This window comes from Gimesia chilikensis (genome assembly GCF_007744075.1).
GTDB lineage: Bacteria > Planctomycetota > Planctomycetia > Planctomycetales > Planctomycetaceae > Gimesia > Gimesia chilikensis_A.
The window spans coordinates 5,464,660-5,580,002 of record NZ_CP036266.1; the positions used below are offsets into that span (position 1 = coordinate 5,464,660).

Here is a 115,343-nt window from a genome sequence, read left to right on the forward strand (position 1 = left end):
CAATCTGGCTCCAATAATGATTCCATTCGCTCTAAGGAAAGCTGGAATCTGCCTGCAGACATCATCCCCTCGAGAAGTACTGACCTGGCCCCCCTCAAACAACGTGAATATTCATCTGGAGAATAGGGAACCTCAATTAGAGTTGCTGCACACTGAGTGCTGCAACCCTGATCTTTATAAATGGTAAACACAGTCATGCCACAACTCGACCCGCAACGTTTTGTTTTAGGTACGGAAATCGAATATCTGACAGCTGTACCTGATTGCCAGAACCAGTCCCAATTCATGGAAACAATTCGTAAGCTGTTTGATGAAATTAAAGAGCTGGTTCCTACCGCAAATTGTACCGACGGTGTTTTTACGCCCTATGGTCGTTTTTATCTGGACGGTACGCATTTGGAATTGGCCGTCGCTGAAGCAGATTCACCATTCAGTCTGGTTCAGATGCGAAACTCTGGTGAAATGATCTTGAAAATGGCCTGCCAACGATTAGCCATGAAGGGGACATCACTGTTTCTGGCCAACTGTAATCACTCAGGCATTCTGAGTAAGAATTCACCAACCTGGGGGACCCACGGTAATATCCTGATCGAAGTCCCTCCGCAACAGCTTCCCCATCAAATGCTGCCTTTCCTGGCTTCGCACTCTTACACCGGCTCAGGTGGTCGGACTGTTGATACAGGACAATGGGTTGGCTCGACACGACTCCTGTTTCTGGAATCAGAACAAGGGGGAGCAACTACGACAGGACGCGCGCTGCACTCATATGCACGTAACGAACATCTGACTCGAGATCCAGTTGCCAACGGGTATCGTTATCACACGCTGTGGCAGGATGCCTGTCGTTCCCACTTTTCTCAGTTACTACAGTCAGGAATTACGGCATTGGTTCTGAAGGCGGTAATCGACAATCCTGATAGTATTAGACTATTGCCAGAACGATCAGGAGACTCAAAGTTTCATAAATTCTGGCTGCAGGCAGCACGAACGATGAATGTTTTGATTTCCGATGAAGACAGTCTCCATGTTGATCCTTATGTGATCGAACTGCAACGCCTCTACCTTCAACTGATCGATCAGTATATCGCTAAATATCCTGATTCACCCGAGTGGACACGTCAGGTAGCCGCCATCTGGGAAACCACATTGAACAAAATGGAACAGGGAGATGTCGACTGGCTCTCTGTTCGCTTGGATCCCTGGATCAAGCACAAGCAATATTCAGAATTTTTGAAGATGAAAGGTGCCAGCTGGGCAGACGTAACCAGTGATCAATATCTCACCTGTGAGTTGACCGCACTGAACCAAAGTTACCATAATGTTTCATCAGAAAATTCTCTCTTTGACTACATGGAAGAGCGAGAAAGGATCAAACATCGGGTAACAAACCTGGTAGCACCGGGAGAAGAAGCTGAGAGTTATGTTCCCAAAGTTCATACCCGTGCCCAAACACGAGCACGCCTCTTAAAACAGTTTCAAGAAAGCAGAGGTTTATCGGCTGACTGGGATCAGGTACAGAATCCCGAGCATTGCGAATTGTTCCTGCTCTCTGACCCTTATGCCGTCGATGAACATCGGCTCGTGTTACCCTCACATTAAACTCGGAGTTTCGAAACCTGAAATCAGGGATTAAGCGCATCCCCCGCGATTATGTTAATTATCTAAGACGACAATAAACTCTCACACTTATTTCGGAGGTGATTTTTGCATCATATTATCAACCGACTTCTGATGTTAAACAGGCTTTTTAAATTGGATAATAAAAAGTGGCTGGATTTTAAATTCATGTCTGAGATGCTGCTCCCATTTGCCGTCCGAACCTGGTTAGCCAACGATTCCCCATCACAAAGTGACTGCGATGAAGTCACTAAAACGATACTCAAGAGGCACTTGGAACGTGGCCGTGCAAACCAGGTCTACAAAGAGTATGTAAAGAGAACCTATTATAATGACATCGTTATAGCACATCTAAATTACAACCCTGAACTCATTCAGCAAAACGGTCGAGAGCTTAATCGCGATAATATAGTTGATCCTGATATAGAAATAGAGAATGAGCAGGAAAATAAGAATTCCCATCGCGAGAATGCTTCAGTAGAGAATGTTCAATTAAGCACGAAACAGCGAACTGTATACAAGGCCTTAATATTGACATGGTGTATTTTCGGAAGAAGAGCGACGGGGCTGTATCAACTCTATGAGGCATTTTATAAGGGCCGTGGATCGAAAGGAGCCTTCTGTACTGACTGGTGTAACATGCCTCAAAACAACTTCACACAGTGGCCGAACAGAATAAATGACTTAGCTTCCGAGATCTCTGCCTTGGATGATCAGTCCCTGATTTACATTGGTGAATTCCTCAAAAAACTGAAAGAGACGCCGGAACCATTATCAAACTTAGATTCGATAAACTTTTTTAATCAAGATCAACTGGCAGACAACAATTCTTTCGGCCAATTACTTACTGGAGAATTACTGCGACTCGCTTCGCATATCAAAAAATTTGGAATCGAAAAAACAAGCGATGCATACAACGAATTTCTTTTTCTTACACAGCAACAAGAGGATGGATTTACTAGGGGAACAATCGATGTTGATGAGCTACGCATACAACTGCTGATAGAGTGGTATGAGCTTCTCCCCGCGGACCACCCCAGTATGGAACACGGTGTTGATCTTCGCCTTTTCATCTCTGGTATTCTTAGTGGAGAATACAGTCATCAGACTACAACGGATCTACCGGGTAATGAAGTCCCACTCACTCAGGCGTGGAGTGATACGGAACGTCACGAGTTCGTGAATTCACTCAAAGCGAATTTCCCTCAGCATTACAAATGCTATTTGTATCTTGCTGCGTGGATGAATTCACCTATCAAATTCCTCGACTGTTTTCCCCTCTTCGATCAAACCATAGATTACACAGAACTGCTGAACGATGAGATCTTTTCCAGGCGAAGAGAGAAAGTAATTAATCGTCTTGAATATTGGCAAAAGGTAACTTACAGGCTGAATGACAAAAAAGCCGAGCCTTATCTTTTCTATGAATGGATACCAAAATTAGACTGCGGTCTTTTGACCTTGGAGGATATCGAAGTTTCGCTGGATGCTATTGATGATACAGGAGTATCAGAGTATCCGGAGGTTCTCAAAAGGGCAATTTATTCCGTTCTGCTTGATGAATTACAACGACTCATGGTCACGTGGTTCCAATTTAAGAGAAAAAAGAAAAAATGGAAAATGGTCGATGTCCATGAGGAACTTCGTCAAAAAGAAATCGAATTTGTAAGAGCCAATTAAATCATGCTTGATCTTCTATTAGTAACTGGAACAGTATCAACAGCTGATCTTCTACGGTCTCGAGGATGTCATGACAAAGCAGGTTGCCCAAAGCTGCTGTTCGGTATTCGAGAATAACACGCAGCAGATAGTTTGACTCATTGAAATTTATCCTGCGGTTACCTTTTTATCTCAGAAGTAACACACACACACACACACAATTACGAAACTTTTTATCCTCCAGGAGGACCTGATAATGACTCACGAATCGACTAACAGCGAATACAGTCAAATCTCTGCATCGCTCTTCAATCAGAAATACTCATTCCGCCGTTCAACGCAATTGCGTCTCTGGGGACCTGAGGCAGGTGCAGAAACAGTCCGTGATTTTTGTTACGGGTTAAGGCAGGAAAAAATGACTTATGATTGGGATCCCGATCATCCTCAGGATTGGACCGGAGATTCGGAAATAGACCGTGATATTAATGAATACAAAACCCACCTGCTACAATTTAATAATCAGGGGCAGAGAGCTGAACCCCAACATGCAGCATCTATGTCATCATGGGGCCATCTGATCAAAGCTGCCGCTGATGCTGAAGGTAAGCTTAACATCACGGTCATAGATGACCAGGACAGTCATTTGTTTTCCGGTTACGGGGCGAGTCCAGATCTCTATGATGAAATTGAGTCGTTCTTTATCAACATTCCAGTGAATTCGTCTCAGGAAGGAGCCACCTGTCTGTTTTTGATTCTGACAGCGCAGCATTTACACTTACTCAAGCAACTGCTCGACACACCGCCCGAAGATTTTCCCAAGTTTGTCGGTTCCAAGTCTCTAGAAGAAACCTTGGTTCCTTCAGCTAAGACACCTGAAGTACAAACTGACGAACAGGCTTCGTCCATTGTTGCCGAATTACTGGAAGCGTTGACTAAAGAAAATCCCGACGACCAGGAACTGACTCCGGAAGACCGTAAAGCACGACACCTGGCACAGTTTCTCTCACATGCACCGGGACGAACGGGACAGATCATCAAAACCGGGGAAACATTTCGTTTTCGACCAGATCAGGTTGAACTCGAGCATCCGTGCCCTTCCCCAGCCTACGGTGGGAAATTCTGGGGTTTTCTCCTGACTAAGTAAAACGAAGACACTTTATATCAAAATCGCAGCATATAACTGGAAAGTGATCCGGCCATGAATTTACGAGAAAGTCTGATGATCTGGAATACAGAGGATACTCCCGAACGGGAGACAGCTCGTCAAGAATTATATAAAGACGAGAACCACCGCTTGTGGCCGTTCAGCTTACTCTGTTCCTTGGAAAAATCAATCGACCAGACAATGTGGTTATCTGAGTCAATAAAACCACTGTTTCCGAAATTTGAGGAGGGACAACAGTTCCACAAAAACCAACTTGCACCAGCAATCATTCGCTTTCGTTTACGACAAATGCTACATGATAAAAATGCCACTTGGTCTGATTCAGACCTGGTTTTATTGGAGAAGTTATTAGCAGACGAAGTCGCACGTACCCATTTACTTGGTCCTGAAAATATCCGTCCCCTTCATCAAGGGATGACTCCTGGAAAAATTCTCGAAGCTGCAAAAGAACTGACAACACTGGCCAACAAGGTAGAACCAAGAAAACGCTTTGAAGTCAAATTCCCACTCACTGGGACCCAGGGGACATTAAGTTCCTGTATCGTTACCCTTATAGAACGTCCTCAGTTTCTTTCCACCGACCAATATGTGATTTATGCCCCCTGGTCGCATCTGGTACTTACGAATAAAGATGATACTAAGGGGCTTAACGATATAGCAGAGTATCTTATTGAAAAGCACGGATTGAATAAAAAACAAAAACATTGTGTTCTCATCGAATTTAACATTTTGACACGAAGTCAGTATAACAAGAATTCAACAGATGAGACGATTTATAATCTTACTCCGTATTTATTTGATTTTAAAGGTTCTTCCCTTTCGCTATCAGTAGCTCTGGCCATTTATTGTGTGGCCAACAAACGTGCTCTCCGGCCATTAATCGCCACTGGTGAAGTCAAGCTAGATGACACAGACAAGGAGCTGATAATTTGCGAAGTGGTAGGACAAGAAAAGAAATGTCCCGCAATCCTTCAATACTCTAATTGCTGGAACCATTCGCACAGTGTTCTATTGCCGACCGCTTGGAAAGATAAACAAGATGCCAGGAATTTAGCTGCAGAACTCGAAAAGAAAGTCGACTTTTTTGGAGATGATTTTGAGGGGTTGATCACGGACAGTCTACTAATCACCGATGGCTTTGATGACCTTCGCGAGTCATATGCTGGTGAGTCATTTTCAGTTGACTCTACTCCGAAACTACCAACTGATTCAAAAGATCTTGCTAACGGCTTTGTCACTGAAGACCTTCAGACGATTCCAGAGGAGTTGAAAGATTCCGAAAACATACTCGGATCATGGTTTAATCTGAACGATAATAAAACGGAACGACCTTTCTACAAGATCATGATTCCCTTTGGAGAATCAACCGTAGAGATTGCGGACTTCATCGAGTTTCAACTCGTCACCAAATGGAAAGCAGTTGCAAATGAGAAAGGCTGGGATGATCAGGCCAAACTCGATCAACCGGTCGTCATGAAAATCGACTTCGATCAACTGCCCGAATCACCTGACGCTGGCGCTGCTCAGCTGGCGGACTGTGTCGTTTCGGAGCATTATATCTCCCCGGCCGCGATTGACCTTGCATTGCAAACACCTCGAAAACTCATCATCGTCGTTTACGATTCGAAAGGCGGGCTGAGTTTAGGCGAAGATCAACAGCGATTCAGTCAAAAACTGGAACTTATGAAGCTACTGCAAGCGAATAAAGGATCTCATGTGATCATCGCCATTTGTGATGATGGTATCATCTCCCAATTCTGGGATGACAGTGAACAACTCCAGGCTGCAATCGATTTTGATGTGGATAACTTGATTAAGGAGACGTCTGCTTGAATCTTCCGGTCTGGCGAACTCACTTTCTACGTAATCATGTTGCTAAGCAATTACAGGAACGCAATCAACTGGATGTCCTCGCAGTAGAACATGTCCTGAAGGAGATTGGGGACCTGGGCATGCAGGACAGTGATGGTCGTAAGCTTAATCGGCATCATCCTGAGGTCTGGAAAGCCGCAGGATATCAGCGTTTTTTCTACCAGGACGAGTCTGGCAACGCACTCTACTGCCAGCTTGGAATTAATAAAGCGGGGCACTTAAACGATCATAAAACCGATGATGCATTCAGCAATCAGACATCGGGTCCGCATTTCGATAATCTGAGTGATTTGATTCTCAAGCTGGGACGCACGCATACCAAAGACTTTCAGTATGGCGGTGTCAAACTTACTCCTGACCCGCGCGCTATTGTCCTGGTCTCTACAACAGGCTCAGGCAAAACTGTCGCAGCACGTAAAGCTTTTCTTGACTGCACTATGGCACCACGCAGTCTACAGCCGTTACTTGCCAATTACGTTCCCTGCTGGGCCAAACTCCCGGGAACCATCATTAACAACCATATAGAGCAATACGGAGAACAACATGAAAACTGTCTGCACCTTTTACTGTTACAGGGACTTGCCAGTATTGCCTGTTCCAATACCGAACAGGACTTACCGCTCAGCCTGATTGTCAGGGAACTGAAACTTGGCCCGCCGGTTTTGATCTTTCTTGACCTGAACGCCTACTCTTCATCTCATCAGCAACTCGTTGCCAAGGCCATCATTCAGTTTCAGAAAGTATTCGGTTGTTTTGGCCATCGCTGTGTTGTTTCCTACCGGGACGGAACATCCAAGTCCGAAACTCCAGATAAACTCCCAGATAAACTCAAAGATGACCGTGGAGAACATATCGGCTTGTATTCAATAAAACATGCAACCTCTTTTGAGGCAGAAAGCTATTTTGAAAATTTCCACAAGTTTCGTGCCGAGCTCTCTGATCATATTCCCGGTTGGTCGGAACCTCCATTAACTTCAGAGCAAAACAAACAGACTGCAGCCTTTCGTGAATTGCTCGACCGTTATCTCGAGGGAAATACTTCAGCCGAGTTGGTTTCAACTCCTCTGTTCATGCACTTAGCCACGGTCCTTCCCGACAGTGATTGGAGCAAAGTACACACTCTAGCTGATCTATATGGCATATTGATTGACAAGGCGCATCTAAATGTGACCTCTAATCATGAGCCAGAAGCGTATGAGAAGTCGTCACTGGGAAAGGATCGGGGCAAATTCGGTAAGCATCTTAAAAATGTGATTTGTACCCGATTCGCCCTTCACACCCTCTCAAACGCTTCAACAACGCAAAGTCCATATGATGACTTGGACTGTTTACTCGATTCGCCTGATTTCAATCCCCTGACAAAACGCACTCCCCAGTGGTTTAACGTTGACCGATTATGGCAACAATCAGGAATCTATTCCAACACACAGGACTGGCCTGCAGAGCAACATCCTGGAACGGTTCCCCCTGAAGAGGCCATACAATACACCCTGCTGATGCGGGATGGCGATCAGGTTCGTTTTCCTCACGATTCAATGCTGTATTATTTTGCCGGTGTCGTGGCTCTGATCGAGTATCAACTTCCCCGGTCTGTCAGTCGACTGACCCAATCCTGGATTCAGGCGACTGCCAGACGGCTGGCGTTAAATCCCTCAGTCTGGAGACTGCCGGCTGCTTTTCTGGCAATGAAACTGTTTAGCATGGATGTGGAAAGTGGAATAGATGATCCTGAGCAGTGGTTTTCGTTGCAGGTTTTTGTCGAATTAATGGTCCAAGCAATCGAAACAAAAGAACCTCTGGCAATGGTCCGGCTGCTCGAATCCTATGTCGGGGCCATCAGTCATTTTCCAGGCTACCGGAAAATCCAGGCCATTCTCTATGAATTTGGCAGCGACATTCGCAAACAGCCCGCGCATTTAATCCCACTGGTTCTGTCCTACGAAGAACCGCAGTTTCGCAAGGCTCTGCTGAATCTCTGCAAAACAAGAAAGCAATCGACATGAATAGAAAGATTCTTCGTGCTCTCTATGCGCCTCAACCTAAGGGGCAATTGACGATGTCGGAACATCGTGCATCTGTCAATGCAGTCTGTGTATTTCCAGCGGGTAAATACTGGGAACAGAGCTATGGCCCACGAATCGTTTCTGGAAGTGATGATGGTTCTCTCCTTATTTGGGATCCAGAAACAGGAGTGACGAACCGTATTGGCGAACATGAAGATTGGGTCCGTAGTGTTTGTGTTCTGCCGGGTGCGGGTGGTGGGGCACCACGGATTGTCAGCGGGAGTGGTGACAAGACAGTGCGTGTGTGGCGTGAGCAGGAGGAGGGTGTCTGGAAGTGGGAACTGGCGGGCGAACATGAAAATGGGGTCAATAGTGTTTGTGTTCTGCCGGGTACGGGGGGTGGGGCACCGCGGATTGTCAGCGGAAGTTGGGACAAGACAGTGCGTGTGTGGCGTGAGCAGGAGGAGGGTGTCTGGAAGTGGGAACTGGCGGGCGAACATGAAGATTGGGTCCGTAGTGTTTGTGTTCTGCCGGGTGCGGGGGGTGGGGCACCGCGGATTGTCAGCGGAAGTCGGGACGGGACAGTGCGTGTGTGGCGTGAGGAACAGAGAAAAGGTTGGGAGGAGCAAATCTGCCTCCAGCTGGATTCTTCCGTTTCTTCTTTCGCAAGTTACGAGCACTACATCTTAATAGCACAGGATAATCAGACCGTTCGAGTCTGGCTACCAGATGAAGACCCGGAGGGACAACACATGTTATGGATAAAAGTTCCTGCATCAATTGAGAGTGTGATCTGGAATGTCGATCCTCAGACAGGCACTTTACACAAGCCAGAAATCATCGCAGGCACCAGCCGCGGCTTAGCAACGTTCACGATTGGAGACTTGCCATTCTGAAAGGTACTTTTATAGCAAAACCACCAATAAAAGTTACCGATTGCAGGACACCAAACGGCGACACACAAAATACACAAGCAATAATCCGCTTCTGATGAAATAGCAAGAGACCACGCATTCGTCCTCACAACGCCAAATCATGGCGAATCCGTCTCAGACAACACGACGGTTATCGACCTGCAGGCGATAAGTTTTTGTGACCGTTGTTGACACCACTGTTTTATTTGTTTCTGGGCGTCTGCCAGACTTATAAATCAACGCTGGATTAAACATCCTTTGCGAACTCGCGAATCGAGCAATCCACTATCAGCAATGTCAGTCGATTCGGCGAGCAACCAGAACGATTCGAGTACGTCGCATCTGCCAATCCTGGGGGGATTGACGTACTTCCTGCTCAATCGTTTGGTAAAATTCATGTAACAGTTGCGAAAACTGGTCATGGTGACCTGTTTGACTGACAAGACTTTTCAGCCAAATGCGGACCGACCATTCACTAAAAGCGCGGATGAAGTTGGTGAACGATGCGGCGAAACTGCGATTACAACCATGTTGGCGCCAGGCAGTAAAATAAGGGCAGTCGACATGTTCTGCCTCACAGAGTTCAGTGGACAATGAAAGCAAATTTTCTTCGGCTAAGAGCGGGCGTAACACTTCGTCCCGCGTTCTCAGATAGACGGGAAGCACCTGCCAGTCTGGGTAGTTGGGAGACTCGGAAACACCGAGTTGGCGGCGGATACGAGCCGCAGCCAGACGAACGAGGCGCACCGGGACATGCTGCTCTCGCATGCTTGCACTGGCTACAGCAATCTGCGAAATAATCAAGCGGCCGCCCGGCACGAGTTCGCGCGATACCGTTTTCAAAAATATCTCCCATTGAGTATGTGCGATTTCGCTAAGACAGGTCTCGTCGTTTTGGTAATCCTTGGCTGAAACGTATCCCAGGTCCAACCAGTGCAAAGCAGCATGAGTTCTGGACTGCTCTGTTTGATTAGAATATTGACCCGTCACTGTACGAAAGCGATTAATGTGGCGTACCAGACTTTTCAAATCGATCGCAGCTCGATCAATATGAATGACCTGTACAGGACCTGATGACCACTGCTGCATCGCTTGAACAAAGGCGGCTGTAAGGATAGTGGCATGCTCGTCAGCGCCACATCCTCTATCAACACAAACCGCAGGCCATTTTCGATTGTTGGGAAACAATCCTTCGTGAGACATTTGTGCGACGGCCCTTTCAATCAACGGTTCGAGACGTGCCAGGTCTTTCCGCTGCGGAGCGGATTTGGACTTGGGTTGATCGTGAATCGCACAATCCGAAGTGAACTCGGAACATTTTAGGTCTATCAGAGTCATCACTCTACCTCTTCGTGTAAAGCGAAAGCCATATCATCGTCATCGTAGGCTCCAGCCTCTAAAGCAACTTGATCATCATTAATGTGACTGTTCCCAGCATCGCCTGATGAAATCATCCTGCGACGCATTAATTCCGCATGACGTTCGGCAAAGAACACGCCGCTGACTCGTGCAACTTCAGTCCCATTGAGCAGTCGAATAATGATGTCTCCATATCCGAAAAGAATCATGCGCCGTAGAACGCATGGAGTCGAAGCTTCGAATTGCAATCCTCCCAAAGACCGGCTCCAGGCTCGCCGTAGAAACTGCCTTTGTTCCAAATAATCCTCATCGTAAGGCAAGACCCAGACTTCATGGAGAGTTTGCCATGCTGAAACGGCTGCAAACAACACGCCTAATACAGTAGAGACGATGAGCGGAACTCCCCAGGCAATGTCTACGGGAATCTCATCAAATGCATTGATGAACTTACCAGGAGATTCCGTAAAGTTTTGTCGTAGCAGCAGTGTGAGAACCGATATCAGAAGGACAGCAGCTGCAAGATATCCGCATGCCACCGAGCTGAACCGCAGCCCCATCATGGCGATCGTAAGAATTAATGTTGCAAGCCACAGCCAGCAAAGCGATCCAATGGGGAGCTGCCAATTGGGATTGGCGACATACATATTGAACACACCAGCTCCAGCAACAACCCAGCCGACCCAGATCAGATGTGCTGTGCAAACAATATCTGGGTGTGAATAGATAATCGTATCATGCCCAGATTTTCGACGTCGCTCTGTGCCAACCATTTGGCGGCGCATCGGTCCAATCGGCAACGGTATCATTACCAGCAACAGATTCGAGATTAATGCCCAAAGATACTGAGTGGCAACAGCCGGATTGGGATGCCGTTTTCGTTTAATCGATACCATATCCAATCTCCTGATGAGTGGTTTTGAATTGCCGTTTAAGCGACTTGTGGAGAAGCGCATTCTTTCGTCCATTGTCGATATGCGCACAATGAGTGTGACGTGCCCCAGAGAATCCCGCCCTTTGCTTGACAAAAGGACTTATGAAAAGGTACGTCTGCTTCCTTCAACAGGAGCAGACGCACCAGATCGATCTGAATTTTCTCATTCAGGGGAATTCCAATTAGTCTTTCGGATCAAATTCAGAGCGTTTGATGTCGTACTCTGCAGCGATACTTTTGCAGATTTCGAAAGTCGAATCGACATCATCGAATGCTGCAAATACTTCACGTTCAAGGTCAGTACGAGGCTCAGTGCCATGGAGGGCAGTAACTTTGAGCCATTCCTGGACGGTGGGAATATCATCTGAATATTCATGTACAATGCGAAGCACTCTCTGCCAGGCGGCGATATGCTCGGAGTATGCGTTACAAAATTTTGCAGGACATTCTGAAACGTCAACGTCTTTCATACTGACAACTAGATACTCGATCATGGCCTCGGTTTTTGTGTTTTCCGTCAAGTTGAGTTTCGACGAAATTTGGTTATCCGCCTGCAGGGCGCTCAGAATGGCTTTGGCTTCCGGGCTTCGATATTTCCGATCAATCTTGTCATCGTGCCTCTCGGAATCGACGTTGTCCGCCAGGGACACTGATTCATGCCCACAACCTGAAAAGGTTGCCAGACACAACAATACGACTATACTTGCCATGATTCTGATCAAACGCTGTTTTTTCATTTCTGAATTCTCCGACTAATTTGGGATTTAATAAATCAGGCAGTGCTCACATTGCACCTGCCACTATTATTGAAAGGGCCAAGAGCCAGAAATTTCAGCAACGTATGACGACTTTTTACAAAAATAGTGATCGCACTTGATTTCGCATGCATGATCAAAAGTGCAATTTACAATTACCAGCGGAGAACCCTGGGGGCAGTCAATGCAATTACTGCAGTGCACTTCTATCGTTTGAAAAGAGGAAACTCCATAGTTCTGGGACTGAATTCAATCTACGAATGACAAAAGTGACACGAGTGACAGTTAATCATAATGTCACTCATGTCACTCACATGGGGGGGGCGACCGAGGGCTATCACGATTCCTCGATTTCCTTAAGCCGGCGGTAGAATGTCCGCTTGCATTTTCCGGTCTGCAATGTCCAGGCGGCAATTCGCGCTTCCGGTTCATCATGTTCGGCTAGAATCTCCGCAACGATTGCCTTCTCCTTAGACTTGTGAGGCTCCCGTCTTCGATCAAAATCGTCCTCATCGTGCGGCTGTTGGTTTGCGTCATAGGTCATGATACTTCCCTCCTGATGTCGGATGTGAGATAAAAACTACACAGGCTATGTCATGTCTGTCATTGCCAAGAAAAACCAGGGTTGCAGCACTCAGTGTGCAACAACCCTGATTGGGGTTCCTATTCTCCAGATGAATTTTCACGCTGTTTGAGAACATCCCAGGCAGCATCACCTGAGGGGATGATGTCATCGGGCAGATCCCAGCCTCCCTCAGAATGATGGGGAGCTTTTCCAGAGCCAGGTGTGTTTTCGGAGCTCTGCTCCAGTTTGGTGCCGCCAACTTCTGACTGCGGCAGTGAGTTGAAACTTTTCATTAGTAGGTCCTTGTTGCAAAGAATAAACACTTTGGCACAACACAATATTGCGCCCTCTGTTAACAAGAGGAAAAAGTGAGAAAGATTTCAGAAGAAGAACATCCAATTTCTCACTGAAATCTGAGGTCCCTCTTCCTATGGAGGTTGAAAGCCCTTCATGCACGCCGTGCGTGTCTTTCATTATTAAAATAAAAAGAATGCATCGTCCTGGTTGAAGTCCCCGGTTGACCTTTCTCTGCCCGTAGGTTGATCTTTTCTCTCGGTCCATGTGATAATTGACCAAAGTTCATCTCCCAGAAAGGACACCATGGTCACCCAGCAGTATTCTTCTCGCGCGGTATATCGCTTCTCCCTGTTTCGTCAATCCGGAGCCAGACGTGTCCAGCCGCGCTGGGGCGAATCTGAAGGGGAGCTGAAAGAAAAGTTTCGAGTGCTGCAAAGTCCCGACGACCCGGCCCTGGATATCCTGGCTCTGGTAGAACTCCGGCAACGGGCCTATGATGTCTTCCTTAATTGGCATAAAGATGAGCTCCAGTCGTTACCTTCCGATGAGGATCGACGCTGGTTTCTGGAGCATGTCAAGGCTCTGACCACACCCGCCACATTTTTCACCTGGGCTGGCTCTGAAACGAAAGCTCCTCTGTATCATCCGCTCCCGGTGATCCAGCGCAAAACAGTGGGCTCGGAAACCGAAATCATCCCAAAGGCCAGCCAGCTGAGTGCGTTTCTGATTCAATTGCAGCAGGAACAGAGCCGACAGGGCGTACTGATTACCACCCGCAGCGGCGGCGGAAAGACCGTCGCCTGCCGCCAGGCGGATTTACTGTTTCTAGGGATGCAACAGCATGTTGCAGAGGAACAGAAACAGCAACCATCTCCTTCCATTATTCCTGTCTGGGTGTCGTTGCAGCATGAGACTGCTCTTAAACAAAGAATCTGGTCTGATTTTGCAGGATTAACACATCATCAGAAAATCAAGAGGATCGAAGAGGGAACAAACGCTGGTTCACCTGATGTCTTGATCGAACTTCTCGTGGCCAATACCCATAAAGAGCCCGCGACGACAGACGACGAACTCCAGTCACGCCAGCGGGCGATGCTGAGACAGCTGCACTTAGGTCCATCGCTGGTCCTGTTCTTTGATCTCAACCATGCCAATGAGCTGGACCGGGAACTGTATGCGGAAGCAATCATTGCCTTCCAGAAGCACCCCCAGCTGGGAAAAAAACACCGCTGCGTCGTCGTGTATCGTGGCGCCGGCAAAGGCGACCGCGTGATACAGCGACTGCTCTCGAATACCGATCGTCAGTGGCCCGGATTTCAGGAGTACGATCTGAAGTCGATCGAAGATGATAAAGCTATCGAATATTGTGGCCAAATCCGTGAATTTGAACAGCGGCTGTGGAAGGATCCCATTACCGGCCTGACGAATCAGATCAACGAGCGGTTTGAGAATCAAAATTCGGCTTTCCTCCTCTGCCAGCCCGTTCTGGATGGCAGTGAGCTGCAGACCCGCACGCTGCTACAACAGCTCATTCGTCGGTCCCGGATGGCCAAAGCATATGAGAGCGACTCGGACCAGACACAAGAAGACAACGATTCATTGATCAGTGTTCCCCTGCTGATGCACTGGGTTTCGTTGCTGGAACCGCAGGCCCTGTTACGTATTGCCAATCTGACGCACCTGTATCGAGAGATCGTGAGCCAGCATCTGAGACGCGAACATCCGCAGATGGGCCTTCATCAGTATCTGATTGATTTAAAGATATATCAGACGGGGGAAGCGAAAAACAGAAAACCTGTGACCGGAAAAATGGTCACCGGGATGACCAGAATTGCCTTGGCGATTCTAGCACAAGGGGTAGGCACGACTATTGAAGTCGATGAAGCCTGTGATCTGCTGGAAGATCCATCCGAGTATCCCGAAGATGATTCCCGGGACTGGCATCTCAAGAGTTCTAAAATGCCGTCGTTAGCGAAGTCGGACTACAATCACCAGGAATTCACACTGGAAGAAGCGCAGGCCATCCTCCGCCATGGCCTGTTCCGTCAGGAAGGAGACCAGCTGCGGTTTGCTCACGACTCGTTGATTTACTATTTTGCGGGAATGGCATTAAGGGAATTTAAAAAGCCGGGGAAGCCAGGAGTCGGCAGTATCTTGCCAGAAAAGTGGTCCGAAACGATTGCTGATATTCTGCTTCAAAATCCTGGTCGCTGGTTGTTACCTGCTGAGTTTCTGGGAGGGGCAATGCTTCTGCCTCCGGAAAACGGCAGGCTGAAAGGGCAGCCTTCTCAAGCGCTGAGAGAACTGGTAATGCGACTGGTAGCCTTCTTGCCTAATTTACCTCAAGACGCAGCGATTGCGTACATGGAACCGGTGCCGAAACTGGTCTCGCGGCTTTGTAGCACATTACCTCACGATAAGGTCTTGCAGCAGGTCTATCAGGCGATCAACGATCACAGCCGGTTTGCATGGGAGTATCCACATCTGCTGCTGCAGGAAGTGATGAACCGTTGCCGCTGGTTCGGTGCACCGGGCAATGAGGTGGAACAGTGGGCCAGGCAACTGGATGAGTTTCTTCAAGAGGAGCCCTCTTCAAGAAACACCAACCGTCCTGAGTGGTTGAAGAAAACACAGGGGCAACGGATGTTCGATTCGCTGACCATCAATGGGGTTCATTGGGGAGGAGTTAGAAGTGTAGCTGTGTTTAAAGGGTCTGATGGGCCACGGATTGTTTCAGGGGGGAGAGATGGATCTATTGCGATCAGTGATCCAAAAACGGGAGATGTCGAACAGATTCTAGACGATGTCCACACACATTCGATTTTTAGTGTGACGACATATGCAAGCCCGGATGGACCGCGGATCATTTCGGCAGGGGGCGACAAACGGATCGTGATCAGTGATCCCCAAACCGGAACCGTCGAACGGACCATCGAGGGAGCTCATACAGACATGATAATGAGTGTGACAACATATGACGCTCCGGAGGGGCCACGGATTGTTTCAGCAGGTGATGATAGTCGGATCGTGATCAGTAATCCCCAAACAGGAACCGTCGAACGGACCATCGAGGGAGCTCATACAGACATGATAATGAGTGTGACAACATATGACGCTCTGGAGGGGCCACGGATTGTTTCAGCAGGTGATGATAGTCGGATCGTGATCAGTAATCCCCAAACAGGAACCGTCGAGCGGATTCTCGAGGATGCCCATGCATCTAGGATTAACTGTGTGACTGCCTTTGAAAGTACGGAGGGACCACGGATCGTCTCGGCGGGAGTGGGGATGCAGATCAATATCATTGATCCCCGGACGGGGGCATTGGACCGGATCCTCGACCAAACTAATTGGGACGATGTTAGAAGCGTGGCCGTGTATGACACTCCGGAGGGGCCGCGGATCGTCTCAGCATCGGAGGCCAATGGACGAGTGGTAATCTCGAATCCACTTACGGGGGCAGTAGAAATGATCCTTGACGATGTCCATCAAGGCTGGGTATTCGGCGTGACGACGTATACTGATTCGGAGGGGCTACGGATTGTTTCGGTAGGCTTCGATGATGGTAGAATCGTGATCATTGATCCCTGGATGGGGGCATCAGAGCGGATTCTCAGTAAGACCTTTCCAGGCCGGATTGAGGAGATGACGACATATGTAGGTCCAGATGGACCGCGGGTTGTCTCGCGCGATATCAAAGATACGATCAAAATCAGTGACCCAAAAACAGGAAAAGTGGAACACGTTATCGAGGGAAGAAAATTCGCTAGACAAGTCAGGGTAGCCGTTTATGAAAGTTCGGATGGCCCGCAGCTTGTCTTTTTGGGTTATGTTGGACAGATCATGAGAAGTGATCCAAAAACGAGAGAGGTGGAACAGATCATCGATTTTTCAGATTTAGTTGTTTTTTGTAGCCTTAATGTGTATGAAAGTTCGGAAGGACCACGGATTGTGTTGGGAGACGGGGAAGGAAGGATTGTGATCTGTGATCTCCGTATCGGAACCGTCGAGCAAACCATCGAGGGCGCTCATACAGGCCCGATTAACAGTGTGACCGTGTATGAAGATCTGGAGGGGCAACGGATCATCTCGGCGGGGTGGGATGGTCGGATCGTGATTAGTAATCCAAAATCTGGAGTGGTGGAACAGGTTATCGAGGGCGCTCATACAAGCTTGATTAACAGTGTGGCCGTACATGCCGGTCCGTCGGGTCTGCGGATCGTCTCAGCAGACTCTGAAAGTATCGTGATCAGTGATCCCCGGTCAGGAACTGTCGAGCTGACCATCGAAGACGCCCACACAGCAAGGGTTCAGAGTGTGACCGTGTATGACGGTCCGGGTGGTCCGTGGATCGTTTCGACAGGCAAAGATGGAAAAATAAAAGTCTGGAAGATGGAAGAATTTCTTGCCTGGAATGGAGACACATCAGAAAACCTACAACCAATCAACACCCTCCATATCAATGCCAGATGCCTGGCGATTGACCAGTCTAATAAACTTCTGATCTGCGGTGTGGGTAATCATATTGAAGTTTATGAATTCGTGACAAATTGATCAAAACGAATAAAACTAACTGAAATTATTCTACCTCTCTCCTATGTAGGGTGTAGCAACCAGGGATAAACAAGCCAGATCGCCTGGCAGCCTGCGTTGCATCAGCCTGATCCGGTAAACCAGCCGGTCAATCAGAAGGAGAGACAAAATGATCAAGTGGATAGTCGCCTGGGTCTTTGTGACCTGTATGCTCCAGCTTCTCCCCTCGGCATGGGGAAGCAAGACCGCGCGTTGGCTGGTGGGAGTGCCGGCCGTCTGTGCGTTGATTGGTGCTGTAGCCAGTGGACTGGCAATTCTGTTTGCCACTCCCGACCGCAGTACCTGGATTCGCACCACTGTCAGTGAACTCGGCAAAAAACTGATGGAAGAGGCAATGCAATTGCCCGTCGAGATTCCGGCCCTGATTGGAGTTGCCATTTCCGCGACGATGCTGCTGGTTTACTGGCGTCGCCCCAAAAAGAATGTGCTCCGTCGTCGAACCATCGCTGATACGGGAAACCACACTTCTAATGGAGACCATCGCTCTGTCTCGCGTGAAGATTTACGCCGCTTGACCCGTCGGGAACGTCAGCCTGCTTTACAGGTGGCTGATCTGCTGAAAAAACGCTCGTAATCTGTGCCCTGTCATGGTTCGTTTCGAGTGGATTATTTTTTGGCTTATGAGTGCTCACGTACCAGTTTTTGAATCCATTCATTGCAATGCCGGCAATTGAATGAGAATGAACCGTTTTCGCGTCAAATCATCCCATCCTGAAGGAGAATCAGATGAAGTTTTTAAAATCACTCAAGTCGCAGCAGCGACAAATTATCGAAAAGATTCAGTTCATCATGCAAATGATTGCCACCGGAGCAACCGGTAAAACGGCGATCCAGACGGCCTGGTTTGAAGAGGCTGTGGATATTCCGCTGTCATCGGGACTCACATTTGGGACGGAAGATCCCATGATGGCCAACGAAATTCTGCAGGACCTGCGTCGACGTCGCGACGAAGCCGAGTCTGGGGGGTACAATACCAGTCAGGATGCCTACGAAATGCGTTTCGAACTCTGTGAAGCTGAAGATGCGGTTGCCGAGCTGATTACCAACGAAGCGATTGGGCAGGTGTTGACAGGCACAAACAGTAGCAGTACAGACCTGGAAATGCATGAATATGAGAACCTGCTGGAGCGGGCCTCTAATTCTCATGCCCTGTTACCCATGGTAGCGGTACCACCATTGGGAGGCAGCCGCCAGGATGAGCAGCGTTTCATGGAAGACAATCGCCTGGTAGCAAAGTATTTGAGTACCGCGCTACGACGCCATGGAGACCGTGCGTCCTGCTCGGTGGGCATTGTTGTTACAAAACTCGATTCTCTGTTTGACAGTGAAGAGGAAGCCCGCAACGAACTCACTGATGAGCTGTTGATGCGTTGGCTGCGTCCGCTGGTTCAGGTGGTCAATCAGTCTCAGAAGGTCTTCAGTGCCGCCATCATTCCGACCAGTGCATTTGGCTGGCAAAATGCAGAACCGATCGTAAGCCCATCTGAATCTGGGGCAACGACCATGTATCGGCTGAAAGATCGTTATGCTGAGTCTTATAACACCACGCCTCTGCTGTTATGGACTCTTCTGAATGGGCTCTTACCGGTCCAGTATGAACGTACCTCTGCGGAACAGGAGGCTGCTGTCAGCCGCGTGGTTCACATGCTGGCCAGTGACCTGGAGCATATGCCCCACTGGTGCATTCCGATTAAAGAAGCAGGGCGTTCATTGATTTGAACCACCGGAATGAACATCACAATCACCACAGCAATCTCTCAGATCACGAGTCTCACCGGTGTGGTGGGGCTCGTGATTTTGCAGTAAATCTCACTCACAGGAGCTGAATCCCATGTCGCAGACTGTCACTCAAAACATCAGATACCCAGAAGAAATGACGTTTGCCCCACGGAGCAAGGGAGGCATGTTTGTGCTAACCGTAATCCGAGGGAATGAACCACCGAACCTTGCTGAACTTTCCACTCAATTTCAGAGAATTCATCGCAAACTCACGTCAAAAGACAAACAGGTGGAATTTAAATTTCAGCCTGAGGGAGATCAACCTTCAGTGATCTACCAGGTAGAATGCACTCATGATGGAGCTAGAGGCATTCATTGTCGGCTGACCTTAAAAAATAAATCACAGGTTCGACGGCCTTATAAAGGTCGTACTGTTGAGGATCAACAGCCAGCTGTAGACCCTGCTAAGCATCCAAAATCCGTCTCTTTAACCGCAGAGGAACTGGTTGCCGGTTTGAGCGAGGATGATGAACGTCGTCAGCAGATTCAGCGCGCCCTGAAGCAGCTTAACGACGATTTCAGTCAGGAACCCAAGTTGACCGCGGCGATGATTCTGATGGGAGTGATGGATCTGAAAAGCCGGATCGCTGCTGAGCAGGGTAATCGCTTGTCGGAACTGCAAGCCCAGTTGACGTATGAAGCAGTAGTCCAGGTTTTGCGGGAGCAGGAACAGATCCAGGTCGATCCTGGTCCGAATGAATCTGAGGAAGAGAAGCACTCCGACAGTTTGTTGGCCAATATTTTCAAGAGGCTGTTGCACCTTGGCTGAATTCTTTCCTGAGGATTCCTTCTCAACAGGGAGGTTCTAATGCCGGAAACGACGATCACTCTTAGCCGAATCTACTCGTTGATGAATGACGAAGCCTATTCCGTGTTCCGCCTGGCGATGCTCCGGGCGGAACACGGACTGGTTCGGATATCGCATCTCGCGGAAGCGCTCAATGAGTTTGCAGAACTGGTCAATGACCGTTGCCTGATTCCAACCGAATTGATTTCAGCCGATTCCATTATCAGAGAGTCCCCGGTTCAGAGCCAACCGATGACCAATCACCCGCGTGTGCGTGCTGCTCTGGTCCGAGCCTTTGAAATTGCCTCCAAGGAAGATGAAGAGAATCAGACGATCACCCGTCAACAGTTGGCTGCCGCCATCACTCTGGAATCGGTCGAAAATCCGGAACAGAAACGACAGTTGTTATACAGATTTGGCTATGCCCATCTGGTTCCGACACCTGTCGTGTCGAATGAGGTTGCTTCTCAAACAGAACAGCCAGTTCAAAACCCGCCAGTGGTTGCCGGGCGATCAGCTTCCACATTATTTAAAGATGCCCGTGCTGATGAAAATACCGAGTTGGCCGCGCTGGTTCGACAGGGACTACAGGCATACCTGGATTATTCGGAAGATCAATCCGATGAAAATCACCGACGGCTGGCCACACTGGTCAGGCAGATTGACAACTGAAATATTTGTATTTTGTTGTTATCTCTTACCAGATCACAATGAGACTAAAGAACAGTCACCAAAGAACTTGCGAATCACGTCTCCGGTGGTCATATTCAGAGTAAACAATGTGAATTCCTAAAATGAAATTTCCGTGGAAAGTAATCTGATGTCGATACGCAGCTTTGATGGTACATTCCGTTTCACAGCCTTTCGGACTGCGATCGCACGTCGACTGGTGACCTCTGATATTGCCGTTGATTCATCCAATTACTCCACGGCAGACGATCCTGTGCGTGATCTGTTGGGAATGACAGATCTCCGCGACCGTGTCAGACAGGCTTTTCAAAAGTGGTGGACGGCACATGGAAGCGAGATAGCAATAGAGTATGAGCCAGCGCTACGAGAATTTTGCCGCGAACTGTTCTTCTGGACCTCGGCGGATCGCTTCTTCGCCGGCATGTCGGATGCCGACCTCTATTGTCCGGTCCCCATCTGCCTGGCCGATGATCGTCATCGGACCTGGGAGGACCTGACCGATTTACTCCTCAAAACTAACGGTGATTCTCACGGCCTGCTGATCAGTGCCCGCAGTGGTGGCGGGAAAACGGTGGGGTCGTGGTGCGCCTGGTTTCGCTGTTTCAGTGATCGGACCTGGATTCCCTATCCGAACCAGCCCGAGATACATCGACTCGCTCCTACGTCAACAGACAGAGTTGCTGCGCCGCTGGCTGGCTTTATGCCGGTCTGGATCGATGTCGCCGACAACGCGCTGCCTGAAGGCAATGACGCTGATTTCATTATGAAGCTGATTGCCCGGCAGTGTCTGGGACATCTGAAACTCGCTGAAGCTGCTCAGCTTCGACTCCTTGAACGCTATCTGCAACTGGGATCACAGAAGTTCCTGCTGTTTTTTGACCTCAATCATGCCCCGGCCAAGACCCGTGATCGCTATGCCGACGCACTCATCCGGTTTCAGAAACGTTATGGTCCTCAACTGGGACATCGCTGCATCGTCATTTACCGGGTCGCCGGTCAAGAGGATAAGATTCTGCACAACCTGACTCATCAAGGCACACGCGCTACTCAGTTCGTGGAGTACGATCTGTTACCTCTGGATGATGAGGTGGCCATCGATTATCTCTCGCGAATTCGTAAGGTGGAAAACGACCTGTTTGGCCACCTTGATCGCTGGTTGCAAGACTGGTCAGGTAAGCCGGATACGAGGTTCCCCCGCAGCGAACACGACCCCGAGACTGAACTGTCCCACCTCAAACGACTGCTCCGCATTCGACGTCGTGCCGCCATTCGCCAGCGTGGAGCCGACGATGACCTCTGGGAACAGGAAACCGTTATCAGTATTCCGTTGCTGATGCACTGGGTCTCCACGTTTCCTCCTGAAGTCCTCAATCGGATCAAAACCTTGGCAGACATTTATGCTCAACTCACCCAACAGCATCTCCAACGGGAAGAGTCAGATGAAAATCGTACTAGAACTCGACTCTCTTCCGAAGAGCTGCTCATCGCCATGCAACGACTGGCCCTGGCGATGCTGGCACAAAAGGGAAAAACTCGTCTTTCTGCAGCAGAGGCAAAACGTCTGCTCACCCGACCTCAGGGAGGCAACCCTCGTATTCCAGTCCGCCGCGCCTGGATGCCGATAGGAGAATTATTGACCCAGTCACTCACTTATTCTCGCGTCTTCACCAAGGAAGAAGTGGCCGCACTCTTTGAACTGGGGCTGCTGCGAAAAACAGACGACAGTCTCGGGTTTGCACATGACTCACTGATTTACTATTTTGCTGCGCGTGCTCTGCGCGAGTATGAAGGCATTGGACTCCCTGCACAAGACGAGCCGTTAGAAGACGCCTGGCCTCAGGTCATTGCAGAAACCTTTCTGGACGATCCTGCCCGCTGGCTGCTGGTAGCAGAATTCTTGGGAGAAATGGTCCAAACCCGCGATGAGGGAGCGGGTGAGGAAATTTGCAGGCATAATCAGGAATTGCTACGGGAGTTGGTATCGCGGCTGGTTACCTTCTGGCCTGATTTGCCTCGCGGCGAAGCGATCGAGTCCATGCGATCAGTGCCCGAACTGGTCTCTCGACTGTGTAGTACGCAACCGCAGGACCGGTTTTTGCGTCAGGTTTATCAGGCAACCAACGATCATAGCCAGTTTGCCTGGGAGCATCCTCATCTGCTGCTACAGGAAGTGATAAACCGCTGTTGCTGGTTTGGAGCTCCGGGGAATGAGGTCGAACAGTGGGCCAGACAACTGGAGGTGTTTACAGGGGACGGGTCTGCATCTAGAAAACATAATCGGCCTGAGTGGCTGAAGAAAAAGCTGGGATTACGACTTCCCGATACATTGACCATCGAAGGAGCTCATACAAACTGGATTAGCAGTGTGGCAGTGTATGCCGGCCCCGATGGACCGCGAATCGTCTCGACAGGGGCTGATAGACGGATCGTGATCAGCGATCCTCAGATCGGTACTGTCGAACGGACGATTGAGAGTGCCCATACGGACTGGATTAGGAGTGTGACTGTGTATGCCGGTCCGGAGGGCCCGCGGATCGTTTCGGTGGGTAGGGACCAACGGATCGTGATCAGCAATCCCGATACGGGAACCATCGAGCAAACCATAGTGGGCGCCCATATCGGCTGGATTAACAGTGTGGCGATCTATGAAAGTCCCGATGGCCCGCGGATTGTCTCGGTGGGTGACGACAAACGAATAGTGATCAGTGATCCCGATACCGGAATCGTCAAACGGATCATCGAAGGTGCTCATACAGACAAGATTAGGAGTGTGACAACATATGACGATCCAGAGGGGCCACAGATTGTTTCAGCAGGTGATGATAGTCGGATCGTGATCAGAGATCCCCGGACTGGAACTGGCAAGTGTACTATCCAGGGGGCCCATTCAGGCTCGATTTCCAGTCTGGCTGTGTATGCCAGTCCTGATGGCCCACGGATCGTAACGGCAGGCCTTGATGGACGGATCGTAATAAGAGATCCTTGGACCGAAACCATCAAGTGGACTATCGAGGACGCCCATACCGACTGGATTACCAGTGTGGCCGTGTATTCTGGTCCTGATGGCCCGTGGATCGTCTCGGTGGGGAGAGATCAACGGATCGTGATCAGTAATCCCCGGACTGGAACCATCGAGTGGACTATCGAGGGCGCCCATACAGACTCGATTAACAGTGTGATCGTGTATTCCGGTCCCGATAGCCTGCGGATCGTCTCTGTGGGGAGAGACCAACGAATCGTGATCACTGATCCCCGGACTGGAACCATCGAGCGGACCATAGGGGATGCCCATACCGACTGGATTAGGAGTGTGGCCATGAATTCCGATTCTGATGACCCGTGGATCGCCTCGGTAGGGAGAGATAAGCGGATCGTAATCAGTGATCCCCGAACGGGTTTAGTGGATCGGACTATTATAGACGCCCATATCGGGTCTATAAGGAGTGTGGCCGTGTATTCCGGTCCAGATGGCCTGCGGATCGTCTCGGCGGGGAACGACAAACGGATCGTGATCAGCAATCCTCTAACGGGTACCATCGAGTGGACCATCGAGGGCGCCCATACCGGCTGGATTACCAGTGTGGCCGTGTATTACGGTCCTGATGGCCCGTGGATCGTAACGGCGGGGTGGGACAAACGGATCGTGATCAGCAATCCTCTAACGGGTACCATCGAGTGGACTATCGAGGGCGCCCATACAGACTCGATTACTTGTGTGACCGTGTTTTCCGGTCCCGATGGCCTACGGATCGTTTCTGTGGGGAGAGACCGACGGATCGTGATCAGCAATCCCGATACTGGAACCATCGAGCGAACCATAGAGGGCGCCCATACGGGCTGGATTAACAGTGTGGCGATCTATGAAAGTCCCGATGGCCCGCGGATCATCTCTGTGGGTAAGGATCAAGGGCTCGTGATCAGTAATCCTCGAACCGGTACCGTCGAGCGAACCATCAAGGATGCCCATACAAACTGGATCAGGAGTGTGACTTTGTATGCAGCTTTGGATGATTCGCAGATCATCTCGGTAGGTGAAGATAAAAAAATAAAACTCTGGAATATCGAAGAGACATTAATTCATCCAGACCTATTCAACACACTTTTTGTTCAAGCAAATTGTCTAGCGATTGATCAATCAAACAGTCATCTGATATGTGGTGTCGACAAACATCTGGAAGTTTATGAATTCGTAACAGATTCATAGAATTCAGTTAAAACCGACTGAAATCTTCTGACCTTTTTCCTTCTCTGTGTGAAGCCCTGATTTCTTGCGTTTTGCTGAGTAGCAAAACAGATCAGGGTGGATCTCTTAGAAGGAGAATGCTCATGTCGAATTCTGCATCTCCCCCTCATGCGGGGATTGATGTGATTCCCCCGGGAATCTTTGCTGCCGCGGAGCCTGAGAAAAATCACTCCGATTCATCTGATAAGGACGAAATTCCGCCAGGCACGTTTCACGTCCTGTGAGATGAATCCATTTCCATGGTGAGGCTGCGTGTTTGCGCAGTCTCACTTCTCTCATTGGCTTTTCGCCAGAAAAGGAAGCCTCGTGATTTATTACAGACCAAAAATGGAGAGCAAGATTACGGTTTTTCATTAGACTGTGTCCAGTTTTACTGTAGCGTCTCCAGGTCCTTTTAGACCGAGTATATTAGATTGAGAGACGCTATGGTTAAATGTGATGCGTTCCAGAACATCTCGCCGATTCGACTGAAAATGCTGATAGTGAATTGTTCGATGGGCGAGTTTGCCAGGGATGTTTAATCCCGCGTTGATTTCTAAGTCTGGGAGCCACCCAGAAATAAATTGCACAGTGGTGTCAGCAATGGTCACAAAAATATAATGCCAGCTAGTCAAAGACCGTAGAGCTGTTAATGAAGGATCCGCCCTGATGCGGCGTTGTGAGGAAGCATGCGTGCTCTCTTGTTGTTTCATCAGAATCGGATCATTGCTTGTGTATCTTGTGCGTCACTGTTTGGCATCCTGGAATCGGCAACTATCACGAGTGGTTTTACCATGAAAGTACTGTTTCAGAACGGCAATTCTTCAATTGTGAAAGTCGCTAAGCCACGGCTGGTGCCGACAATAATCTCTGGCTTTCGTAGTTTACCTGCCTGGGGATCGATGTTCCAGATTGCATCGCAGGGTGATGCAGGAACTTTTATCCATAACATGTGTTGTCCTTCCGGGTCTTCATCTGGTAGCCAGACTCGAACGGTCTGATTACCCTGTGCTATTAAGATGTAGTGCTCGTAACTTGCCAAAGAAGAAACGGAAGAATCCAGCTGGAGGCAGATTTGCTCCTCCCAACCTTTTCTCTGTTCCTCACACCACACACGCACTGTCTTGTCTAAACTCCCGCTGACAATCCGCGGTGCCTCCCCCCCCGCACCTGGCAGAACACAAACACTACGGACCCAACTTTCATGTTGGCCAACCAACTCCGACTCCCAGCCGTCATCCCCCCGCTCACGCCATGCACGCACTGTTTCGTCGTTGCTCGCGCTGATAATCCGCGGTGCCCCATCCCCCACAGCCGGCAGAACACAAACACTCGAGACCCTACTTGCATGTTCACCAGCCACTTCCGACTTCCAGACACCCTCCGACTGCGCACGCCACACAAGCACCATTCCCTCATCACTCGCGCTGACAATCCGTGGTGCCTCGCTCCCCGCAGCCGGCAGAACACAAACACTACGGACATCCTCTTCATGTATGCCTACTAATTCCGACTTCCAGACTCTATCCAGCTGCTTGATCCACACAAGCACTTTATTGTCCCAAGTTCCGCTGACAATACGCGGTACCTCGCCATCCGCAGCCGGCAGGACACAAACACTCGAGACCACATCTTCATGTTGTCCAACCAGCATCGACTCCCAGCCGCTCTCCGACCGTTCACGCCACACGCGCACACTGTGGTCACCGTGCCCGCTGACGATCCACGGTGCCCCATCCCCCACAGCCGGCAGAACACAAACACTCAAGACCACATCTTCATGTTTACGAGCCAGTCCCGTCTCCCAGCCGCCTTCCGCCTCCTCACGCCACACACGCACTGTTTTGTCTTCACTGCCGCTGACAATCCGCGGAACGCCCCCCCCCGCACCAGGCAGAACACAAACACCGTTAATCCAATGTTCATGTTGGCCAGCCAGCTCCGACTCCCAGCCGTCCTCCCCCCGCTCACGCCACACACGTACTGTGTGGTCATCGTGTCCGCTGACAATCCGTGGTGCCTCCCCCCCCGCACCTGGCAGAACACAAACACTACGGACCAAATTTTCATGTTGGCCAACCAACTCCGACTCCCAGCCGTCATCCCCCCGCTCACGCCATGCACGCACTGTTTTGTCGTTGCTCGCGCTGATAATCCGCGGTGCCTCGCTCCCCGCAGCCAGCAGAACACAAACACTATGGACATCCTCTTCATGTATGCCTACTAATTCCGACTCCCAGACACCCTCCGTCTGCTCACGCCACGCACGCACTGTTTTGTCGTTGCTCGCGCTGACAATCCGTGGTGCCTCGCTCCCCGCAGCCGGCAGAACACAAACACTACGGACATCCTCTTCATGTATGCCTACTAATTCCGACTTCCAGACTCCATCCAGCTGCTTGATCCACACAAGCACTTTATTGTCCCAAGTTCCGCTGACAATCCGCGGTGCCTCGCCATCCGCAGCCGGCAGGACACAAACACTAAGGACGAAATGTTTATGTTGGCCAACCAGCTCCCACTCCCAGTCGCCCTCCGTCCGCTCACACCACACACGCACACTGTGGTACCGATTCGCGCTAACAATCCGTGGTGCCCTATCCCTCGCACCCGGCATGATACAAACGCTGTTGACCAGATCTTCATGTTGGCCGATGCGGTTTGTCACTCCAGTTTCTGGATCCCAAATTAGGAGAGAACCATCATTACTTCCAGAAACGATTCGTGGGCCATAGCTCTGTCCCCAGTAGACACCCGCTGGGAATACACAGACTGCTTTGACAGCTGCACGATGTTCTGACATCGTCAATTGCCCCTGAGGTTGAGGCGCATAGGTGGCACGAAGAATCTTTCGACTCATGTTGTTTGCTTTCGTGATTTACATAGACTCAGCAGAGCTTTGCAGAAATTTGGTTCCCCATAGGACAGCACCAGTGGAATCAGATGTGCAGGCTGTTTGCGTATAATCGTTCGGCCACCTCTGTTTTTGTAATTCAATAGACTGTTGAAGAATTTACTTTCCTTAAATCACGGCCAGGCAGGGAGGCTCGTCAACCCAATCGGGTTTCGAAGGCGGATTAAGTAGTCTATCGAGTGTGGGGATCAAAGAATACGATTTTGTTATCTTTACCTCCAGAGACAATCTGCGGCCCATTCGGACCATCAAATACTACCACATGTAAAACCTCTTCAGGAGAATCAAAAATGAAGAGCTGCTTGGTTTCTCCTGTCTGAGGATCAACGATCACGATTCCACTCTCGGCCTGCAAAATGATCTGTGGTCCTTTTGAAGACTCATACACGACCATATTTTTAACCAGACCTAAGTCTGGTTTTGTAATGATCTGCTCCACTGCACCAGTTCGGGGATCTATGACTACTATCTTTCCATCAGATCCAGATGTGAAAATCCGCAGGCTTCTTCCATCTTCATACACCGCAATACTCTGGATCGGACCTGTATGGGCGTCTTCTATAGTTCGTTCTACTATGCCGGCCCAGGGATCAGTGATTACGAGTCGTCCGTCCGATCCTGATGTGATTACTCGGATTCCTTCCGGACTATCATAAACTGCCACATCAAGGATTGAGTCTGCGTGAGTCCCTTCGATTGCACGCTCAACTTGCCCGGTTTGTGGATCACTTATCATAATCCTGCCATCATAGCCAGCCGAGAGAATCCGCGGTCCATCCGGGCTTTGATAGGCAGCAAGTCCAAGGATCGCAGCTGTGTGGACTCCCTCAATAACCATGATTACAGATCCAGTCTTTGGATCACTGATCACGATCCGTCCAGCATCGCCTGCAGAGACGATCCTTAATCCTCCCGGCTCTGAATAAAACGCGATGCAATTTATCGCTCCGTTATGGACTCCTTGGATGGTGTGCTCTACATGCTCACTTTGCGCGTTCAAATTTATAACTCGATCAACTTTGGATAAATCGAGGATATAAATCGATCCATCAGAAAAGCCGATAGCCAGTTTTTCATTGGGAAGAACCGTTAAACAAGTAATTTGTAACATAGAGTCTACTTTCCAAAAGATGAAATGATTCAAGTTATCTGTATGAGAATATACTCTGAACTGTGAGATCTGCACTTTGCAATTAAGATGCGTTGCGATCCAGCTCTTATTCGAACATGACGGGTAATTCTGTTTGAGGGCCAGTCAATCCAATATTCTGCCAAACCTCACACGAGACCTGAAATATCACAACGGTTTCCCTTCATTCTTACTGCTGAAGTCTTCTAATTGACTTTTGTGAGTGCTAAAGAAAGTGTAAATCCAATCATTGCCTGTACGTGAACAGAATGTCAACCGACAGAGGTTCCCATCACCCAAATAAGGAATTATGCGGCTTTATTTCAGACTGAATTGACTTTTTCTGACGAGATTCGAAAAGTTACTGAAAAATTCTCAGCCCAGTCCTATTGGTAATGAAGATTGGACCGTTGGCTCTGCTCATGGAACAGAAGGTCGGATCGTGTTTCAACAAGAAGGATGGACAGATGAAAGAACGAAAATCTTCCCCGGATCAGGTTTGCCCAGGCAGTTGGACTGCCGCTGAGAATGGTAAAGACCATGTTCCTCGTGGTTGTTTTCACGTAAGTGGAGATATCGACAAAGACGAAATTCCACCCGGCACGTTTCATGGCGAAGGTTCGGACAAAGATGAGATCCCACCGGGAACGTTTCACTAACGGCACTTTGCTCATTTGAATTGAATTTGGTAGGGCGTAGGGTGCCTGCCCACCCCTCTGGAGTTTGATGCTTCGCAGAGAACTCTGGAGGGGCTTTTTTATTTTCAGCATGCTGGATAATTCGGCGTTGGGCAATTCTATTTATCTGGCTTCTTAGAGTTGAACTGCATAATTTATGCAGACTTCAACTCCATTCTGTGAAACTCCAAGTGTTCTACAATCGTAAAAGACTCCATTTTCCTCTGGGTAATCAGCGTCCCGAAATGTTGGAGCAGGCAGTGTGACCTAATTCCTTCGCCACGATTTCTAAGTAATAGCATATCAGCAACAAAGTTATAGAGTTAACATAGTTCACCTTGAATATCGAAGACGCATCTGAGTTAACCTGCCAATCAAAAGTTTGAAAACTGTGGGGCTCCTTCAGTAAACGTGGATGGGAGAAACTTTTGTTGGCCTCATTGATTTCATGACTGACTAAGTCAGAACACACAAGAGTCGTTATGAGTAGAGTTTCTTAAGTGACGAATGACATCAGTCTTAATTTCTGCGAGACTACAAGTTTTTTTTCACGCTTGGATCTTGCAAACGCAAAATCTGGAAACTTTTTCGTTTTCTGGACTTCGTTTTGGGCAGTGGTTTGGCTTCATGAATTGACATCCAGATTTTCATTTTTAAGTTTAGATCCAAGGGTATAGATTGATGTTCCCATTTCTGTGTTGTGCCTACTGCGAATTCATCTGAGGAATGAGATAGAACTTTGTATTTACCAAATTGGTATCTTCCGACTTCTCTCTCGCCGTTATTCCATTCAATCGTAAATTGATCAATACCCTGATCAAGGCTACTGGCATTCAAGCCTCCTCCTACCAGCATCCATTCCTTACCATTCATCCGAGTCGCCTTGAAAATAGTACCCTCGGTCGCTTTACGATTTGCCCAAATAAAGATGTAATATGTCTCGATTGTATTATTTCTCAGCTTTGATTCATGAAAAAAACTATGAGGATATTCCTCTGAAAGAGCAACTGTTTCAGACATCATGACCAAAACCATAATCGTCAATATCTTATACACGATATATTTCTCCATATTTTCGGGACTATGATACTCAGTGGTTCGAATCGGGAGTGTTCAAGATGCTTGATGTTTTCTGATAGCTAACAACCCATTTAATCAACGACACCTGCCACATGAATTTGTATTCCGACCTTGTAGAGTTTTCTTGGACTTAAAAGTCAGTCAGCTTCACACTCATCTGGTCATCTTTCGATGATTGACAACCCGCAGATAGTAGCAGTCAAGTGCTCAGAAAAAGACCCAGGTTCGTAGATCCGGCAACCTTCCATGTACGGGAATTAAATCGATTCAGAGCTGATAGGAGTTTTAACGGGAAAATAAGTCTATTGACAGATGAATTAGGATCTTTGCGGTGGATTCGTGCAGAGAATTGAGCGAATTCTTTGGAATTGTTGATTTTAGCAATAGAGTGAGTGCGTAGTCAGTGACCAACCCACTTTGTCGGACCTGTGGTCGCGGTTACGAATCGCTTCCTAGAGTAAATCAAACAACCATGTCATCAAGGTGTTTGATTTAGATTGTTTCTGTAATCATATATGAAGCCGGTCAGATGCCCTGATATCTAAAAAAATGACATGGCCGACCACCCGCAAAGGTGGTCGGCAAACTGAAATTGTCAGGAGAAAGTAACAGAGCCTGTCAAAGAAACTTCCTGCGAGTTCGCCCGTCGGGTACAGGCAACCCACGTTGCTCATGCCAGTATTTGACTGAGCTGGTCACCGTATTTCGGTCGATATTCAGAGCTGCAGCGATCTCACCATACTCCTTCTTTTCTCTGAACAGTTTCATGACCTCCTCTGCGATCGCCTGATAGGGAGGCGGTTCTTTGTGTTTCACAGCAAGTCGCGATCGGCGGGAGCGTCCATCCGGCTTTTTCTCGCCCCGTAGTTCAAATACTTCATCTATAAGCTTCGTAACCCTACTCCGGCTGACGCCTAATGCTTCGGCAATTTTGAATTCCGGTTCCTGGGCGTCGTACATCCGTTTGGCGATCTCTCGCTGCTGATCTGCTTTATCCGGCTGGATGAAGTCAATTACGAATTCCTCACCCTGCCCAGTCCTCTCAATCGAGGATGAGGTGCCAGCAAGAAAGCTGGAAACGCCTCTGACATTGAGTCGGAATTTGCCACGAAAGTAATTCCGTTTTCTCAGAGGAATCTCGTTCTCTTCCATTATGATTTCCCCGCCAATAAGCGCACTCAAGGCCTTATTCGCGGCAGGCGACGATTCCTGCAGAACATCAAACAACTGCTTAAGCCGTTCCCTCAGCCACTCTTCGGAGGGTGTTCCCAGGTCGTGGTTCCGCTCCAGCCGGAGCTGTTTCAGCTCATACTGGATTTCTTTCTGTTCTTCCTTCCTGGATTTCAGTCGCCGCTGCAAATCCTCAGGGGCATCCCCCTGTTCGACCAGATCGACCAGACGCTCGATCTTTTGAGTCAGCTGGTATAGCTCTCGTTCTTTCTCTCTGATCGTCGCAGGGACCTGATTTTCGTATTCCCGATGCAGCTTCAATAAATCATTGAAGACACACTGAAACCACAGATTGTCCTCCAGGATAACCGTCCCGATTTTTTCGAGGATCATCGATTCCAGCAGCTTTACTGGCACAGAGGTGATGGATTTACAGGTACCACGTTTTCCGCCGCGACAACGGGCTCGCTTGCCATCGGAATGGAACGGACTATCGCACTGGTCACACTTCAGCAGCCCATGCAATAGCTTGACTTTCCGGCGTCCATTCGTTTCAGAGGATGAGCCGGTAAATTTACCATTCGCACGGCGGTGCTTTTCCCACTTTTGTGCATTGGCATCCAGCATCTCCTGTGCTCTCCGAAAAGTGTTGTCATCAATGATACGCAGGTGAGGAAATTCCCGTTTCCATTGTTCACACTCTTCTTCCGACCGAGGCTTCTGGCAAACAATACCCGTTTCAGGATCACGCACGTTTTGCATCTCTCCCCAAGGCCAGTCACCAACATATTTCGGATTCGACAGCAGATTCACGACAAGGTCATGGTGCCACTCATTACTTGAAGAACGATGATCTTTGGGAGCCTTTAAATGATTGAGCTTCCTGACAATCTGGCTGATTGACATTCCTTCATCGACATACCAGGTAAAGATCTGACTGACACACTCTGCGTGCTCCTGGTTGATCACATAGATTTTTCGCGGCTTACTGTTCCGGCCAGCGCGTTTCTGTTCCGATCCCGGCACCGGCTCAGAGCCATAACCGAAACACCAGTCTCCCACAGAATAACCACTGAGCAGGGCACCTTCCTGACCCCGGATAACAGCTGCGCTCAAATCTTTGATAAACTGTTCGTGGATCAGAGCAAAAATCGCAGCAATGACTTCCCAGCCTGTTGTGTCAGTGTCTATACCTTCAGTCACACAGATACAACGAACTCCGTAGACATAGACCAGCTTCTTGAGGATTGGTAAGGTAATCACGGATTCTCGAGCCAGTCGGCTCAGGCTATATAAATAAAGTACATTGAACTTGCCCTGTTCAGCTGCCTTCAGCATCGCATTCAGGCCCTCTCTTTCGAGCTTCGTGCCTGATACGGCCCTGTCTTCAAATTCGTAAGCGGGTAGGATAGTATGGCCTAACCGGGAGGCATGTTCTCGGCACTTTTGTTGCTGCTGATCAATACTTTCATCTCGCTGATTATTGGAACTGAAGCGAGAGTAATCAGCAGCTATTTCCGGAACATCCTGGGATTCCTGCTTCTTTTTGCCGCGCCGTCGTTTGCGAGCATAAACAATAGCTGACTCGTCAGCGGCTGGGGCAGGAACATGGCTAAAATCGATTTGTGCTGAAAGTGTGCTGAAACGATTGCCAAATAACAGAAAACAACCAACACTAACCAGAAGCAACCATAAGACTGCTTCCCCTACAAAAATAGGGGTTTGACGCCTAAACGCTACTATGTTAGAGTAAGATGAAAACAGGGGGCCGAGATTCCCCCTCTCTCCGCTTAGATGATTGCCGTTGGGTTATGATACAATAACTCAGCGGCTTTTTGCTTTTTATGGACCGCTCTAAAGCTTCCCAGTCGTGACAGATTGTGGCAATGGGTCCCTTAAAGATTCTGGCGATGAAACCGTCATCAACAGGAACAGATTCTGCGCTCCCCTTCAGCACATCCAGGGGAATTGAATAACTCGCTTCTATGAGCAAGTTCGTCTGCGAGAATAATGTCTTGTCAAAAGGACCGTATTCTCAGGCCAGACATCTTGAAGACTTAGTGCTCCCTCTGCCGGTGATTGTTTTCTCTGCCAAAAGCATACGGAGTTCAAAGGTGTCAACATCTCAGTTTTGCACTGTGGTTTCAGATTCCGCCCGGTGTAAAACAAAGGTGATTTGCTTTTCTCCAGATACGATCAGCCCGCTTCAACATCGCCTCTCAATTTTATAGCACTCTCTCTGCTATAGGTGTCTTGCGAACAGACAACCCCTTTGTATAGTATTGTCCGATGCAACGATTTCCCTATATCACTGATTACATGAATGAAGTTTTCGCGAAAGAGAAAACACATTGGGACTTTATTCTACTGCGTCCTTTGCTGATCGTATTTTACTTCTTTTTGCGGTTCATCAGCTTTCCGATCAAGTTTATTCTGCGACGCAATCCACTCGGATTTGAAGGGTACCTGATCGACTTCTGGATGGCATTCGGCATTAAGTATCTGGCGCGCCATGACGCAGCTGAGGTATTTATGCGGCACGTGCAGATCGAGCCACTGCTTTATCGCCACATGCTTTCACGTCGTGATGCCGTGAGTGAAGACAATCAGAAAAAGCTGAATGGGATCGACGGAGAATTCGGTGTCGAGAATACGAAAACCATCGTCGATAATAACCTGACAATCGGGCACGACCTGCTCTCCTACGAACTGGTTGATCGATTTGACAAGACCGTCTTCCTGGAGAATCTGGAATACATTAGATCGATCAAGCCTGAAAACCACGAACTATTCAGTAAAGCGGTTTTGGAAGAAAACCGGAAACACTCGTTTCAGCTTCTAGGGGCCACCAATCTTGTCATATTGATTGTTACTGTCATCACAATCTTTGGTGACCTGAAAACCACGATTACGGCTTTGAACTCATTTGGTTCAGACTCGGTACTACTCTGGTGCATGAAACAAATCTATGCCGAAAACAGGCAGGTTCAGATCGACCTGGATTTCTTTATGCAGGAAGTGAGTAATCGAGGACACTACAACAGCAGCGCATTTTTTTCCAATCCCAGTCAGTATCTCTACTATCACATTGTCTTTGATGAGGTCGTCTATGACATACTGATGAATCAGCCAGCGGTTTCAAAGAATTCTTGAGTATCTATGACCTGTTATATTACACGGACAGCCTCTTACCTCCCGGGCCCTGCAGTAGAAAACGACGAAATTGAGCGGTTTATCGGATCGCTGGATGGTGAAGCAGAGACGAAAGCCAAAATCTTATCGATGAACGGGATCGTTCGCCGTCATTATGCACAGGATCACTCACAACAAAAAACACATGATGTTTATGGACTGGGCTCCAGGGCCGCACTGCAATGCCTGAGTGAGTACAAAGCAGCTGATTCCATTACGTATCTGGCTGCCGGAACGACTTACACGCCACTTGCAGCTCCCGGATTTGCATCGATCCTGCACCATCGGCTGGGAGCAGACGGCTTTCTGAATTATCCCGTCGAGATCAGTTCGCATGCAGGTATATGCTCATCAGCATCTAATGCCATGGTTGCTGCAATCCGGTCAATCGCTGTAGGCCACCATCGTACCGCTCTTTGTGTGGGTGCAGAGCACGCATCAGAAATTTTAAAATCCAGTGTGATTCAACCAATCGACGATCGATCTCAGCACGATAATTTACGAAACAGCCGCTGGTTTATGTCCATATTTTTGCGGTTCATGCTTTCCGACGGCGCTGGGGCTTTTCTGCTGCAAGATCGTCCTGACTCAGATCGGATATCTCTGCGAGTCAACTGGACCCACTCCATGTCGTTTGCTCATGAAGCCCCGTTATGCATGAAACTGGAAGGTCGCACGGCACTGCTGAGCCAGGATCTTTCAGTGTTATCGAGCTACCTGGTTCCGCTGGCAACCAAATTCCTGGAGATCGCCCTCGAAACACATCGCGATTCTCTCGACACCTATTCTACGATTTTGCCCCATATGTCGTCGTATTTCTTCCGTCGTAAAATGGAACGTGTCATCGCATCTCATTCCAGTAATCCCAAGAATCCGATTCCGTATTGGACCAATCTTGCAACCGCTGGAAATACTGGTTCTGCTAGCATCTACATTATGCTGGACCAGTTCCTTAGACAGAATGAGTTGCGAGATGGCGACCGGATTTTGTTGTTCATTCCGGAGTCGGGCCAATTCAATTTTGTGCTTGTCAGTTTGACTGTGGTGCAGCCATGACTGACACCGAAACACAACCAGAGGTGAAAACGCGACTGAAAAGACTGGCCATCATTGGTGGTGGAAGTAGTGGTCTGATCAGTCTCAAGAATGCTCTCGAATCTCTCAACGAATGGGAGATCATCTGTTATGAGAAGTCGGATCGTATCATCGGGTGCTGGGGAAATCCCTACCCGGGATTCGTGTCGACTTCCACCAAATACACCACGCAATTTTCATGCTTTGCCCCCTTTAATGCCAATGTGAATCCGGATGGTGGAACCAGTCGATCTGAATTTTTTCGGAATGATGAATATGGCCAATACCTGGAGCAATTTGCAGAAAAGTTCTCACTGCAGGGAAATATCCTCACACAACATCGCGTGGACAGGATTTCTCGCAATGTTGATCGAGATGGCTGGGAATTATTGATTACTGACCTGAGGGAAGAACAGTCAGAATCAAGCACAGAATATTTTGATTGTGTAATCCTCTGTACTGGACTGACTGCTCAGCCGGTGCAAATAGACTGTCAAATCAAGATGTTGCCCCTTTCCGAACTGAATCATCTCGACGGGCTGGGGCATATTACGGAACAACGTATTGTGGTCATCGGTGGTGGAGAGTCTGCCGTTGATTATGCCAACCGACTTGCGCAGCCTGAGTTGAATAATAAAGTCTTTTTGTCATTGAGGTCAGGGATTCGAGTCAGCCCCAGATATCATCCCATTCGAGGAGTGCCATCGGACTTTTTGAGAAATCGATTGATGCTATCGATTCACGAAAATATTCGAAACTGGATCGGCCAACGTTTCGTCGAATTGCGAATCCGTTACCAGGAGACATTCCGCAGTCTATTTCCTGCCAAAATAGTGGATGATTCATCGCCCTCTGAAATAGATCAGAATGCACGGGAGATCCGAAAAGAGTGGGCTTTTAAACTTACGAAAGCGGCTAAAGATGACTTGTTCAATATGTTTCATAACAAGAGCGATGATTTTTTAGATGCTGTCGGAGCAGGCAGGATTACCATTGTCGGGCCTCCTGATGACAATCAGTTCAATGTGTTTCGCAGTTTTGATTCCGATCAGGAAGAGCGTATCGAGCCGACGCTTGTTGTTCCGGCAGTGGGGTTCCAGGAGAGGCTGAGTGAATTGTCGGAAGGACACATTCAACTTTCGGACTTTTACCTGGGCTGCGTACATGCAACTTATCCTGACTTGTTCCTTGTCGGTTTCGCGCGTCCGATTATTGGGAACATCCCATCCATCAGTGAGGTGCAGGCACGTTATATTTGCGGGTTAATCGCCGAAACATTTCCTCGTCCTGCTGATATCGAGGCACTGCATCGGGCAGATGCGATCAGCAGAAAAGTTCGCTTTAAGCACTTAAGACTGGAGTCCATTTACCCGGTGGAGATGTTTCCATATTGTGATCAACTTGCCAGACTGATGAATACGTTCCCAACGATGACTTCTATCGGCTCTTTGTCTGTCTGGTATCGCATGCAGCTGACTCCAGCAACAACACTGCATTACGACTATCGTGATAAGCCAGCATTCGAAGAGTTTGGCTCCACTCCTGTCTATATGCCCAAGTCGTTAATCCTGATCCTGCTGTTGCTCAAGCCATTCGACCTCGTGTACCGAGCTTTTAGAAGATTGTTCCAACGAAGACCCTAAACCGCAGTCGCCATTCTCTTAGGTTTCGCCCATCATGCAGGATTTAAAAGGAGAGGGGCTCTTTACGCTTCCAATCTGATCTGACTCTTTCAAACGGAGCGAAGCATTTTGTAATCTGACTACGGGAATAGCTGGTCTATCCCTGGCGACCTCTGTCAGACAAAACTGGAATCGTCAATGGCGTGCTGGCAACAGACTTGAGGCAACATCAACAGCTGCCCTCCCGATCCGGTTAACTCCATTGACCAGTTCCAGTCATGTGCGGGAATGCCTGCATGATGGCTGCTCCAATAACGCGGGGTTCTGGAATCCCAGTACATTAAACACCCAGTACCTGCGTAGTCGACTTGAAACGGATCTGCAGGCAGATCTGTAATTTCGTGGGGAGCATCGTCGTTCCACCAGCCGCCGACATACAGCTGGGGAATATGGCGATTGTGATAACACCCAGACACTGCGTTGGGAGGTGTCCAGCCTGAAACGAGAGCCTGCATCAAATCGGCGCCCGCCTGAATAGGGACCATGATATCGTCTTCAATGATCCAATGAATTTCGCCACCCATGTGCGTGCGAAGTTGATTACAGGCATGAGCCATGAAGCGAGACACAGTGTCTCGCCGTTCCTCTTCGCTCTGACAGTTGTGAGAGACGCGCTCTTCTAATGGAATAATTTTGATGGTCTGGAATGTGGACCAGTAGCGGCTCACCTCTTTTTCAATTGTGATACGGAAATCGGGATCATTGCTGTTATCAAGCAGAACCAGCTCGGGTTTTGAGGAGTTGTCGAGCAGCCGCGTTGCCTGGGCAACAGCAGACATCCAGGCGGGAAACAACTTGGGAATTCGGCCACTGATGATCGATCCCACTGCGACGCGCGCATTCAGTTTTCGTACTTCCGGCATGAACGCTTCCTGCTGATCATGGGTTTTCTCTCGATTGTTTGCCGACCAGGAAGCCGCATGCTGGCGGTATTTGAGCGTCGCATTGCTGCGCCGGGGAACTCCCAGGCGTGATCCTCGCAACGCCAGATCCCAGTCCCACATGGTTTTAATACCTTCGCGCCAGCGTCCCGCCACTTCAAAGACTTTTCGACGCCACATTGCCGAAGTATTGACAAAATTGTTGCGCCAGATGTCAGATCCTTCCCACTCTGGTGCATCCCAGAAGATGGAAAAATCACCAAACGCCTGAGCCGGCCCATAGACAAAGGGAGTGTCATCCCGCATCGCTTTTAAATGTTCTTCGATATAATTGGCGGGCATGATGTCGTCGCCATCCAGAAATACCAGGTAGTCCCCCGAAGATGCAGCGGCACCACGGTTGCGCGTTTCACAGACTCCCTGGTGCCGAGGACTCTCCAGAACAGTCAACCCCTGCGACTGATATTGACGGGCCAGTTCGAGGGAATCGTCGATGCTGTTGTCGTCCGAGTAAATCACCTCACACGGGATGGATTGTTGCAGTGCAGACTCGATCGTTTCTGCCAGATATCTTTCGTTATTGCGGGCCGCAATAATAATGCTGACTCGACTGCGGGAATGATGATTCTTTACAAACTTTTCTAAACTCGGATTCCTGCCCGTTTTTTCTCCTGGTAATTTCAGCCCGCCCACCATCAAATCAATTCCTCTCAATGCCGGTAAATCATGTTTCAGAGATCGAATTTAATGCGTCAGTTTATTTCCAGCTGTCACTGCATTATGCTGCATTCGGGGAGCGCTTCCATCAGCAGATTTTTTCCGTCATCGGTAACCTGGGTTTCGGTAAGATACAGTTCTCGCAGACTCTTCAGATCCTGCAGATACAACAAACCAGAATCAGTCACATTGGTAAAAGATAATTGTAACCATTGAAGACCTGCCAGGCTTTTCAGATGGGTCAGGCCGGAATCATTTATCCCCGTATTCCCCAGATTTAAAGAGTCGAGGCTGGAGAGCCCTGACAGGTATTTTAAACCTTCGTTCGTTACTGCTGTGTGTTGCATCGTAATTGACCGCAACGTACCAAACTGACTCAGTTGTTCCAGGCCCGCATCACCCGTCTTTGTATTGTACAGATCAATCTTGCTTAGCGCTGGCAGTGCTTTCAGATGTGCGATTCCCACATCGGTGATGTTCGTATCATAGAGATCCAAAGTCTCAAGATTCTTCAAATAGCAGAACCACTTCAGGTCTTCATCGAGAACCTGTTTGTTTTCGTGCAGAAGGATTTTTCTAGTTTGAAACTCTCCGGTGGGAAGTTCAGACAGTTTCTCAATGACCTGCGGCTCTGCATCGACTGAAATCTCAACCACTCCCCCTAATTCCAATGCCCTCGACGCAGCTGCCCTGTCATTATCTGCGGGATTGACGGGAATGGTACTTTTTTTGTCCGCAGGATTTGAAACGGCTTTTTCAGGTGCACCGGTAGCAGTTTTAGCCGGATTCTTGAGCGGGCTGAAAAACAGATGCTGATTGGAGACTGCCCACCACAACAGCGCCAGAAAGCCGAGGGGCAACAACCATCTCATAAATGGGTAGCGCGCTTTCGGTTGCATGACTGTAGAATCAAGACAGATACGACCATACTCTGAAAAGCACTCATCATCCTTGTATAGTGAAAAAAGTGTCGAGAGATCTTCATCCAACACGGCAGTACGTGGGCCTGGCTGAATTTGAATCGGCTCCTGCTGTGGCTGGTCTGTCTGCGAGGATTGATCTAAGGGAATGCTTTCCAGTGCTTCAATCAGTTCCGCGGTTGAGTTATATCGTTCGACGGGCTCCTTGCTCACCATTTTATGAAAGATGGCTTCCAGTTCGTCAGGTACTTCAGGACGCTGCTTTTGAATCGAAGGGATCGGCTGTTCCAGGTGAGCGAGTATTTTTTTGACAAATGAATCAGCCGGATACATCACCCTGCTGGTCAGTAAATAGTAGAGGGAACAACCAAGGCTATAAATATCAGAGCGTGCATCCGCAGCGTGTGTATTCTGAGCCTGTTCCGGTGACATATAGTCGAGTGTCCCCTTCACACTTCCCGATTCTGTCAGCTGCGTGGCTGGCACCTCACTGGGCTCAAGATTGTCGATTCGCGCCAGCCCCATATCCAGGATTTTGACAGTCCCCTTCAGGTCCAGCAACAGGTTGGCAGGCTTGATATCTCGATGAATAATTCCCTCGGAGTGAGCAAACCCCAGGCCCTTAGCCGCCTGGATGATATAGTTAACGGCGACATCAACCTGCAGGACGCCATGTTCTTTGATGAGGTCTGACAGATTGATTCCATCAACATACTCCATCACAAAATAAGAGACCCCCTTGGCTTCCCCGGCGTCATACGCGGTCACGATATTGGGGTGAGACAATTTCGCCGCCGCCTGGACTTCCCGCTGGAACCGACCGATCGATTCTTCATCCAGGGCAATTTTAGTGGGAAGCGTTTTCAGCGCCACTTTTCGCTTCATCCGGCGATGCTCTGCCAGATAGACCTTCCCCATCCCCCCCGCACCAATCTCGCGCAATATCAGATAGTCGCCCAACACGAGCCGGTCACCTTTGTGTTGCAGGATCATCTTGATTTGAAACTCATTGAGTTTCTTATTCTTGACCAGTGTCTTTGCCAGATCCAGGGCGGTTTCTGAGGAGTCGTCCTGTGTCTCTTGAAGTGCAATGACATCCTTAGCGGAAAAAATACCGCTTTCATCCAGTAGTGACAGAAATTGGTTGCGGGATAATGTCATAAAAGGCAGAATGAAAAAAATGTTCAGAGTGAATATGAATTCAATTATGTTACCCGAATCCATGCTCAATTCAAGAATAGTTGTAGGGCGTTACCAGATTTTCGGAAGCAATACCAGGAAAGTCGATCCTGTCTCATTTCGCGTTACTGTGATTCCAAAGGGCGGGCAGGTTCAATTCACTGCTCCGGTCTGATACACGCTGGCTGTAATTGTATCTGGATTGAGGCCATCGGGCCGTGCGACCTGAAACAATACCAGGCGGGTCATACCACCTGGTGATGAAAAGTGGACGGAAATTCAAACTGACTGCATGTCACGGTACTTCAGCTGATCAATTTCGTCAGAGGCTCAAAACGTGCGATATTCACATGAGCAGGTTGCTGAGTTAGGGATTTGAGCTGCAGATTCCGCTGATAAGCGCTGCTTTAAAATCCATCTTTCCCCCGATCACGGAATCGAGTATTCTCCTGCCCCCCACCCGATCATCCTTTCTCGTTAGTGTTTTTCCCCTCAACTCTAACAATTCAATCTAAAGATATGCGCTGTCTGCACACACCGGGCCAAGCGGCAGTACGGCATTCGGAGACCATTTGCTTTGCTTAGCCCATCTCGACGCCGTTTTCTATTATCCGGAATCAATCTCGCTCTCACAGGCTCTTTGACAGGTTGTGGAACCATTCTGTACCCCGAACGCAGAGGACAGCCTGCAGGGCCGCTCGACTGGAAAATCGTGGGCCTGAATTCCATCGGGCTCCTGTTTTTCTTTGTCCCCGGGGTGATCGCGTTCGCTGTTGATTTCATCAACGGAACCATTTATCTGCCTCCGCATGAGTATGGTATCGATAACCAGAATAGCCAGGATGTAGAACTGAAGTCGGTTTCAATTCCCCCCGATCAGATTTCCCCGGATGAAGTCAGCCTGCTTGTCTCACAGCATTCCGGTCGCAAGGTAATCCTGTTACCCGGGGAATACGAGACACAACCGATCCAATCGATCGAGGAATTCTGGTCCGTCGAACGGAAGATGAACGTGCAATCCTGACGGGATTTCTTACCAAGGCAAGAAACGAAATCCCCTGTCGGCACACTGTTTAACCATTCTCTCTGACTGGTAATCCCCCTAAACTGAGCCGAACTCCATCCCCGGGACCAGGCAGATTAATGGGGATCTTGTGGCAAAGATACATGGCATTCCGTCACTTTGTCGGGTAAAATGGAGGGAGCAGGTTCAGGCCTCTCGCCCTGCTCTCTGTGTGATGAAAAACGCTCTTAGCTGCTCCTCGAAACCATTTTCGAACCTGGCGGCTTTCAAGAGAGTTGAATGCCTTCCTTCGTATTGCCTCCCTTAGCTATTGGATTGACTCCCAGCATGAAGAATAAAATCAATCGCCGTCGATTCTTGATTCGCTCCATGGCCGGATCGATCGCTTTACCAGGGCTGCCTTCTCTGATGAGTAGTGCCCTTGCAGGGAACTCAGCGATTACTGAGGACCGGGGAGCCGGTGCGGGGGCCCAGCGGTTCGTCGCGGTGGGTAATTTACTCGGTTTTCAACTGAAACATTTTTTCCCTGAGAAAACCGGCAAAGACTTTGAAGAAACAAAGCTGCTCAAACCTCTGGCTGCGAATCGCGATCAGCTGACAATCTATCGCGGACTCGATCATGGACTTCGCGGCGGTCACTTCGCCGTGCACACCTTCCTGTCAGGTCTGCTCCATCACGAGTCCAAGAACCGTACCGACGGCAACGTTACCATTGATCAATTCATTGCAGATGAAATCGGAAACCAGACACGGTTCCCATCACTCACGGTTGGTTCTGAGGGTGGCATCCATGGTGGTTGCCAGCTTTCATGGACGAAGTCAGGCGTTCGCGTTCCGCCGATCACAGGGCCTGCCGAGTTGTTTGACCGCCTGTTTGTCGCAGACTCAAAACAGGTCCAGGCTCGAAAAGTGAAAGAGAACTCGCTGCAGGCCTCGATCCTTGATTCGATTCACGACGAAGCCCGTTCACTTTCAAAACGAGTCAACAGCGAAGACAAGGCAAAGCTCGACGAGTATTTCAGTTCCATTCGCGATGTCGAAAAACGCTTGAAGCTCCGTCAGGTCTGGTCCGATCAGCCCAAACCGAAAGCCCCCTTTGACAAACCGGCTGATAAGAATACCGTGGAAGATCTGCCGATGCTCTACGAGTTAATCGCGCTGGCGTTACAGACCGATTCCACACGGATCGCGACGCTGGAAATCGGCGGCAGCTTTTTGCCACAACACCTGGGCATCAATAAGTCCTACCATGGTCTTTCTCATCATGGCAATAACGAAGAGTCCGTCGCAGATCTGGTCACGCTTGAACTCTATCAGATCGAACAGTTTGGTAAATTCCTGACGCGACTGGCTGGGATCTCTGACGGCGAACAGACCCTGCTTGATTCAACCGCGGTCCTGTTTGGCAGCGGAATGGGCAATGCCAATTCACACACCAACTCAGACCTCCCGATCATTCTGGCGGGAGGCGGGTATGGGACTGGTGAATTCAAGCAAGCCCCCGCGAAAGGGCCGGGTAAAGTTCCCTTGTGCAATCTCTTCCTGGATATCGCTCAGCGAATGGGTGTGGAGAAGGAAGCATTCGGAACGAGCACCGGAAGGTTCTCCTGAAGATGAATACGCGGTTCAATGAGATTTTCAGCATGAGCGTATTGCGCGCCGTTTGCGGTTTCGTATTCTGTCTTTCATGGCTGGTTCCCTGCTCTGCAGCAGAGCCGCAACACAGGCATGCCTCGACCGTCAACCGACTGTTGAAAAAATACTGTCTTGATTGCCATGACGTCGCAACCGCTGATGGTGAGCGCGAATTCGAAACATTTTCACTGCCGCTCAAATCGGAGCAGCAGCTGATTACCGCCGATGGAGTCATCGATCAGGTCACGCTGCGAAAAATGCCGCCTGAAGAATCGGTCCAGCCAACCGACGAAGAGCGACTCGCTTTAATCGGTGCCTTACGCGACAGCATTCAGGAAGCACGGAGCCAGTTTGAAAGTACCGGATCACGCACCATCATGCGTCGCCTTTCCAATCGGGAATATGAAAACACCCTTGCAACTCTGTTTGACCGGCGGGTCGACACGCTGGGATTAACAGCGGACTTTCCGAAAGAAGAGACCAGCCAGCACATGGACAACATCGGCGAGTCGCTGGTGACGTCCGGATTTCTGCTGGATCAGTATTTCCAGGCAGCCTCTCGGCTGGTAGAGGCCCGTCTGGGAAAACCCGAGATGAAACCGAAGTCCTGGCACTTTAAGGATAATTTCAAACAGTACGAAGAATTATCGGGGGCACACCGCAGTGTGTTCAAATATCGGTATCTCTGTCTCTACGAGCAGCCCAATACCGACACACGTCAAGGTGGCTATGGACACATTGAAGATTTTCTGGATGGCGTACCGGTCTCAGGTCTGTATGACATCCAGGTTCAGGCCCAGGCGCTGCACCGTGACACCCATTACGATCCCAAGATTTTCCGCATCGACTTTTCGGAACCGTTTCAACTGGCTGTTGTGACCGGTGATGTGAAGAAAGGGCATATCCATTACCCCCAGGCCATCGAACCGATCCTGGCCAGCACCGTGGTTCCGGATGACAAACCTGAGTGGCTAAAGTTTCGCGTCTGGTTGGAAGCCGGGCAGACACCCCGATTCATTTTTCCAAACGGACCTTATGAGTCGCGGGCATCCGTCATCACACTCAATAAACGCTACAAAGACGAATTTAAGAATCCTGAGACAGGTGTCAGACGAAGTGCACTGCTTCGCGAAGGAGAGCTGCCTCACATCAGGATCAGCGAAATCAAAATCAATGGTCCGCTCCCGGAACCGGGCGGCAGTAAAGAAGAACTCGCCGTATTCGGGAAAGAGGGATTCCAGGAAGCCCATGCCCTGGATCAACTGTATCGCTTTGCGAAAATGGCCTATCGGCGTCCTTTGAACGAATCCGATCAACAACGAATCAAAACTCTTTACGAAAAACGACTTTCCGAGCAGGCGCCCCCACGTCAGGCAGCCCTCGATACCGTCAAGCTAATACTCTGCTCGCCCTCGTTTTTATACCTCAGTGAGATTACTCCCGAGGAAGAACTCGAATTACACCCGTATGATCTGGCGTCGCGCCTTTCTTATGCACTCTGGACGGCACCGCCTGATGCAGAATTATTCGCCGCGGCCGCCTCGGGTCAACTGAAGAACAAAGAAGAACTACAGAAACAGATTCGACGTCTGTTGAAAGATCCCCGTTCGGATGAATTCGTCAATGGCTTTCTGGACAGCTGGCTTAATCTGCGTGCCATGGGCGACCAGCCTCCACCACGCAGAGCCGCCTGGGAATATTATGCTAAGAACCTGCCGGAATCGATGAAACAGGAAGCGCGTCTGTTTTTCCGCTCCCTGCTGGATGAAAACGGATCGGTCGAGAAATTCCTGGATGCAGACTATACCTTCGTTGATAAGAAACTGGCCCACCTCTATCAGTTACCTGAGAAAGACAAAATGCGACTGAAAGATGGTTTTCAGCGTGTCAGCCTTTCCGGTACGAAACACCGTGGTGGATTGCTGGGCATGGCTGGCGTGCTGACCGTCAGCGCCAATGGCGTTGATACATCGCCGGTCACACGCGGTGTGTATGTCCTTGAAAATCTGCTCGGATCTCCGCCACCACCTCCGCCAGATGAAGTGCCTGCCATTGAGGCTGATGTCAGCGGAGCCACGACCATTCGTGAGCGGCTGCTCAAACACAGCCAGGATCAGACGTGTTACGTCTGTCATCGTAATATCGATCCCCACGGACACGCACTGGAATCGTTTGATCCGATCGGCCGCTGGCGGGAAAAGTATCCTCATCCGAGAGGAAAAGGGAGCGGCCCCAAGGTCGATCCAACGGGTAAACTGCCTTCAGGCGAATCATTCAAAGATTTCGAGAGCTTTAAACAGGTACTGCTCGAAAACCGTCTTGATAAGTTTACCCACTGTCTGATCGAAAAGCTGCTCACCTACTCAACCGGAAGGCAGATGGAACGGTCCGACCAGTACGAGATCGAAGATATCTTGAAGCGTGTCAAAGCCGAGGACTACGGTTTAGAGACCATCGTGATCGAAGTCATGACTTCCCGCATCTTTCGCTCGCGTTAAACCGAAACAAGACTCAGCTTTCACTTGTTTCCCAAGGTTTGAATTCGATGATACAGAAACGGGCTAACCGTGTTTTTATCAAACCGGTTATGCCCTCACTGTTCCATTCGATACTTCAACCACGCATAAATGCTCGCCCCGATTTGCTGGTAACCAACTTTATTGGGGTGCACCCCATTGTTAACCGGGTAGCCGTCCACGATATCGAGATTTAGCTCCGTCGGAATGATGAACAGGTTCTCGTTTTCGCGGCCTTTAAATTTTTCAATTTGACGTTGCACCAGCCTGTGTTGAATCTTCTTCCCCCCCCAGCGGCTATAGCGGTCTTTATAATTAGCATAAAACGCTTCCTGCCGAGAGTTCCCGGGCGTGGTCAGGCAGATTCCCACCTCCGCCTGGGGCGCAGCCGTCTGCAGGGCTTTGATGAGAATATCAGCCTGTGTGAACATGCCATCGATTTTTTCATCTATAGCATCCTGCTTCGCTGAGAAACAATCGTTGATGCCCAACATAATGATCACATAATCTGGCTTTTGATCATTACACTCTTCTTTGAAGTAACGTGGTAAATCGAGACCAGGTTTACCATCTTTTCCCAGGTAAACGAACGGACTGCTGCGTTTGCGATTGGTTCTATCGGGTTTCGGCTCATACTGTGAAACAAACCGCTGCCAGGTCCAACCGCCATATCCTTCATGGGCGACTCCCGCAGCGGCGGACTTCGGTTTGTGCGTTCCCAGCATTTGCCATTTCGGATTGTCGGGGGTCGAGAGTAGTCGGGCGATCTCGTTGGAGTAGGTAGTCGCATTTGTCAGGCTGTCGCCGATAATCAACAACCGACAGGTGTCACGACTGGCTCCCGCATCCGGCTTTGAAACTTGCAGAACGGTATTCGCAGTCCCCAGGTTCGCTCCGTCGGCGTCTGTCACTTTGACTGAGAGAGAATATTGTCCGACATTCGAATCTGTCGGCGTCACGGTCCAGCGATTCTGGTCAACAGTGCCGATTTCGCAATCCACTTCAAACCGATATTTTTTGGGAGTTTCGGTCAGTACAATATTGTCGAAATAGATACTCATCTCCACGCCTGGTACCGCATAAAACATGGGCGGCAGCGTCAGCTGAAGAGATTGAGTTTTTTCAGCAGCCGCTGCGGGAGACACTGCAAGCAGCAGGAAAAGAATCAGCTGGATCAGAAGTCGGGTGGATTTAATTTTCTGCACAGGTCACTCAATCTGATTAGAGTCGGGAATTCCCGTTCGAGTTGAGCCCGAAACCGATTCAGGCAAAAGACAATTCCTATCGTACCAGCGCTCCCCCCCTTGAAGTCCAGTGTCCGGTGTTTTTTCTCATATTTTCTGCTCACGGATTCCTGTCGACAACCGAAAGTTTCCGTTCTGATGATCATCTCAGGCTGATGCCTTGATGGGGAAATTCCACTTCAGATATGATGAATGTTTCTGCAAATCCTGCGTCTCACTGCGGACAACAGATCTGGAATAGTTAAGGAATCCCGATGGCTGCGAAGAGTTTTAAACCCGTTAAAACAGGTGTCATAGGTCTGGGGCGTTTTGGACGATTACATGCATTGACATTAGCAGGATTGGCAGAGGCTGAGCTGGCAGCGGTGGTAGCACGACGCCAGGAAAGTCTCGATGCCCTGCGTAAAGAACTTCCCGATGTGCCAGGGTGGACCAATCTGACGCAGGCGATTGAAGAGTCTGACGCAGAGGCCTGGGTGGTCGCCTGCACGACAGAATCTCACGTGGCGGTCACCAGAGAACTGCTCGAACATGGGAAAGTCGTACTGCTGGAAAAGCCGATTTCAGAGACGCTGGAAGAAGCGGAAAGTCTCGCCCCACTGGTCCGCCCCGATTCCAGTAATCTGATGCTGGGACACATCCTGCTGTTCAACAGCGAATTTCAGGAGTTGCGAGAAGTAGCCCGCAAACGTGGTCCGATTTCCTACATCGACTGTGTACGCCATCGACCGGCGAGTATCGTGCAGGATTTCCCAGGCGAAAACCCGTTACAGGCTGCGATGGTGCATGACCTGTATTCAACACAGGTACTTCTCGATTGTGCAGAACCAGATCACTTCAGTGCCCAGTTCCATCGGACAGAAAATGGCGAAATCGACCTGGCTGTCGCACAACTCCAGTGGAAAGGAGGTCCGGTGGCCTCGTTTGTGGCTTCCTATTTAACGCCTGCGGGAATGCCGCCACGCGGTTTTGATCGAACTGAAGTGTTCGGTGAGGGCTGGTCTGCGCGCATCGAACCAAATCCACGTCCGATCTCAGTCTGGGACAATGCAGCTGCCTGGCCCCTTGCGTTGGAAGTACGCGCCAATCCCCCCAGCGGCATGATGGCTGAAGAGCTACGTTGCTTCTGTCGGGTCGTGCGAAACACAGAAGCGGTCCCGGCTGGAGCGACCTATTCGGATGCCATGCAGGTACAACGCTGGATGGAGAAACTGAACGCGTTTGCCTGATCAGCTTAATTACGTTACATCTTTCATAATCAGAAACTGCCCCCTCAACGATTTCACCCGATAAACTACGCTGGAATCGAAAGCATCCAGCGAAAATGGCATCCCTGCCTGACTACGAATGATCAACCGATTTGGCCCGATTCGGCTGATCCAAGTCACTGACTGATCTCCATACCGATTCCAGCGAATCGGAGTCAGATAATCGCTATTCCTGAAACCGCGTAATCGTAGTTTTGCGAATCACTTAATTCGTACTTTGCAGAAATTTCCCAAGTTTCTCCTGCCATGTATTCCCGTCTCTGAAATAGATTTCCGACTGGTTTCAGCAAACGACGAATCTTTCAGTTCTGGGGAGATTACACATAAACATAATGGTATACTGAATCGGTCATGGACGACTAACATTTAAAGTGGGCCCTGTTATTCTAAACCATCTGCAATTTAGAAAACTGACATGGATTACGAAGAAGACACTCCGGTCTCCAGCTGGCTGAGTACCCTGGGTAACGATCAGAAGGATGCCGTCCAGGAAATCTGGGACGAGTTTTATGAGAAACTGATTCGCTATGCACAGACCAGGGTCAATACCTTCCCGACTGCGACCTTGGACGCCGAAGATATCGTGCTTTCCGTCTTCGAAAGTGTATGGGCGGCTTCACAACGCGGCCGATTTGATTCAGTTCAGAACCGGGATGAATTATGGTGGCTGCTGATTGCCATGACCCAACGAAAAGCAGTCAGCCATATCCGCCGGGAAACGGCCCAGAAACGCACCTCACCAGAGGGGAAACTGCCGGTTTCGATCAATTCCATTGAAAACTTCCAGGCTTACGTGTCCACCGACCAGTCCCCCGAATACTTTGCCATCATGGAAGAAGAATATCAGCGTGTCTTAAATAAACTTTCTGATGATGTTTTGAAGAAAATTGCGGTTTATAAGATACAGGGTTACACACATGAGGAAATCAGTGATCTGTTGGAAATCTCCCCCGCCACTGTAACGAGAAAGGTACGGCTGATCCGAAAAGCATGGAGTCATGAATAATCCCCCCTATGATCCTGCAGATGATGATCTCATGGCGGCAGCCTATACCATTGATCGCATCTGTGACAGCTTCGAATCATCCTGGAAACAGGGACAATCTCCCGAAATCGAGAGTTTCCTCAAAGAGACTTCCGGTAAGACCCAGTCTATTGTCTTCGCCGAATTACTCCGACTCGATATCCACTATCGCAGGATGAACGGGAACCTGCTCTCCCTGGATGACTATCAGTCCCGCTTTCCACAGTACAGTGATATCCTGCAGGACTTCACCTCCCAGCTCGCAGATTCATTTCGGCAGGTACGTCGGCTCGGCCGCTATCGGCTTGAAAAAATCGTCGGCCGAGGTGCCTTCGGTCTGGTCTGGAAAGCATGGGACGAAGAACTCCAGCGGACCGTCGCCCTCAAGCTTCCTCGAAAAAAGTCACTCTCGGCTGTCGAACGGAAACGCTTCTCCCGGGAAGCCCGCTCTGCCGCCCGACTTTCCCACCCCGGAATTGTATCCATCCACGACTTCGAGGAAATTGACGGCACTCTCGTACTGGTCACGGAATTTGTCGAAGGCTCCACCCTCCGCGAATGGACCAGACACCACGAGGTCGACTTCAGCAAAGCCGCGAGCATCTGTCGTGACCTGGCCATCGCCCTCCATGCCGCGCACCAGCAGTCAGTAATCCACCGGGATCTCAAGCCGAATAACGTCTTGGTTACAGATGACGACCAGCTGCGCATCACCGATTTTGGTCTCGCCAAACGCTCTGATGTCGAGTCCACAATCGCCGTAACCGGTGCGATCATGGGAACCTTCGCCTACATGAGCCCCGAACAGGCGGATGGCAAGGCATCCACGGTCGATGGACGTGCCGATATCTACTCCCTGGGCGTGATTCTGTACGAACTGCTGACGAACCGGGTTCCTTTTAAGGGGAATTCCTGCCAGGAAATGATTTCACAGATCCTTCACACCGAACCGGTCCCCCCCCACAAATGGAATGCCAGCATCCCCCGTGACCTGGAAACGATCTGCCTGAAATCCTTAAGTAAACTTCCGGGCGACCGCTACGACACTGCTGACGAGCTGGCAGAGGACCTGCAGCGGTTTATCGAAGGAAAACCCATCACGGCGCGTCGGCTCTCGCTGCATGAGAAACTGTGGCGCTGGGCAAAGCGAAACCGGTTATTGAGCGCGTCCCTGTTGACAACCTGCGTACTGTTGTTGAGCAGTTCAACCGCCATGATTGTCATGCATGATGATGGCAAATGGCAGGTAAATGTCCAGACCGAACCGCCGGGAGCACGCATCCTCGTCTATCCCCGGGACCCGGTCTCCGGCGAACCCGATTCCAGCATCGAATATGAAGCCGACGGGACAACTCCCACCGATCTCCGCCTCGCGCCTGGAGAATACTACGTAGTTGCGATGCTCGAAGGAACGCCCCGGTTTCAACAAGTCTTCCGCAAAGTGCCTCCCCGGGGAGCGGAGATTCCCTATGGAAGTACCAAAAACAGATTCTGGAATAAAACTCAAGCCAACACACTCGAATGGCCTGAAATCATCATTCCTACGCAAAGTGTGTTGGATGAGATGGTATTAATTAAAGGTAATCAGATTGATATCCCTGACCTTTACATCTCCACCAGATGCTTCACAAATCACGACTATTTAACTCTTCGTCCAGACACAAGTGACGCTGATCCCGCCAGACACGCCCCGCTCGACGCTCCTTATTACCCGGAAGGACAGGATTTCGCCATACACTTTGCGGAGGAAGCAGGGGGACGGCTTATGACAGTCGACGAATTCAAACACATCGTTGATTCTCTCCCTCTGCAGCCTGCGTTAGATAATTTTCTTAATACAGGCAAAGAATGGACGTCCTCGCTGGCAACTCCAGAGCAAATAGAAACTTCAAAAGCAGCATTGGATTTGAATCCCGAGTTCCGTACTCCCGATTTTATCGGATTGACAATCTCCCGAAATCAGAATAATAATCAAGCTGAGGGCAACTACGAGTTAAAGAATCAGAAAAGCTACTCTATTCAAACCGCAATCCGCTATTTACAACCGGAAAAGATTGGATTTCGTCTTGTTCGTCCAGCATCACAGCAGTTAAAGAGAAAACAGCCCACAAAATAGGTCGTTATTGTGGGCTGTTTTTGTTCGAACAACAGATGCTCAAATACAGAATTCAGTTCTCATTCTTAATGATTGAAACGAATCAGATATTGCGAACCTCCATAATTGAACAGGGTAAATTCACGACACTCGCCTTCAGTCCATCTTCCTGACGGATCTTCAATTTGATAGAGAGTCTTCTTTTCGCAATACCCATACGGTAAATGGATCGCTGAGCCCACCTGAGATTTCTCAATGTGATCTACTTCAAAACCATACCAGAAGTAAATGGCATCGGCTTGCTCAGTTGGTTTTTCAGATTGTGACAGGCAGATCAGGAATAGCTTAGCATATTTTAAATCGGGTGCTGCTCCTCCAAACTGCAAAAAACGTGTGTTAACAACTTCGAAATGAAAATCCGTTTCAGGAGGATAAAGATCCAGCCTTGCTGAAGGACGAGCAGGCAAAGGGTGCATGTAATGCCGGATAGTCGGCTCTGTTTTTGATTTCTGTTTTTTGCTTTTCGCCTGTGTACAGCTAGCTCCGCAGGCCCCTGACCCGACGCATAACGTTTCCGGGTAGCTGTCTAAAGGAGCGTAATTAATAATCGAGACAGCAGTGGCAGCCGCACAGTCGTCTTCATACTGATAACGATAAGCCATCCACGCCCAGAGGTTCGTTCCCACAGGCCCCAATGGAACCTGGTTACATACACAGGTCGTCAGCAGAGGGGTCTCTTTCTTTGTTTGTTTATCTGCAGCCTCACTCGTATTCGTCTTTCCCGCCAGACAGCAGAGCAGGAAACAAGTCCCCATTAACAAAGTCAGTTTCATTCGGTTCATCACAGTCGGCCCTTTCATTGTGAATCATGTGACGCTACAGGATTCTGAATTTAAAAAACAGTGTGCTTCAAAGTTAATCTGAATCGCTACTTCCGTTTTCGCCCTAAGATCACCTCCCTTACTGTTAATATTCTCCGAGAACCTTCCCGTCGTTGCGGGTACATAGATTTTTCAATGTTTCCAGATTCATATTCTCACTCAGAAAACGAACCGAGCCGTCCGTCAACAGACACTGTGTGCCGCCACTATGAGCTGAAATCAGTGGATTATTAGGCCCCCCATCCGTATGAATGCCCGGCAGCCCACCATCCTTCGTTCCTATCGGATAACGCACCGTTGTCAGGTTGAACACCGGAAACGCCGGCGTGAAACCACCCGGCCCCAACATTTGGGGAGGCGTCCCGACACTCACCGTTCCCGCGGCCCAGCCACTCGGATTCCCCGCGTCGACACGCAGACTGACCCCCGACTTCAGTACCGAGCTGGAGATCTCTCCCACCACAATCGTATTTGATGAACCATCTGTAATATCACGAATCGCGATGGTTCGATTAGGAATCAACACGCCCCCCGCAGCAACCCGCCCATCCAGGTGGGGCAGACAACAGAGTGAGCTATCCGTGGAAGGAAACAGATCATCCGCAAAGTGAAGTTGATCGCCCATCACAGTGCCGGTATTCGTCGCTCCGGCAATTCCTGCATAGTGGGGCATTGTCATATTCACCCCAGGGATCAGAACACCGTTGACACGGGCATCCAGCGGACTCGACGGACACAGCATGACAGTCATACTGACATCCGCCACCAGCGCCGGATTCAAAGGCGTGAACCCGCAGCTGGCGATATCGTGATTATACATGTTGTAAAGGTTGCCATACTCCAGATAAGGCAGCAGCCCCACCCACCAGCTCGACCCGAAACCAAGGTACTGGTTCCGGACCCCCAACGGAAATACCAGGTAATCGCTGTGATAATTCTGCAGCGCCAGACCAACCTGCCTGAGATTGTTTTTGCACTGGGAACGCCGGGCGGCCTCCCGCGCCTGCTGAACTGCAGGCAGCAATAGTGCAATGAGTACAGCGATAATAGAAATAGATACCAGTAATTCAATCAGTGTAAATCCACGTCTTTGATCAGGTGTGCGTAACATTTCTTTGGCCCTTTGTGTGAACGTTTTTGCACCTCAAGATCATTATGTAATGTTTAAGTCGGAATAACAAGAACTTACTCACAAGATTTAACTGGCTATCCATTCAGAGCTTTCCAGTCTCATGCTGCACTAAGCTTGAAAGACTTTCACCAGCGCGCGATTGTCTCTGCCCATCTCAAGTACCGAAAAACAGTTTGCTGACCGATCAATGGGAATACATGTTTTTATAAAAAACCACGAGCCCCCACTGGTTTCCTGCATTTGGTCTTCGATCCCCACCAGCCCCCTCCCATTTATCCAGCGCACTTCTGTCTCCAAAACTGAATAGATTGACCTTGATCGGCACTCCCCGAATCATAAAGTTGTGAAATTGTGCTTCGCGCGCGAGGCGGATGATCCGAGCACGGGAACACCGCGAACCAGCGCCCCAGGATCGCCTGAATCGCCGTCGTTTTTTCCAGTTTTTCACCGGAACAGACAGCACCGGTTCTCAATGTCTCGTAGAATTTCAAATCATTTCGGAGCACTTTCGGAGCACTTTCAGAGCATTTCAAATGCATCTCACCAGCAACTCAGTGAACCTCACACTGAACTCAACCCCGGCAATCCTCTTGACGCCTCCGCGCCGTTCCACATAATCCTCACCAGCACTCAAGGAGTAAGCCTGACAGCCGACAGATCTCATTAAAGCAGATGAGCCAATCAGCCAAATGAGGCGCAGGGCGTCAGCCCCAGATGAAACGACTTTGGTATAGACCGTTCAATTTAAGAACCGCTCCCGATCGCAGATCCCAGATTGAGAAACAGCCAGATCAAACGAGCCATTTTAGTCAAAGGGACGCACCACCCAAGCTGAAAATCCAACAGCTGAAAAGTACGAACAGCAGCGTCAGACTTCAGCGAAGATTGAGACATAGAACAGGACGTTCCAGGAAGGGAGAATAAGCCACAGATTGGATTCCCGGCGGCCATCTTTAGCCTGTCTCAGATGTGATCTTTCGCCTGGCAAAATCATACTTCTTTTTCTGTGCAGGAGACATTAAGTCCTGGTAAGAATCCATGAGCGTCACATACTCCCGGTATTCCTGCCTTTGAAAATGCATCACCGCCTGACTTAACGCTTCATTGAATCGATATAATCGTGCTTCGGCCGACATTCTGGCACGCGCATCAGAAAATTCAGCTGCGCCTGCTTGCCCGGTCACCTCTCTCACCTTGAGGGTAGCCAGGAAAGCCCAATAGGGATGATTCCAGTCACGCTCCTCAAAGTCATCTCTGTTCTTATCGAATTCAGTGAGCGACTTACCCCATTCAATAATCTGAGCATGTGCCTGGTCAACCAGGTCATTAAAAGCTGTGACCTCATCTGGCCTTTCACGCAACATCAGCTCCACAAACTGATCCTGTTCGTCCAAAGACTCAAACCCCCATTTTTCAGCGCAGGGAATAAAAGCCTGTAATGAATCCGGTATCAGATCTCGATTGAGTTTTAACCCGGCTCCCTGTTCCAGATCCATGATTACTCCAGTTTCATTCCTGCTTCAGAAGTCAGTCCGCCTGTTTCATAGCGAGCCAGACAATAACGTTTACCGAACTAATTGATAAGTAAAATCGATTGCTGGTTCGCACCAGTTCTCCCAAAGACACCCCGCACGAGCTAAGGTTTCACGACTTCAATCCGTTCGGAACGGGACTCGGAAACCAGTTCCATGACAAGCGCCCCCAACACCAGCGCTGCGATCCTATAATCTCCGAACTGGCAGAGGGTCACGCAATTCTCTGAGAGCCCCACATTGACGTCGGGAAACGTATCCGGAGCCGCTCTGGTATTCGAGCCGCGAAACTCATAAGTGATTTGACCACCGGCGACTGTTTTCCCATGATAATCGGGAAGACGGCAGAGTAGATCCTCCAGTATTTCATCTGTCAGTGAGTCGCCGGTCCCGTCAGGATGAATTGAATATTCAGATCCCATGTTACTGTTCCAGGTATGTTAGAGGAATTCCTATCACTTAAATCCGGACAGGGCTGGTAAACTGGTTTGCCTCCTGCCCCTTCGCTGGCTTCAGAGCCACAGCAATCTTCCTCCTGGACTTTCTCTGAATCATCAGCCGATAATCTCCCGGCACGACAGTCAGAAGACGGAAACAGGTAAGATCAGGACTCTTTTCCCTCTGAATAGCCCCGCTGATTGCGTTCGACGTGAACGAACTCATTATCCTCATTCAGGATCAGGCATTCAATCTCTGGTGTCTTGGCTGTCATCTCTTGAGAAAATACGAATGCTTCTTGCCAGGTTTCAAAATAATAACGGGAATCATCATCGTTTCCCTGCTGATATTCTTGCTGTCTATCTAATATAATTCCCGTACTCAATTCAACCAGGAGAACTTGATAATAAGACTTACTCATCGCGACGACCATTCGATAAAAGTGATGTTACCTGTTTGAGCTCCAGTATAATAATGATTTCATTCTCGCAAACGAATTGAAACTTCGTCAAAATGAATCAGTGCCTCTTCGTAGGGGCCATACCGGAAATTGAAGAACCGGTAACTCACAGCAACGGGAATCAGACTTCGGATGAGCTTTATTCAATCACTGGACCTGGATCAGATACTCAATCTGGCTGAAGCAATTCTCTGGATTTCGATTGCGGGTCTGTTTCTCGTCCGGCTGCCTCGGTTGCAGCAAAACAGAGATTTAGCCATCACCTGCAGCATCGCATTCGCGCTGTTCGGAGTCTCCGATCTGATCGAAATCTCAACCCGCGCCTGGTATCAACCCCTTCCACTGTTCATCCTGAAAGCAGTCTGCGTTATCACGTTCATCACGGTATACATCACCTACCGCAAACGTCGTAGCGGGAATCTTTAAAAGAGCCAGGCACCGTTATTGACCACGAGTGATCAAACGGATGCAGGGATCGGCTCTGCGTTCCCGATGCTACTGGCCACAGTGCCGAGAGATCGTGCTCAGAACCATTACACATAACATCATGATCCTGCACCAAACTAGACCTTTTCTACAGAGCAGGTCAGGACTCTTTTATCCCCCCCGTTAATTACCTAACCCGAACTCTCATAACCCTGGATCAACTTTTGGGGGCATTCCACTGTTCCATCGGTATTTATCGTCGCACGAAGTATTTGTATCTTTGATCTCATTTTTTAATGCATTTCTCAAATACGGTTCGAACTGCATATGTACTTTTCTGTCATCGCCTATTCAGTGCATCCGACCGTGAATATCGGCGCAACGATCCGGCGCCATTCTTGCATGTGGCATTCGGCATCCATGCTGGTGGTCATGCGTTTCGAAAACCGTCCGTCTAGATGGGGAACAATCAACAGATCCGTCTCGAAGTAGGTCCCGACCTTAATCCACGTGATTTGTAGCCCCCCATCATTAAGAATACAGTCTACCGTCCCATCTTCCTTACTGGCGTGCAGCAACTCCATAGCTACATACCCCTCAACTAAGAACTCGGCATCTTCATCAACTGGTATGCGAACCTTCCCAACCGGCACTGGAATCTCAAGCCATTCAATGCCCTGTTTCTGTAGGGCGTTCGGAATTTCTGATGGTACGACGTTACGGTGAACCTCCACCGAATACGCCTTATCACTATCCAACACTAGACAGAGTGTGTTTTTTGTCATCATTTCTTTATCACGTGATCTGGACCAACCGGGAAGATGTGAATAACGTTTCCTTTTGGAGAGATAAAAGGGGTCAGCGACAATCCTGTGCGGCACAGTTAATGCTACCTTTATAAATTCACCGCGAATAGAGAGGTTTCGTGTATTTCGTGACGTTCGTGGTTTGTAAATTGGTCAATCTGCAGACAGGAAGGCGCGTTGACCGCTTGAGACATCTGTTATGCCACGAGCAAAGCGCGCCGAGATTGAAGAACAGGACATCACCGGGCTGAAGTACTTCCGTCAGTTGGGAAAACTGGGGACAAATAAAGGGGTCAGGACTCTTTTCTGGTGCGTGGTCTGCCTCGGGGTCGGGTGGTGCTTTCTAGTGACAGCCTTTGGGCGGTGTTGCTGGCCCATTTTTCGTTGCCGAAAGGAGTGCCGCGGACAATGCATTTTCGCAGGGCGGCCAGTTCGGCGTCGGTCTGGGGTTTGTTAACCAGGGCCCGCCAGTTTCGAGGCAGCGGCGGATTCTTGAGTGGCGCCAGCCATTCCGGCTTAACTTGCTTCTGCTGCCGGGCCCAGGCGGAGCCAAACTCCCACTCTTCTGCTTTCTTGACCAGATTCGCCCGCAACGGATTTCGTTCGACATAACGCATGACGGTCAGTAAATGGTCGTCCGATTGAATCGGAAACGATTTGAAGCGTCCCTGATAGAGATGCCCGGTGCCGCCCGTCGCGTAATGAGCGTGCCAGCGCATCGTGTGAGTCACGGTGAGCCATCGGAAGAAGTCCGTCAACTGGGTATCTGTCGTGGGCCGCACAACAAAGTGCCAGTGGTTGGGCATCACAGACATCGCAAAGATCGGCAGCGGATTCTTCTGCCACGTCTCCTCGACGACTCGCATGAACGCAGCATAATCGTCCGGCTTCTCAAACAGAGTCAGCCGCGCAACAGACCGGTTCAGCACATGAAACACCTCACCGGCAGGACAAATTCGTTTGGCTCTAGGCATGTCCCAAGTCTAGCAGAAACCAGTGAGAATGAAAACAGAAAAGAGTCCTGACCCCTTTTTATCCTCAGATATAGAAATACATGTCGCAGTGATCACTATGTTTTCTCAATCACTTTTTCCCTTGAAAGGGTCATCTGTTGGCCCGACTTTGCCATACCTTAATCTTGATTTTGGATCTCCCAAAGCTTTTGCCCATATCTCATATAACTTTTCTCTCTCAGTTGTTTTATACTCAATTTTATATTTTGTCTTCTTGGAAGACTCTAATTGAACTGACATTCCATACCATAAAGGGTAATTATCTGTAACCTCGAAGGGAGGGCCCCAATGAAATACCAGTATGACATGACAGATCGCAAAACGATCTTTATTCATCAGATTTTTCAAAAGCCATTTTTCATCATCCCTTGTAATGTCTTTCAAATACCGGTCAGCTCGCTCTGAAATTTGTGGTTCCAGACCGAAAAAAGTTCCATGCCAAATCACATCCGAGTTGTCTAATACTGGATCCCCCCTTTTGGAGAATGGTTTATTGCTACTATTGATACACGCTGTTGCTATCGCAGTACTAATAATACAAATTAGACAATAGATTGAGAAAACTAATCTTTTTGTTAGCATGGTTTACCTCTCATTTGTGGATAAATAAAGGGGTCAGGACTCTTTTCTGGTGCGTGGTCTGCCGCGGGGGCGGGTGGTGCTTTCCAGTGACAGCCTTTGGGCCGTGTTGCTGGTCCATTTTTCATTGCCGAAGGGAGTGCCGCGGACAATGCATTTTCGCAGGGCGGCCAGTTCGGCGTCGGTCTGGGGTTTGTTGACCAGGGCCCGCCAGTTCCGTGGCAACTGCGGATTCTTGAGTGTCGCCAACCATTCCGGCTTAACTTGTTTCTGCTGCCGGGCCCAGGCGGAGCCAAACTCCCACTCTTCTGCTATCTTGACCAGATTCGCCCGCAATGGGTTGCGTTCGACATAACGCATGACGGTCAGTAAATGGTCGTCCGATTGAATCGGAAACGATTTGAAGCGTCCCTGATAGAGATGCCCGGTGCCGCCCGTCGCGTAATGAGCGTGCCAGCGCATCGTGTGGGTCACGGTGAGCCGTCGGAAGAAGTCCGTCAACTGGGTATCCGTCTTGGGTCGCACGACAAAGTGCCAGTGGTTGGGAATCACGGACATCGCAAAGATCGGCAGAGGATTCTTCTGCCACGTTTCCTCGACGACTCGCATGAACGCAGCATAATCGTCCGGCTTCTCAAACAGAGTCAGCCGCGCAACAGACCGGTTCAGCACATGAAACACCTCACCGGCAGGACAGATTCGTTTGGCTCTAGGCATACCCTAATTTTAGCAGAAACCAGTGAGAATGAAAAGAATTAAGAGTCCTGACCCCTTTTTCTGTTCTTAAAGCAACTACCGCAGCGTATCTTGATTGTCCGCATCAACGATTTGAGAAGTACTTCACGGCCAGAATGTCTGCTGATGATGATCGAAGTCCACTGCTGGGTATCCTGTACTCAGAATCTTTAACCCTTTCCAAAGGGATATCTGTCTTACGTCTACTCCAGTAAGAGATGTCTGTTCTGCCAGCAGACGCCCCAAGCGTGGAAAGAGTAAATGAATTATTTCAATTGAAGCCCCAGATACACGTGTTTCACTGACATCCAGTGAAGACAGCTCTGGAAAGACAGATTGTCTGCGCTGCTGATCTTCGAAAACAACTTCGGATCTAAATAGATCAAGTCGCTGGAGCGTCTGCTTACAATTCAAATTTTGAATTGTCGCATCGCATGCATTGGTCTCCGGTAAAGCCAAATGAGTAAGATTTTGGTGACGGCATATCCATTCTTTTGAGACTGCATCCAGGAATTGCTGACGAACAGTCAGTTTCTTTAACTCTGGAAAATCTTGAATCCTAACAACATCCACTAGATTATCCGGAGAATGATAGAGAATTAAATAATCCAGTTGCTTTAGGGAATCTATCGTTAGCATTTCCAGTAAGGACTGCTGACAGTTCCGTAACACTAATTGTCGCAACTTGGGCAATCTCAGGGGTGCCTTAAATCTCATTCCTGCTGACTCAGGTGTCACATTCAGCGATTCAACTTCGACCATGCGATGCTGCTCTACCGCATTCGGCTCCCTGGTAACCGAGGCAGCAAGTCTGTTCTCACCGAAAGAAAAGAGATCAACCATAGAGCAAATCTCTACAAAATAATATTATATTGAACGGGCAGACGGCCTTGATAACTGTTTCAGAATATTGCTTCATTTTGCTCATGAATCAGCTTCTGTAAGAGATCATTTAATCCAGCCTTATCACTTCCCTTTATCGTTTCTCCATTTAAATAAAACTTAGTTTTATTCAACAGGGGACCATAAAGGGGTCAGGACTTTTTTCTGGCGCGTGGTCTGCCTCGGGGTCGGGTGGTGCTTTCTAGTGACAGACTTTTGCAGTGTTAAAGAGAAAAGAGTCCAGGCCCCTTTTTCTGTTCAACTCCAGACAGAAGCGATTTTACAAAAGATTCGATTCTGTCATAGACCAACGTACGCACAAATCGGAAAATGACAGTACCATTCGTTCCTGACACCTTTTTCTCTCCGCTGACAGCTATTTCTGTCTCACTATTTTTTTAGTCTCACTGGAAGATGAATGTAATCACCGTAATTAGACTTCAACAAGTTAACCATTACTTCATGAGAAGTGCATTTAACTAGATAAAGCTTACCCCCCCATTTTTGCCAAAATAGGTCTCCAGATTCACTCATCTGCACATCAATACCTAAGTCTTGAATCTCTATTGGTATTGCGAAGCAATTCTTATCAACAGCACCATAATCTAATGTGCAAAGTTCGTACAGTCGGATGACGTCATCAGGAGATTCCAAGCATAAATTAGAACATAAAGAACTAAAATCTTCTGGAGATTCAGCCGGCGCAAATACATTTAATGTGGAACGTTCTACAACCATTAGAAAGCGTCTGGGCGGCTTGGATGTTGTTTGAACCCCGATGAATTCAAAGTCACCGATTTTAAATCCTAAAACACCTTTCCAGCCTTTACGAATAGTCGTTGTATTAGTGTTATAAACTTGATCAGCATAATCTTTCACAACTTGCAAAGTAGCTTCAGATGGTTTTAAAGATTGTAATCTTATTTGATCTAGAGAAATAGTCATTATTGGCCTGTTAATATTGAGCGAATTGCACGAAGATTTGCTCTAGCTTTCCCACTTAGGCGAGTTCTTGCTCGAACTTGTCCGTAAACTTCAACGACGAACTCTTCTATATTCTCCCATGTCTTAAATTGAAAATAAGGTTGATTTTTCAATCTAAATATTTTTTTTACAGCATTGTTCAATGGATTTAAAAGCTTATGGCCGTGTTCATGATATGCAGCGGCTCGCAAGTCATGTCGCCAATGTCTTTCGAAGTAATCTGCATCATCTCTAATATTTTTTCGATTATAAGAGATTTCTAGAGTATTAGAATCGAATTCTGCAAGAGCATTCGGATTTTCTGTTCCGAATTTAGACTTCACATTTTTGTTATGCACAAGGGTGCCGAGTTTGCCTACTCGGTAGACGTGTTCGCCGTGGACTTCCAGATTGTAAACAGGTTGATTGGATCGGGGGGTGAGCGAGACCACCTGTCGGGGGCCGTAGCGGGTGTCGACGTGTTCTCCGGGGTTGAGATCACCGGCTTTGAGAAAACACTGGCGATCCACGGACCAGTAGGGATGGTTGGTGGTCACCCCCGTTGGCTGACTGTCTCCTTCTATAGTTAAGTCAATCAGGTTGTCGGCGGATTTGTGAATGTACTTTCCGGTGACGACATTTCCCGGCCCCGGTCGGATCGGAGGACAGGGGCCGACATACGTCACCACGGCTTCGCCGTTCACGTGGAGCTCGGTAAGTTCCAGGGGGATCCTGTTCCCCTCCCAGATATTTTGAGCATAAATCCACCCCAGCGGGCGCAGCAACTGAATCGTAACTTCTTCCTGCGATTCATCAGCAACCTGCAGATGCACTTCCCGCCAGAAGGTCGGATCGGGATTCTGGAGATTCTCCGGCACTTCTTCGCGTAGAGGATTCGTTCCCAGTGTCCGCTGTCCCAGTTCAATCTGACTGATGGGACAATAACCGACTTCCTGTTCGGCTCCTTGTGAAATTGGGGCACTGATAAACTCGGCTTTGTATTTCGACACAGTCGATCGATCAGGCGCCGCCAGCCAGAACAGGCTGCCCGAAACCAGAAATGTACCAAACAGACAAAGCAGTCCAGCCAGACTGATACCGCCTTGATTATGGGAGTATTGTTTTCGTTTCATTGTCGAGTTCCAGTCATAATCACATGCAGGCCGGAAGCCTGAGTATGGTTTTCAGAATTGATTGCGGGATTCTGTGCTTAACATGTTCATACTTTCCCACATTACATTCTTGTGACAATTACACTTTGTATAGAAAGCCACTTCATTCAATGAACTTCTTCACGGTAGTCGATTAAATTGCTTGAAATGAAACCTGCTAAACGATTTCATTTCCATGCTGTCATTCACATCCGCATCAGAAGCTGGCAATTCTGCCTTTGCCTCCTCATGCATCGGATTTGATCTCATGATTCCTTCCCCGAGTTTGAGCTGGCTGATGAGCTGATCCCCAACCGCTTTCTCCTCTGATGCCTGGAATGGGGTTACTGAAGAAGCAAGAGCAACAGGCTGCTCCTGTTGTGCTTCCGCACCTGCCAGCCAGAACAGGCTGCCGGAAAGTAACAGCGAACCGAGCAGACACAGTAGACCAACCAGGCTCAACCCGCCGGACAGCCGCGATTTCGTTTTCCGTTTCGCAGATGGTTTGACTTTTGTCGCTGAGGTCAATGATTCGCTCTGCCGAGGCAAACCATCGGCCCGCTGATCTCTGCTCTGTGCACGAGGGACAGCCAGCAGCGGCCCCGGTTCTGTCCGTCCTGCATGGTCGGTGGCACGCTGAATCAGACCATAGGGAGAGCCGGCTTTCCGGGTGAAATCGATCTGGGGATGCCAGAGTTCTTTGAAATCGTTCTCGATAAACAGTTCGTCCAGCTGTGAGACGGGTAACTGCTGTTTCCGCTTCTTCTTCTCAAGCAGTCCGAAACCGGTCAGACCGACGGGGATCGACAGGGCCGCCAGGAAGACAATGGAGAGATTCCATTCCGCACTGAGTTCGGAATCGGGGAGAATCCCTGCGAACTCCGGTTCTGTTTGCAGTTCTGCAGGGACAACCACCAGCGTGTCGGCAACGAAACAGCCTCCGGGATTAGGTGCCTGTGCCACCTTCGACACATTCCCTGCCCCCTTCATAATGCCACGCACGCTACCCAGATCCAGCAGCGAAAACCCGATATTCACAATCGATTCAGTAGAGAGTTCGCCATCCCGTTCATATTGTTCATAAGCGCCAAAGAGTCCGTCTGATGCAGTGGCCACCGTATAGGATGCATAAGCAAGGCGCCCTGCAGTCGAAAGCCCACCCGAGACGACCGCCAGGGTGATTTCTGCACCGACCCTGAAGATAATGCCATCGACGTATCCTTCCTGATACCCCTCATCGAATGCATCCTGATTTCCATACGGAGGCGACCAGGTTGATACTGGGATCAGGTTCGGAAATGGCCAGGCTGCCTTGATGAACCCATTGACTCGTCCCGTAATGTAGTCTTCAAACCGTCCTGCATCCCAGTCGTCGGCGACGGACTGCCCGAATGCTCTGAATTCGTTGACCAGATTCTCAATTTCCGAGTTGATTACATGTTGCCAGGTCGGATGCAGGTCGTTGATATAATCATCGATCTCCGGGAAATTCGAATGGCTGTCAGCAGCCATTTGAATTGACATCAACGAGGTAATTCCCTGGCCGCTGGCGAGAAACTTGAAATTTTCTGTCTCGGTACCTGGATCCCCAAATCCAATCGCACCAAAATAACCGACGCCGACTATATCAAAGATCCCGTAATCAATCGGCACATTCAGACCAGGGTCGAAAGGATTCGGATTCTGGACAATCGTCCCTTCGTTGACCAGAATGAGCAGCGTTTCAATCAGGTCGTTCGTATTTCCGGTAGTGATGTCATACGCCCCGAGATAGCTCCGTTCAGCTTCGTAATAATTCTCACTGGTATAGGACATCGGCGTCAGAACCTGGACCGGATTCATGTTCTCGTCGAAGTCATAAGAGATCCAGTCATACGTACCGGCTCGATGATCCTCCCCATTCAGCGTTTCCACAAAATCGACACTCACATCACCCGATAAAGTGGAATTCAGAACGTTACCGTTTGCATCGACGGTATACTCGGCAGTTCCCTGCGAACGAAATATTCCACCAGCCTCCTGCTCCACGGTTGCGTACCCGTTGTGAGAGAAGCTGCCTCCGGTCACCATGAAAAAGGCTTCAGACGTGAAATAATAATCATAGAGCAGAGAATGTAATTCTTCCGTAGTTACGGTGAGAATCTGGGCATTGTCATCCCACTCCTGATTCGATCGATAATTATCATGCTGTATGTAAGATCGAACCCACTCGCTGGAAGAAGCAGTTTCGGAGTCGACAAAAAATTCAGGCTGACTGCCATAGTTACTCGAATCGGGCCCGTAATTATCAGTCATCAAGGGGACAATTCGGTAATCGACGACTGACTTTAAGAAATCAGACTCATGCTCGAAGGAGATCTTGGCGGAAACCAGTGCGCCCAGCGCATCGTATTCCTCATCGAGGATTTCAGAGTTTTTGTAAACCGAGCGTGAAGTCTCGTCATGATATTCCGAAATGCCTGAAGTGTAATTGGTAATCACTTCTTTAGAATAAGTGTTTGAAGCAGGTTGTTTCACATTGCTGTTCGTGCGGGATACGGTACCATCGGCCCGCACGATCTCGGACGATTCCTTACCCGTTGCCGGATCGGAATTGATCGACTCAATATTCACATAGGTTTTACGATTAGAATGATTCTGAGTCTCTTTCGAAGTCCGTTTTTCATATTTCCCGGACATCGAGGTGGTCTTTACTTCCAGATACTCCTGATCATCCAGCAGATTAAAATTGCCCCCCGCCAGCATCTCGTAGGTTTCGTCAGATGTAAATAATCGAAAATAAGTGGTATCCGTTCCATCTGACTTCTCCAGGGTATGATATTCCACCCAGCCATTGCCATCAGTATCAACAGGCGGTCCCGAGACGAGTTTACTGCCCGGCGTATGCAGTCGATTCGATGTATCACCATTGATGATGGTCTTGATATTGTTTGTCTTAGAACCAGCCCAGACCTTCTGATCGTTTTGATCTAACTGATAACTGACTGATGCAGATGTTTTTTCGTTACTGAATACATTCTTATGCTTGGAAACAGTACGAGTTAACCAATTGTCGATTTCTTTTGAGAACTGGGCATCATAATTCACATCTGAATAAATTGTATCTGAGATCGTCGTATAATCCGACGATGATTCCCCCTCACCTCCTCCCAGAATCGTAATGGTACCATCGTAGTCTGTTTCATGCTCACGGAAGCTTTCCACACTAAAGGAAGATGTACCGGTCTTGACCTCTTCAGTAATTTTGCTTTCACTGTGCCCCTGACCTCTGACATATGTTTCTTCCTTCTTGGAATACTCATAGAGCTGCGAATTCCCAGTCAACCTACCCGGATGCAGCTCCGACCCTTCGAAAATCTGAGTTTTCGTCTGCCCCTGGGCATTGGTGTCGGTCAGGGTTTGCTCTGAACCGGTTTCGAATTCCCGGGCTTCATTATGCTTCTTCTCATACACTTTTGTATGCACAACTCCAGCCTGGGGATCAGCAGATGACTGATTATAATTCACCTCCGAATCGTAGTACTTAAACCGATCTTCCATCCAGGACTTGTATGCGATACTGCTTGAGGTGCCGACGGTATTCCCGTTCGTGGTCTGATTCTGACTGGTGTTCGAATTGTAAACACTGCCGGTACCCTCTTCTTCATCCCGACTCTCAGATTGGAAGCCCGTAATCTCCAGACCGTTGATCGGCGATGCGGGGTTGTTCAAAGTCCCCGATTTATTGATTTTGGTAGAACTCTTATTGAACCAGTTATCGGCACTGGAATAGGTGTCGTACTGATAGACATTTTTCGTGGTATCACCGGCAACGGAGATTGTTGTTTCCAGTGAATAATAGCCACTGGTTTTGACATCGTTCTTTTCATAAAACTCATGCGTTTTCTTTTCGGTAGTGGTCATGAGTCCGTGATCATCGACGGTCACTTTCGATTTTTTAATCGATTCGTCGAATTCGTCTCCATCACCAAAATAAGATGAGTAATAGTTAGAATAGGAACTGGAAGTGCCATTGGCAAAGCGATCGAACCTGCTGTTCGCCGTAGTCGTATAGTCCACTACGTTTGTACGATAGGCCGTCGTTTCCTCTTCGTTATCCGGGTCGAGCACTTTGGACTTGTGAGTCATACTCTGGTTAGAACTGAGGCCCTGTAAAGAATAGTCCTCTGTCGACCAGTTCGTCGTAGCCCCACCTATAATCTGGACAGTCTCGTACTCGGAATAAAGACGCTCGATTTCTCCGGAAACCGAATTCGAATTACGAATAGTCCCGGACAATACCACGCCATTCGCATTACGCTCATCGGTGAGATCTTTCTCGACGTCGGCATAGTAATCGCGTGTTTTCGTCAGATCAGAAGTCCCATAGGATATCGTACCCGTGTCAGACCTATACACCACATCGTTCGAAATGAGTGATCCGCCGAGTGTGCTGAGTGAATGGTTATAATCACGCGCGTAATAGTTGTTTCCGTTGGAAGTCAGGGTCTCCTGTGTTTTTTCATCGGTACTCGACCAGCCTGAATTGATATCGATACTCTCGAATGACTCGGCAGTACTGGTTCCACCACCAGAATTATAGGAACCAGATTTCGTATCCCACTGCTGTATGTAGGTCAGTGTCCATTCATGGGAGACATAATCCCGCGAACTATACTGCTGCTGATCGACGGCCGTCGCACCCACAGTGGTGGCTGTCGTCCCTGTCGTTTGTGAATTATTAATTTTATCAACAGTCTCATAAATGGTGGTATCTTCTGTTGTCGATTGTGAGTAAGTTCCTGTTTCACCCACATAATTATCGCTCGCCTCATAGGTATAGAAGGTGCCGACAGTTCGAGTTTCTGTCGATTCAGAAGTTCCATTAGTTGTCACTCCCTGGAAGTCGGTCCGGCTCAAATCCTTGCGGCGAACAACATAACTCAAAGCAGAAGATGTTCCCTGGCCATCTTCACTGTAATCCACTTCAATCGGGGTCGCATTTTCTCCCGTCGTGGAATAGGTCTCAAGCTCATATTTACCTTTTCCAGCATCACTGATTGCAGTCTCATTGAGGTAATAGTTCGTTTCCCCTTCTCCTCCTGGCTCATTGATTTCGGTTCTGGTATCCGTGTGACTGCTCCAGGTAAGATCAGCTGCTTCGTTATAGTCCGTTGAACTGGAACTGGTCTGTGAACCGCCGACGATATGTGTCGTCCCCACAACAGACACCGTGTATTTCCCAGTGGTATCATTCTTGCTTCCCCGGTCTACGGTATGGCTGACCGGATCTCCTGCAGGAGAGACATAGGTATATCCGGAAGAGGATCCATAGGCGAACGAGCCCGCATCCTGAACGGAGATGGTGAATGTCGTCCCCAGGGTATAATCGAGAACTCCATTGGTAATAGTGCCCTGCCCGTTGGCAGTTGTTTTGTAGATGGCAGCCCCATTGGAGTAGCTACTCGCGGTCGATATGCTGGTCGGTGTCGTGAACGAGGAACTGGTAGAATGGTCGTAGGTCGATGTCCCCCCTCCCAGGCTGGTGGTGGTCAGCGAGCCAGAACCGGTGATCACGCCGTCCACACTGCTCTCATGCACAATCAACATTGTCGAGTAATCATTGTTTCCGGAACTGGAGGTATTGCTCTCCAACAGCGAGTAGCTATTGACATCGTCTACGGTTGAATCATGCTCCCGGAAACTGTCAGCACTGGTATTCCACATGATTGTCCCATTATGAACCTCATTCAATGTGCGCGCGGTATCAACATTTGTAAATCCGGGATCAAAAGTCCCACTGAAGCTCAGATTGATCGTTGCGGTTTCATGTGCCATCCCGGAACTGGTTCCACCAAAGCTTGATGTCGTGTCAGCCGTGTTGTAAACACCTTGCAGGTTCGAGCCACTGGTCACATCAATGAAGGTAGTTGTATTGTTGTAGCCGCCGATCGTGCCGGTAAAGTCGACAACACCAAAACGGTCTGTATTGGTTGTGCTACTCAGGGTTTCCAGGAAGTTGCGGGTCCGATTGACACTGACATTCGAATTAGAAGAGAAGGTGGTCTGACCGTTCGCTGAACTGTTATCGATAACACTGTTCGAACGAGTCAGATCCAGAATGTAAGTATCAGACATGAGATGACTCTGCGTATGCGTCACCTGCGATGATGTCGTCGCGTCTGCATAGGTCGTCATCGCGCCGCTGGCCGAATAAATATCTGTTTTTGTACCCGTCAGAATACTGATATGATTGACAGTTTCTGATTTCGTTACGCCGTCAACCGTGTTCGTGATGGTTTCATTGACATTCACTGCCTCATAGATTGGCGTGATGACCGAGTTTGAATAATCAAACGTCACCGTCGTGGTTGTGTCACCATTCGCATCAGTAAAACTGGAAGCCGAATTGCTGAGAGACCACAGACCGTCATCGGCCACTGTATCTCCTGTCGAACCATTCGCTGTATAAGTACTGTAAGTTCGTGTTCCGGTTTCGGTACTGGTATAATCCACGCCGGATACAACGGGGGCAGCCAATCCTGCCGAAACAAACAGGCTCGCTTCAGACAGCTGTGAATCAACAAAAGTACTGCCGGCTTTAATTACGCCATCCTGATTGACCTTCTGATAACCATCATAACTGATCGAATATCCCTGTTCTCCGACATTCGTATGGATCGTTTCCGGTTCAGCAGCCGTCCATTGTTCGTTGACAAATTCGTCCGTACGGAACTCATCAACCTGATAGACCGCGTTACCATTGTAACCATAGGCTTCGATGGTATAGCCATAAGTACCTGCCTGCACGAGGTAATATCCTGCCCCATCAACGGCGGTATAAGTGGTTGACACTTCATATTCTGAGACAACGCTTTCGAAACGATACCATTCCCCATCGACCGTTTCTATTCCAAAGACAATCGTTGTAGTTAACAGCTCAGTCACAACTTCGGTAATGTTACCTTCCGCATCTGTGGTGGTCACAGTATCGGTGAAAGGAGTCGTTGTGTTTGTGTCTACATCACCAATTGAAGCAAGTAACGTCGCATCGATAACCATTGCACCGGTCTGATTATAGTCGGCATAGTAAGTCCCCTCAGTTTTGGCAGATTCGGACTCATACGTGTGTGCCAGCTCAATATCGTCTGTATAGAATGTGGCATGATCCTGCTCACCGGGAGTGAAAGGAGACTCTCCTCCCTGCCCGGTATCTTCACTGCCATCCAGGTCTTCATAAATCTCCTGCTCGTAGGTGAAAGTAATGGAACTCCAGCTTCCGAATTTATAGTTACTTTCTGCTTCATTCCACTGTCCGGCTCGGAACTGTACCGTATAGCTGTCATTTCCAGTCAGATAGGGCTGAAGGTTAACCAGGAAATCTCCGTTGCCACTGGCATCGGTATACGTGGTCCCCTCGGCATTGCCATCTCCATCGATATCATACTCGAGAGGCATCGCCAGGACATCAGTGTCGGCATCGGTCACAACTCCGGAAATAATCACACTGCTGGTGATGCCGTCACCGTCTGTGCCGGTGTCCTCAACCAGAGCCAGTGCAGTAACCTCCGGCAGAGCATCGACAGTCTGATCTTCTTCGTAGGTAAAAGTGATCGAGGCCCACTCGCCATATTCAAAATCGAGTATGCTCAGATCCCAGATGCCTGCACGAACCGAAATCGTCTGACTGCCGTACTCCAGACTCTGACCGGTAAAGTCCAGTTCGAATGAGCCACTGCCGTCATCGTTGGTGAAGACGGTGCCATCCACCACTCCGTCTGCGTCAAGGTCATACTCAACCAGAACCTGATCCATCAGCTCAGTCGAATAGGCCACCGTTCCAGACAGAGTCGGATCTGTGGTGATGTTATCAGCGGGAGTACCGGTATCGTTCGCCAGATCCAGATTCAGAATTTCCGGCACACCAGGATCGACGGCTTCGAAGGTAAATTCGTATTCAAACCACTCTCCCAGCGTCTCCGTGGCGGTATCTTCATCCCAACCGTTGAACTGCATCAGAACCACATAAGTCCCAGACAGTGTCAGTTCCTCTGTCAGGTCGATAATCACCTCAGAGGTCAGAGGGTCAATCGTATCCACAGTCACATCGACGACACCATCCTGGTCGAGATCAATCCCGACCGACGTTTCTTCATACGCAGAAAGATCGCCGGTTACAATGGCGGAAATACGCGGATCCGATGTAATCTTGTCATCGGGTGTGTCGGTATCGTTGATTAACTGAATCGTCTCAAAACCGGGCAATGGATCCGCCGGAGGCTCATAGGTAAATGTCAATGTCACCCAGCTACTGAAGACATAATCACCGATATTAGCATCCCATTCGCTGACACGCACAGCGATCGTGTTTTCGCCTTCAGAGATTTCGCTTGGTGCGAGTGGGATCGTAAATGAACCGGTTCCGGTATCAGTAGTATAAAATGATCCATCTACGAACTGGTCTTCATTGACATCGTACTCCACCAGCAGGCCATCGACAGAACCATCAGAATTCGTGACCGTCCCCGTCAGTGCAGGATTGGATGTAATGCCGTCACCATCGATCTCAGTATCTTCCAGCAGAGCGAGCTGCGCGACGACAGGGGGATCATTCAACGGTGCGTCGCGTGTGATGGTGATATCTTCCCATTCACCATAAATGTATTCCAGATTAACGCTATCCCAGTCTTTGGTACGCGCCAGGATGATGACCTCTCCATATCCAATTTCGGTTGTGTATTGCTGGCTGAATGCACCAGAAGTGACCGTAGTGGTTGCATCCACTTGCAGGTCACCATCAAAATCGAATTCGATTTCGGGTTCGTCACCTCCATTGGTATTCGTCACCTGACCGATCAGATTGACGGCAGCTGTCGTCACAACATCAGCTGAGAATTCTGTAATGACGGCAGCATTCGGATCGATTTCTTCCGGCGGAACATAGGGATCGTGTTCTTCTACATATTCAAAGGATAATGTATTCCAGACACCGGTGTTGATCACTTCTCCGTTTGCATCGACTTCAACAGCACGGGCCGAGAGACTAATCTCTCCATAAGCCAGATCCTGCCCTGTATCGTATCTAAACGAGTCTATTTCTGTGACATTGATCTCAGTCGTCACATCCGCGATTTCGTCACCATCATAGTCGATTTCAATACGGACATATGCCAGGTCCCGTGTTGATGTCACCCGCCCGCGCACACTCGCGTCTTCGGTAATCATATCCCCAGAATATTCGGTATCATTCAGTAATCCAAAATCCGTAATTTCCGGATCGGGTCGCTGAGTGATATGAATTATCAGTGTACCTGTTGTCGTCCTTCCATGTTCGTCTTCGATGGTATATGTCAGAGTTTCCTGTCCCACAAAGTATACATTCGCGGTGTAAATGATGGTGCCTGGATCGGAACCTGCCGGCTCGATTTCCAGCGTTCCAAACAGGGGATCAGAGACAGAAATCAGACTAAAAGTATCGGTATCCGCATCAGAATCGTTCTCCAATACATTGATTGTGAGCGGTTCATCCCCATACGCCTCTACTTCATCTGCGACAGTTGTCGGAGCTTCGTTAGCGAACATCGTAAATGTAATCGTCGCCGTGGTCGTATTACCCAGCACATCCGTAACGGAATATGTTAGCGTATCTGTGCCTGTGTAATTCTCATCCGGCGTATAGGTAAATGTTCTGGTCAGATCTTCATTTGTTGTATTCGTAACATTCCCATGTAGCGGCTGCGTGATAATTTCAACCGAGATATGATCACGATATTCTGCCGTCGCAACAATCGGTATCTCCGCAAGAGTATCTTGTGAGATCTGGACTGACTCATTTGACAACGTGTATACAGGCAAGTCGAACAGTTCAAAGGAAATTGTCGTCCAGTCTCCAACGGCTCCCGTTATATCATCAACCAGTCGGACAGCAACGGTATTTTGCCCGGCCGAGATGGAAGCGGTCGGATTAAACGAGAAGCTTCCGTTTTGATCCAGGCTCGTAGTTGTTTCGACACTGCCGTCATTCTGAAAATCAATTTCCACTGTAAAATCAGCATAATCTTCAGTCGTGGTAACAGTGCCCGTCAATTCCGGATCGATTGTGATTTGATCATCATCAATTCCCGTATCATCAACCAGTTCGAGACCGTCGATACTCGCATTGACCTCAAGCGGCACATCATAAGTGAACGTCAGCGTGGACCAGACACCATAGATATACCCGGAATCTTCTGCAGGGAGACCGAGGGCTCGTACACCGATGGTGTGAACCCCGGCACCGATTTTTGCCCCGAGATCATAAGTAAACTGTTCCCCCACGACTTGTGGTACGTTGACATCGACGCTGCCATCATTATCAAGATCGATCTGCAGCAGATATTCACTGTTTGTCCCGTCATCGATGATCTGACCTGTAACCGTTGCGTCTGAGGAAATCAAATCCCCGGGCGTATCAGTGTCATTGGCAAGCGTCAGACCAGAAATAAACGGAGTCGCTTCATTGAGGACCGAGTCGTACGTAAACGTCAGGGCAGTCCAGCCACCATAAATATCTGCATTGAGCAGTGGTTCCCACTCACCCGCTCTCACCTGCACAGTCACTTCGCCATCGGGAAGATAGTCTCCCAGATCAATCGTGAAGAGTTCGTCGGTTGTAAGTGAAAGATCAGAGATACCGTCATTGTTATAATCAATCTGAATCTGATAGCTGCTTTCAGTTTGATCAGCATCGGACAGACTTCCCGTCAGTACCGGATATGCCGTAATCAGATCTCCCGGTGTCCCTGTATCGAGAGCCAGGCTCAGTTCATCGATTTCAGGTGGCAGATTATCCACAATAGTGGCAACTCCCTGACCATCCGCAATCAAAACATTCTGACCTGTCGCCTGTGCATTACTGAGATTAACCAGGAATTGCTCGACCGCTTCGACAGTCATATCTTCGGTCAAGGTAATAGTGATCGTCTGCGTTTCACCGGCATTGCCAACAAAACTGAGTACGTCCGCATCAGCACTGAAGTCACTGACATCAAAGGCGGTATCGTCAGAAGTTGACCAGTTTACTGACACGCCACCGTTCACGCTGTTGCTCAGCGTTACAGTAAAGACGGCCACTCCAGCAGCTTCATTCACGGTAATGTCATCGATGGAAAGATAAACATCGATCCCGGTCACGGTCACAGTCACCGTTTCAGTACTGACGGCGTTATGTGAATCAGTGACCGAGTAAGTAAACTGCACCTGCCGGGTCTGTCCTGCTGCCAGATCCTGGAAATCGGTTCCGGGATCAAAAGTGAAGATTCCATTTCCTTCAGAGACAACGGTGCCTTCACTTGGATCGGATGACACTGCATAGACCAGCGAACTCGCATCGTCATCACTGTCGATATCGGCTGCCAGCACATCAATTGAGACAGCGGCCCCATCCTCCATCGCCTCAGCATTGACCGAGCTTACTGTCGGTGCATCGTTGACGCCGGTAATCGTAATCACTGCGGTCTGGGCAACGACGCCACCATTACCATCAATCACATTGTAGTTAAAGGTAATGACCGCCGATTCGCCAGCCGCCAGACTCTGATAGGCACTCAGATCAATCCCCAGGCTGGTTCCGTTATCAGTAACCCCGGAATCATCACCACTCACCAGCGTCAGACCGCTGACCCCCAGATTGTCCGAGAGATCAGTGTCACTGGCGTTTTCCAGTAGATCCAGGCTAAAGTTGCTGTCATCTTCGGTTACATTGGAAATAACGTTCCCACTCACGATCGGTACGTCATTCACGCCGGTAATCGTGATCACCGCGGTCTGCGCCGTCACACCACCATTACCGTCTGTCACATTATAGTTATAAGTGATAACTGCCGTTTCCCCGGCGGCCAGACTGTTGTAGGCACTCGGATCGATACCCAGACTTGTTCCGTTCTCGGTAATCCCGGAGGTATCTCCACTGACCAGCGTCAGACTACTCACGCCGAGCACATCACTCGTATCCGCATCACTGGCACCCGTCAACAGATCGAGACTGAAACTGCCATCATCTTCCGTCGTCGCGTCGTTGGTTACCACCGCCCCCACAACGGGTGAGTCGTTCACGCCGGTCACGGTAATCGTCGCCGTCTGGGCAACCACACCACCGTTTCCATCCGTCACATTATAGCTGTAGATGATGACTGCTGTTTCACCGGCGGCCAGACTGTTATAAGCACTCGGATCGATGCCCAGGCTCGTTCCGTTCTCAGTAATACCGGAGTTGTTACCGCTGACATAAGTCAGATCCGTAATACTGAGTAAATCACTCAGATCCACATCGCTGGCGTTAGTAAACAGATCCAGGCTTGTGCTGCCATCATCTTCAGTCACAGTCAAACCGGCTGCTGTCACTTCAGGTGCATCATTGACGCCCGTAATCGTAATCACCGCGGTCTGCGCGACCACACCACCATTACCGTCTGTCACGCTATAGCTATAGGTGATGACTGCTGTTTCACCGACGGCCAGACTGTTGTAGGCACTCGGATCGATGCCCAGACTCGTTCCGTTATCGGTGATCCCGGAGGCATCTCCACTGACCAGCGTCAGCCCACTCACGCCGAGCACATCGCTCGTATCCGCGTCACTGGCCCCCGTCAACAAATCCAGACTGAAACTGCCATCATCTTCCGTCGTCGCGTCGTTGGTTACCGCCGCTCCCACAACGGGACTATCGTTCACACCGGTCACGGTAATCGTCGCCGTCTGGGCAACTACACCACCGTTACCATCGGTCACATTATAGCTGTAGACGATGACCGCCGTTTCCCCGGCTGCCAGACTGTTATAAGCACTCGGATCGATGCCCAGGCTCGTTCCGTTCTCAGTAATACCGGAGTTGTCACCGCTGACATAAGTCAGATCCGTAATACTGAGTGTATCGCTCAGATCGACATCACTGGCGTTAGTAAACAGATCCAGGCTGGTGCTGCCATCATCTTCAGTCACAGTCAAACCGGCTGCCGTCACTATTGGGGCATCATTCACCCCCGTAATCGTAATCACCGCGGTTTGCGCAACCACACCACCATTACCGTCTGTCACGCTATAGCTATAGGTGATGACTGCTGTTTCACCGACGGCCAGACTGTTGTACGCACTCGGATCAATACCCAGGCTCGTCCCGTTATCGGTGATCCCGGAGGCATCACCGCTGACCAGTGTCAGGCCACTCACGCCGAGTACATCGCTCGCATCCGCATCACTGGCCTCCGTTAACAGATCCAGACTGAAACTGCTGTCATCTTCCGTCGTCGCATCATTCGTAACCGCACCAGACACAACAGGCGTATCGTTTAAGCCCGTAATGGTGATCGTAACCGTAGCGGAAGCTGTCTCTCCATCAAGATCAGCGATCGTATAAGTAAAGGTTTCCGTGGCTGATTCACCTGCAGCCAGCCACTCGTATGCACCATTGGGATCATAACTGAATGTTCCATTCGCATTGACAGTGAGCAGAGCACCAGAGCCCAGACTGATCGTATTCGCAACATTTGCCTGGTTGTCATTGACGGCAGTGACTGCAATGCTGTCATAGAGATCAGGATCACTGTCCACTCCATTTCCGTTATCTGCCAGAAGACTCCCTCCGACAGAATCAGATTCCGTAGTGGAGAATTCATCCGGTTCTGCCACAGGAGCTCCATTGATCCCGATAATTGTGATCGTCGCGGTCTGAGTCACAATACCGCCGTGACCATCGATCACATTATAACTGTAAGTGATCACTTCAGATTCATCCTGAGTCAGCTCTGCGTAAGCTGACGGATCGATGTCAAGTGAAGTTGCATTCACAGTAATACCCGTCGCATCTCCACTCAGCAGTGTGAGACCACTTACAGTCAATGTATCACTGGCATCAAAGTCACTGGCCCCCGTTAACAGATCAAGCGTATAAGCACTGTCATTTTCTGTCACATTGGAAGTCACAGCGGCACTCACGATGGGAGCATCATTCACCCCCGTCACGGTGATCGTCACACTCTGAGCGACCACACCACCGTTCCCATCAACCACATTGTAGCTATAGGTAATCACTTCAGTTTCACCGACCGCCAGACTGTTATAGGCACTCGGATCGACGCCCAGACTCGTCCCGTTATCGGTGATCCCGGAGGCATCACCACTCACCAGCGTCAGACCACTGACACTTAAGATATCAGACAGATCCACATCAGAGGCGTTCGTCAATAGATCCAGACTGAAACTGCCTGCATCTTCAGTCACTTCAGAAGTCACAGCAGCACTCACGATGGGAGTATCATTCACCCCCGTCACGGTAATCGTCACACTCTGAGCAACGACTCCGCCGTTACCATCAACCACATTGTAGCTAAAGGTGATCACTTCGGTTTCACCGACCGCCAGACTGTTATAGGCACTCGGATCGATGCCCAGGCTCGTCCCGTTATCGGTAATCCCGGAAGCATCACCACTCACCAGTGTCAGCTCACTGACACTCAGGGTATCTGACAGATCCACATCAGAGGCGTTCGTCAGCAGATTCAGGCTGAAGCCGCCTGCATCTTCAGTCACTTCAGAAGTCACAGCAGCACTCACGGTCGGAGCATCATTCACGCCCGTCACGGTGATCGTCACACTCTGAGCGACCACACCTCCATTCCCATCAACCACATTGTAGCTAAATGTGATCACTTCGGTTTCACCGACTGCCAGACTGTTATAAGCACTCGGATCAACGCCCAGACTTGTCCCGTTATCGGTGATCCCGGAAGCGTCACCACTCACCAGTGTCAGACCACTGACACTTAAGATATCAGACAAATCGACATCAGCAGCGCCGGTCAACAGATCCAGACTGAAACTGCCAGCATCCTCAGTCACTTCAGAAGTCACAGCGGCACTCACAGTCGGAGCATCATTCACCCCCGTCACGGTGATCGTCACACTCTGAGCAACGACTCCGCCGTTACCATCAATTACGTTGTAACTGTACGTAACAACTTCCGTCTCGCCGACCGCCAGACTGTTGTACGCACTCGGATCAATGCCCAGACTTGTCCCGTTATCGGTGATCCCGGAAGCGTCACCACTCACCAGCGTCAGACCACTGACACTCAGGGTATCTGACAGATCCACATCAGCAGCGCCCGTCAACAGATCCAGGCTGTAGGCTCCGTCGTCCTCTGAAACCGCTGAAGTCAATGCAGCACTTACCGTGGGAGTGTCATTAATCCCGATAATGGTAATCGTCAACGTCTGAGCCACCACTCCGCCATTACCATCTACGATATTGTAATTGTATGTAATGACCTCTGTTTCACCGGCAGCCAGACTGTTATAGACACTCGGATCTACGCCCAGGGTCGTCCCGTTATCGGTGATCCCGGAGGCGTCGCCACTCACCAGGGTCAAACCAGCCACACTCAGTGTGTCTGTCAGATCGACATCAGCGGCCCCTGACAGTAAATTCAGGCTGTAACTGTTATCGTTTTCAGTAATGATCGAAAGCACCGGAGCGGTCACCGTCGGATCGTCGTTGACGGGATTAACCACCAGTGTAAAGGTATGTGTGCTTTCGACACTCAAATCATCCGTCACTGTAATGGTGATCGTTGCCGATCCATGCTGATCGGGATGGGGAGTGAATCGGAGAATCCCTGTCGTGTTTCCAGCAACGTAACTGACCACAGGGTCGGGAACCAGTGTATGATTATCACTCGCAGCAGTGACGGTCTGAACTTGAGCACCACTGACACTCGCCACGATCCCTGTCAGGTAAACGGACTTTTCGGGGGAATCCTCATTGATCACCAGACTGTCATCATTGCGAATGAAAGCAGTTGCCTGGTCTTGAACCACAGCCACTCCATTGAAGGCAACTAAATTACTCAGCGACACCAGCACGGATTCCGTAAGCTCGACGACACTGTCATCTGTCAGCGTGATGGTAATGCTCTGTGTTTCACCAGCTGTACCGGTAAAAGTAAGCGTTCCGGCCCCGGCAGTATAATCGGTGCCCGCCTGAGCGGTTCCATCCGCAGTTGACCAGTCGACACTCACGCCCCCCTCCACTTCGGCATCAAGAGTAACCGTCAATGTCGCCGTTCCCGCATTCTCATCAACGGTCACGTTGGCTATCGAGAGGCCCGCCGTATCTTCATCAATGATTGTGGCTGTCGCCTGATTCTCAATGAATGAAACGTTCGGGCTGGCCGCCTGGAGATTTGTCAGATTGACCAGGAAGGTCTCATCTGTCTCGACGATCAGATCATCGGTTAACGTCACGGTAATGGTCTGTGTTTCTCCTGCATTACCGGCGAAGGTCAATGTGCCGGAACCAGCCGTATAATCACTGCCTGCGATCGCGGTACCGTCGGCGGTCAACCAGTCTACCTGTAGACCTCCTTGTACCGCCTCGTCCAGGGTAACCGTGAATGTCGCTGTCCCCGCATCTTCATTGACGACGACGTCTTCAACCGTAAGTGTGGCACTGTCATTATCAGCAATTGTCACCGTGACCTGTGACTGTGAAAGCCCAACAGACTGACTGCCGACACTCAGGTTCACCAGTACCGTTTCGCCTGCTTCAACAATCGCGTCCTCTGTCAGCGCGAATGTAACCGTCTGAACTTCGTCAGGAATGGTCCCACTGAAATTCACAGTTCCGCTGGTCGAGGTGTAATCCGAACCGGCGAGAGCGGTACCATCGATGGTGGAATAATCAACGGAGAAAGCAGAACCCATCACATTGGTTGCCGTTAAGGTTACGGTAGCCGTTCCAGCATCTTCATCCACTATCACATCAGACACAGTCACCAGGCTGACACGTTCAATACGCATCGCATCGGCAATCACGTACCCGTCGGCATTCTCATTAGCCATCGTAACGGTAATCGTTCCATTCTCGTCCACTGTGAAATAGCCCAGATCCTGCCAGTCCACGCCACCATCACTGACATCCGCAGAGAGGGTTTGCTGACTGACGGTCTGTGTCATGTCCCCGCCTACAATACCAGACACGGTCACCTGCGTATTGGTTGCCCGGTTAGGATCAGTCTGCCAGTAACCAGAAATGCGATACGTCCCCGCAGGCAGGTTACTGAACTGCCAACTGGCAGTATTACCCGAAGCTGAAGCGGGAGGTAGATAATAACTGTCATCACCATAGTAAGGACTACTGGGTACTGGATGATAAACCCAGTTAGAACCATTCAAAGAAAAGCCGGAATCGCCATCATCGATAATCTGCACGAAGTCGTCATTCAGAATTGCCCCCTGCCCCCAGAGAGTTCCCTGGTCGGCCCCCGCAAAGATGATGCTGTCTAAATAACCTGCCTCAAGCTGAGTCAGAGTCCCCAGATCACTGAAGATGCTGCTGCGCGGGAAGGCATAATTGAAAAATTCTGTATCTTCCAGCTTCGTATCGCCATTGATCGTAAATGGAATTGTTACCGAAGTCGCTCCTGCAGCCAGTGTGGCGAAATAACCACTAGCGGGATATGGAAAATCTCCATCGGCCTCCGTAGCCGTCGAATCAGTCGCCCGCGACCAGATATAAATTTCCCGATCCAGTGGATTGGTGAACTGCAACTCGAAGGTATAGTTTGTAGTCCCGCTGTCCCCCTCATATTCTGCCACGACCGGATTGACCAGGGACATGGTTGTCGTGTCATCATTCGTGATGATGCCGGTCCCCTGGGAGTCGACAATCATGACATTGGCTACACCACTCGCCTGGATATTCGAAATGTTGAGAAACATACTCTCATCCAGTTCGACTGTATTATCTCCAGTCAGGTTTACTGTAACGGTCTGAGTCTCTCCGGCTGTCGATCCCGTAAAATTTAAGGTCCCGCTGGTAGCGGTATAGTCGGAACCTGCGATCGCTGTTCCGTTGGCTGTCGCATAATCGACTGAGAACGCTCCACCTGCAGGACCATGTGATGTGACAGTAAATGTGGCTGTGCCAGCATCTTCATCGACCGTAACATCCCCCACCGTCACCAGTGTGACTCTCTCAATCCGCATCGCATCTGCAATCACATAACCATCGGCATTCTCATTTGTGAAGGTTACTGTGATGGCGCCGTTTTCATCGACATGGTAAAAGCCAATGTCCTGCCAGTTTTTACCCTCATCACTGAGACTGGCCGACAGGTATTGCTGATTAATCGTCTGAGAGATCGGACCACCGGAAATGCCGGAAACAGTGACCGTGGTGTTCGTTGCCCGGTTAGCGTGAGGAACCCAGTACCCGGAAATGCGATAAATTCCGGGTACTAAATTATCAAAGTTCCAGCTGGCTGATTCTCCAGCATGGGCTCCAGGATCCAGATAATAAGCATCATCCTGATTATATTGTATTCCGCCAACATTATGATCAACCCAGTTCGGTCCGGTGAGTGAAAAACCGGGATCCTCATCATCCATAATCCATTTATACACCGAATTGTTGACATAGAAACCACCACCAGAGGAATTCCCGGATAGATTGACGACGTGAGCCTCAAGTGGATTTCCACTGGTACCTACCGATACAGCCGCATAAAACGAGGTAGAGCCGGCAACGATATCATAATTGTGATCGCCACTATCCTGAATTGATGCGGAAGACGATACTGCTGTCACAAGACCTGTAGTAATTACTCCTGTGAGATATATGTGGCTGTCATTAAACAGGTAGATTGAACCACTACCGGCATTGATGACTGTATCTTCGGTCATCAGGAAATACTTGTTATTATTTCCCGCTGCCGCATCTGCCGTTACTGAAATATCACCTGTGATGGAATGAATAGCGGCCCCAAAGCTGAGAATGAAGTCATCCTGTGAGACAATCGTAATTGCACCATCCACACTGGACACATTCGATAAAGCGTCACTGACATTCACCCCGTACTTCCAGTTATTACCTGTGCCACCAGTTCCAGCGATGTTAATTTTCGCAGCGTTGGTGCCCAGACCTGTGGAAGTGACTGTTGTGTTCTGAATATTCACCCCGATATTGCTGTCACCGCTGGCAGCACCTCCCTGACCAGTCAGCGTAATATCACCATAAATACTCGTGACAGAAGAGTTCTGCAGGTTAACCCCTCTCGCACTGTTTGTTCCTGATCCCCCGGTTCCTGCTAACGTAATCGTAGCTGCATCAGTTCCCTCGCCGGAAGATATGATGTCTGCTCCATTGATGTCTAAACCGGTATTTAAATCCCCAGATCCATTACCGGCGATACCCTGAACCAGGATGTCACCATCGACACTGCTCAAAATGGAGTCAGCCGTAATTTTGATACCAAAACCCAGATAGTTACTTGAGCCGCTGGTACCGGTAATGGTAATCGTAGCAGCATCTGTGCCCGTTCCAGTCGAGTAGATTTCACTGCCACTTTCCAGGTATGTGCCAATATTGCCGTCACCTGAACCATTTCCCCCCTGTCCGGAGAGTGAGATATTCCCATCGATACTCGTGATCAGGGTTCCACCGACAAGGAAAGTACCGAAATTGTACCCCACTCCTGTACCGCCAGTACCATCCACAGTAATCGATGCTGCTTCCGTTCCCGTCCCCGTCGATTCAACTGAACCTCCCTGTAAGATTAAACCATAATTGTGACTTCCAACAGTACCGGCCCCAGTTCCAGTCAGCGAGATCGCACCATCGACACTCGTAATGTCAGTAAAAAATAGATACGCTGCCACATTGCTGTCCAGGCCAGCGCCTCCTGTTCCGTTGACCGTAATTCTGGCAGCATTGGCACCAGTTCCAGTTGAGGTCACAGTGGATTCATGGAGATTGACACCATGGTTCTGTTGCTCGTCCGATGTATAACTTCCCCCACCGGTTCCGGTGAATGAAATATCTCCATCGACACTGGTCACATCTGCCTGATAAATGAACACACCACGATTAAAACTGGAACCGTTGCCCCCCGTACCAGTCAGGCTGATTGTTCCTGCATTTGCTCCAGAACCTGTAGAACTGATGGATCCATTATCGATATAAACACCTGTTTTCTGCTCACCAGTTCCAGCTCCACCGTGCCCCGTCAGTGAAATGTTTCCATTCCCGGTCGACAGAATCATCGCATTGTCTGCTTCGATTCCAATAAACTCCCCAACTGTCGCTCCACCAGCATTGGCCAGCAGCGTCATATCCCCATCGACGGTCGTCAGGCTGCTGCCATCACTCAGCACGATATTTCGGATTGCAGTCAGCGAAACATTTCCACTCGTCGAACTGATTCCGCTCGCGACCGTAATTGTCTGCACGGTCACATTCAGATCACCTGAATTCATATCTGTGACCCCGGTCTGGAACGTGACATCATCATCACTGCCACCGGTGATTGTGAGATCGCCTGTATTCAGGCTGTCGAGCCCTGTCACATTGAACGTATCGGCCCCGGACCCCGCATTGGCATTGAGCATCACGGCTCCGCTGCTCACATATGCAACTGCTGCCCCCAGAGTGGAATCAATCAGCGACAGACCATCGGCGGCGGCTCCATCATCGGAAACCGTAATCGTCTCTGATGCGCCCAGGAAGTCGAATACCCGATTTGTTGCAGACAGTGAATCAGTCAGCGACGCAGTATTCGTATAGTTGATGATTTCGCCATCGATTGAAATACTTCCCGCGGTATCGCTGATCAGCGAGTGAGTCACATTCGAGATCGTGCCTGCATAGCTGCCCGGCTCCAGGATGATCGCGCCACCATCGGCCTCGCCATCGAAATAAATATTTTCCAGGGGGAAAGGCAGTCCGTTACTCAAATCGATTGTCAACGTATCGAGACCGGCACCGCCGTTAATGATCACTTCGCTGTAGTCGCTCAACAGCCCCGTATACACGAGGGTGCTGTTCTCCCACAGTTCCAGTATCACACCGTCGGCATTCATCTGTAGCAGATAGTCATCAGCGCCCGCGGTACCATTAAACGTAATGCGGTCACTGGCATTGATCGATCCGACAGCTTGTGAATTGGCATATTGAATATTGACGACGCCACTGGCCTGAAGATTAAACAGATTCAGATAAAAGTTTTCCGACGCTTCCGAAACCAGGTCGTTATTGAGAGCAACAGTCACAGTCTGCGTCTCTCCTGCGGTACCAGTGAAGTTCAGAGTGCCGCTGGTCGCCGTATAATCAGAACCGGCGACGGCTGTCCCGTCAGCAGTCGCGTAATCCACGGTAAAGGCGTTTCCGGTTGCTCCACTGGATGTCACGGTGAATGTCGCGATGCCGGCATCTTCGTCGACTGTCACATCACCCACAGACAGCAGGCTGTGCACGCGTTCGACACGGTACGCTTCAGCCAGCACATAACCGTTAGCCTGATCGTCAGAGATCGTGATGGTAATCTGTCCGTTACTGTCGACCGTGTAATAGCCCAGGTCCTGCCAGTAAAACCCATCGTCATACACGTCGTGCTGCAGAACCTGCTGATTCACCGACAGTGATACATCCCCCCCTTCGACACCCGATATGGTGAGCGGCATGTTTGTCGCGCCTCCATTCGGTTCAGGCACCCACGAACCGGAGATACGATAGGTCCCCGCGGGAAGACTACTGAACGCCCAGGTCGAAGAATTCGCGCCGGTGCCGCCAACGCCGGCCACGTATGCATAGTCTCCCTGATAGAAGGCCGGATTACCGCTGTTGTAGATCCAGGAACCGGTCTGACTGAAACCAGCATCGCCGTTATCAATAATACGTTTATAAATCGAGTTATTGACGTAGAAACCACCTGTCGTACCACTGCCGGAGAGATTCACAGCGTGCGCTTCCAGCGGATTTCCACTCTCTCCAACTGAAATATATGCATTCAGACTCGCCGTTCCAGCAACCACATCCGGTCGCTGATCCCCCGTATCAATGATGGCACCGTAGACAGTGTCGACAGTAACCGTTCCCGACGTCTCCAACCCGGTCAGGAAAATATAACCCTCTGCATCCAGATCAATACTTCCACTACCAGCATCAACGGTAACTCCATTGGCAATACTGATAATTGCGTAATGATTGCCCACGGCTGCATCCGCAAGAATCGTAATATCTCCCGACTGTGAATTCACGCTCATGGAATCAGCTAAAACGACATCATCGTCTGAAATCAGGTTGATGTCGCCAGCAATACTACTGACCTCCGCCTCCTGGCTGACCCCTGTGAGCAGAACGCCATAATTGTTGGCCCCACCGGTTCCCCCCGTTCCATGCACTGTAATATTGGCTGCATCGGATCCAGTTCCCGTTGAGGAAATTTCGGCGTCCGATAAATTCACACCAAAATTACTTCCTCCGGAGGCACTACCTCCCCGCCCTGTAATCGTAATATCGCCATCAACGCTTGTGACTATGTTTGTACTCTGATCAAATTTCACTCCTACCGCAAAACCGGAACTGCTTCCAGCCGTACCATCGATCATAATTGTCGCAGCATTCGAGCCAACACCTGTTGATGAAATGACAGAGTTAAAAGTATTCACGCCAAAGTTGGCGATATCTGAACCAGTTCCCCCTTGTCCCGTTAATGAAATCGCACCATCGACACTGGTCAGAGAAGAGTTCTCCATGTTAATGCCAGTGTTGTAGGCAGACCCGGTCCCTGCAGTGCCATTGATCGTGATCACAGCAGCCCCGTTCCCCAGGCCGGTAGAAGAAATTTCACTTCCGTTGGAGACATATACACCGAGATTACCTGTTCCCGTCGCGTTTCCTCCCTGACCAGTCAATGAAATATTGCCATCCACGCTGGTCATCTCAGCACCATTCGCCAGGAAGATCCCAAAATTATTTGAATCGGCAGTCCCCCCCGTTCCATTTACAGTTATCGAACCTGCATAAGCTCCTGTTCCTGTTGAGAAGATTTGTGAGCCATCTACGACAACGCCGCTATATCCAGTTCCGGAAGATGTCGCTGCTCCCTCTCCTGAAATCTGGATCTCACCATCGATTGTTGATATTTGGGTTGCACTGTCTCTGATGAGTACGCCATAACTCCAGTTCGAACCGATCCCGGAAGTCCCCTGTATGTCGATCGAAGCAGCATCGGCCCCAGTTCCTGTCGAGGAGATCAGGCTGCCATTTTCAATATGAATTCCCTGATTTGATCCACCGCTGCCGTCACCTCCCTGGCCAATCAATAAAATATCACCCGAGATACTGGTTATTGTTGCATTGGCGATATTGACTCCATATTCTTCATAGCCACTGTCGCCCCCCGTACCATTCAGTGTAATCGTTCCGATACTCGATGATGAAATACTTGAGTTTGAATGCAGGTCAATACCATAACGCCTTCCATCCCCGGAATCATCTCGGCCATATCCAGTAAGTTGCACATTCCCGCTGCCTGTCGTTGAAATAGATGCGTTATTAATTTCGATACCCGCATAATTCCCGGCTGTCGCTCCACCAGCATTGGCCAGCAGCGTCATATCCCCATCGACGGTCGTCAGGCTGCTGCCGTCACTCAGCACGATATTCCGGATCGCAGTCAGCGAAACATTTCCACTGGTCGAACTGATTCCGCTAGCGACCGTAATTGTCTGCGCGGTCACATTGAGATCACCAGAATTCATCTCTGTGACCCCGGTCTGGAAGGTGACATCATCATCACTACCACCGGTGATTGTGAGATCGCCTGTATTCAGGCTGTCGAGCCCTGTCACATTGAACGCATCGGCTCCGGACCCCGCATTGGCATTGAGCATCACGGCTCCGCTGCTCACATATGCAACTGCTGCCCCCAGAGTGGAATCAATCAGCGAGAGACCATCGGCGGCTGTTCCATCATCGGAAACCGTAATTGTCTCAGTAGCACCCAGAAAGTCGAATACCCGGGTAGTTACGAACAATGAATCGGTCAGCGACGCAGTATTCGTATAGTTGATGATTTCACCATCGACTGAAATAGTTCCCACGGTATCGCTGATCAGCGAGTGAGTCACATTCGAGATCGTGCCTGCATAGCTGCCCGGCTCCAGGATGATCGCGCCACCATCGGCCTCGCCATCGAAGTTGATGACGCTTACGGGGAACGGCAGACCGTTACTCAGATTGAGAGTGAAGGTATCCATGCCGGCGCCACCGTTGAGATTGAGCTCCGTCACATTGGTCAGCAGGTCTGAGAATACGAGCGACGCACCGTTCCAGACCTCCAGTGTGACACCATCTGCGTTCATCTGAATCTGGAAATCATCTGCGGCGGCAGTACCGTCAATGGTGACACGCACGTCATCATCGACGATGGTTGCCATCCCTTGTCCGTCTGTCAGAGTGACATTACCACTCGTGACCAGGTTGCTCAGATTGACGAAGAAGGTTTCGTCTGATTCGATCACGTATTCATCTGTGAGAGCAATTGTGATCGTCTGAGTTTCTCCAGCGGTTCCCGTGAAGTTCAAGGTTCCAGAGCCCGCGGCATAATCGGCCCCGGCGGTTGCCGTACCGTCGGCGGTGGACCAGTCGATACTCAAACCTCCCTGAACATCATCTCCCAGGGTGACGGTGAATGTGGCCGTTCCAGCATCTTCATTGACTGTGATGTCGTTTACCGAAACAGGACTTCCTACTTTTTCAAGTCGGATGGCATCAACCAGCACTAAACCATCAGGCAGTTCATTGGTCAGGGTAACGGTAATAGTGCCATTGGCGTCCACCGTGTAATAGCCCAGATCCTGCCAGTCAAAGCCCGCATCAGTCACATCAGCCGAACGGTTTTGCTGATTGACGATTTGAGTACTTGGGCCTCCTTCAATTCCAGAGACAGTATATTCCGTATTCGTCGCCCGGTTGGCACCGGTTCTCCAGAATGCAGAGACGCGGTAGGTGCCGGAAACCAGATCACTGAATTCCCAGGTTGAAGAGAGATCGGGATACGATCCAGAAGTTACGTACAGAGAGTCTCCCTGATAGTACGGAGTGGATGAAGTAAAGGTGCCCCACTCTCCAGATGTCGTAGAATGCCCGGCATCACCATCGTCAATGAATTTTTTATAGACCGAATTATTCACATGGAAACCAGCGGTGGTACTGTTCCCGGAAAGATTCACTACGTTGGCATACAGAGGATCGCCACTGGTGCCAACCGACCCGTAAGCATTCAGGATAGCCGTTTCTGCAACGACTCGCGGAATATCTACCGTGTTGGACAGCATCGGACCAGTTACAGAATCAACGGTGACCGTCCCCCCTGCCAGCAGGCTGCCCACATAGATTTCGCTATGGGCATCGATATCAATATTACCCTGGACCGATCTGAATACCGACCCGCTGTTCATGTGGAATGAACCGGTACTGTTTCCATTCAGATAGTTACTGGTAAACTCAAGATTGCCTGATTTTGATTCCACCCGGCTCTCATGATAGAACAACATTCTTCCATCAGAGATGATCGAGATATCAGCCAAGTTACTGCTGACCAACGATTGATATTGTGCAACAAAGCCATCGATGTACGAGGTCCCACTCCCGCCTGAACCATGAATGTGGATCTCTGCCGCATCCGCGCCGACGCCAGTAGACATCACTGTTGAGCTGTTAAGGCGCACTCCCTGGTTATGGTAATCGGTGCCGTCACCCCCTCCCTGCCCCAGCAGCGTGATATCACCATCAATACTTGTGACGGTAGAATACTGCAGATAGAGACCTCGTTCGAACGCCCCTCCGTTCGCACCACCAGTTCCATCAATCGTAATTGTACCCGCATTCGCTCCGGTTCCCGTTGAAGAGAACGCTGCGTAGCTGGTATCAATGCCCAGGTTGGAATCTCCAGTCCCCGCACCACCATAACCGGTAACAGAAATGTTCCCGGTACCCGCTGTTTCAAGGGAGGCATGATCGATAAAGATACCTTTAAAGTTTCCTGCTGTCGTCCCCCCGTTATTGGCCAGAACAGTGATTCCACCATCAACGGTGGTCAGACTGCTGCCATTATTGAGCAGAATATTACGACTGGCCGTCAGGGATATCTCCCCATCGGTAGTAGAAACAGTACTGTCCACAGTAATGGTCTGCGCGGTAACGGTCAGATCATAAACCCCCATCACGGTATCATTGGTCTGGAACGTCACATTATCGTTCGTATCACCGGTAATTGTCAGATCGCTGGCATGCAGACTGTCAAAGCCTTCCACATTAATTGTATCGGCACCGCTCCCACCATTGGACTTAACGGTAACGCCGGCTGTTGACCCCGCATAGGTAATCGCTGCCCCCAGAGTGGAATCGATCAGTGACAATCCGTCACCGGCGGTTCCATCATCAGACAGGGTGACCGTCTCACCACTCCCCAGGAAGTCGAATACCCGGCTGGCAGTACCCAGATTGTCTGTCAAAGACCCCGCATTGTTGTAACTGATAATTTCGCCATCAATGGAAATACTTCCCGCGGTATCGCTGATCAGTGAATGAGTCACATTTGATATCGTGCCTGCATAGCTGCCCTGCTCCAGGATGATCGTACCGCCGTCGGCTTCTCCGTCGAAGTTAATATTCCCCAGCGGGAAAGGCAGCCCATTGCTCAAGTCGATCGTCAGCGTGTCTGCACCAGCCCCACCGTTGAGATTAACCTCGGTGTAGTCACTCAGCAAACCCGCATAGACGAGCGCACTGTTCTGCCACAGTTCCAGCGTCACACCATCGGCATTCAGTTGCAGCAGATAGTCATCAGCGCCTGCGGACCCATTAAAAGTAATACTATCACTGGCATGGATCGTCCCAACTCCCTGAGAGTCGGTCAGTAGCACATTTCCACTGGCGACCAGATTACTCAGATTCACCAGCAGAGTCTCTGCCGATTCCACCTCGCTATCATCGGTCAGCGTTACCGTTACCGTCTGAGTCTCACCAGCAATCCCCGTGAAATTCAGTGTTCCCGACCCGGCAGAGTAATCACTGCCAGCGACGGCACTTCCATCGGCGGTGGACCAGTCGACACTTACCCCACCTTCAACCGTCTGATCCAGAGTGACAGTAAAGGTGGCGACTCCGGCTTCTTCATCGACATTGACATCATTGATTGAGAGACCGGCTGTATCATCGTCCGTAATTGTGATCTGTCCCTGAGCGTCCCCAATAGAAACGTTCCGAGTGCCGGCAATCGTCAGGTTCGAGAGATTAACCAGCAGACTTTTTGACACTTCTACAACACCGTCATCAGTAATCGGCACTGTAATGAACTGTGTTTCGCCCGCAGTACCGGCAAAGACCAGTTGCCCTGTTGTCAACGTATACTCTGATCCCGCAACCGCGGTGTTGTTTTGTGTGGAATAGTCGACAGTAAACCCGGCATCAACGGCGTTATTCAGCGTGACAGCCAGCGTGGCCGTCCCCGCCCCTTCATTGACCGTCACATCATTGATCGAAAGACTGGCTGCATCATTATCCTGAATCGTCGCGACGCCGGTATCATTGCCAATGACAATCGCCGAATAGACAGTCACACCGTTATAACGCGGGTCCGACAGAACCACACTGAATGATTCTCCCTCTTCCACTAGACTGTCCTCGTTAACATTGATGGTAACGGTCGCCGAAGTCTGCCCCGTGGGAATGGTCACCAGCTGATTTGTGATCGCAGTAAAGTCCCCCGCACCAGCGGTCCCGACAACCGTAGAGGCTCGGACCGTCACATCAGCTGTGGTCGCTCGATTGATATGAATGGTAAAGACAAACGCACCATTTTCCGCAACTGAAATATCATTGATATAGAACAGTTCCCGGTTGGTAATATTCGCATTATTCGTTCCGGAAGAGGAAGTGAAGAAATCCATCCAGGTATCAAGTGGATTCGCCCCCGTTCCGATGGAACCGGCGGCATTCACTGATGCTGTTGCAGCAATAATATCGATCAGCGTATCGTCATTGTCCAGAATGGAACCGGATGCAGAATCCACGGCAACATGTGCGGTAGAACTCAATCCCGTAAGCTTGATATCACCAGCCGCATCCAGATCAATATTCCCTGATCCCGCATCGACCAGGGAGTTCTGATTCATGATAAACTGCCCGACGTTATTCCCATTCTGATAATTTACATCGATGGAAATATCGCCTGAATCAGACTGCAGAGTCGAACCGTAGTCCATCCAGACATTGCCTTCAGAAGTCAAGAAAATGTCTGCCACTTCGGAACTGATCAATGTGGAGCTATGCAAAGTAATTCCGTCATTGGAGATCGTACCGGCCCCCCCTGTACCATGCAGCGTGATGACAGCTGCGTCTGAGCCGGTCCCCGTGGATGTGATGGTGGAATTTTGAATTCCAATCCCCTGATTAAAATAGTTCGTACCATTTCCGCCCCCCTGCCCCAACAGGGTAAGATCTCCATCTCTTGTCGTAATGGTGGAATCCGCCATCTGGATTCCACGGTGATAGTCGAGCCCCCCTCCGCCGGTGCCGTCAATCGTAATCGTTGCCGCTCCGGTTCCGGTCCCTGTTGAGGTAATCAGAGCGTTATTGAGTTGAACTCCAAAGTGCTGACTACCAGAACCACCATAACCAGATCCCGTGATGGAAATATTCCCATCGACGCTCTGAATACCGGCGGCATTGCCGGAAATCATGACACCATGCCCCAGAAAGGTACTGGTGGCACCGGTACCAGTGATCGTAATGTCGGCTGCGCCGGCTCCGATACCAGTCGAGATAATCTCGCTTCCGTTAAGTAACATGACCCCCACGTTACCGGCGCCAGAACCATTGCCTCCCTGACCTGTCAACTGGATGTCACCCGAATCACTGGTGATCTGAGATTCACCCAGGAGCAAAACACCCACCAGGTTATCGGTTCCATTCCCCCCGATACCATTCAGAGTGATCGTACCGGCATCCGTGCCTGTGCTCATGGATGAAATGCTGCTGGAATCCATTTGAATACCGTAATTGTTATTGTCTCCGCTATTCGCTCCATAGCCGGTCAGAGAGATGTTTCCCGTCCCCGTCGTGGAAATCGTGGCACTATTCAGTTTGATCCCGGCGAACTGCCCGGTAGTACTTCCACCATCATTGGCTAACAGCGTGATCGCCCCGTCCACAGTCGTCAGACTTCGACCGGCGGCCAGGAAAATATTCCGGCTGGCGGTGAAATCAATCAGGCCATCGGTACTGGAAACATCACTGCTGACGGTAATCGTTTGTGCGAACACCGTCAGGTCACTGGCTCCCATCGCTGTGCCATTGTTCTGAAACGTGACGAGATCGTTACTGTCGCCAGTAATGGTCAGATCGCTGGCATTGAGACTGTCCAGGCCTTCCACATTGATCGTATCAACGCCGCTCCCATTGTTAGACTTAATGGTTACGCCGGATGCTGTCCCCACATAGTTAATCGCGGTCCCCAGCGTGGAATCGATGAGAGACATTCCGTTATCAGCGGTCCCATCATCGGAAAGGGTGACGGTCTCCCCCGCTCCCAGGAAGTCAAAGTTACGACTGGTGACATTCAGGCGATCTGTGATATTCGCAGTCCCCGTATACTGAATCAAACCACCGTCCACACTGATACTGCCGGAACTGTCACTGTTCAATGAATGAGTCACACTGCTGATCGAACCGGCGTAACTGCCTGGTTCCAGGACCACTGTCCCCTCATCGGTTTCACCATCAAAAGAGATACTGGCAGCCGGGAATGGTGTTCCATTACTGAAATCGACTGTCAACACATCCAGACCGGCCCCACAGTTGATATTCAGATAGGACACATTCACCAGCAATTCCGAATAGACCAGCGCGGCGTTCTGCCAGACTTCGAGAGTCACGCCATCCGCGTTTAACTTAAGCTCGAAATTATCCGCTGCAGCAGTCCCGTTAATCGTTGCCGTCAGATCGTCCTCGCCCAGAATGGTCGCCTGAGCCTGTACGTCGCTCAAAATGATGTTCGCATTCGCCCCCTGAACATTACTCAGATTCAGCACAAAGGATTCAATCGACTCCTGGACATTATCGTTAATGAGAGGAACCGTGATGGATTGAACTTCGCCGTCAAGATCACCACTGAAATTCAATGTGCCGCTGGTCGACACATAATCGGAACCGGCTGTGGCAGTTCCGTTTCCAGTAGCAAAATCGACACTGAAGGCGCTCCCGACTGCTTGACTGGAGGTGACCGAGAATGTCGCGGTTCCGTCGTACTCATTGACGACAACATCATCGACGGAAAGGATGCTGTTCACACGCTGAATCAACATCGCATCGGCAATCACATAGCCGTCCGCAGATTCGTTGAACATCGATACGGTAATCACACCATTTTCATCGACGGTGAAGAGTCCCAGATCCTGCCAGTCGTAACCATTATAGCCCCAATCCGCATCCAGAGTCTGCTGGTCGATGATCTGGGTATCGGGTCCGCCTTCGATACCGGAAACCGTTACCGTCGTATTCGTGGCTCTGTTGGCATGAGGATACCATTGCCCTGAAATACGATAGACGCCGGCAGTCAGGCCATCGAAGAACCATTCTGCACTGGCTCCAGTATTCGTCCCCGGCGAGAGGTAGTAGGCATCATCATTGTAGTACAGCGTATCTGGCAGATAGGTCCAGCCTGGACCATTGATAATAAAATCGTCATCCCCTCCATCAATGACCCGTTTGTATGGGGAGTTATTGACATAAAATCCATAATTTGTGCCGACACCAGAGAGGTTGACAACATGTGCTTCCAGTGGATTGCCACTCTCTCCGACCCAGTTAGCGGCATTTAAGACCGCTGTTGTGGCATACACCTCCGGGTTGACATCACCATTGTCCAGAATAGAGCCAATCGTTGAATCGACGGTGACCGTTCCTCCGGCGACCAGACTGGTCAGGTAAGTGTCACTATGCGCATCAATGTCGATGTTGCCACTCACCGCCTGAAAAACGGTACCGGTATTCATGTAGAAGACACCGGTATTTCCAGAGTTGAGATAACTGGCATCAAAATCCAGATCGCCATAGGCTGATTGCACCAGTGAGTTGGCGTAGAACCAGACGTTTCCGCTCGATTGTATGGAAATATCGGCGAGTTGACTGCGGATTTTTGTATTCGTTGTCCCAACGAAACCATCATTGGATGCAACTCCAGTTCCCCCGGTGCCACTGATAAGAATGTCTTCGGTGAATTCTGAATTCCCCGTGGAAGTGATACCAAATTCGGCCAGTACGATTCCCTGGCTGAAGTTCCCACTGGCTGAATCTCCGCCCTGACCAATCAGAGTGACTCCCCCGTCGATCGTTGTAATATCAGACTGGTAAAGGTAGAGCCCTCTCGTATAGTCAGATCCGGTACCCCCTGTTCCATCGAGCGTAATGGATGCTGCGGTTTCACCCGTTCCCAGAGAGGCAATCGTCGAGCCGTTATACATGAAAATGCCCAGGTTGTTCGTTGTGCTGCCCAGCCCTCCCTGACCAGTCACCTGGATGTCACCATAATAACTTTCAATTTCGGTACCACTGATACCAACGCCTGAGTTCGAAGACGTTCCATCTCCCCCCTCACCACTGATGGTAATCGTCCCCGTTCCACTCGATGTAATCTGAGTTTCCGCAAGCAACGTTCCGAAATTCGTCCCGGCCTGGGCACTCCCGGTTAGACCATCAATCGACAGATTCCCGTTCACGATGCTGACAGTCGTTTCATTCAGGCTCACCCCGAAGTTTTCAACGCCGGTACTGTTCCCTCCCTGCCCTGTTAAAGTCACGTTACCATCCAGACTGGAAACGGTCGCGTCATTGAGCAGAATGCCTCGGTTCGAATTCGTTCCGGCTCCCCCAAATCCAGAGATGGTAATATCGGCAGAGTACTGCCCCGTTCCGGTTGAAGAGATTCCGGCTCCGTTAAACACGACTCCCATCTGATTCCCACCAGAACCAGTGCCCGCCCAGCCCTGGAGTGAAATATCGCCATCAACACTGGTTATCTGCGAAGCGGGATTACTCACATTGATACCATAACCCCCGTTGACACTGCTGCCACCAAACCCCTGCAGGGTAATCCTCGCTGCGTTACTGCCCGTGCCGGTGGAAGTAATCGTCGTACCGAAGTCAACTTGAATTCCACGATTGTCACTGCCAGTCCCGTTCCCGCCCCAACCGATCAGGGTCGAATACCCCTGATTGAGACTGAGAGAGACATCATTGAGGTATAAGCCAAAGTTATTCGAGCCACCATCCCCACCATAGCCTGACATGTTCACAGCCCCGGTTGCAGTGGAACTCACGACCGTACCAGAATGCAGATTAATTCCATACAGCCCATCGCTGGCGGCGTCATCGCCTGCATATCCACTCATCGTAATATAGCCCGCGCCCGTGGAAACAATCGAAGCATTATCAGCTTCAATCCCCGTAAAATTACCGGACTCATTTCCATATGAATTTGCCGTTAACTGAATACCACCATCGATTGTGGTCAGGCTGCTGCCGCTATTCAGCAGAATAGTCCGGTCTGCCAGCAGTCGGGTCTTGAGTTTCGATGTCGAAATCGTGGCATCGACTGAAATCGATTCTGCCGTCAGTTCCAGATACTTATGATCCGAAGAGGAAACCAGGCCGGTACTGCTGACATTTTCCTGCACGCTCAGGCTGCCCGTTGTATCGATTTCAATGGACCTGGTCGCAGTGATGCCCGTAACACTACCGGCATTACCGAGAATCAGATCTCCTGTATTCGATACATAAAAATCAGATCCGGCAACACCTTCCAGGTTTGTCACCGCAGTATCCAGTGCGTTCATCGCCTGCGTCAGAGAATCTAACCCTACCGATATCGCGGCACTCAGCACTGCTGCACCAGCTTCGATATCCAGGTAGGTATTTCCAGCATCATTAATAGAACTGTTTTCGGAAATTAGTGTCACAGTCCCAGAGGTCTTCAAACCAGATATACCCAATCCGTATTCCGCAAGCAGAGTCAGATCACCACTGCCGGCATCGATCCGGGCTCCATCTTCCATCTCAATACTTCCCTGGTGATCAACGGAAGCATCTGCTGCTGTCAGACTGATATTGCCGGACGTAGAACTGATTAATGTATCTGCGGAAAGAGTGAGCTTCTCGTTCGACTCAATACTGATATCACCGGCAATGCTGTTGACAGTCAATTCATCACTGGTAATAAATCCCCCCGCCTGAATGCCACCAGGATCGGTGACTGTTCCCACCAGGAGAATGTCGGCAGCGTCAGTTCCCGTACCTGTGGAGGAAAACGTCGTTTTCCCCATCAGGATACCAACGGAGATCATCCCATCTCCCCCGGAACCGAAAAGCTGAACGTCACCATCGACACTCTGAATGTTGTTATAACCGCTGGTGAAGACCGTGGCGATTCCCATTGAAATCGGACCCAAACCGCCTTGTCCGGTTAGTGTAATCGCAGCCGCTTCTGTTCCCGTACCAGTGGAACTGATTTCACTACTACGCAGATTAATACCCACATTGTAGTTTTCACTTCCGTCTCCTCCCCCCGTTCCATTGAGTGAGATATCCCCCATGACACTCGTAATCGTCGCCCCGGAGATCCCGATACCGTAATTAAATGAATCGCCGGCTCCCCCCTGTCCAATCAGAGTGATTGTGCCGGCATCAGTACCGACTGAGGTGGAACTGATAAAGGCGTCTCCGCGAAGCCCCACACCATAATTGGAACTCGTATTTGCCTGATCTCCCCCACTTCCATCCAGCAGAATTGTCCCGGTACCCGTTGAAGAAATCGTCGCGCCGTTGACGTCAATCCCGTCGAAGCTTTCGAGAATGCCCCCACCCGCATGGGCAATTAAACTGATCCCGCCATCCACTGTCGTAAGACTGCTGCCTGTCGTGAGCAAAAGATTTCGGCTCGCTGTCAGCGAGATCGCCCCCGAAGTCGCACTGATACCGCTTTCAACAGTAATCGTCCGCGCATCAACAGTCAGCGCATGGGCTCCCATCGCAATCGTATTCGCCTGGAAGGCAACATCATCATCACTGTCACCACCAATTGTCAGATCACCGGCATTCAGGCTGTCCAGCCCCAGAATGCTGATCGAATCAGAGCCGCTCCCACTGTCAGTCTTGACCGTCACGGTTCCGCTGCCTGCAAAAGTCACCGCCGCCCCCAAAGTAGAATCGATCAGTGACAACCCGTCATCCGCGGTTCCATCATCGGATACGGTAACGGTCTCCCCCGCTCCCAGGAAGTCGAACCCCCGATTCGTCACAGACAACTGATCGACCAGCGATCCCACGCCGGTATACTGAATCACTTGACCATCAATATTGACCGTACCGGCAGTCTCGCTGCTCAAGGAGTGAGTCACTGTGGTAAAAGAACCAGCATAACTGCCCGGTTCGAGAATGATTTCCCCCCCGTCAACGTCTCCATCGAAATTGATATTCCCCAGGAGGAAAGGCAGCCCGTTACTCAAATCGATAGTGAGTGTGTCGACGCCTGCACCACCGTTGATATTGAATTCAGTATAATCGGTCAGCAGTCCGGAATAGACGAGCGTCGTATCGTTCCACAACTCAAGTGTGACTCCATCGGCATTCAGTTGGAGCAGAAAATCATCTGCAGTTGCAGTTCCACTAAAAGAAATACTGTCGCTGGCGTTGATCGTCGCAATACCCTGGGAGTCTGCCAGTGAAACATTCAGTCCGCCAGCCTGCAAATTACTCAGATTGACCAGCAGGTTCTCCGCAGATTCAACCTCACTGTCATCGGTCAGCGTGACGGAAATGGTCTGGGTTTCTCCTGCTGTTCCGGTAAAGGTGAGGGTGCCAGATCCACTTAAGTAGTCGCTGCCTGCCACCGCAGTTCCATCGGCTGTCGACCAGTCAACGCTCACGCCTCCCAGCACTTCCTGATCGAGAGTAACCGTGAAGACAGCAGTCCCTGCCTCTTCATTTACTGTCACATCATCAATCGAAAGCGTTGCTGCATCATTATCGCTGAGAGTCCCGGTTCCGGTATCATTCAGAATGATCACGCGCGACTCATCGGTTTCACCGTTAAAACGGGGGTCCGACAAGATGACCTGGAACTGCTCATCACCTTCCACAACAGAATCATCGGTCAGTGTGTAGGTGATGGTTTTCGATGTTTCTCCGGGGTAGAAGTAAACAGTAACATCACTCAAATCAACAAAGTCAGCGCTGTCCGTAGTCCCCATCTGTAGAGATGCCGTAACCGAAATCGGTTTTGATGCTTCATGGTCCAGGGTCACTTCGAATGAGATCGCTCCCCCCTCAGACTGAATCGCATCAGAAATACTGATCCCGGCCTGGTCGTCATCCAGAATGGAAAATTCAGCCCCCTGAAAACTTATGTTACCTGTGCCGGAATATTGAATGTCATTGAGAGTTACATAGAGTTTCTCGTCATATTCTACAATATCATCGTTTGTCAGCTGCAGCGTCAGATACTGTTTCTCGTTGGCAGTTCCAGTAAATTCGACTACTCCACTGTAGGATTCAAAGTCGTCATTATCAGTAGCACTGTCGGGGCCCGCGATGCCCAGCAGTGAGCCGGATACATCCAGCCCGACAGTCACTCCGGAATCCAGTTGCTTTGTATTGGTCAACTCAATCGTCAAAGTACCGTCGTTTTCATTGAACATTGTCTGTGTCACGATAATGTCAGAGGCGTTTTCAATTTCAGCCTCAATAACAGAGACCGAATTGATCCAGTCGGCAAAGGAGCCGGAAGGATAATTGCCGAAATCCCCGTTTGCTCTTGAAGTATTGTATTCGCCAACCAGACTGATCAGGTCTCGATAATTTAACTTACCATCCTTGTTGTAATCCAGTTGCCAGATTTCATCATTATCCTCTGTATCTTGTGCCGAATCTCCTGCGTAATCTTTCAGCACTAAATTGTATCTGGCTACAAACCTGATGAGATCTCTGTAATTGACAATCCCGTCATCATTAATGTCATAAATGTTAGGATGGATCAGGAACTCGGCTGCATCTCCCTCCTGGTAATGTGCACCACCACTGGTCGGGTCGAGTGTCATATCGGAATCATTCACGATGCTGTGAATCGTCAGACCAAAATCGGGATTCTGTGGTACCAGACTCCGCAACAGTTGTCCTGAATTCTCGGGATCGACAGTCGTATTAACCGTCATCTGAACTTCATCTCCTTCAAGCGCCTCAAACTTGACTCGGGCAAACAGCAGATGCGCGCTGACACCCAGTCCAGAAGCACTTGTGGAGGCCGAGATATGCTGCACGATCCCTTGCGAATCGTCAATCACAGACTTCTGATTCAGACTGAAGGCTTCACCAAATTCGACCTGAGTGGCTGATGTGACGCCGTGATTCAGATAAGTTAAATCCACGTCAGCCGACTTAATCCCCGGCGTACCTGCATCAAATGTGTAAGGTGTGCTTAACCAGATCTCAACCCAATACCCCTGCCACTCTTGCAGGTTCAGTTCACTGTCGGGTAATTCAGCGATTTCTCCATTCGTTCCCTGAGGGGTATTCGTGGGATCCAGAACCACGCGCAGTTCTACCCGGACTTCGGCTCCCTCTTCGGAATCGTTAACAATCTGCACCGCATAATCTTCACTTAAACTCGATGCCGCATTACCAGAGGCATCCTCAGTAGTCGCATTGAATGTGTACGTCGCGGGACTGGCTGTCGTTCCTGCAGCTAATGTCTGATTGTAAGCAAGCGTCCAGTTACCTTCTGAGTCCGAAGTAGTCGCCCCGATCGACACCGGAACTGCCAGATCGGTCCGAAAGACTTCAACCGTACTGTTCGCTTCCGCGGTCCCCTTAAGTGTCAGCTCCTGATCACGAGTAATATGATTAGTCCCATCGATGCCGATATCATCGATCACACCAGTGATCACGGGGGCCTCTGACACATTATCGACGGTGACAGTAAACTCAGCAGACGATGGACTCTGATGGCCGACGACGTCAGTCATTTTCGCATAAAAGACGTACTCACCACTCCCGGCAACGGTATGCTCCAGACTCCATTGCCTGGAGGCATTCGCAGTGACGGTCGCCAGCGGCGTCTCACCCAGGTAAACCGTGACCGCTGAATTCGCCTCAGCATATCCTGCAAGCGTAAAGGTTTCCTCGTTAGTAAGCCGATCCCCCTGCAGCCCGGAGTCACCTGCTGTCAATCCGGTGATCGTCGGAGTCTCTCCCGTCAGGTCAACGGATACATCATATTCAGCAGACTCAGATCCCAGGTTTCCGGCAACGTCTGTCGCGGTCGCATAAAAAGAATAGTCGCCTTCAGACAGATAGCTGCTTTTAATCGTTGTCCAGTTTCCAAAAGCATCTGCGACAGCTGTCTTGACCACCGAATCAGTATCTGATCGGCGAACCTTAACAGTACTGCCTGCTTCCGCAGTCCCGTAAAATGACAGTTGCTGTTCCGTCGTAATACCATCACTGTCACTGAGCCCTGTATCTTCAACGATACCGACAATCACAGGTGCCAGCGGTGCGACAAAGTCGATGGTATATTCTTGCCCGCTCTCATAAGTCCCGTTTCCAGCACCCGTCCCTCCCAGGGGATTTCCATAGATGTCGACAATGGAGTCATCGTCAACCACATCCAGGCGCAGTGTCCCTGATTCAACTCCGGTGTCAGTGCCAGTGTTAACTGTGACTTGCGTATAAGCAGCGGTATGATTCACGCTTTCGATTGAGACCTGATCGAGATTTCCGGTTGTGGTCAGCACGAAATCATACTGATCAACGCCGGAAACCTGTTCAGAATAATATACCCGAAAGACGACCGTGTCGGCGTTGTTCACGGCAGCATCGAACCGGACGACGGAAGTCACCAGAGGATCCGATGAATTAGCCGTCAGAACCACATCGTTTCCGTCACCGCCGACATAACTGATCCGGAAACGGGTACTTCCAAAGACGACATCCGCCCCTTCAGGCAGTCCACTGAAGGTACCGACAAACGGTGCCCCGGACTCGTTTCTGATAATGGTATAGCTGGTGTTGTCACCAGGAACAAAACTATCGAAGACAACTTCCAGGGTCGTATTACTCAGATCAATCGCATCGGTCATCGTATACTGATCGTAGCCGCTGCCCGGAGCCGTTCCGTTAATCGCTACCCGAAATGCAGAGCCGGGCTCGAACGAAACATTGGTGGAAGGGTCCAGCGTGAGACGATTCATTCCCTGCACGCTGTCATAGAATTGAACCTGCGGCGCGGTGAACGTCACAGCCGACTCAATGAAGACATCATTTTGAAACTGCAGTTGATGACCGGAATTCACATTCAGATCCGCATTCACAACCGTCGAGCCATCCCCGGCAGTCGTTACGTTCCCGATTCCGGTTATACCACCTACCTCACCATTGAAGGTCACCGTCCCCTGGTTCGTGGTATTGACGGTCAGGCTGGCTCCTTCAGGATCGGTAAACAGGGCTTCGTATCGAAACGATCTTTGGGTGATACCATCCTCAGTCACCTCTACAGGCAGAATTTCACCAATGGTACCAGCCCCGTTTTCAATCCCTGTCCTGTGGTAGAATTTAATATTTCCTACGGTTGAATTATTGTAAAGTGCCTCTTTGTAATGAACTTCGATTTTATTGGTTTTTTCATAGAGTCGGATCTGAAAACTGACGGGAGCAGCTTTATCAAAATTGACGCTACCAGTATTAATTTTCAAATGATTGACATTGTCATACTGGATCACAAACACGCGTTCGCCGGGATCGCCCAGTGTTTGGTAGTAAATCTCTCCATCATCAGCCCCGGGATCCAGGATACTCCACCATCCCGCGATCAAATTATTCGGTGGATCAGTAGACGGAATCTCGGTTGTATTCACATTAAAAGATTGTCCGCCTGTAAAAGTGACAAAGCCGCCTGCATTAACATAAAGACCCGAGTACGAATTTTCGAAAAACCGAAAATCAAAACCGAGTTCAAGTAAGCCCGATTCTGCCTGTAAATTTTGAAGCACCAACCCTAGCGGAACGCCGGTGCTCTTGATGTCATCCCAGGTATAGTCGATCTCAGTTAAGTCGTAAGAATCGGTACCAGCTTCTTCCCAGGTATTTACGGTCCCATTAAAAGTAACATTTTCGCCATTGAGGGCTAAATCCAACCCCAATGAAACTGTACCGTCATAGGTCTGATCCCCAGTCGTCGTTATCGTATCAGCCTTAAGATTAATTTCCTCTGCGGTCAAATGCAGCCCTTGCAGAGAAAGGTTATCAAAAACAGTGATCGTATCATTCCCACCCCCGGTATTGATGTGAATCTGGTTCTGTTTAAAGCCAATGACCTGCTCGTCATGATAAATATAATAAGTTACAACCCCATCGACATCATACGAATAAATCCTGAGGTCATCATCGCTGCTGCCGGTCTGAAGAGTGACTTCCGAATCAGTACCATTCAACTGCAGATCGAGATCATCGATCTGCTCTACACTTTCTGACTGAACCGTAATGGTTGTTCCACTGGTCGTCAGAGTGGAGACGGTATTGAAATTTTCATCGACCGCATGAGTAATCTGATCAGGATCACCAAGGAATTTCAGAATATCATTTCCACTTCCACCACGCAGACGAATCTGTGCGGAGAGACTTGAGTCGAGAATAATCTCATCATCGCCGAGTCCGGCGTCAATTAAGATTTCGCCTTCTGTATCCAGATTCAGATCGATCGTATATGCCTCAAATAAAGGCTCATTGGTATCTGTATATTGTTGGGTTTTGGCGGAATCAGAATAAGGAATAACCATCACACTGACGGTATCCGCGTCAATCTGGGTGAGAGTAATCCGATCATGCCCTCCCGTTCCGGTCACATATGCGAGATCCGGGATACCATCTCCGTCATTCTGCCCATTATTATCTTTCAAACCAATCTCAGGATCGTTCGCGATCTGTAAATAATTATTCGGTTCTGTGACCTTTTCTCCATCCTGTCGTTGTGTGAGATCGTATCGAATCACCTCGTAGGGATCTTCGCTATATTTGGCATACTGAGTGATCACACCACCATATGACAGGGGACTCGTCGTATGAAAGATGCTGAATGTGTGAAACGCTTCATGTGTCGCTGTGAAGGCCAGGCGATTTACCAGATTTTGATTGAATTCATCGGTACCCACAGTTCCACTGGTAAAGTCAAAAATTGTATCTGCGAATACGACTGCTGCTTCATCTTGAAAATTCCCCTGCTGGTATTCACCCTCGACATTTTGCTTCTCTAAATCAGCAGCAGCAGCGAGCCCGTACAGAAGTTCGTTATTTGACTCAACCCGGGAGGAGCCGACTGAGCCCCCGTCAAACCTGGGAGATGTGACCTCTGTTAAATAGACATAAGCATCGTATCTCCCTGTATCAGCAGTAGAATCACCTGATTTTTTCATTGTCGCCTGAGCATCACTCAAGCTGCTGGAAGAGGCAATTTGAACATCAATATCAAAGGGCTCGAGTGACTGTCGAACTAGTGCAATCACCGCATTCCCTAATGCAATCAGATCGTCATCATTAACATCATTAACTCCATCAAAGTCATAGTTCAGACTCCGGAAATTAAGGATATCAGAATTTTGCAATCTATCAGAAACACTATAATCAACACCCGATGGCCCATAGTTATTTAGATCGGGCCCGGTTCCCCGAAAATTACTTCCGTTACCATTGTTGTTACTTTGATCGATTTTTTTGAGGTCAAGCACCGTTGTCTGCATTACCTCGTCTGCAAACCCTTCGCCGAAGTCGAGGAAGATTGTCGTCGTCAGCATGACGCGGTCCTCCAGGGGGTCCACGGTTCGCATGCTGTTCTGTTGGGCCGCCTCCCACCGCTTCCGCATCGCTCTGCGAGCGCGGGAATTGTAACGGGGGCGTCGACGAATCCGGGAAACAAGACTGCTCAACCAGTTCGAAATCAGCACGGCGAACTCCTCTCAACCGAATGAAATTCTGATGTTGTTGTCTACTTTAGAAATGAATTGCAAAGGTGGGTTTCATAGCAAAGATGTAACTCACTGCAGTTCACTGGCAACAGAGATGACATGTATACATTAAATATCCATACCCATTCGGAATATCTATACAATTATTTCATTTGACGAAATATTCACGAAATAGAAATATTCGTCCGTACATTAGTCAAGCTAGAGAAAATAGACGCCTGTATCTAATAGTCAGCTCTCTCTAATTAGCTAATGCCATCTTCTCACTTCCTGACGTTTTCCAGATTTTCCTGTGACTGTGCGTCGGGTTCGCCCTCACAAAGGTGATCTAGCTACCGACAGAGGGTCTGTCATCGATCAAAACTGGAACTGAGAGGGCTTACTGATGAAACTCAAATCCAACTTCACCTGTGCTGCACTGCGTTTGATTCCGGAACTGCTCCAGGGACTGGTCAAACAGAAACAAAGACGCGCATCCCGGGCAGCCACCCAGTGCAGACAACCCGCAGCCTGTTTGATTGAATCCCTCGAAGACCGCAGGCTGCTCACAGCCGCCTTTGCTGAATTCATCGACCCCAATCCGAGCCTAGACAATGGTTTTGGTGACTCGGTTGTCCCCCTCAGCACCGGCAATGTCGTGATCACAGCTCCCTGGGATGATGCAGGGGGAGAAGACGCCGGCGCGGTTTATCTGTTCGATGGCTCTACCGGAAACCTGATCAGTACCCTCATCGGCTCGACTGAAGACGATCGCCTCGGTTTGAGTGGAGTGACGGCCCTCGCGACAGGCAATTTTGTCATCTGCAGTCCCTACTGGGACAACGGCTCCTGGGACGATGCAGGAGCGGTTACCTTTGGAAACGGAAATACCGGGATCAGCGGAACGGTTTCCTCTTCGAACAGTCTGGTGGGAACCTACTACAATGATTATCTGGGGCGCATCAACTATAGCGAAGACATCAGCGCTGTAACCGCCCTCCCGAACGGGAACTATGTCGTCAGCAGCCCTAACTGGGACAATGCCGCTGAACAGGATGCCGGCGCTGTTACATTTGGGAATGGACACACAGGGGTCACAGGTTCCATCACGGCCAGTAACAGTCTGATCGGCACCTCCAGCTATGATGCCGTAGGCGTTACCGGAGTAACTCTCCTCGATAACGGAAACTATGTGGTCAGCGTCCCCAACTGGGACCAGATCAGAATCGAAGAGGGAGGCTATGTCCAGCGTACCAGAGATGTCGGTGCAGTAACCTGGGGCAGTCAATCCACCGGAGTCACAGGGATCATCTCATCCTCAAACAGCCTGGTGGGATCACAGACAGATGATTACGTGGGCGGTATGTTTCTCGGTAATTCGGGGGTGACCGTGCTCCCGAATGGCAATTATGTCGTCAGTAGTCCCTATTGGAATAATGGAACCGCAACACAGGCTGGCGCAGTCACATTTGGTAACGGCAATTCGGGTATAACCGGCGTCGTATCCGTCAATAACAGTCTGGTCGGATCTTCGACCTCGGACCATGTAGGCAGTATTGAATCTGTCTACCGTGTCAGTACTGAAACAAGCATCACAGTCTTATCCAACGGAAACTATATTGTCTCCAGTCCCTACTGGGACAACGGTTCGGTCCTGAATGCCGGAGCAGTCACCTTCGCCAGTGGAACAGCAGGCATCAGCGGAGTGATTTCCTCAACCAACAGCCTGGTCGGTTCTTCAACAAATGACGAAATTGGCGGCTGGTCCCGGGGGGGCATGCGTAGTATTACCGAGCTCAGCAATGGAAATTTTGTAATCAGCAGCCCTGACTGGGATCATGGCTCCGCAACCGATGCGGGTGCCGTCACGTTCGGTAATGGAACGACTGGCATCACAGGAGTCCTCTCCTCAGCCAACAGTCTGGTGGGCTCCTCCAGCGACGACCAGGTCGGGTTATTTGATTACTATGGACTCTCGTTCGTTACCACGTTGACTAACGGCAATTACGTCGTCAGCAGCCCGTTCTGGGATAATGGCGATCTGAGCGACGCAGGTGCTGTCACCTTTGGTAACGGCACCACAGGCACCACTGGCGTAATCACTTCTGCCAACAGCCTGGTCGGTTCCACCAGTGATGACAGGCTGGGATATACTAATTCACGAGGGATCTCTGCCGTGACGCCGCTTTCGAACGGTAACTATGTTGTCAGCAGTCCGGACTGGGACAATGGCACCAACCAGGATGCGGGCGCATTCACTTTTGGAAACGGCATCAGTGGAACCAGCGGTACCATTAATGCATCCAACAGCCTCGTTGGTACCAGCGCAAAAGATGAACTCGGAAGTATGGATATTGAGCAGACTTCTGCCGTCACGGCCCTGCCCAATGGTAACTATGTTCTCACCAGCCCCTCCTGGGATAACGGTGATCTCTACAACGCGGGTGCAGTCACGTTCGGTGATGGAACTACGGGTGTAACCGGAGTGATTTCAGCTGCGAACAGCCTGATCGGAACAATAGATAATGATCGACTGGGATATTCCGGAGTTACGGTGCTTACCAACGGCAATTATGTCATCACCAGTCCCTTCTGGAACAACCCGAACGGAGAGTACGGCATCGCTTATGCTGCCGGTGCCGTCACGTTTGCTAATGGCAGCACCGGTATTACAGGAACGATCTCAGAAAGCAACAGCCTGGTCGGTACCGACAGCGACGACATTGTAGGCGGCACGAATTATGAGGGCTTTACCGGAGTCATCCCTCTAACCAATGGAAATTACGTCGTCAGTTCACGGAACTGGTCGGTTGGTTTAGAGGCAAATGCAGGTGCAGTCACTTTCGGCAACGGCACAACCGGGGTCCAGGGACCAGTCTCCTCTGAAAACAGTCTGATTGGTGCTCAGATAGGTGACCTTGTCGGAGACATCAGCTTCACCGGTTTTAACAGTGTGCACGCTCTCCCAAACGGAAACTACGTTGTAATGGCCAGCTACTGGGATAACGGCACGATTGAGGACGCAGGAGCGATTACATTAGGCAATGGGTCAACAGGCACGAGTGGCGTTATCTCAGCCAATAACAGTCTTGTGGGATCGTCTCATTATGATCACCTCGGCATCAACGATCCTGAAGGATCCTATGAACTGACAATTCTCGACAACAGTAATTTTCTGGTGACCAGCCCTGGATGGGATGCGGGGGCAAACTACAACCTTGCAGCAGTGACCTTTGGCAATGGAACCACCGGACTCAACGGTCCTCTCTCTGCAAATAACAGCGTCTCGGGTCAGAATTCGAGGACCGAGCTTCCCCAGATCGTACTGGATGCAGTCAATAATGCGTTCTACATTTCTTATTCGGATCAGGGAAAGGTCTATGCGGGATCGCAGGGAACGGGACTGGTTCAAACCAGCATCGATGAAATCTCTGATCTCAGTATCGATAAAAATGCAGCACAACAGACAGTCAACCTTACAGGTATCACAGCAGGTGGTGCGGCAACGAACCCCAGGCGGGTTACTGCAACCAGCAATCACCCGGCACTGATTCCCGATCCGACCGTAATTTATAACACGCCTGCGGAAACAGGCAGCCTGACGTTCACACCTGTAGCAGACCAGAGTGGTGTCGCCATCATCACCGTAACTGTCGAAGATGGTGGACTTGATGGTGATCTGGATACCCAGGAGGATAATGGATTCTTTCAGCGCACTTTCAATGTATTTGTTGACTACTCTGGAGAATCAGTATCTGCTGAAATCAACCTGCAGGTTGTCAGCTCCCCGACAGAAATCAACGCGAATGGTACCGCCTCGGATATACCTGATCACCAGTCAGACGTCTTGGAATGGTCCTCATTCTGGGTGGAACTCTGGGTGAATACGAATGACAATTTCAGCCAGGGTATCTTCTCCACGAGTCTCGACCTGAACTATCAGAGTGCCTATACGACGGCAACCGCCATCGAGTTCGGGCCTGCCTTTTCCCTGAATCAGAGCGGCACCATTGACGATGCCTCCGGGAGCATCACCGGTCTGTCTGCAGAGACAGCTCAGACCGATCTGGGAGTTTCCGAGCACCTGCTCTTTGCCCGCATCAGATTTGAATCGCTGGCCGAAGATGGAGTCGACCTGGATCTGGACCAGCAGCAGATCGGTCCCCATGACCTGGAGCTCGCTTTTACCTCTGCAGAAGTCGGTCTCGTCTCCGGTTTACCGGTCACGGTCAGCGGTAGCACGCTGCAGACAACCAGTATCTGGGCGAATCCTTATGACCTCAATGACGATGATGCCATCAATTTTCGTGACCTGCTCCTGTTCGCCAGCGTTTATGGCGAGACACCCAGCCAGTCGCAATCCGTCTATGCCTGGTTCGCAGATCTGAATCAGAACGATCGTGTTGAATTCAAAGACTTGCTCCTGTTCGCCAGCAATTACGGCAAACGCAAACTTGAATCGCCCGCGATCATTTATCCCCTCAATTATCCGGACGCGTGGAACAATCAGTTGAGACTTGCCGCAGCTGTTCCTGCATCACAAAATCCCACTCCTTTATCTCAGACCGCAGCGGAAGAGATGCTGCAGACAGCTAAAACAGATCTCACATCTCAACTCTCTCCAGAAGATCAGCTGCAACTGGACGCGATTCAGGTCCAGGTCGTTGATCTCCAGGGAGCTGTGCTGGGACGTGCAGCCGAGAATACGATCTACCTCGACGCCACCGCTGCGGGTCAGGGCTGGTTCATCGATCCGACACCTCGTGATCATAGTGAATTTCAGCAAACAGACGACTTATCCTTAGTCGCTCTGCCGGACAGCGACGCAGACGGTCAGGTCGATCTCTGGACAGTCATCCGCCACGAGCTCCAGCACCTGTTGGGATACGAACATCAGGAACAGGGCCTGCTGGAAAGCACGCTCCAACCGGGAGTCCGTAAACTGACCGAATGGGAACAGGACGCCGACCTCTATTTCGCCTCCCTGCAGGCAGAAACGGAACTCAGTCCGTTTTAATCCGCAACGGTTTCAATGTGCTGTGACTGATATTCCCGACACTGCTCCATGAGCTGGTTGGTCAGATAGATCACCTCAACCACATCCATGGTCGTCGCCGCATCTCGTAACTGGCCGGCCGCCGCAGCCACTTCAGGCAAGTTCTGCTCTTTTGCCAGTGTGTGAACTTCATCTGCGAGGTCCGCGAGTCCGTCAAAGTCCTGCCTGTCTATCATCTGCCCCAGTCCGTCCATGGTCTGACCCAGCCGCAACGCCGCTTCCGAAGAAATCGCGGGCTCTTGTGCTTCAGATCCCTGTGAATCGGGCGTCTGTCCAACAGGCGCCGGTTCCCGCGCGACTGGTTCGCTGAAGTCCATATCCCGGGGAACGAGGTCCCACCGCGAAACCTGGTTACGCCCGCCCCGTTTGGCGGCATACAGGCACTTGTCGGCTTCGTCCAGCAGGTCCTGGGCGTTCTCTGCCCCCAGGCTGACGGCAGTCGCACCAAAACTGGAGGTCACCTTCAGTTCTTCGAATTCAAGACGCTCGACTGCCCGGCGGTACTCCTCGGCCACCTGGGCGGTCTGATCAATGTCATGTCCCGGCAGGAGAATACAGAACTCTTCTCCCCCATACCGGCAGAGTACACCCGGCGCCGTGACCAACTCCATCAGCGTTGCACCAATTCCTTTCAATACCAGGTCACCGGTTGAGTGCCCATGATTGTCATTGATCGACTTGAAATGATCGATATCCAGTAATACGCATCCCAATGGTGTCCCCTGCTCTTTTGCTTCTGCCCAGAGGGTCTCCATCTGTTCGTAGAACGAACGTCGATTCAGGCAGGATGTCAGCGGATCGCGTGTCGCCAGGTATTCCAGTTCCTGGTTTTTCTGCTGAATTTCTTCTCGCGATTCGTGCAGTGCCTGCAGCATCTTGCGTAACTCTGATTTCTTTTTCTCCAGTTCGGTCACATCTTCAAAACTGACCAGCACTCCCCGTGATCTGCCTTCATCGTCCTGCACCGGTGCGCAACTGACAACAAAACAGTCAGCGACAGTCGTATTGCTTTCCAGTGACAGTGTAATCCCCTTATGGGTCTCCCCATCTGTTAAGACGCGCGTCCAGGGTAGTATATTTTCCGATTCATCCTCAGTCTCGCTCTGAATCATCCACGGCAGTTTGCCAACCGGTTGCCCCTGCAGCTGTTCGGGCGTGGTCCGTAGTGCGCGTGCAATCGTTTTATTCGCCAGGACAATCTGCTCTTTCGTATCCAGAATCAACAGGCCACCGGCCAGCGTATCTAATGCTTCCTGCACCCGTCCCGGAATCACCCGGGACGGGTTCAGCGACTGCAGGGTTTTCCGCAGAAAGAGAGCGAACAGCAGAAAACAGCATCCAACAACAAAAACGATATATCGCGTCATCGGTCTGTACCACAATGACTGCAGGCTCCCGTGTTGAATCGGATAATAAATCTCCAGTTGTCCCCAGGGCAGATTCTGCTCCCGCAGTTCGATGCGAACCTGGTTGAACTTGCTGGCGAGATCAGCATCGGTCAGATTGACTGTCGGCCCTGCGTGTAGAAAGACCTCTCCATCCTGCTTTCTGAGCACGGCACTGCTGATATCGGGATTATGTTTTACGACCGCTGCGAGATAGTCTTGTAGTGCTTCAGAATTTCTCTGGGTCAGAAACAGCGAACTGCTGACCGCGAGTGCCTCACAATAGCGGGCCCGGTCTTCCATCTGCAAACGCGACAGGTTCGGAGCCAGATTCAAGCTGCAGGCGATCAGCATCGTACTCAGCGTGAGTATGACCAGTCCTGTGACAATTCGAAAAGTGACTGAAACACGCATTAGAGCAACTCACTTTCGTTAACGGGAGCGGAGGCTTCGGCCTGCTCGATAATACTCTGCAGAGAATCTCCTCCCTCTTCACAATCCTCACCAAACTGGTCAAGCACCGCAATCGGGTCCATAAATCGCCAGGTCGGCAAACTGCTGGCCAGCCCTGCCATCAGATAGCCCCCCTGTAACAGCCAGATCAACAACCCGGATGAAACCGTCGTCGTGACCACCGCCGCGGCACTGATCAGTCGCTGTTCAGAATCAGTCGTCAGGTTTACCTGTTCCTGAATGTCCTCGTAGCGGGTACTCACCAGTTCAGAATAGACCACACTCGCCGTATTGACTTCCAGCCTGTGTGTCACTGGATCGAAGGATGCCTGTAGCAGCGCCATCCGCGTCGTATGCCAGCCTCCGGCCTCGTAGCCAAAATCCGTAACCAGATTGCTGGTCGAAGTCACAATAGAAAAGTCGGGCAGAATGCCGCCCGGTGTACCGGTATCAGCAGGAGAGCCATTACTGAAAAATGCACTGCTATCAATTTGTGTCTCCCGGCCCCGTTCTGCGAACAGATCCCCCTCTCCTGCAGGGAGTTCAGAAAAGATGATATCTTCATTCCCGGAACCGGTGCCTGAGCCGTCTCCCGCTCCCCCTGTGTCCGTCGTATTATCGGGTGGATCAGTCTGACTGGGATCATCAGAATTGTCTGGATCGTCTGACTGATCCGGATTGGATGGGAAGAGCTGATTTACCTGATCCACGATCACCGTCAGTATCTGTGTCGCGGTTCCCCCCAGGTCATCACTGACCTGCACTTCCACTTCAAAGACATTCCCCCCCAGCGGCGAATCGAGTTCTGCAGACGCTGCAAACGACAGTTCGCCTGTATTCGCGTCAATGTTAAACAGGTCCGCGTTCAGCCCCCCACTGACTGAGAAGGTCAGTATCTGAAGCCCCAGTTCGACATCGGTCGCTTCAATGGTCGCAACCGTCGACAGCACTCCGGAAAGCCGCAGGGTCGCACTCAGCCCCCCTCCACCGGAAGTGATCACCGGTGCGTCGTTGACCGCCGTTACATCAACAGTCATCCTGCTCGAAGTTAACGCTTCCAGACTGCCATCACTCACCACATAATCGAAGCTGGCATAAGCCACACCATTTCCGTTCTCCACAGGTATATAGGTCAAATCACCGGCATCAATGTCCGCGCGGCTGATGATCTGCCCCAGTGTCACATCCAGACCGGACAGCTGCAACATGCCTACCGCTGGCAGGGTACTGATTCGAATCCCCGCCAGGGGATCTCCATCGATGTCACTGAAATTGAAGTCCGCTGCAGTGAAGGTGTAAGGCGTATCTTCATCAGTAGTGACCGTGTTATCCAGAGCCGTCGGTGCATCATTCACTGCAGTCACATTCACCGTCATCGTACCTGGCAGTGATGCTTCCAGCGCACCATCATTGACCACAAACCCGAAGCTGGCATACCCCACGCCGTTGGCATCAGGCACCGGCACAAACGTGAGATTCCCCGCATCAATGTCGGCTCGGCTGATCACCTGGTTGAGTGTCACATCCAGACCCGACAACTGCAGCGTTCCCAAAGTAGCCAGGGCACTGATTCTGACACTGGCCAGAGAATCGCCGTCGATGTCGCTGAAATTGAAATCAGCGGCAGTAAAGACGTAAGCAGTATCCTCGCTGGTTGTCACCGTGTTATCAGCAGCCGTCGGTGCATCGTTGACCGGCGTCACATCGACCGTCAGTAAATTTCCCGGAGTCGATTCCAGTGCTCCGTCACTCACACTGAACGTAAAACTGGCATAGCTCGTTCCATTTGCATTCGCCGCTGGAACCAACACGAGGTTTCCCGCATCGATATCCGCCCGGCTGATCGCCTGATTCAATGTCACATCGACGCCCGACAGTTGTAACGCTCCTGACGTCACCAGAGAGGTAATCCTGACACTGGTCAGCGGGTCCCCATCCACATCGCTGAAGTTGAAGTCGGCAGCCGTGAAGATATACGGCGTGTCTTCATTGGTCGTCACCGTATTATCGGCCGCAGTGGGGGCATCGTTAACTGCGTTCACGTTGATCGTCATCGTACTCGCAGGTGACGAGTAAAGCGTACCATCGCCGACACTGAAACCGAAGCTGTCATATCCGGTCACACTGGCATTCGTGATCGGCGTAAACGTCAGGTTTCCCGCATCAATGTCGGCCCGACTGATCACCTGGTTCAGTGTCACATTCACGCCTGACAGTTGTAACGTCCCCACCGTCTCCAGTGCCGTGATCCGCACGCTGACCAGTGTATCCCCATCGATGTCACTGAAGTTGAAATCAGCCGCGGTAAACACATAAGGCACATCCTCACTGGTCGTCACGGTATTGTCTGACGAAGTCGGCGCATCATTGACCGGCGACACATCGACGGTCAGCGTATAGGTTCCGGTCGATTCAAACGTCCCATCGTTAACGGAATACCCGAAGCTGTCGTATCCGGTACCGCTGGCATTCAACCCAGGCGTAAATGTCAGATTGCCGGCGTCGATATCCGCCCGCGAAATCACCTGGTTCAAGCTCACATCCATGCCTGACAACTGCAGTGTGCCCACCGATTCCAGGGACGTGATGGTCACACTCGCCAGGCTATCGCCGTCCCCATCAATAAAGTTGAAGTCCGCAGCCGTGAACGTGTAAGCTGTCTCCTCGGCCGTCGTCACCGTATTGTCGGCAGCTGTCGGCGGCTCATTTACCGGTGTCACTGTAATCAGCATGGTCTGAGAATCGGAACCGCCATATCCGTCGCTCGCCGAGACGGTCACTTCATACACATTGTCAGTATTCGCGTCGACGGGGCTCTCGTAGTCAGGCGGGCTGATAAAGGCCAGCTCACCTGTCAGATTATCGATCGTAAACAACGCCGCGTCCGTTCCGCCACTGATGGAGTAGTTGATGGAATCCAGATCCGGATCGCTGGCAGCCACCGTGGTCACCGCAGTTGTATTTTCAGCGACATTCGCGACCGCCGCCGGTCCGCCGCCATCAGAGGTGATCATAGGCGGATTGTTAATCGTATAACTGATCTGCACATTATCGACGTACAAATACTCGACAAACAACAGTCCCAGCAGCCCGCCATCATAGCCGCTGTCGATCTGAATGCGGATCTGCGTATCAGCGGCTGCCCAGGCAGAGATGTCCCGGCTGTAGCTGCCCGTAAAGTCGGTCAGTACATCGAGCACCGTCCAGGAACTCCCGCCGTTATCTGAAATCTGTACCGAGAAAGAGTCGTTGGATTCGGTTCCTGAAGAAAGTGCATCGAACGACAGTGTCACATCGTGAGCCATCGACAGGTCGGCTTCGCGCGTCGCACTGTTATCTGCGCCACTCTCACCAACCATCCGCAGCGTGCCCCCCATCACCCGCACATCACCATTGCTCGGGCTCTGAGCACCGCCGGAACTGTCGTTTTCGACCCAGCTGCTACTCCAGTTCACGGTCCCATCATTGTTACTGTATGACTGGGTCCCGAACTGATCCAATATCATATTGCCCGGATCGGGCGTGATATCAACAGTCATCGTATATGTGGCCACCGAATTGACCGTGCCATCATTAACAGTGAACCCAAAATTGTCGTAAGCGGCACCGCTTGTATCCGCCACCGGAGTAAACGTCAGATTCCCGGCGTCCAGATCAGCCTTGCTGACAATCTGGTTCAATGTCACATCTACGCCTGCAAGCTGTAAGGCGCCCACCGTTTCCAGTGAAGTGATCTGAACGCTCGTCAGAGCATCTCCATCAATATCCACGAAGCCAAAATCAGCTGCCGTGAAAGTATGGACTGTATTTTCACCGGTGGTAACCGTATTGTCAGCCCCCGTCGGGGCGTCGTTCACAGGAGTCACATCCACCGTCAGCGTATATCCGCCAGCAGAATCAACGGTGCCATCATTCACTGTGAAAGTGAAACTGTCATACGCCGAACCACTGGCATTCGCCACTGGTGTAAACGTCAG

At 50.0% G+C, this 115,343-nt stretch carries 53 protein-coding genes and 2 pseudogenes (2 of these 55 only partly in view); 27 read left to right on the plus strand and 28 right to left on the minus strand.

The genetic code is table 11. The annotated features are described in order from the left end of the window. From HG66A1_RS32130 to HG66A1_RS20790, 8 genes and pseudogenes are all read left to right on the plus strand, one after another. On the plus strand, positions 1-126 hold the 3' portion of the coding sequence (locus HG66A1_RS32130; protein ID WP_197996724.1) for a hypothetical protein. Its footprint begins 210 nt before the window's first position; only the last 126 of its 336 coding nucleotides appear in the window; its start codon lies beyond the left edge, outside the window; the stop codon is at positions 124-126. 69 nt (positions 127-195) lie between these two features. After that, positions 196-1,599 (plus strand): proteasome accessory factor PafA2 family protein, encoded by a 1,404-nt coding sequence (locus tag HG66A1_RS20765; protein WP_197996725.1) that lies wholly within the window; start codon positions 196-198, stop codon positions 1,597-1,599. Between the two features lie 186 nt (positions 1,600-1,785). Beyond that, on the plus strand, positions 1,786-3,297 hold the full coding sequence (locus tag HG66A1_RS20770) for a hypothetical protein (RefSeq protein ID WP_145188392.1): 1,512 nt from the start codon (positions 1,786-1,788) through the stop codon (positions 3,295-3,297). Between the two features lie 535 nt (positions 3,298-3,832). Further along, complete coding sequence (locus tag HG66A1_RS20775) at positions 3,833-4,420, plus strand: hypothetical protein (RefSeq protein WP_145188395.1); 588 nt, start codon at positions 3,833-3,835, stop codon at positions 4,418-4,420. A gap of 54 nt (positions 4,421-4,474) precedes the next feature. Next, positions 4,475-6,274: a hypothetical protein gene (locus HG66A1_RS20780; RefSeq protein ID WP_145188398.1), complete on the plus strand. Its 1,800-nt coding sequence runs from the start codon at positions 4,475-4,477 to the stop codon at positions 6,272-6,274. A gap of 329 nt (positions 6,275-6,603) precedes the next feature. After that, the gene (locus HG66A1_RS20785; protein ID WP_145188400.1) at positions 6,604-8,316 is read left to right on the plus strand and encodes a hypothetical protein; all 1,713 of its coding nucleotides are present in this window, start codon (positions 6,604-6,606) and stop codon (positions 8,314-8,316) included. 53 nt (positions 8,317-8,369) lie between these two features. Next, positions 8,370-8,480 (plus strand): annotated as a pseudogene (locus HG66A1_RS32850) (WD40 repeat domain-containing protein); the annotation flags it as partial. 24 nt (positions 8,481-8,504) lie between these two features. Next, a complete protein-coding gene (locus HG66A1_RS20790; RefSeq protein ID WP_232106627.1) occupies positions 8,505-9,212 on the plus strand; it encodes a hypothetical protein in 708 nt (235 codons plus the stop codon). Between the two features lie 315 nt (positions 9,213-9,527). On the opposite strand, the gene HG66A1_RS20795 is transcribed toward HG66A1_RS20790, so the two are convergent. From HG66A1_RS20795 to HG66A1_RS20815, 5 genes are all read right to left on the minus strand, one after another. Next, positions 9,528-10,568: a hypothetical protein gene (locus HG66A1_RS20795; protein ID WP_145188406.1), complete on the minus strand. Its 1,041-nt coding sequence runs from the start codon at positions 10,566-10,568 to the stop codon at positions 9,528-9,530. Then, positions 10,568-11,482 carry a hypothetical protein gene (locus HG66A1_RS20800; RefSeq protein WP_145188409.1) on the minus strand — a complete coding sequence of 305 codons (915 nt, stop codon included), beginning with the start codon at positions 11,480-11,482 and terminating at the stop codon, positions 10,568-10,570. The genes HG66A1_RS20795 and HG66A1_RS20800 overlap by 1 nt, the downstream gene beginning before the upstream one ends. A 220-nt stretch (positions 11,483-11,702) precedes the next feature. Further along, the gene (locus HG66A1_RS20805; RefSeq protein ID WP_145188412.1) at positions 11,703-12,257 is read right to left on the minus strand and encodes a hypothetical protein; all 555 of its coding nucleotides are present in this window, start codon (positions 12,255-12,257) and stop codon (positions 11,703-11,705) included. 355 nt (positions 12,258-12,612) lie between these two features. Continuing rightward, positions 12,613-12,819, minus strand: coding sequence for a hypothetical protein (locus HG66A1_RS20810; protein WP_145188415.1), 207 nt, complete (start codon positions 12,817-12,819; stop codon positions 12,613-12,615). Between the two features lie 119 nt (positions 12,820-12,938). Next, positions 12,939-13,133 carry a hypothetical protein gene (locus HG66A1_RS20815; protein ID WP_145188418.1) on the minus strand — a complete coding sequence of 65 codons (195 nt, stop codon included), beginning with the start codon at positions 13,131-13,133 and terminating at the stop codon, positions 12,939-12,941. Between the two features lie 307 nt (positions 13,134-13,440). On the opposite strand from HG66A1_RS20815, the gene HG66A1_RS20820 reads away from it, so the two are divergent. From HG66A1_RS20820 to HG66A1_RS32135, 7 genes are all read left to right on the plus strand, one after another. Then, complete coding sequence (locus tag HG66A1_RS20820; protein ID WP_145188420.1) at positions 13,441-17,691, plus strand: WD40 repeat domain-containing protein; 4,251 nt, start codon at positions 13,441-13,443, stop codon at positions 17,689-17,691. A 148-nt stretch (positions 17,692-17,839) separates the two neighbouring features. Continuing rightward, complete coding sequence (locus tag HG66A1_RS20825; protein ID WP_145188423.1) at positions 17,840-18,304, plus strand: hypothetical protein; 465 nt, start codon at positions 17,840-17,842, stop codon at positions 18,302-18,304. Positions 18,305-18,456: 152 nt separating this feature from the next. Next, complete coding sequence (locus tag HG66A1_RS20830; RefSeq protein WP_145188426.1) at positions 18,457-19,449, plus strand: hypothetical protein; 993 nt, start codon at positions 18,457-18,459, stop codon at positions 19,447-19,449. A gap of 112 nt (positions 19,450-19,561) precedes the next feature. Further along, positions 19,562-20,278: a hypothetical protein gene (locus HG66A1_RS20835; RefSeq protein ID WP_145188429.1), complete on the plus strand. Its 717-nt coding sequence runs from the start codon at positions 19,562-19,564 to the stop codon at positions 20,276-20,278. Between the two features lie 39 nt (positions 20,279-20,317). Further along, entirely contained in the window at positions 20,318-20,968 is a 651-nt protein-coding gene (locus HG66A1_RS20840) for a hypothetical protein (protein ID WP_145188433.1), read from the plus strand. Positions 20,969-21,116: 148 nt separating this feature from the next. Further along, positions 21,117-25,190, plus strand: coding sequence for a WD40 repeat domain-containing protein (locus HG66A1_RS20845; RefSeq protein ID WP_145188436.1), 4,074 nt, complete (start codon positions 21,117-21,119; stop codon positions 25,188-25,190). Positions 25,191-25,312: 122 nt separating this feature from the next. Beyond that, complete coding sequence (locus tag HG66A1_RS32135; RefSeq protein ID WP_197996726.1) at positions 25,313-25,453, plus strand: hypothetical protein; 141 nt, start codon at positions 25,313-25,315, stop codon at positions 25,451-25,453. A 563-nt stretch (positions 25,454-26,016) separates the two neighbouring features. Here the strand turns inward: HG66A1_RS32135 and HG66A1_RS20850 are convergent. The 3 genes and pseudogenes from HG66A1_RS20850 to HG66A1_RS20855 all read right to left on the minus strand — a co-directional run bounded on the left by HG66A1_RS20850 (position 26,017) and on the right by HG66A1_RS20855 (position 29,233). Beyond that, entirely contained in the window at positions 26,017-27,768 is a 1,752-nt protein-coding gene (locus tag HG66A1_RS20850) for a WD40 repeat domain-containing protein (protein WP_232106628.1), read from the minus strand. Positions 27,769-27,900: 132 nt separating this feature from the next. Next, positions 27,901-28,068: pseudogene (locus HG66A1_RS32855) on the minus strand (WD40 repeat domain-containing protein); the annotation flags it as partial. A 226-nt stretch (positions 28,069-28,294) separates the two neighbouring features. Then, positions 28,295-29,233 (minus strand): WD40 repeat domain-containing protein, encoded by a 939-nt coding sequence (locus HG66A1_RS20855; RefSeq protein WP_145188442.1) that lies wholly within the window; start codon positions 29,231-29,233, stop codon positions 28,295-28,297. Between the two features lie 485 nt (positions 29,234-29,718). Here HG66A1_RS20855 and HG66A1_RS20860 point away from each other — a divergent pair, with 485 nt between their 5' ends. Further along, positions 29,719-29,910 (plus strand): hypothetical protein, encoded by a 192-nt coding sequence (locus HG66A1_RS20860; protein ID WP_145188445.1) that lies wholly within the window; start codon positions 29,719-29,721, stop codon positions 29,908-29,910. A 552-nt stretch (positions 29,911-30,462) separates the two neighbouring features. Here the strand turns inward: HG66A1_RS20860 and HG66A1_RS20865 are convergent. Together HG66A1_RS20865 and HG66A1_RS20870 are read right to left on the minus strand one after the other, a co-directional pair. Further along, positions 30,463-30,984 (minus strand): hypothetical protein, encoded by a 522-nt coding sequence (locus HG66A1_RS20865; protein ID WP_145188447.1) that lies wholly within the window; start codon positions 30,982-30,984, stop codon positions 30,463-30,465. Between the two features lie 642 nt (positions 30,985-31,626). After that, positions 31,627-33,867, minus strand: a complete 2,241-nt coding sequence (locus tag HG66A1_RS20870; protein ID WP_197996727.1) for a recombinase family protein — start codon at positions 33,865-33,867, stop codon at positions 31,627-31,629. 600 nt (positions 33,868-34,467) lie between these two features. Between HG66A1_RS20870 and HG66A1_RS20875 the strand changes: the two genes are divergently transcribed. Genes HG66A1_RS20875 through HG66A1_RS20885 form a run of 3 tightly spaced genes read left to right on the plus strand, consistent with a single transcriptional unit; the run spans position 34,468 to position 38,087 of the window. After that, positions 34,468-35,331, plus strand: coding sequence for a hypothetical protein (locus tag HG66A1_RS20875; protein ID WP_145188453.1), 864 nt, complete (start codon positions 34,468-34,470; stop codon positions 35,329-35,331). A 6-nt stretch (positions 35,332-35,337) separates the two neighbouring features. Continuing rightward, positions 35,338-36,426, plus strand: a complete 1,089-nt coding sequence (locus HG66A1_RS20880) for a 3-oxoacyl-[acyl-carrier-protein] synthase III C-terminal domain-containing protein (RefSeq protein ID WP_145188456.1) — start codon at positions 35,338-35,340, stop codon at positions 36,424-36,426. Further along, complete coding sequence (locus HG66A1_RS20885) at positions 36,423-38,087, plus strand: NAD(P)-binding domain-containing protein (RefSeq protein ID WP_145188459.1); 1,665 nt, start codon at positions 36,423-36,425, stop codon at positions 38,085-38,087. Before HG66A1_RS20880 ends, HG66A1_RS20885 begins: the two co-directional genes overlap by 4 nt. A 155-nt stretch (positions 38,088-38,242) precedes the next feature. Here the strand turns inward: HG66A1_RS20885 and HG66A1_RS20890 are convergent, their stop codons facing one another. After that, positions 38,243-39,703, minus strand: coding sequence for a glycosyltransferase family 2 protein (locus HG66A1_RS20890; RefSeq protein ID WP_145188462.1), 1,461 nt, complete (start codon positions 39,701-39,703; stop codon positions 38,243-38,245). 74 nt (positions 39,704-39,777) lie between these two features. Then, complete coding sequence (locus HG66A1_RS20895) at positions 39,778-41,805, minus strand: serine/threonine-protein kinase (RefSeq protein WP_197996728.1); 2,028 nt, start codon at positions 41,803-41,805, stop codon at positions 39,778-39,780. 595 nt (positions 41,806-42,400) lie between these two features. Between HG66A1_RS20895 and HG66A1_RS20900 the strand changes: the two genes are divergently transcribed. From HG66A1_RS20900 to HG66A1_RS20910, 3 genes are all read left to right on the plus strand, one after another. Continuing rightward, positions 42,401-42,847 (plus strand): polyribonucleotide nucleotidyltransferase, encoded by a 447-nt coding sequence (locus tag HG66A1_RS20900; protein ID WP_145188468.1) that lies wholly within the window; start codon positions 42,401-42,403, stop codon positions 42,845-42,847. 327 nt (positions 42,848-43,174) lie between these two features. Beyond that, positions 43,175-44,458: a DUF1552 domain-containing protein gene (locus HG66A1_RS20905; RefSeq protein ID WP_145046386.1), complete on the plus strand. Its 1,284-nt coding sequence runs from the start codon at positions 43,175-43,177 to the stop codon at positions 44,456-44,458. A gap of 32 nt (positions 44,459-44,490) precedes the next feature. Continuing rightward, positions 44,491-46,980, plus strand: a complete 2,490-nt coding sequence (locus HG66A1_RS20910) for a DUF1592 domain-containing protein (protein ID WP_145188472.1) — start codon at positions 44,491-44,493, stop codon at positions 46,978-46,980. A 95-nt stretch (positions 46,981-47,075) separates the two neighbouring features. On the opposite strand, the gene HG66A1_RS20915 is transcribed toward HG66A1_RS20910, so the two are convergent. Further along, positions 47,076-48,203, minus strand: a complete 1,128-nt coding sequence (locus HG66A1_RS20915) for an SGNH/GDSL hydrolase family protein (RefSeq protein ID WP_197996730.1) — start codon at positions 48,201-48,203, stop codon at positions 47,076-47,078. Between the two features lie 293 nt (positions 48,204-48,496). Between HG66A1_RS20915 and HG66A1_RS20920 the strand changes: the two genes are divergently transcribed. The 3 genes from HG66A1_RS20920 (at position 48,497) to HG66A1_RS20930 (ending at position 52,650) form a co-directional block, all read left to right on the plus strand. Continuing rightward, positions 48,497-49,471 (plus strand): Gfo/Idh/MocA family protein, encoded by a 975-nt coding sequence (locus tag HG66A1_RS20920; RefSeq protein WP_145188474.1) that lies wholly within the window; start codon positions 48,497-48,499, stop codon positions 49,469-49,471. Between the two features lie 454 nt (positions 49,472-49,925). Continuing rightward, on the plus strand, positions 49,926-50,516 hold the full coding sequence (locus tag HG66A1_RS20925) for an ECF-type sigma factor (RefSeq protein WP_145188477.1): 591 nt from the start codon (positions 49,926-49,928) through the stop codon (positions 50,514-50,516). After that, positions 50,509-52,650: a serine/threonine protein kinase gene (locus tag HG66A1_RS20930; RefSeq protein ID WP_145188480.1), complete on the plus strand. Its 2,142-nt coding sequence runs from the start codon at positions 50,509-50,511 to the stop codon at positions 52,648-52,650. The genes HG66A1_RS20925 and HG66A1_RS20930 overlap by 8 nt, the downstream gene beginning before the upstream one ends. Positions 52,651-52,715: 65 nt before the next feature. Here the strand turns inward: HG66A1_RS20930 and HG66A1_RS20935 are convergent, their stop codons facing one another. The 5 genes from HG66A1_RS20935 to HG66A1_RS20955 all read right to left on the minus strand — a co-directional run bounded on the left by HG66A1_RS20935 (position 52,716) and on the right by HG66A1_RS20955 (position 57,033). Further along, positions 52,716-53,471, minus strand: coding sequence for a hypothetical protein (locus HG66A1_RS20935; protein WP_197996731.1), 756 nt, complete (start codon positions 53,469-53,471; stop codon positions 52,716-52,718). Between the two features lie 124 nt (positions 53,472-53,595). Then, the gene (locus HG66A1_RS20940) at positions 53,596-54,621 is read right to left on the minus strand and encodes a DUF1559 domain-containing protein (RefSeq protein ID WP_145188486.1); all 1,026 of its coding nucleotides are present in this window, start codon (positions 54,619-54,621) and stop codon (positions 53,596-53,598) included. Positions 54,622-55,595: 974 nt separating this feature from the next. Continuing rightward, the gene (locus HG66A1_RS20945; protein ID WP_145188489.1) at positions 55,596-56,138 is read right to left on the minus strand and encodes a hypothetical protein; all 543 of its coding nucleotides are present in this window, start codon (positions 56,136-56,138) and stop codon (positions 55,596-55,598) included. A gap of 140 nt (positions 56,139-56,278) precedes the next feature. Continuing rightward, on the minus strand, positions 56,279-56,596 hold the full coding sequence (locus tag HG66A1_RS20950) for a hypothetical protein (protein ID WP_145188491.1): 318 nt from the start codon (positions 56,594-56,596) through the stop codon (positions 56,279-56,281). 182 nt (positions 56,597-56,778) lie between these two features. Beyond that, on the minus strand, positions 56,779-57,033 hold the full coding sequence (locus HG66A1_RS20955; protein WP_145188494.1) for a hypothetical protein: 255 nt from the start codon (positions 57,031-57,033) through the stop codon (positions 56,779-56,781). Between the two features lie 171 nt (positions 57,034-57,204). On the opposite strand from HG66A1_RS20955, the gene HG66A1_RS20960 reads away from it, so the two are divergent. Further along, on the plus strand, positions 57,205-57,498 hold the full coding sequence (locus HG66A1_RS20960) for a hypothetical protein (RefSeq protein ID WP_145188497.1): 294 nt from the start codon (positions 57,205-57,207) through the stop codon (positions 57,496-57,498). A gap of 347 nt (positions 57,499-57,845) precedes the next feature. Here the strand turns inward: HG66A1_RS20960 and HG66A1_RS20965 are convergent, their stop codons facing one another. From HG66A1_RS20965 to HG66A1_RS21000, 8 genes are all read right to left on the minus strand, one after another. Beyond that, positions 57,846-58,286, minus strand: a complete 441-nt coding sequence (locus HG66A1_RS20965; RefSeq protein ID WP_145188499.1) for a hypothetical protein — start codon at positions 58,284-58,286, stop codon at positions 57,846-57,848. Positions 58,287-58,597: 311 nt separating this feature from the next. Continuing rightward, entirely contained in the window at positions 58,598-59,233 is a 636-nt protein-coding gene (locus HG66A1_RS20970; protein WP_232106629.1) for a transposase, read from the minus strand. 150 nt (positions 59,234-59,383) lie between these two features. Further along, positions 59,384-59,899 carry a hypothetical protein gene (locus HG66A1_RS20975; RefSeq protein ID WP_145188505.1) on the minus strand — a complete coding sequence of 172 codons (516 nt, stop codon included), beginning with the start codon at positions 59,897-59,899 and terminating at the stop codon, positions 59,384-59,386. A gap of 33 nt (positions 59,900-59,932) precedes the next feature. Beyond that, positions 59,933-60,568, minus strand: coding sequence for a transposase (locus HG66A1_RS20980; RefSeq protein ID WP_232106630.1), 636 nt, complete (start codon positions 60,566-60,568; stop codon positions 59,933-59,935). A gap of 168 nt (positions 60,569-60,736) precedes the next feature. Further along, positions 60,737-61,474 (minus strand): hypothetical protein, encoded by a 738-nt coding sequence (locus HG66A1_RS20985; protein ID WP_145188538.1) that lies wholly within the window; start codon positions 61,472-61,474, stop codon positions 60,737-60,739. Between the two features lie 429 nt (positions 61,475-61,903). Next, on the minus strand, positions 61,904-62,458 hold the full coding sequence (locus HG66A1_RS20990) for a hypothetical protein (RefSeq protein ID WP_145188541.1): 555 nt from the start codon (positions 62,456-62,458) through the stop codon (positions 61,904-61,906). Continuing rightward, positions 62,458-63,486: a hypothetical protein gene (locus tag HG66A1_RS20995; protein WP_197996732.1), complete on the minus strand. Its 1,029-nt coding sequence runs from the start codon at positions 63,484-63,486 to the stop codon at positions 62,458-62,460. The genes HG66A1_RS20990 and HG66A1_RS20995 overlap by 1 nt, the downstream gene beginning before the upstream one ends. A 282-nt stretch (positions 63,487-63,768) precedes the next feature. Beyond that, on the minus strand, positions 63,769-104,472 hold the full coding sequence (locus HG66A1_RS21000) for a Calx-beta domain-containing protein (protein ID WP_145188547.1): 40,704 nt from the start codon (positions 104,470-104,472) through the stop codon (positions 63,769-63,771). 406 nt (positions 104,473-104,878) lie between these two features. Between HG66A1_RS21000 and HG66A1_RS21005 the strand changes: the two genes are divergently transcribed. Next, positions 104,879-109,489, plus strand: a complete 4,611-nt coding sequence (locus HG66A1_RS21005) for a hypothetical protein (RefSeq protein ID WP_145188550.1) — start codon at positions 104,879-104,881, stop codon at positions 109,487-109,489. Here the strand turns inward: HG66A1_RS21005 and HG66A1_RS21010 are convergent. Both HG66A1_RS21010 and HG66A1_RS21015 read right to left on the minus strand, forming a co-directional pair. After that, positions 109,486-111,327 (minus strand): sensor domain-containing diguanylate cyclase, encoded by a 1,842-nt coding sequence (locus HG66A1_RS21010; RefSeq protein ID WP_145188552.1) that lies wholly within the window; start codon positions 111,325-111,327, stop codon positions 109,486-109,488. The genes HG66A1_RS21005 and HG66A1_RS21010 overlap by 4 nt on opposite strands. Continuing rightward, positions 111,327-115,343, minus strand: the end of a protein-coding gene (locus HG66A1_RS21015) for an Ig-like domain-containing protein (protein WP_145188555.1). 5,526 nt of this gene lie beyond the right edge of the window; 4,017 of the gene's 9,543 nt are visible here — the last part of the coding sequence; its start codon lies beyond the right edge, outside the window — the gene reads right to left on this strand; its stop codon occupies positions 111,327-111,329. The genes HG66A1_RS21010 and HG66A1_RS21015 overlap by 1 nt, the downstream gene beginning before the upstream one ends.

Excerpts from the sequence above, each read along its gene's own strand:
- HG66A1_RS20765 (WP_197996725.1), top strand. The coding sequence starts at position 196 with ATGCCACAACTCGACCCGCAACGTTTTGTTTTAGGTACGGAAATCGAA.
- HG66A1_RS20770 (WP_145188392.1), top strand. The coding sequence starts at position 1,786 with ATGTCTGAGATGCTGCTCCCATTTGCCGTCCGAACCTGGTTAGCCAAC.
- HG66A1_RS20775 (WP_145188395.1), top strand. The coding sequence starts at position 3,833 with ATGTCATCATGGGGCCATCTGATCAAAGCTGCCGCTGATGCTGAAGGT.
- HG66A1_RS20780 (WP_145188398.1), top strand. The coding sequence starts at position 4,475 with ATGAATTTACGAGAAAGTCTGATGATCTGGAATACAGAGGATACTCCC.
- HG66A1_RS20795 (WP_145188406.1), bottom strand. The coding sequence starts at position 10,568 with ATGACTCTGATAGACCTAAAATGTTCCGAGTTCACTTCGGATTGTGCG.
- HG66A1_RS20800 (WP_145188409.1), bottom strand. The coding sequence starts at position 11,482 with ATGGTATCGATTAAACGAAAACGGCATCCCAATCCGGCTGTTGCCACT.
- HG66A1_RS20805 (WP_145188412.1), bottom strand. The coding sequence starts at position 12,257 with ATGAAAAAACAGCGTTTGATCAGAATCATGGCAAGTATAGTCGTATTG.
- HG66A1_RS20810 (WP_145188415.1), bottom strand. The coding sequence starts at position 12,819 with ATGACCTATGACGCAAACCAACAGCCGCACGATGAGGACGATTTTGAT.
- HG66A1_RS20815 (WP_145188418.1), bottom strand. The coding sequence starts at position 13,133 with ATGAAAAGTTTCAACTCACTGCCGCAGTCAGAAGTTGGCGGCACCAAA.
- HG66A1_RS20820 (WP_145188420.1), top strand. The coding sequence starts at position 13,441 with ATGGTCACCCAGCAGTATTCTTCTCGCGCGGTATATCGCTTCTCCCTG.
- HG66A1_RS20825 (WP_145188423.1), top strand. The coding sequence starts at position 17,840 with ATGATCAAGTGGATAGTCGCCTGGGTCTTTGTGACCTGTATGCTCCAG.
- HG66A1_RS20830 (WP_145188426.1), top strand. The coding sequence starts at position 18,457 with ATGAAGTTTTTAAAATCACTCAAGTCGCAGCAGCGACAAATTATCGAA.
- HG66A1_RS20835 (WP_145188429.1), top strand. The coding sequence starts at position 19,562 with ATGTCGCAGACTGTCACTCAAAACATCAGATACCCAGAAGAAATGACG.
- HG66A1_RS20840 (WP_145188433.1), top strand. The coding sequence starts at position 20,318 with ATGCCGGAAACGACGATCACTCTTAGCCGAATCTACTCGTTGATGAAT.
- HG66A1_RS20845 (WP_145188436.1), top strand. The coding sequence starts at position 21,117 with ATGTCGATACGCAGCTTTGATGGTACATTCCGTTTCACAGCCTTTCGG.
- HG66A1_RS32135 (WP_197996726.1), top strand. The coding sequence starts at position 25,313 with ATGTCGAATTCTGCATCTCCCCCTCATGCGGGGATTGATGTGATTCCC.
- HG66A1_RS20855 (WP_145188442.1), bottom strand. The coding sequence starts at position 29,233 with ATGTTACAAATTACTTGTTTAACGGTTCTTCCCAATGAAAAACTGGCT.
- HG66A1_RS20860 (WP_145188445.1), top strand. The coding sequence starts at position 29,719 with ATGAAAGAACGAAAATCTTCCCCGGATCAGGTTTGCCCAGGCAGTTGG.
- HG66A1_RS20875 (WP_145188453.1), top strand. The coding sequence starts at position 34,468 with ATGCAACGATTTCCCTATATCACTGATTACATGAATGAAGTTTTCGCG.
- HG66A1_RS20880 (WP_145188456.1), top strand. The coding sequence starts at position 35,338 with ATGACCTGTTATATTACACGGACAGCCTCTTACCTCCCGGGCCCTGCA.
- HG66A1_RS20885 (WP_145188459.1), top strand. The coding sequence starts at position 36,423 with ATGACTGACACCGAAACACAACCAGAGGTGAAAACGCGACTGAAAAGA.
- HG66A1_RS20890 (WP_145188462.1), bottom strand. The coding sequence starts at position 39,703 with ATGGTGGGCGGGCTGAAATTACCAGGAGAAAAAACGGGCAGGAATCCG.
- HG66A1_RS20895 (WP_197996728.1), bottom strand. The coding sequence starts at position 41,805 with ATGACATTATCCCGCAACCAATTTCTGTCACTACTGGATGAAAGCGGT.
- HG66A1_RS20905 (WP_145046386.1), top strand. The coding sequence starts at position 43,175 with ATGAAGAATAAAATCAATCGCCGTCGATTCTTGATTCGCTCCATGGCC.
- HG66A1_RS20910 (WP_145188472.1), top strand. The coding sequence starts at position 44,491 with ATGAGCGTATTGCGCGCCGTTTGCGGTTTCGTATTCTGTCTTTCATGG.
- HG66A1_RS20920 (WP_145188474.1), top strand. The coding sequence starts at position 48,497 with ATGGCTGCGAAGAGTTTTAAACCCGTTAAAACAGGTGTCATAGGTCTG.
- HG66A1_RS20925 (WP_145188477.1), top strand. The coding sequence starts at position 49,926 with ATGGATTACGAAGAAGACACTCCGGTCTCCAGCTGGCTGAGTACCCTG.
- HG66A1_RS20930 (WP_145188480.1), top strand. The coding sequence starts at position 50,509 with ATGAATAATCCCCCCTATGATCCTGCAGATGATGATCTCATGGCGGCA.
- HG66A1_RS20935 (WP_197996731.1), bottom strand. The coding sequence starts at position 53,471 with ATGAACCGAATGAAACTGACTTTGTTAATGGGGACTTGTTTCCTGCTC.
- HG66A1_RS20940 (WP_145188486.1), bottom strand. The coding sequence starts at position 54,621 with ATGTTACGCACACCTGATCAAAGACGTGGATTTACACTGATTGAATTA.
- HG66A1_RS20945 (WP_145188489.1), bottom strand. The coding sequence starts at position 56,138 with ATGGATCTGGAACAGGGAGCCGGGTTAAAACTCAATCGAGATCTGATA.
- HG66A1_RS20950 (WP_145188491.1), bottom strand. The coding sequence starts at position 56,596 with ATGGGATCTGAATATTCAATTCATCCTGACGGGACCGGCGACTCACTG.
- HG66A1_RS20955 (WP_145188494.1), bottom strand. The coding sequence starts at position 57,033 with ATGAGTAAGTCTTATTATCAAGTTCTCCTGGTTGAATTGAGTACGGGA.
- HG66A1_RS20960 (WP_145188497.1), top strand. The coding sequence starts at position 57,205 with ATGAGCTTTATTCAATCACTGGACCTGGATCAGATACTCAATCTGGCT.
- HG66A1_RS20965 (WP_145188499.1), bottom strand. The coding sequence starts at position 58,286 with ATGATGACAAAAAACACACTCTGTCTAGTGTTGGATAGTGATAAGGCG.
- HG66A1_RS20975 (WP_145188505.1), bottom strand. The coding sequence starts at position 59,899 with ATGCTAACAAAAAGATTAGTTTTCTCAATCTATTGTCTAATTTGTATT.
- HG66A1_RS20985 (WP_145188538.1), bottom strand. The coding sequence starts at position 61,474 with ATGGTTGATCTCTTTTCTTTCGGTGAGAACAGACTTGCTGCCTCGGTT.
- HG66A1_RS20990 (WP_145188541.1), bottom strand. The coding sequence starts at position 62,458 with ATGACTATTTCTCTAGATCAAATAAGATTACAATCTTTAAAACCATCT.
- HG66A1_RS21005 (WP_145188550.1), top strand. The coding sequence starts at position 104,879 with ATGAAACTCAAATCCAACTTCACCTGTGCTGCACTGCGTTTGATTCCG.
- HG66A1_RS21010 (WP_145188552.1), bottom strand. The coding sequence starts at position 111,327 with ATGCGTGTTTCAGTCACTTTTCGAATTGTCACAGGACTGGTCATACTC.